Here is a 115343-nt window from a genome sequence, read left to right as displayed (position 1 = left end):
GATATAGAAGGTAAGGTCGTTGTGATAACCGGTTCATCCACTGGGTTGGGAAAAGCGATGGCCATTCGCTTTGCACAGGAAAAGGCAAAGGTCGTGGTTAATTATCGCAATAAATCAGAGGAAGCGGATAGTGTATTGGAAGAAATCAAAACCAATGGTGGGGAAGCTGTTGCAGTGAAAGGCGATGTCACTGTTGAAGAAGATATGATTAACCTTGTTCAATCTGCGATAAAGGAATTCGGCAAACTTGATATATTCATTAATAATGCAGGAATAGAAAATCCTGTTCCATCGCACGAAATGCCGTTAAGCGACTGGAATAGAGTAATCAATACCAACTTGACAGGCAATTTCTTAGGCTGCCGTGAAGCAATCAAGTATTTTGTAGAGAACAATGTTAAAGGGAATGTAATAAACATGTCCAGTGTACATGAGATGATTCCCTGGCCCTTATTCGTTCACTACGCAGCAAGCAAGGGCGGTGTGAAGTTGCTTACGGAAACCCTGGCGCTTGAGTATGCGCCGAAAGGGATTCGTGTGAACAGCATTGGGCCTGGAGCCATAGCCACGCCAATAAATGCTGACAAGCTTGAAGATCCCGAAAAGAAAAAGGATCTGGAAAGCATGATTCCAATGGGGTATATCGGAAAGCCTGAGGAAATTGCCGCGGTTGCTGCATGGCTGGCTTCTTCAGAATCCAGTTATGTAACGGGCATCACTCTATTCGCTGATGGCGGGATGACCAAATATCCTTCGTTCCAAGCTGGAAGAGGATAAGTCATCCGCTTGGAAAAGGCGCAAATCAGCCATTGAGGTAAAGGGTCGCTTCTCACGATTCTTGATTAAAATAATCCCGGCAGGATCAATTCCTGCCGGGATTTTTGTTTAAAAGATTATCGAGTGTGATGATTATACCAGTTTATGAAATTATCAACGACCGTATCGATGAACTGGACAGTCGATTCATGTGTAAGACTTCCGTCACTATCGATTTTATCATGCACGGCTCCAACGTATACTTCATTCCCAGGGAGAAGTGGGGAGGAGATACCTAGAGCAAATAAGATTTCACGCAAATGCAATTGAGCTTTAACTGTTCCTAATTGCCCCATGGACGCACCCATGATCCATGAAGGTTTACCGATCAATACCTTATCGACACGCGATAACCAATCGATGGCATTGCCCAATACCCCTGGAATCGTCCCGTTGTATTCAGGTGTTACCCATAGGACTGCATCTGCATCAGCCACTTTACTTTTAAATTCATTTACGACTGCAGGAGGATCATTTTCAATATCTTGGTCATAGAAAGGAAGATCCCGAATGTTTAAGATTTCGAGATCAAACCGATCTTGATATCTAGTTTGAATATATTTAGCAAGCTTTAGGTTATAAGACTCTTTACGAATACTTCCCACTATTGCAACAACTTTCATCATCATTACCTCCGACAGTTTATTTTTCATGGATAATCATGTTAATAAGTTCCACTTACCTATTATAATTGGAAATTAAATAAAATGGAAAAAGGATGCTTAGGAAATAATCTTTCAGCGATCCTAAGAAGCGAGCATTCGTTGATACCAAGTAAGTGCATGAGCCGTTTTTAAGGCCACCTATTTTCCTGTTTCAGACATGTACATGTAAAATCGACTCTTTAGCTATGAAAAAATGATTCATTCTCGCAAGCTGTACATGAATATGTTACAATTTTTCCAGTTGAAACTGGACGATATTCTGAAAGATCATCGGTTTTCAAAGTGTTAGCCGTTCACTATGGAGGGGAGGAGGTCTAGCATGCAGGATGATAGGAAAAGTGAAGTATTCTCGTGGTTGAAATCTATCTTATTTGCGATAATGGTCGTATTTATTTGCCAACAGTTTTTATTTACGCCAGTGACCGTCAAAGGTGAATCCATGGAGCCGACTTATGAAAACGATGATCGGATCGTAGTAACTAAAGTCGGAAAGCCCGAACGTTTTGATATGGTTGTATTTAATGCTCCAGACAGGGATGAGTTGTATATAAAAAGGGTGATTGGTTTACCAGGTGACAGTGTAGTTATGCAAGATGATGTGCTATATATCAATGGGAAAAAGTATACAGAACCGTATTTGGAAACAAAAAAAGCGGAAATTCCAAGGGGAGAAAATCTGACGGAGAATTTCAACCTGAAAGATTCGTTTGGGAAAACCAAGGTACCAGTTGGTTCTTTATTTGTCATGGGGGATAATCGCAGGAATAGTTGGGATGGAAGAGGATTTGGTTTTATTTCTGAGCAGTCACTTGTAGGCAAAGCGGAAATTCGTATCTATCCTTTAAATAAAATGGGAGCGCCGAAGTAATAATCGTAGATAATTATGTGGACGATGTTATATTTATAACAGATGATGGATAAGAACCTTTTCCGATGGGGAAGGTTTTTCATTTTGAATTTTGGAGGGGTTAATATGACGAATGGGTTAGCACCCATCTCCATCCCGATGCTGGATGAAGAAATGGGACGGCAAGTGAAAGGCCATGTTGATTCGCTGACTGTTCCTCAGGGAAGCTTAGGACGTCTTGAAGAATGGATCATCGAATTGGCCAAGATGACAGGAGCGGCATTTCCTGACATTTCGAAACCGGGAGTGATCGTTTTTGCAGCAGATCATGGAATAACGGAAGAGGGAGTTTCTGCTTATCCAAAAGAAGTGACAGAGCAAATGGCACTCAATTTCTTGAATGACGGAGCAGCCATCAATGTATTCAGCCGTGCGATAGGCGCTTACTTGGACATTGTAGATATAGGGATCGATGCAGATATCGAAGAACCGGAATTAACCTCAAGAAAGGTCCGCCGTGGAACCAGGAACTTTTATAAAGAAGATGCGATGACACGGGAAGAAGTCATTCAAGCGCTTGAAATTGGATTTGACCGTGCACAGGAAATGATTGCTCGTGGAGCGAATTGCCTGATCCTTGGTGAAATGGGAATCGGAAATACGACAGCCAGTTCCGCCATCATCTCGGTCGTAAGCGGGAAAAGCGTAGAATCACTAGTGGGACAGGGAACAGGATTGAAATCGGAAGGTATTTTACATAAGCAAAGAATTATTGAAAAAGCGATTTCACTAAGAAATCCTAGTCCCGATGATCCTATCAATATATTAATGAAAATCGGGGGATTCGAGATTGCAGGTATGGCAGGTGCCATGCTCGCTGCAGCGAACAGCCGTATACCTATTCTTGTTGACGGATTCATTACGACCACCGCTGCTGTCTTGGCCAACCTTATTTCAGACCGTGCAGCCGATTATATGTTTGTTGGACATCAATCGGCAGAACCAGGTCATAGAACGGCCATAGAATTACTGGGTAAGAATCCGATCCTCGATTTAGGAATGAGAATTGGAGAAGGAACAGGAGCCGCCGTGGCATACCCTATTCTAAAGGCAGCGACATTGGTCATTAAAGAGATGGCAACATTTGAATCGGCAGGTGTATCAAATAAGTAAGAAAAAAGAGACCTTCAATGTGAAGGTCTCTTTTTTTATAAGACTTCAATCCGCTTTTCCAGCTCCACGACAGGAATGAATGAGCCTTTTAGTTCCCTTGCTGAATGGTTAGTTGATCTTTATATTTTTTCATCTTCCTAACGACGGAAGGCTGGCTAATCCCTAAAAATTCAGCCATTTCATAGGTGGATTTACATTGTTTACTGGCTTTCAACATCATCCATTTTTCCACTTGTTCAAGAGCGGTCTTTAGATCATGGTCCTCAACCATCATTTGATCGATCATTAGGATATCATCTTTTTTTTCCAGGGATTCTTGTCCATGGAAATGGGAGGGGAGGAAGCCTGGGAAAATGATGGAGTCTTCCGAGGTCAAAATGAGCCGTTCAATTAGATTTTCCAATTCCCGCACGTTCCCTGACCATTTATGCTTAATCAGGATTTCGTAAGTGGAAGGGTGCAATTTCTTATCGGTTTTGTACTTCTTGTTGATGATTTCGAGATTATGATTGATTAAGATGGCAATATCTTCTTTTCTTTCCCGTAAAGGCGGTATTTGGACGGGAATCACATTTAAGCGGTAATACAAATCGAGCCTGAATGCTCCCTTTTCAACCATTTCCTCAAGGTTTTGATTGGTTGCTGTTACAAGCCGGAAATCTATCTTATGCTCTTTCTTTCCGCCCACTCTTTTAAAAGTCTTCTCCTGCAGGACATTTAATAGTTTTACTTGCATATCCAGGGGAAGTTCCCCGATTTCATCCAGAAATAAAGTTCCGTTATCTGCCTGTTCAATCAGACCTTGCTTCCCATGCTTTTGCGCCCCGGTGAAGGATCCTGCTTCATAACCAAACATTTCAGATTCAAAGAGACTTTCTGGAATGGTACTGCAATTGACTTCGATGAATGGCTCTTTGCTGCGGTAACTTTGATTATGGAGTCGGCGGGCAAAGACGCTCTTTCCAACCCCCGATTCCCCAAGAAGCATGACGGTGGCATCCGTTTTGGAAACACGGAGTATCGTATTGGCGATTTGCTGCATTTCCTTGCTGCGATAGATCAGCTCTTCCTGTTCCCTAAGTTCCTCGACCTCCGATTGGTATTCTTGGATTTTTTTCTCCAATTGCCCATATTGATCCTGGAGGTTCCTGATTTCAGTTTGATCTTGAGCATAACTGACGACACGGACCAAATCACCATCATCATCAAAGATGGGAAAGGCAGTCGACATGACGATTTTCCCCGTCTTTGTCTGCTGCATAATCTGGACAGGTGTTTTTTCTTTCAATACCATGGCGGAAATCGAAGGTGAAAGTATTCCTTCCGTTTCGAGCTGGTAAACGGATTTTCCTAGATAATGGTCGGGTTCAATTCCATAAATCCACCAATGGTTAGGATTCGTAAATAAAATGAATCCCTTTTCATCGGTCACGGTAATATTGTTATTGGAAGTGCTAATGATGCATTCCAAAACTCTTTTTACATTCTTATCACTCATCATTTTCCCCCTATCCCATTGTTCCGGTGATTCAAATATAAATCAAAAACAAGGAATAAATCAAGAATTTTCAGATACCTTAATTTGAAATTGAATCATTTTTCATACATATGGCATATGAGCACCTTGAAAGGATATCGAGTGGAGGGAGTGTCAAACTGTTATATATATGAACTTAACAAAAATGGACGTTTCGTGAGCTGAAGTGGTTCTTTCGATGCCGCCATCAGAATAGCTTAGAATCGTATTTTCGAAATATAGAAAAATAAAAAGTGAAGTGAAAATTGATATTGGTTTTACTTTGCTTTGCAATAGGTTTTTCATTTTTGTCACTTTGGATGACTTCCGAGGAGATAGGGATATATCTCTTATATTGTTTCGGAACCTCCCTGATGCCGAGGTCGATTATGGTGAAGTTTAGGAACTATTGCAGTTCCTACTGGTGTGAAAGGTGGGCTGCAAAGGCAGCCCTTTTTTATATGGATAACTAAACGGTTAACCTATATCTGTTTGGGTATAAATAAAGGAGAGATGAATCGAATGAAGGAGTGATTAATTTGGCAGGGAACAGAACCTTGGGACAGTATTTGTACGACTGCTTGAAGGCAGAAGGCATTTCAGAGATTTTTGGTGTGCCTGGAGACTATAATTTCTCATTGCTGGATACTTTGGAAGAATACGATGGAATCGAATTCATTAATGGACGAAATGAACTCAATGCTGGTTACGCGGCGGATGCATATGCCCGTGTGAAGGGCATATCTGCACTGATCACCACATTTGGTGTCGGTGAAATGAGCGCATGTAATGCAGTCGCTGGTGCTAACAGTGAAAATGTGCCCCTCATTCATATTGTCGGCTCGCCAAAGTCCACGATGCAAAAGGAAAAGGCGCTTGCCCATCATACGTTAATGGACGGAGATTTTGACGTTTTTCGTAAGATTTATGAGCACATCACGAGCTATACGGCGATTCTTACACCAGAAAACGCTGCTAGGGAGATACCGGCAGCAATCAGAATCGCGAAGGAAAAGAAAAAGCCCGTTTATCTTGTAGTGGCTATTGATCTCGTGACAAAACCGGTGATTTCTCAAAGCAAGCTTTCGGAAAATGAATCAAAAACGAATGATGATGCACTGCAGTCAGCGATCGAGCACATAAAAAGAATGTTAGAGCCTGCAAAAAAAGCAGTTCTGCTTGTCGACGTGAAAACACTTCGTTATCACCTGCAGAATTCCGTGCAGCATTTGGCTGAGCGGTTGAATGTTCCAGTCGCTTCGTTGATGCAGGGGAAAAGTGGATTTGATGAGAGCCATCCTCAGTATATTGGTGTATACGGCGGAGCTTTCGGATGTATGGATGTAACCGAGATCGTTGAGGGGGCGGATTGTGTTATTGCCGTTGGTCCAGTTTGGTCTGACACAAATACCTCAAAAAGTACGGCAAAGCTTAATCCTCTTAAAATGGTAGAGATTCAACCCGACTCTTTAAAAGTGGGAGCAGCCAGCTATATGAACGTCAAGGCGGAGGATATTTTACATGCCTTGCAGGAAATTGGCTACAGGCAGGATGAATCTGTTGGAAAAATATCATTTCCGTATGACACGATGGTTGAGGACCCAGCAGCACTACTAAAAGCGGCTTCCTATTATCCACGTATACAGCAGATGTTGAAGGAAAATGACATTGTGGTCACGGAAACGGGAACATTCTCTTATGGGATGTCACAGGTTAGATTGCCAAAAGGGGCGACATATATAGCACAGGGAGGATGGCAGAGCATCGGGTATGCGACGCCCGCTGCCTTTGGTGCTTGTATAGCGGATAAAAACCGCCGTGTTCTTTTGTTTACCGGTGATGGCTCAATACAGCTGACGGCACAGGAAATCAGCTCGATGCTTGCGAACGGCTGCAAACCGATAGTTTTTATCCTCAACAATAACGGCTATACGATAGAAAAATATCTAAACGTAAAGGTCGATATCGAAAAGCAGAAATATAACGATATACCAGAGTGGGATTATACAAAACTAGCCGAAGCTTTTGGCCAGGAGGCGTTCACTGCGAAAGTCGAGACGAATAGGGAACTGGATGATGCCATCGTAAAAGCTCAGACCATGAATGCCGAAAAACTTTGCCTTATAGAAATGATCGTGAAAGATCCAATGGATGGACCGGAGTATCTTCAAAAAATGAGGCAATACCTTGAGAAGCAAGAGAAACAACAGTAATACCAAAAGGCCTTCTGTCAGGGAAGGCCTTTTTTGAGTGGGTGAAACGGAGTGCACACTTATATACCAAGAACCTTGAGTAAAGAATGCTTCAAGGATGTGAAAAAAGTAAACAGAATATTTCCAGCTTTGTATGACACAAATAGAACAGACTTAGCTGTCATCGGTATAAGAAGACGAGCGCCTTTGATTGTTTTTTTTATGTACGTAACGCCGGAGAAGGATAGACCAAAAGCCTAGGAAACATATCGCGTTTCACTTGGCTTCTTTGGCATGCCTGCTTTTGGCTTTTTCACCACTCACTAGTTTGATGGGCATGAAACGCAGCCTCATTGTAGAAAGCATCATCTAAGCTTTTATGATTAAAAGAAACAAAGGATTGGGCAATCCAAATCACCTGAGTCCTACATACCTGAAGATAAAGGGGTAGTCTTCCAAGAGTGGTCTCTGTCATTTCAAAATTGAAACCGAGAAGCTTTAAATTGAGAGTAAGATGAAGAAGATCATAAAGTCACATATTTAGAAAAAATCCATTTCCAGTAGGGTTAGCTATTTCTTAGTAGATAAGGGGGAAAAAGAATGCGTAAATCTGTATCATTATCGCGGCTAATAGAGTCGAATAAAGAAAAACTAATCAATAATCAGATGTTTATAGATCGGGTAGAAGAAAAAATGGATAAAAAGCAAGTGGAAATGCAGGAAAAACCATAAAAAAAGGCAGGTGATGATGATGTTATTAAGAAAAGCCTGGTATTTACAACAAACGATTACCTATCATAGAAAAAAGAAGGATGAAATAGGTGAACGAAAGGATTTATCAAGCCTTGAAGGAGTCCGTGTCAGTAATCAACTCAATTATGCAATTTTGGAAATGCAAAGGTTAATGCGCAAGTGAGGATGGATTCAAAAAAATAATCATGGTCGGAACATTTGTAGGTATAGGTGTAACCGATTATTAATTTCGTGAATATTAAATCTATTCACGCTGAGAGAGTCTTAAAGCCATTAACCCTCCCTCTATTTTTGCATGTAGAAAGGCACTAGCTCCTTATGTTAAATATTAACATGTAAGAAAAAATTAAAAAAACGGAAGTGTATTAGGTTGACGAAAAATGAAAAGTTAAACTTGGAATCTGGTTTTTTCAAAATGTATTGGATTAAAATTAATAAAATGCTATTAAGAAAGATAGGCGGTTTATTGCCTCAATCGAATCACCCATTTGGGAAAATATTAGGCAGGAACTTCAGGAATTGGACTGCGAAACAGATTGCTAAAGAATTTGGTCAGGGAATTAGCGTTGAAAAAGGAGCTGAAATTCAACCCTCAGTTATATTGAAAGACGGTTGCACAGTTGGGGTTAATTGTAAGGTAGGTGCAGAAACGATTATAGGAAAAAACTCAAAGTTGGCTCCAGATTGCATGATCTTTACAAGAAACAAGAAGTTCCACAAAAAAGAAGGGAAATTTTATGGGTATCGGGAAGTCAAGCCAGTTATTATAAATGATAATTGTTGGATAGGAGCAAGGGTTATTATTTTGCCAGGAGTGGAAATTGGGGAAAGTTGTGTAGTTGGCGCAGGATCCGTCGTCACTAAAAGTATGCCGCCTTTTTCAGTCATTGCAGGTAATCCAGCCGAAGTAATGAAAGGCTTACTAACTGAAGAGGCACAAAAGGAAAAAATATAACCGGTATATATCCAATGGAAGAAAGAAGGGTTATTTAATCGGGTTTCAAATGACCTTCCTAGGAGATGATCGGAAACGGAAGCAAGGTTTCCTCGTTACAAGGAACAGTGTATATTGTACGTGTTCAGGTAATAAATGATCTTTCAAACATTTTATTAAACAGCGGTGGTAGCGCAATTTCAATTCTCGTCTTTTAATGAGACGGGATTTTTTAGAGGTGAAGGATACCACCCTTCGGGGAATAGTTGAAAAAGTTATGAATGCAAGTATTAAAATAACCGTCATAGCGATTTTGAAAAAGGAATCGCTTTTCTTATGAGACGAACAAGTACAAATGTGCCATAACAGCATTTTGCGGCTTTTAGGAGCTGCTGGTTTGATTCCTAGAAGGAATGTAACGTCATTATTAGCTGCATCAGAATTTGGTATAAATGAATATTCAAAGAAGTTCAATATCTAATAAAAAGGACAGCTTAAATTTGTATATTATAAAGAGAAGAATTTTAAGGGGTCAACTAAAACTACCTATTCAGATTTTTAAAATTAAAAAGAGGTGTTGTTAATGAGTAAGTATTGGTCTTATAAAATATTTTTAACTAGTGTGTTTATTATTGCCTCGATTATCTTTTATAAATTTGGATTTACTAGTGAAGGTTTAGTTTATTTTGTATGTTTTGCAATTCTTTTAAGTGTTTGGAGTATTATTAATCGTAAAATCAATTATAAAAAAAGACTTATTACTTTACGAAAAATATAAACACATTTTAGTTAACAAGTAACCGCTAAGAATCTAATAAAATGCTTGATGACCAAATTCATTTGCGTCAATAGCCGTTTTATTGGCACCACTACAGGGGAAGTCCAACGTCTTCACAGCCTTTTTGATTAATCAACACGCCACAAGGTAAAGAATGCATTGTTTCTTCCTCATCTTTTTCGAAGGAGTAGTTATGGGTAATGTATACAGAAATATCAGTATCCTCATTTTATCGCTAGTAGCGGCCTTCTCTCTCCAATCCGTCGCATACGGGAAAAATCCTGCCTGTGAGCCTTCAACGGGGAAAACCATTCATTTAAAAGACAAAGAAGGCAATCTAAAACAAATATTGACACTCGCACCAAATTCTACTTCGTCAACGGTACGGACGACCCTGAATAATGCCATTACGTCGGTTGCAGGCTATCCAAAAGATGAGTCGAGTGGGAGTCGGGGCACCTTACATTTATCAAAAGGAACATTCACCTCAAGTGCCTTTCTTCTTTTGAAAGAAGGCGTCACACTACAAGGAACAGTGGAAAATGGGAATCCAGCCACTACAATATGTACGGAATCAAAAAGTGATCCGGTCACCATTAAAATGGCGAGTGATACAGGCGTCAAGAACATTATCCTCGATGGGAAACGCAGGACGGAAGATTCGGAAGGGAATCCAAAAAAGTATTACTCCTCACGGCACAGAGGCATCGAAGCAACAGCTATTGAACAAACTAAATCCACAGATGATTTGGTTTCTACATACCCCACCTCGACACTGCTACGCAATATCACCATTGAAGATACCCACATCATTGGATATGAGGGATATGGCATTTATTTAGAGCGTGTAGAAGGGGTAACCATCAAAGGTTCAGATCCAGAATATAAGAGAAGCATGAAAATTTCAGATATCGGGTACGGGGGAATCGGGGGATATTCAGTCAATGATGTAACCGTCCAATATGCCATGGTCACCGATATCATGCCAGGTGCAACTGTAGGAAGCGCCCAACAAAGCTATGGGATGGCATTTAGTCATCGGAAGGATCCTATGGCGAGCCCGGAAAACCAAGCTAAGTTCCCGCGAAGCCAACAAATCCGCGTCGATCAGAATGTGGTCGCCAATAATCCGACATGGGAAGGGATTGACACGCATTCAGGGCACAACGTGCAATTCACGAAAAACGTCATTTTAAACACGCGCTTTCCAATCGTTGTCGGGGGGATGGATTATGATGAAGGGAAAATTTCAGCCTATCCACCTCGCAACATCACGATTTCCGGAAATCGAATTAATAGTGATGGAGAAGAAACCACCGATGATTATACGAAATATGGGATAAAAAAGGATAATACCATAAAAACCGAAAGAGGAATCTCGTTGAACGGCACCCGATACACCGATCTTTACAAAACAAAGATGGGATTTTTAGAAGGAGTCGTGGTCTTAGGTAATTATGTGAACAATGTGCAAGCTCAAGTAGAAACAAGGGGAGGCATCAGCATTCTCGCGACGGAAAAAGCGGAAATTAGGGGAAATACGGTAGAAAACAGCCTATATTTAGGCATTGTGCTGCTTGGCTCCAATAAAGCTCCAAACATACAAGGGAATATCATTCGTCAAAATGACAGGTACAAGAAACCATTCATCCAAAGTGGAATTGGAATCCGCAGTTCTCTTAAAAATGGAAACCCTACGAATGACAATACGACAAATCCATGGGCCAACGAGATAGATAATGACTTCACTGAAGTTGGTAATCGAACAGATTCCCAAACTACGTTGGAATATAATCTTTTGCATGGCTGGATAAGGTTCACTCCTGCACGCACGAATTTCGTGACTTTTGACTGGACTCAGTATGAAGCGATCAAATTGATGCAGGATAAGCGAGATTTCAAGTGGGAAAAGGAGAAGCAGCGGGAATAATAGTACAAGTTTTATAGTAATTAAAATCTGTGTATTTATGTATGTAAAGTCTAAGAGTTAGGCAGATAAACAAGTTTAATTTACAATATGTGTGGACTCGTTTCAAAAATGGGACGGACCAAATTATTTTTGGTATCGTTAATAAATTTTAATCTTTCGTCAACTCTATCTTTTCTTCGTAAAAATAACAAAAGAAAGTTTGATCAAAATCCTGTATTCATTTTAACAGGATTTTTTTGTATTTGTTGAAACTCCTGAAGTTTCCTCCATTAAAAGGGAAAAGGAGCTTGAGAAGGGAATAATCACATATCAGTTGAAATATATAAGGTATGTACAATAAATCGGTTTCATAATAACGAAGTCCACTAAGGAGATGATCGCAGATGAAAACACGGGTGAATCAAATTAAATTGAATGGACTCACTTTTCAATATCGTGAGAGTGGGGAACCTTCTGCCCCGCCTATTGTTGCACTTCACGCGCTAGGGAAAGATTCAGAATCATGGGATCAAGTAGCTGCTGTATTAGGAGAAAAATACCGCGTTTTAGCATTAGATCAACGTGGTCATGGTGGGAGTGCAAGAGCGGGTACATACACTTTTGAACTGATGTGCGATGACTTGCTTCAATTTGCGGATGCTATGAATTTGGAACGGTTTACGCTAATTGGTCATTCCATGGGGGGAACAGTAGCCTATCTTTTTTCGGAAACATTTCCGTCAAGGGTTGAACGGCTGATTGTTGAAGACACACCTCCTCCTTTTCTGGATAAGCCGATCGAAATTCCTGCCAAGCCTTCTGATCCCCTACCGTTTGATTGGCTGGTCGTACCTTCGATTCTACGGCAACTTAATGAACCAAGTCCCGAATGGTGGGCGCGTCTTACAGACATTATCATGCCGACCCTTATTATAGGCGGTGGATCCAGTCATATTCCTCAAAATAAATTGCAGGAAGTTTCTGAGCTAATTCCGAATTGCCAGTTGGTGACGATAGAGGATGCTGGGCACTTTGTGCATGATGCTAATTTACCAGCCTTCTTAGCTGCCGTAAAAAGTTTTCTTAAATCATGAGTTACCGTATGCTTTCGCCGATGGATACGTCGAGTTAGTTAGCCACCGTATAAGTCTACGACAAGGATAGCAAGGATTATCCCCATTACTGAAGATTCCTTACCCGTGCTTATTGTTTAATTTTAATTAGCACACCAAGTGAACGATATAATCATGTAACGAAAAATAGAGAGGGATGGGACAATGGAAGGTAAATGGCCCACAGAAATGAAAGTAGCGCAAATCCGAGTTGCACGCCCTACTGATCAACTGAAAAAAATTGAAAACTTCTATTGTGAAGGATTAGGTTTGAAAAAAATCGGTTCCTTTGAAGGACATGAAGGATATGACGGTATAATGATAGGGCTTCCTAATTCAAACTATCATTTAGAGTTTACGCAACATAAAGATGGAACTCCATGTCCAGCCCCAACAAAGGATAATCTGCTTGTCTTTTATATTCCTGAGAGTAAAACCATTGAAGAAATCACAAAAAGATTGAAAGATATGGGGTATGATCCGGTATCCCCTGAAAATCCATATTGGGAACAATCAGGTGTTACAATTGAAGATCCAGATGGGTGGAGAATTGTATTAATGAATTCGCCAGGCATAGGAAATTAAAATGATAAATGCACATAAAAATTAAGATTTTACTTCAACAAGGGAGTTGCTTCGGTGGCTCTTTCTTATGGAACTAAAGGGCCCTAGGTTCACGCAACTAACGGGGTATTAGGAGCTGATTACTCTCCTTTTCTAACTATAGGGAAGGATGGGAAAAGGGAAATCAATAACTTCCTTTGATTTACCATTGATTTTTTTTCTGATTCATATAAAATAATGTCTAAATAATCAGATTTTATTTAAATTCTATGAAGAGAAAGAGTACGTTATTGTTTCTGATCCAAAGAGAGCTGGTGCTTGCTGAAAGCCAGTGTTCAGATAATGCCGAAAATCATCTCTGAGAAGTAAAGTCGAAGTTTAGTAGGCTTTATCGGTTTCCTCCGTTACAAGGGACAACGTATGATCGTACGTATGTAAAGGGTAGTAAGGTGTTTTTTAAACACTTTATTAAACAAGAGTGGTACCGCGAGTTTCAATCTCGTCTCTTACTGAGACGGGATTTTTTGTTTTTTAGCTGGTTTATTAATAACACAAATTTAAGAGAAGCGGGTGAACGCGATATGAAGACGTTACTATTTATAACAGATTTATACTATGAAGCAAAAGGGAGAAATTATTACGAGGAGGATTTATATCTTACTTCAAAACTTCGCGAAGAGTTTCATTTGTTGATCTGTCATCCTGAAGACATTGAAGCATTTGAAGATCATGCTGATTTAATTGTCTTCCGAAATGCAGGTCCCGTAGCGAATTATAAAGACAAATATGAAGCGTTCCGAACCCGGATTGTTTCGAAACATTTAAAAACCTATAATTCGTTTAATGGAAAGGCTGATATGAATGGAAAGGAATACTTAATTGAACTAACCAATGCACAATTTCCTGTTATTCCAACTATTGATACGCTTGATTCCCTAGAAAAACTATCTAATGTAGATACGTATATCGTAAAGCCGAAGGATGGAGCAGATTCTATCGGGATGGAATTTATTACGAAAGGTGAATTGAGTGAAAAAGTTGATTCGGCATCGAAAAATACATTGGTACAGCCATTTATCAATTTTGAATATGAAGTCTCATTTTATTTTATCAACAAGGAATTTCAGTACGCCCTTTATGCACCAGATAAAAAGAAAAGATGGAAATTAAAAGAGTATGTATCTACCGAAGAAGATTTAGCCTTTGCTAAACGATTTATCGATTGGAATAATCTTGATTGGGGGATTCAAAGAGTTGATGCTTGTCGTAATGAGGAAGGGGAACTTTTATTAGTCGAACTAGAAGATTTAAATCCCTATCTTTCCTTGTCAGAAGTATCTGATGAAACACGAAACAACTTTGTAGAAGCAATGAAAAAATCATTACGGAAAGCTCTTCAATCATAAATTTCCATTCTTGTATGGGTGCATTACTTCTATTGAAGTGCTGTGGCACCCTTTTTCTAGAGCTTAAGGGCAGGATTGGAAATAAGTAAAACCATTCTAGATAGAATGGCTTCAGACTGTAAACAAACTCGCTAATAATGGGGGGGGTGCCTACAGTTTTTTTTGAGGGTTGTAAAATTCAAACGTTTCTTTCCACTGCAGGCACTCGCCTTCCGCGGGCGGCCCGCCCTCGGCGCTTTTGCGCCTGCGGGGTCTCCCATGGAGGCGTATTGCCGCAGGAGTCTCATACCTTCCGTTTCAAACCTGCATTAAAACTAAGATAGAATTACCAATCGACCACAGTTTTGGAGGGTTTGACATTGACCGTTGATTTCCACTGCAGGCACACGCTATCCGCGGCCCTCGGAGGAGTTTCGCACACCCGTTCCAATCCACTTTGTTTTAAACGTAGATAGAACTCCTTTTGCCTACAGTCTTTTTTGTTTTAAAATAGAAGTAGTAAAACTTGCGGTGAAAAGGATGCTTTCTGAACATGATTCTATTCATCGAGATCAATTCGAAATGATGGTTTAGAGTTTTTTATTGTGAAGTTGCTTAATACCCTTTCAATAATTGGCATGAAGTAATGAAGAATCGGGCCTCCTAAACAAACGGTTAATAGAGTCCCAATGCCGATTGGACCATTGAATATGATTGCCATTGTCAAGAAGAGGAGATAAATTAATGTTTTCGAAAACAGGATATTCATTTTAGTTAAATCTCTAATTATCAACATTAAACGGTCAACAGGGATAGGCGCAAAATTTGTTTGTAAGTAAATTGCAGTTCCTAGTCCTATAACGATTAAACCTATTCCTAAACAAACAAGTTTACTGAACCAATGCTCTGGATTCATCAAAAGATGCAAGATGAAAAGCCATATATCAATTGCAAGACCGGTAATAAAGGCTGTTAGCAAACCCAAAAACTCTGGTCTTTGCCTTTTTAAAAACGCATTACAGAATATCATCATAAATGCCAGTATGACTTCCCAACTTCCTACAGTTAGACCCACTTTTATAGAGAGGCCGACCAAAAGTGCATCAAATGGTGAGGTTCCAAGGTCTGATAGGATAGTTAAAGAAATACCAAGGGTTAATATCAAGATTCCTAATCCATAAAAAATATATTTCGCTTTTCTCAACTTTTTCATAATTAATTAGTAGATAATTCTTTTATCATTAAAATATGAGGAATACCGTCTTCCATAAATATACTTGATGAAGTCTGATAGCCAAGTTTTTTATAAAAGCCCTCTGCCTGTGATTGCCCATGTAATCTAACCCGGGATATACCTTGATCTTCTGCTATTTCTTCCAACGCTTTAATAATTACTTTACCAAGACCAAATTTACGGTAAGGCTCTAGGATACAGATTCTCTCCAATTTACCAATGTCATCAACCCATCTTACTCGTCCAGTTCCGACAGGTTGTTCATTATAATAAACTAAAATGTGTTCAGAGAGCTCGTTTAGTGTGTCGAATTCATCAAACTCATCTTCTAATGGCACACCCTGTTCTTCAACGAAGACTTCTTTCCTGATATGAAAGGCTTTTTTTAAATCGTTAATCTGTGTTATTCTTTTTGACTCCAATTTTTTTCAGTCCTTTCTAGATTTAATGAATCAGACCAGTCATAATTAATGATAGCCATTTAATAGTATAAGTTAAAAAAACTTTGTTGTAAATGCAACAAAAACAAATGTATTAAGGAGTTTTGTAAATGACGGAAATTCTCCGTGAAATAGGAATGATAGCCAGGTCTTTAGATTCCATAAGCAACATAGAATTTAAAGAATTTGACCTTACAAAAGGGCAGTATTTATACCTTATTCGAATATGTGAGAATCAAGGAATCATTCAAGAAAAATTAGCAGAAATGATAAAGGTTGACCGTACAACGGCAGCTCGTGCAATAAAAAAACTCGAAACTCAAGGTTTTATTGAAAAGAAAAGTGATGAAAATAACAAAAAAAATAAAAAACTATTTCCGACTGAGAAAGGTGAAAAAATTTATCCCTTATTAATGAGAGAAGGAGAATATTCCAATTTGGTTGCATTATCTGGATTTTCCACTGAAGAAACAGAAACAATCTTTAATCTTCTTCAGAGGGTTAGGAAAAATATTGAAGTCGATTGGGAATTCGTAAAAAAGGGAAACAAGAGAGAGTATTGATGAAGCTAATTGATTGCCTTCAACAAACAAGCAGTGCTTTACTTCAATAAGGAGTTGCTTCGGCAGCTCTTTTTGGAGAGGGTTGGTTGAAGCAGTAATGCTATCGAAGGCAGGCACTAATGCTCAGCTTGTATTTTTAACGATAACAATTGTAGCGGTTATTTCGGACATCGCTAAATCCCCTCCACATATGGTTACAAACCGACAGGTAGCGTGTATCCTTTTACACTGTGTAAGCTAAGAGGGGATAACATCTCACGGGCATTTTGGGGGTCATTCTTTTTTTGTTAAATTCTTGCGAGATATAAACGGGTTGTCGGTAACCCAAAACCGCCACGGATAATCTTTTGCTTCCCCAGAGTTGTCAATTCCGACGCGGGGACCGCTGGATATGTGTCCAGGTTTTTTCCCTTCAGCAAGATAAAGCGGAGGACTCGTAAATGGACGACCATAATCATCCATAGTGATGCCTAGTGCTTTAGTTAACTTCCCAGGTCCATCCGTCCATTTATGAATATCGGCAATTCCGCGTCTTTCCTGCATTAACTCAAGCCCTGAATAAGGTTCCACAGCTCGGATTAAAATGGCCTCCGGATTCTCGGGCCCGCCGCTTACGACATTGACCAATGTGTGTGTATGCATGACGTATGTATATATCAATCCGGACTTACCGAACATCACTTCCGTCCGTTTTGTCCGTCTATTTCCAAAACTATGTGCAGCCCTGTCAATAGGGCCCATATAGGCTTCGGATTCAACAATGAAACCAGAAGCGGTCCCATCCGGTGTTTCTTTTACAATCAGGCAGCCGAGGAGGGATTTGGCTAGTTCAAGCGTGGGCTGCTCATAAAAATCCGCAGGTAAAATTGAATGATTATTTATCTTGTTCATAGTATCCCTCCATTTAGTCTCTTATAGGTAAAATTCCCTTAATGTTGGAAAAGAAACATAGGAATGCATGGATTAAAAAGACCGGCTGATATATTCAGCCGGTCCCGAGCTTGTTTTTAACCTAATTCTTTTTCCGTTTCTTGCTCTCTTTTGATTCTGCCGGAGCCCACGGATAGTGCCACTAATATTCCTGCGGCAACAAAAAAGATACCTGTGACAAACACACTGGAAAATGCATGGATCCAAGCATTTTCAATTGATTTTAAAAGGACATTGCTGACCTCTGCCGGCATTTTAAGGTTTTCAGGAAAAAGCATGATGTTGAATAACGCATCCGTTTTATCGGCTAACGCTTTCAGTGCCTCATGCAATATAGGGTTCTTTTGGCTTACGACCGCATCATCCATATTTTGTTGTAGATTATGATTCATGACAGCATTCAATATCGTGATGCCCATCGTTCCTCCTATCGACCGGAAGAAGGTCGAAGCCGCTGTAACAGACCCGAGCTGTGATTTTGGAAATTCATTTTGAACGGCAATCATCAATGTTGGCATGACAAGACCCATTCCGATCCCAAGGATGGCCATGAATGAGTAAGCTGTGAAAATAGTCGTACTATCGTCCATCGTACTCATTAGGAAGAAGCCGAGCGTCGCAAAGGCCATTCCAAAGGTAAGCACGGTACGAAACCGGAATTTCAACAGTAACCGCCCGCCAATGACGCTGGAAAGAATCATACCGATCATCATCGGAGTCATGGTCGATCCCGCTTTTGTCGGTGAAACTCCCAGTACGCCTTGCATGAACAGTGGGACGAACATGATTGCCCCGAACATGCCAAGGCCCAGCAAGAATCCCAAAATATTCGTGGTGGCAAAAACTCTATTTTTAAAGAGGGATAAATCAAGGATCGGTTCAACTGCTTTTCTTTCAAAAATAATAAATAGGGCAATGAAGACGAGGGTGCTGCCGAAAATCAAGAGAGATTCAAGTGATTTCCATTCGAACTTATCACCACCGAATGTTAAGCCCAATAATAACAGGACAATACCAGGAATCAAGGTGAAAATACCAAGATAATCGATATTCACTTTCTCTGATTTTCGAATGCCTTCATGTTTCAGCCCGACATAAATCAAAATGGCAGATAATAAGCCTGTCGGTACATTGATCAGAAAGATCCAATGCCAGCTGATATGGTCAACGATCAGGCCACCCAGAAAAGGACCAATGACAGAACTTAAACCAAAAAGGGCTCCGAATACACCTTGCCATTTGGCTCTTTGTTCCGCAGAGAATATATCTCCTATAATCGTTTGGGATAGTGGCATGATCATCCCGCCGCCGATTCCTTGCAGACCCCTATAGATGATTAACTGCTCCATAGAAGTGGCAGTGGCACATAAAAACGAACCAATCGTAAAAATGATCGTGCCAATCAGATAAAGGGAACGTCTGCCATATAAATCAGATAGCTTTCCAACGATCGGTACAACAGTCGTAGAGGCTATTAAATAGGCAGTCGTTACCCATGCGAAGATGGTAAATCCATTCAATTCCCCGATAATAGTCGGCATGGCCGTTCCGACGATCGTCTGTTCCAATGAACTGAAAAACATTCCAATGATCAATCCAGTTATGACAAGCTTAGTATTAACTGCTCTTTTCTCCATTTGCATACCATTTCTCCATTCCTTGAACTTTATTCCTTATTTGGTTGTGACCAATAGGTCAAAATTATAATGCTGAAGTGACCATTAAGTCAATGCTTTTTTTTGTTTGAAAAATCCATTGCATGAAGGAGTGATTTCTATGGAAAGTTGCAGATTTGCCCCCATATCATCTTTATTAATTCGATTAGAATTCACTAAATCCTTCCTGAAGAATCTCTCAGCGTGTGTCGACTTACCAAATTCGATATAATAAGAAGGAGTATAGATGAACTTATGATTGGAAGTGTTAGATATGAATAAAAAAATCGGGTTTATAGGTTGCGGTAAAATGGGCGAGGCGATGCTTGAGGGCATGTTGCTTGCAGAAGTCATTTCACCTGATGGAATCATGGTCAGTACAGCAAGTATGGAAACTAAAACTAAGATCACCACGAAATATAAGGTTAAAGGTTCTTTGGATAATAAAGAGGTTGCCGGTTTTGCCGATTTTCTCTTTCTAGGAATTCAACCTGGCATGCATAAACAAGTGCTTGAAGAAGTGAAGGAATATGTGAAAGAAGACACAGTAATCATTACAATGGCGGCTGGGATCACTTTATCTCAAGTGGAGAACAATATCGGAAAAAAAGTGAAGGTTGTCAGGACGATGCCAAACACGCCTTCCCTTGTCGGAGAAGGCATGACGGCTATAAGCCTGAACGATGAAATTACAGATGCTGATCTAGCAGGTGTGAAGGCACTGCTGAATAGTTTCGGGAAAACGGAAATCTTGCAAGAAGATTTGATGGACGCTGTACCGGCTATAAGCGGTTCGTCACCTGCTTATGTATACATGTTCATCGAAGCGCTTGCTGATGGAGGGGTCCGTGATGGCATTCCACGAAAGCAAGCTTACAGAATGGCAGCGCAGGCTGTTATGGGAGCGGCTAAAATGGTGCTTGAAACCGAAAGACATCCAGCAGCCTTAAAGGATGATGTTTGTACGCCGGGTGGTTCAACGATATCTGCGGTAGCTTCGTTGGAAGAGAGTCAGCTTAGGTCCAGCATTTTACAAGCAATGAAGGCCTGCACGGATAAAACGAAAGGGTTCGGTAAGTAAAGAAGAATGGATTGCCTACATGTGGGCAGTCTCCTTTTTTACTAACTATTATCAGAATGTTTTGTGAAAAAAAGAGGGGGATGCAGAATGAATAGTTATATAGAGGAATTAAGGAAGATACTGACGGAAGATCAAGTAACGGTGAATGAAACATTATTGGAGCAGCACAGCCATGATGAATCGTATCATACACCGCACCTACCAGATATGGTCATATACCCAAGAAATACTACAGAAGTGAGTGCAGTCATGCGTTATGCGAATGAATATGAAATACCGGTCATTCCTTTTGGGTTGGGATCAAGTTTAGAAGGGCATGTCGTTCCTGTCAAAGGCGGGATTTCCCTGGATTTGTCCTTGATGAATCAAGTTTTGGAAATCAGGGAACATGATTTTTTAGTGAAGGTACAGCCAGGTGTGACAAGGACACACCTTAATAAAGAATTGAAAAAATACGGTCTGTTCTTTTCCGTGGATCCTGGGGCCGATGCGACTTTGGGCGGGATGGCAGCTACAAATGCAAGTGGGACGACCTCGGTCAAATATGGGATAATGCGCGATCAAGTCAGGGATTTGGAAGTGGTTCTAGCGAACGGTGAAGTGATCCATACCGGAAGTTTAGCGACAAAATCATCTTCGGGCATTCATTTGAATGGTTTGTTTGTCGGCTCGGAAGGTACGCTTGGTGTATTTACTGAACTGACTTTAAAGGTATATGGAATCCCTGAAGTCACAATGGCAGGGAGAGCCTCTTTCCCAACAGTCGAGCAGGCAGTATCTGCGGTCAATGGTATAATGCTTGCTGGCATCCCAATTGCACGAATTGAATTGGTTGATGCCGAGTCCATAAAAAAAGTTAATCAATTCATGGAAAAATCCTATGATGTCAAACCTACTTTATTCCTTGAGTTTCATGGGAATTTCGCCGGACTAGAGCAGGACGTCAAATTCGCTAAGGAAATCGTGAGTGATTTTGGCTGCGAGGATATCCAGTTTGAAACGGATTCAAAAGCACGCAATGCTCTGTGGGAGGCCCGCCATAATCTCGCATATGCTTTCATTCACAGTGCCCCGGGTAAAAAGCTGATGGTGACCGACGTAAGTGTACCACTTCATGAATTGTCGGATGCCATATTGGAAACAAGGAAGAAAGTCGAGCACTCCAAAGTGGAGGGAGCGATTGTAGGGCATGTAGGTGATGGGAATTATCATGTATTGTTCATGATCGATCTGAAAAACCCTGAAGAAGTTAAAGAAGCGAAGAGGATAAATGAAGAAATCGTTGAATATGCATTAACGAAAGGTGGTACATGTACAGGGGAACACGGGGTCGGCCTTGGAAAATCGAAGTATCAGCGAAGGGAGCATGGAGCAGCGTACGATGTGATGAAAACGATCAAACACGCACTGGACCCGAAAGGAATAATGAATCCCGGGAAAATTTTCATAGATTAAAAGAATTGATGTTTGCGTAATAACTTCAAACAATGAATGACGATCAATTGGTGAAAGGGCAGACTTGCCCCCTATAACATTGTGTTATAGGGGGTAAGTCAAAAACGCCAATTGCATCATGTAATTTAAACATATAATCGTCTTAAAATGATTTTCGTCTTTAATTCGTGTTATATCCGGACAAATCGACTGATGTGCGAGATAATTCGACCTCCAAGCCGATATTCCGACCTTCAACCAAAAAATTCATGAGATTTCCAATCAAAAAAAGACTTCAGACACGATGTGTGTCTGAAGTCTTTTTGTTATTAAGCGTTAATGTTGTTTGGATTTAAGGCATTTTCAACACTTACGTAGTTGTAGCCTAGGTCTGTTGCAACTGCTTCGAATGTGATTTCTCCGTTCGCCACATTGACGCCTTTTGCAAGGGCATCGTTTTCAAGGATTGCTTTAATGGCACCTTTGTTTGCGATTTGCAGTGCGAAAGGTACTGTTACGTTCGTTAAGGCTACTGTAGAAGTTTGAGGCACTGCTCCTGGCATATTGGCCACTGCGTAATGCACTACTCCGTGTTTTACATAAGTAGGATTATCATGTGTTGTTATGTGGTCAACTGTTTCAAAGATACCGCCTTGGTCGATTGCAACATCGACAATGACTGAACCTGGAGACATTGATTTAACCATTTCTTCAGTAACGAGCTTAGGAGCTTTAGCACCTGGAATCAATACAGCACCGATTACTAAATCAGCATCTTTGACTGCTTCAGCGATATTATAAGGATTTGAAATGAGTGTAGTCAGCTCATTTCCGAAAATATCATCAAGTTGACGAAGGCGGTCAGGGCTTAAGTCAAGTATCGTAACATCTGCGCCTAATCCAATTGCGATTTTAGCTGCATTCGTTCCGACCATACCTCCGCCGACGACAGCGACTTTACCACGTTTTACTCCAGGAACTCCGCTTAATAGAATTCCTTTACCACCGTTATTTTTTTCAAGGAACTGAGCACCGATTTGTGCAGCCATGCGTCCTGCCACTTCACTCATTGGTGTCAATAAAGGAAGTGTACGGTTTACTGCAACCGTTTCATAAGCAATGGCCAAGACACCGCTTTCTTTTAGTGCCTGTGCAAGAGCCGGTTCAGCTGCAAGATGCAAATATGTGAAAAGAATCAAATCTTTACGGAAATATTTATATTCAGATGAGATAGGTTCTTTTACTTTCATGATCATTTCTGTGCTTGACCAAACGCTAGCAGCGTCCTCGACTATAACAGCACCAGCCTCTTGATATGATTCATTTGTAAAACTGCTTCCTAGACCTGCATTCATTTCGATTAACACTTCATGTCCCGCATTGACTAATGCTACAACCCCAGCTGGAGTGATCGCTACACGGTTTTCATTGTTTTTAATCTCTTTTGGAATTCCTATTCTCATCTTAATCCCTCCAATAATATGTTTTACTATTTGTATCACAAGTATAGTTGGAAAAAGAAATAGTTAGTATGTGGAAATCAGAAAAATGAAAAAGGTGTATTTGTGGAATTCCACAAACGCAGTTTCAATAAACATAGACTTGCAGGGATAATGACCTGGATTCATATCAATAATGTTAGAAATCATAACACTGGATTTTTAATTATTTGGACTCGGTTCATGAATGCGTTCTAAAATCCGCCTTTTTTTATAAAGCATGATTCCCGTTTCGGCCATATCGGCAATCATGGAACGATTGGTAATAGCGCCAAAAATCATTCCCGCAACGGGCACCATTTGCAAAAGTTTTTTCCAGCCAAACTGATCACGGTATGTATAAACGACCTCTCGCCATCCTTGCAGTTCGGATGCAATTTCCCTTTTTGATTCAGACTCAGGCAGGTTCATTTTCGACAATTCATTTAATAGGGCTTTTTTTCCGACAATATCCGATGTGGTGAATTGCAGACATTTGACGATGAAAATACGCTCTTCGCGGTCACGGGGATCGAATCCATACGTGATGGCGATATCCTGAAGGGTTTTGATCGACATTCCGAGAAGAAGGGGGATGTCGATGGCTAAGGTGAAAATTCCGCCTATACCGGTAGTGGCACCTTGAACCGTAGCCAACTTACTGCCTGAATTTTTAATATCCTGACTTACGCTATCCATAATTTGGAGCGGTAGACTTGAAACATCTTCTAAGCTTGTAATATTGAACTCGGGATTCTTGGCCTCCAGCAGACTTAGAATATGGGCTTCTTTCGTTAAATATTTTCCGCCCGTCTGAATATAGCTGCCTAATTCATCTAGCATGACACCCAATTTTTTCTGAACGAAGTCCGGTGTCAACTTGTCCAATAGCTTAAAGGGGAGTCGCCCAATTCGTTCCCAAAACCATAGCCCTTTCTGATCCTTCTCCCATTTTTCGATGATTTTTAATTCCTTCTCAAGTTCTTCTTTAGTTTCAAGTATCATTTGATCAACCTTTCCACACACCTAGTATTCCATCCCAGGAAATAAATCATTAATTTTTCTTGGAAAATTCATCATATTGATTCAGTTTAATATTAAGAAAGAGGGATATTTTTTGAATCGGGTCCTTTAACCGGATATTTCCCACTTCTGAGATCCTTTTTAAACGGTAATTCAATGTATTCACATGGATATGAAGATTTCTTGAAGCTTCATTTGGGTTGCAATCTTTTTCTAGATAAACAGTGAGTGTTTGCAGCAATTCTGTTTGGTTTTTCATGTCGTATGCTTTTAGCTTAAGGATGGAAGGATGAACTCGGCGTTGTTTGTTGCTTGCGAGTGCTTCAATCATTTGAAACATGCCAAGTTCTTCATAATGTAAAATGAGTTTCATGTCATCAGGGAAAATATTTTTCATTTTTAGGGTGTATTGGGCTTCTTCGTAGCTTGATTTAACATCTAGTAAGTTTTTATACATATTGCCAGCCGTTCCAAGGATATGCTCAACACCGAAACGCCGTTTCATCTCCAGGATGAAGAAGGGGATGAAATCATAAATCGATGAAGTGAAAGAAGGGCTGTTTTCCTGATTGGCTCCTGCGAAAAGAATGAGCTTATTATGGTCAATGGCAAATAAAGAACTGTTTATCTTTTGAGTAGTCGTTAACATATATGAAATATAGCGCTCCACTTCGCGATTGATTTCTTTAGGAAATTCGAATACCAATATAGAAAAAACCACGGGAACATGGATGGAGAATTTCGTGAAATTTTCAATTATTTCAGATTCCTCTTGGTAGTGACCGGTCAACATACGCCAAAGGAACTCTTGATGACCTGCTTCTTTCCTTTGCTTTTTCAATTGCAATTGCTGCAACTGATTTTTGGCCTCCTTGGCAGCGAATTGCAGAAATTTCATATCTTCTTCGGAGAAAGGTTCATTTACTTCCAAAGCCCAAATGAATCCAAGGACTTCATTATTTTTTCGAATGGAAACCGCAGCCCTGTTACCGAGACCGACATCATTGATGGCCCCGATTTTAATGGGGGCATCTTCTTTCAATAAAGCGGGGATGAAGCCATCTTTCCATAAACTGTTGATGACCTTTTCAGGGACACGTCTTCCGATAATGGTCATGATACGAGCCTGATCCGTAGTATCATCGTGTGTGCTATAAGCAAGTAAGCGATGGTTACCGTCCTCGATTGTAATGGGGCAACCTAAAACAGAACTGATTCTATCGGCAAACTCCATCATATCTCCATAAAGGTCTTTAAAAATATCTCTATTTTTTTCGAATTCCTTCATATTCATTTTACCCCTCGCTAAAAAAATTCCTTCTCCTTGAATTTTAAACGATTTTCTTTGAATAAGCATAGATAAATCCATTGTTAAAACAGAAAATCCCGTCCGATTGAAATAGGAAGGGATTTTTTATTTTAGAATATTAAATTAATCAAAAGATAAATCAAACCTGCTAATGTTGCCGAAATCGGAATGGTAATGAACCAAGTGATGATCATTCTTTTTGCCGTTCCCCATTTTACGCCCTTGACACGATGGGCCGATCCAACTCCTAGGATTGAAGAAGAAATGACATGGGTTGTACTGACTGGCATGTGTATTACGGTCGCGCCGAAGATGATGAAGGCGCCAGTTAAATCCGCTGCAACACCATTGACCGGACGGATCTTCATGATTTTGCCGCCAACGGTTTTAATGATTTTCCATCCACCTACGGAAGTTCCAAGTCCCATTGCTACTGCACAGGAAAATTGAACCCAGAAGGGGATATCGGAATTTGATGCATAACCATTTGCAATAAGTGCCATCGTGATGATACCCATCGCTTTTTGAGCGTCATTCGTTCCGTGGGTATACGATTGAAGTGCTGCTGTAGCAATCTGTATCGTACGGAATTTCTGGTTTGTTTTAGTCAAGTTATTGTTTTTAAAGACTACTTTAAAGATGCTGTAAACGATAAACCCGATTGCAAACGCAATTAGCGGGGAGAAAATCAAAGCTTGAAGAATTTTCATGAAACCTTCCCATTTAATGCCGGCGAAGCCTGCTGCAGCGATAGCGGCACCTGCAATCGAACCGATCAATGCGTGGGAGGAACTGCTTGGGATTCCGTAATACCAGGTAAGAAGGTTCCATATGATCGCTGCAAGAAGAGCAGCCAAGATTACATATGAACCATTCGGAAGCGTGAACGGATCCACTATATCCTTCGTGATGGTCTTCGCTACGCCTGTAAATGTCATAGCTCCGACGAAATTCATGATGGCAGCCATGATGATGGCATGACGAGGCTTCATGGCCTTTGTTGAAACAGCAGTCGCTATTGCATTGGCTGTATCATGGAAACCATTGATAAAGTCAAATGCTAAAGCAAAGAAAACGATTAATATTGTTAAAATTAATAAAGTATCCATTTATTGGGGTACTCCTTAGGCGTTTTTCATTATGATTGTTTCAAGTGTATTGGCCACTGCTTGACAGTGATCGGCTATCTCTTCAAGGCTTTCATATATTTCTTTATATTGAATGATCCTGATTGGATCTTTTTCAACAGTAAATAAGTTTTTGATCGATTGACGTTGAATTCCGTCGCAAACTGATTCAAGATCTTTAATTTTGATTGCATTTTCACGAATCATTGGTAATTTTTTTGTGGATAGTGTATCGACAGCTATTTCAATTTCATACGTACACTCTTTGATGGCATCCACAAACTTAAGCATATACTCATCTGCATTGACAATGGAGTACATTTCGAATAATGCGGCACAGTGTTCTAAACCGTCAATGACATCATCCATTCTCATGGTTAATTCAAGGATATCCTCGCGTTCGATAGGAGTGATGAAGGCATTGTTCAGCTCTTTAATCACGTTATGAACCATTGAATCGCCTTTATGCTCATAATCTTTCATGGTATCTGAAAATACCTTAAGATCGGAGATGTTTTTCAATTTATAATCCGCGAAATAGTCAGCACCCTCTTTAAGATTTTGAGCGATGTTGAAAAGCATTACTGCGAATTTGTCTTTTTTTGATTTAAAAGCCATGTTAAAGCCTCCCAATTAGTCATGCAAATTTACGCACTTTAGTCGTACGCTTAGTATTAACAAATTGATTGTAACGAATTCATGTAGGAACAGGGAAGGTTTTTCGACGAAAATTTACAAAATCTTAATAAAACTTTACAAACCAAAACAAGGATAAGTAAAAAATGGGAAACAGTTACACTTTCAAAGCAGAATTTGCAAAAAAAAAAGCCTTTCCGATACGAAAAGGCTGAAGGTGCTATAAAAATAAAGCAATTAAATAATAAATTATTCCTGCCAATGATGCGGAAATCGGCAAGGTTATGAACCAAGTAATCAACATGCTTTTAGCAGTTCCCCATTTTACCCCTTTAATCCGGTGTGCAGAACCCACACCAAGTATGGATGAAGAAATGACATGTGTCGTACTGACAGGCATATGCAGGAAGGTAGCACCGAAAATGATGGCTGCACCAGTCACATCCGCAGCAACCCCGTTAACGGGACGTATTTTCATGATTTTACCACCGACGGTTTTAATGATCTTCCAACCACCGATGGATGTACCAAGCGCCATGGCAATTGCACAGGATAATTGTACCCAGAAAGGTACCTCGGAGTTAGAGGCATATCCGTTAGCGATTAAAGCCATAGTGATGATACCCATGGATTTTTGCGCATCATTCGTACCATGTGTATAGGACTGGATGGCAGCCGTGAGAATTTGTATTCTCCTGAATCGTTTGTTGGTCTTTCCTAAATTATTATTTTTGAAAATCACCTTGAAGATACTATATACAATGAATCCAAGCGAAAAGGCAAGGATAGGAGATAGAATCAATGCTTGGATAATTTTAGTGAAACCACTCCATTTAATTGCATCAAATCCACTAGCGACAATGGCCGCTCCTGCTATCGAACCAATGATTGCATGGGATGAACTGCTTGGAATTCCAAAATACCAGGTGACTAAATTCCACGTTATTGCTGAAAGCAGAGCAGCCATAATTACATAAGTTCCATTGGTTAATGTGAAAGGATCAACGATATCCTTTGTAATGGTGTGCGCTACACCGGTAAATGTCAGCGCTCCTAATAAATTCATGACCGCAGCCAAGATGATTGCATGACGTGGTTTAAGCGCCTTGGTTGATACGGCTGTTGCTATGGCATTGGCCGTATCATGGAACCCATTGATAAAGTCAAAGACCAAAGCAAAAATAATAATTAGCGCGGTTAAGATGAATATGCTGTTCATACATAGAAGACTCCCTTAATTTCAAGTATGTAAAAAGTAAAGTTGGATTGTGACCATTGAATGGGCGTTGGGCAGTTTTGCAACTCCTCACCATTTAGAATGGGAGTTTTATGTTTGATTATTCTTTAAAGATGGCACCTTCTTTTTTCCTTGTTTTAAAACGGACTATATAATTGTAACGAATTTCATATCAATAAGGATAGATGTTTCGTCATTTTTTTACAAATTAATTAATTTGGTGAAGAATTTAAGGGAGGGAAATCTGATAAAACGGGATTATTTTCAGTTTAGTGCCCCTCAATATTCCGAGGCTTATGGTTAGAAATAGAAGGAGGGGAGATGTATAATTGGTAAATAAAAGTAAGGGGGAATGACAATGATTTCAAATATTGGGGAAACGATCACTTTACATAACGGAGTTCAAATGCCACAGCTGGGTTTCGGTGTTTTCAAAGTGAAGAACGGCAATGAAACGGTTGAATCTGTCAAGAAAGCAATCGAAGTAGGATACCGCGCTATTGATACAGCTGCCATTTATGAAAATGAAGAGGGAGTAGGACAGGCGATTTCTGAGTGCGGAGTCCCTCGTGATGAATTGTTCATTACTTCTAAAGTGTGGAATACAGAGCAAGGATACGAATCGACGCTACAGGCATTTGATGCTAGTTTAAAACGTCTTGGCTTGGAGTATTTGGATTTATACTTAATCCACTGGCCAGGAAAAGACAAATACCTGGAAACCTGGAAAGCGTTAGAAAAGCTTTATAAGGATGGAAAAGTGAAATCAATCGGTGTAAGTAATTTCCATGTTCATCATTTGGAAAATTTACTTGCGAAATGTGAAGTCAAACCAGTCGTCAATCAAATCGAATTGCATCCACTTTTGACTCAAGTGGAAATTCGTGAATACTGTGCAAAACATGAAATCAAGGTAGAAGCATGGAGTCCACTAGGCAGGGGGAACCTACTGGAGGAACCAACGATTAATCATATAGCGAAGAAGCATGGGAAGAGTTCCGCACAAGTATTAATTAGATGGCATCTGCAACATGATATCGTGGTTATACCTAAATCGATTACGCCGTCACGTATCGAGGAGAATGCAGAGGTCTTTGACTTTTCTTTGAGCCTAAATGAAATGAATCAAATAGATGCCTTGAACAAAAATGAACGTTTCGGAAGCAATCCCGATGAACTTTTGTTCTAAAAGTGCGTCCTGTACGAATATAAAAATAAGTTAGGAAGGGTGTCCCAAGGGGCATCCTTTTTCTTTTACCTATAAGAACATATTTGCGACAGTTAATGCTTATACTAACTATGTGACAAAGTTAAGCATATGGTATACCCGTTTCATATGTCTAATAATCCTTTTTTTGCTGTCAAATATTTATAAAAAAAAATAGGTTTTAGATTATTAAAACGGGGAAAATAATGAGTACAGCGGCAAACAAAAAGAAAAACACACTAACACATTGAGGAGTGTCCAATTAGTTCCTCAGGGGCTATAGCTAGCTAACTCTACCCATTGAATTGGATAACGGCATCATACCATTTGAATTAACGTTAAAGAACTGAAAAGGCATGACTGGATGGAAGTGATGAAATTTCTTGTTGTCTGCTGTTGCAGGTGAAAAAATTATAACTAAATTTGAAGGAGGAAATATATTATGGGATTTTTATGGTCATTAATTATCGGAGGTATCATTGGTTGGTTAGCAGGTATGATCGTTGGGCGTGATGTACCATTTGGAATTATCGGTAACATTATCGCAGGTTTTGTTGGTGCATGGTTAGGTTCATTAATTCTTGGGAACTGGGGACCTTCAGTAGCGGATTTCGCTATTATTCCAGCATTGATTGGGGCAATCGTATTTGTCTTCATCTTAAGCCTTATCTTAAAAGGCATGAGAAAAGCATCATAACTACAAAAATAAAGCTGGCCGAAGAGGCCAGCTATTTTTTTTGTTCATATCCTTATGCTATTTGGAGTGAAATCCGACCTTCGTGGAGATAAAACGTCCGATAGGAAATCCAAAGGAAATCGAGATATGGGGACAATTGTATTTCATATATAAGGAAGAAATTAAAAGAACACCGCTCCGTAAGGGAACGGTGTTCTTTTTTTTATGACTTTATAATAGGTGAACATTGAATATTTCAGGGCTATCGATAAATGGAGCTTCTATAGTCATTTTTTGTTCGGAAATGGGGTGGGTGAATTCGATTTTCCGTGCATGCAGGGCTTGACGTGGAAATGTCCGCCTTCCGCCATATAGGGTATCTCCTGCCAAAGGGTGTTGCAAGTGACTGAAATGCACCCGGATCTGGTGGGTTCGGCCACTTTCCAAGGTGCAGCTGACGAATGTCAAGTTTTTCTTGGAATCACGATTGAGAACCCGATAATGGGTGACTGCTGTCTGGCCTGTAGGAGAAACTCTCCGCCTTGTAGCATGGTGGCGGTCACGGCCTATTTTTTCTTTGATTTCGCCTTGATCGTTTTTAATGATTCCTTCTACTAAAGCAAGATATGTCCGTTTGATTTCCCTTTCCTCTAACATTCTATCCAGAATGGACCCAATGAGGCGGTTTTTAGCAAAAAGGACTGCACCTGTGGTATCTTTATCCAGCCTATGAATATGCTTTATCATACAAGTCTGGCCGGTGTGTTGAAGATGGTATGCCACTCCATTGATGAGGGAATTTGCGTCACCGGGTTGTGAAGGGTGCGTATCCATTCCTGCCGGTTTATTGGCTACCAACAACACATCATCTTCATATAAGATGGAAATTCCTAAGTCTGCAGCTTTAACGTTTTCTTTTTCAGCATCATCAAGTAAGGGGATGCTGATCGTATCTCCTTCAGTAAGGACAGTTGACCATGGGACGGAATTGCCGTTCAACATCAATTCTTTACTCATTCTCCACTCATGCACCAACTTCTTAGGGGCTTTCCACCGCTCCCTAAAAAGTTTTTCCAAGGATAACCCATTCCAGCTTTGCAGAACTTCTATTAATAAATGTTGGTTTGTTATATTGAAATATTCCATTTTAATTCCTACTTTCGGCCTGTTTGATTGTGTGTAAAGGAAAAAAATATATAATAATTAAGGATAAAATCTAAAAAAGAAACCTTGGTCCTATTGTCAATAATTTCGTGGTGGAAATTACCACATGTTTTTTACAATTTTTATGTTATTCTATAGGGAAAGAAATCGCTTGTCCTAGTATATACATATAACAAGATAGGTCTAATGGATCTGAAAAAGGTGGTTTTTTTAGTGAAGACGGTCTTTTCTTCAACGGAAGAACAAGAGCAAGAAATAGCGAGTCTCGTTGCTCGTTTCTATGAATCTGTATTTCCAAAGTACTTTACGGAAAGTGAAATCCTTCATTTTCGCGAAATCGGCGTTTTGGAGCCCAATCAAAGTTCCTTTACCTATTTAGCAACATTACGAGACGCATTTCAAGTAATGACGTGCCTTCAAGTCCTCATGTCTATATTAGACAAACAGAAGAGAGAAGATTCTTTAATGATGGAATCTGATTCTGAAGAATTGTTCCAGCATAACATTGCACTATTGAATGAATACGGAATCTTTTTCCCTTTTTATTATGACCATTTTTCATGTATAAGCCATGAAGCGAGTAAAGATGTGCAGATGATGGATATCCAGGTAGCGAATCAATATTTAGTATAAGGCAAAAAAAATGAGCCGGCTATAACGGGAGAAGCATTTCCGTTAGGGCCGGCTCATTTTTATCCATCCTTAATTAATATCGTTGTCCTCGAACCATTTCTCGAAGGTTTCCTCATCATTATAGCCATCGATCCGTTCTTGTTCTTGTCCATTCTTATAGTGTACGATGGTCGGGGTTTTTTTGATGCCATAATCGCTCCATCCTTGTTCAAACTCCAAAAGGTTGAATTGCACAAGATCAATACCCAATTTCTCTGCCAAAGGTGCCACGACTGGAGTGGTTTTTTGACTGATTGAATTCGTAGGACTATAGAAATAAACGGTCACGTCTTTACTATCTTGGAGGTCCTGCTCCAACTCTACAGGAAGGATCAAGTTTTGATAATTAGGGTCATCCAGCTGATCGACAGTAGCGGGTTTAAGTTTATCCTTGCCGTATGGATTTCCTTTTGATTTTTCTTCTTTTTTCATGTTTGTAAAAACGCCCAGCAGGACAAAAAGGGCGACGATTATCACTAAAAAAATAGCCATTTTCTTCATTAAGCTGCAACCTCCTTGGGTCTTGTCCATACGATGTAACTGCATATGAAAATAATGACGAATGCAGTCAAGGCTAGAACGGGATGGTAATGAAACCAAACACGTCAATATATTGTCCTATACATGGAACCCTTCCGCATGCAAGGGTGTGGTCGGGAAAGAATGAAACCTTTTGCACAAAATAACGATACGTGGGAATAAATGCACCGATGGCTGTTACTATCATGGTATACAAGCAAATCCAATGATCTTTTCGAATGATTGCAATTCCTAAAATGATTGTAAAAGGATATATGATGATACGCTGATACCAACAGAGCGCAAACGGTTCATTTTGCTTAATTTCAGAGAAATATAAGCTTCCAAACATAGCAATGATGGAGCAGCCAAGGCCACAAATAATAAGTTTTCCCCATTGCGTATAGTCTTGTTCATGGTTCCTCTTCCCCATCTCTTTTTGCTCTCATGAAAAGTATAGTATGTATGGATGGGGTCTGTAAAATATATATTCTTTTTCGAGGACATTCAGTATGGATTTTAGCTACGCAATTTTGAAATCCTTGGGTAGGTTGAGTTGTTTTAATTTTTAAATAAGGGGTATAATTCTTATGGAAGAGATTAAAGGAGTCTGAGGAAAATGCCTAATTTGGACCTGCATAAATATGAAAAAATTATGGAAATACGCAATATGAAGCTGGGAGACATAGATGAAATAATTGCTTTGCAATCGAGTTGCTTTCCTGGAATGGTGCCTTGGAAACGAAATCAGCTTGAGAGCCACCTGGCAATTTTTCCGGAAGGTCAATTCGTAGCTGAATATGATGGAAAAGTGATTGGCTCATGTTCCAGCCTCATTATTAATTTTGACGAATATGATGATCGCCATACATGGGACGATGTAACGGATAATGGATACATTACGAATCATAATCCGGACGGTTATAATTTATATGGCATCGAGGTCATGGTCCATCCTAAATTCCGCAGGATGAAAATCGGTCAAAGACTATATGATTCAAGGAAAGAACTTGTTGCCCAATTGAATTTGAAAAGTATCATTATCGGCGGCAGGATTCCCAATTACCATAAACATGCGGAGGAACTATTACCTAGGGAATATGTGAAAGAAGTGCAATTGCATAAAATATATGACCCGGTACTTTCGTTCCAGCTTTTAAATGGCTTCACGCTCATGAGAATCAATCCGAATTACTTGCCGGATGATTTGCAATCCAATAAGTATGCTACGCTCATGGAGTGGAATAACGTCGATTATCAGGCGAAAACAAAACGTTATTATAAAACATCTGAACCTGTAAGAATCTGCGTCGTGCAATACATGCTGCGTAAAATCGATTCATTCGAAGACTTCGCGAACCAAGTCGAGTATTTCACCGACGTGGCTTCGGATGCCAATGCCGATTTCGCCGTATTCCCGGAATTGTTCACGACCCAGCTGATGTCTTTCTTAAATGAAAGATCACCAAGCTTGGCTGTTAGGAAACTGTCCGATTTCACGGAGCAATACATTGAATTGTTCACCACTTTAGCAGTAAGGTATAACATCAATATCATCGGTGGTTCCCATTTCGTTAAAGAAGACGATGACAATATCTATAACATCGCTTATTTATTCCGTCGCGACGGGACGATTGAAAAACAATATAAGATTCATATCACACCGAATGAAAGAAAATGGTGGGGAATCAACGCAGGTGATCGCGTTCGCGTTTTTGATACGGACTGTGGGAAGATCGCCATACAAATTTGTTATGATATTGAGTTTCCGGAACTCGCCCGGATTGCAACCGACATGGGGGCCAAAATCATATTCACTCCATTTTGTACAGAAGATCGGCAAGGCTACTTGCGCGTTCGTTATTGTGCCCAGGCCCGTGCAGTGGAAAATCAAATTTATACGGTCATTTCCGGAACTGTCGGGAATCTGCCGCAAACGGAAAATATGGATATCCAATATGCTCAATCAGGGATTTTTGCCCCATCCGATTTCGAATTTGCGCGTGACGGCATAGTAGGGGAAACGAGCCCGAATCTTGAGATGGTTCTGATTGGCGATGTTGATTTGGAAATCTTACGACGAGAAAGACAGTCCGGTACAGTAAGGCAATTGAAAGATCGACGCCACGATATTTATAAGCTGCATTATCAAAAAGGCGGAAAATAAAGAGATAGAGAGCTCGTGATGAGAAGCAATGCTTAATGCTGTCCTTTTCATTATGAGCTCTTACTTCATTTATTGGAAAAAATGTGATAATTTTGTATAGGTAGATACATAACGACTAAAATAAGGCATTTGGGAGGAGATAATGGAGATGGAATGGAAATCTTTATACACCACATGGGCAGGATACCAGAATTTAAATGAGGAATTACGTGTCCTCCTCGAGGAGATGCAGCAGGATGAAGCAAAACTCGAAGATGCCTTTTATAAGAATTTAGAATTTGGTACAGGCGGTATGCGTGGGGAAATCGGAGCGGGAACGAACCGGATGAATCTTTATACAGTAAGGAAAGCCACGGTTGGTTTGGCCCAATATATCTCATCGTTTGGGGAAGAGGCAAAGGGAAGAGGGGCTGTGATTGCTTATGATTCGAGATATAAGTCACCGGAATTTGCACTCGAAGCAGCTAAAACCTTAGCAACATTTGGGGTGAAGGCTTATTTATTCGATGAATTGCGGCCTACTCCCGAATTATCATTTGCCGTTCGCGAACTGAATGCATTTGCTGGAATCGTCATCACGGCAAGCCACAATCCGCCTGAATATAATGGTTACAAGGTTTATGGACCTGATGGGGCACAATTGCCACCTGAGGCTGCGGATCAAGTGATCGGCTACGTGAATGCCATTGAAAGTGAGCTTGAAATTCAGGTTGAAGAAGCAGAAAGTCTTATAGGGAAGGGCCTCATTGAAATGATTGGCGAGGAATTAGATGCAGCGTATAATCAAGAGTTGCTTACAGTTCCCGAGAATCCACAGCTTGCAGAGGAAATAGATGTGTCAATCGTTTTTACGCCACTTCATGGCACGGCAAATAAATCAGTAAGACGGGCACTGCAAAGTTTAGGTTACCAAAACCTGCATATCGTTAAGGAGCAGGAGATGCCAGATCCAGATTTTTCAACAGTCAAGTCTCCGAATCCTGAGGAACCAGCTGCATTTGAAATGGCGATCGAGCTTGGAAACAAAGTGGAAGCGGACTTATTGATTGCAACGGACCCAGATGCCGATCGGCTGGGGATAGCCGTGAAAAACGAGATGGGCCAATATGTTATCCTGACAGGAAATCAAACAGGTGCCCTATTCCTCGATTATTTACTGGCACAGAAAAGAGAAAAGGGGACAATTCCCCAAAATGGAGTCGTCTTAAAAACAATTGTCACCTCAGAAATCGGGCGGACGATTGCGGAATCCTATGGCTTGCAAACGGTGGATGTTCTGACCGGGTTTAAATTCATAGCCGAGAAAATAAATCAGTATAATGAAAGCGGAGAACACAGCTTTTTGTTCGGGTATGAAGAAAGCTACGGTTATCTAATTAAGGACTTTGCCCGTGATAAAGATGCCATTCAAGCGGCAGTGCTAGCTGTAGAGGTCTGTGCTTATTATAAAAAGCAGGGATTGACACTTTATGAAGGGTTATTGAATGTGTTTGAAAAATACGGATTTTACCTGGAAGGTTTGCGTTCATTGACGTTAAAGGGCAAAGAGGGAGCAAAACAGATTTCTGGTATATTGAATCAATTCCGTCAAAATCCGCCTGCTCAAATTGCCGGCACCCAGGTGGTTATTGAGGAAGATTATCTGAGCAGTATAAAGCGTTCATTACCTTCAAATGATGAAGAATCGATCGAGCTTCCGAAATCAAACGTATTGAAGTATTTCCTTGAAGACGGTACATGGGTATGCCTTCGTCCCTCAGGCACTGAACCGAAAATTAAATTCTATTTCGGTGTCCAAGGTAAATCAATGCCAGAAGCTGAGTCAAAGTTAGCTGAAGTCATGGCTGATTTCATGGGTAAGATCGAAGCATTAGTTTAAATGTTTGAAAAGCTAAACGAAGGACTTTGGTCCTTCGTTTTTTTATTGTAAAGTCAATAAAAGTTGACGCCGACAAATTTTTAGTAGCAAGAATAATCAAAATTCAAGGAATTTCTGTTTCGGTTTTGGTATACTGTATTGGCGAGTGACCTCGGAAAACATCGGTTCATTATGTAGATAGAGTGAGCAGCAATATAGGAACAATGGGAGGGTTATTTTTATATGAAAAAATTAGTAATCATTAATGGTTCACCACGTAAACAGGGGCGTACAGGGATTGCATCACGCTACATTTCCAAGAAATACGGAGTGGAACTTATTGATTTAAGCAATAGTGAGATTCCTTTATATTCAGGTGAAGGTGAGCAATATCAATTGGAAGTGATTCAAGGTCTTCGTAAAAGCATCGAGGAAGCGGATGGCGTGATTCTTGCCACTCCGGAGTATCATGGTTCGATGAGCGGAGTTTTGAAAAATGCATTGGATTTTCTAAGCAGTGAACAATTCACGCATAAACCAGTCGCTTTATTGGCTGTTTCCGGAGGAGGAAAGGGCGGAATCAACGCCTTGAATTCCATGAGGACTGTAGGGCGTAGCCTTTATGCTAATGTGATTCCGAAACAATTGGTCCTTGATCCGCATTGCTTCGATTATGAAAATGATGGTTTATTTGAAGAGTCTGCTGAACTTGTAGAAGGTTTAATTGAAGAACTTAAAATATATGCAACTGCATATGCGACAATAAAAAAATAATGAAATGGGGGTCAGGTATTAAAATACCTGACCCTTCCTTAATTTCTAGGGTTCCACCAGCCACAGTTAAATCCCCGTAAATCAATCTTCTTGTATAAATTCCCCCATTTTGCAAAAACTATAGTTAGTTTTAGCTTGGGAGTTCATTTAAATAATCGCTTGTTTTTTCTGCTGCATGATCCAGATAACGTAGAAGTGCATACAGCTGGGATTGAACGATTTGGTAATCATGCTCAAACCGGTATGCGTGCAAAAAATGTTCAATTTTTTTCGAAAGAATGTGATCTTTCGTTCGAACCATTAATACTAACAAGCTGTCCCAATCAGAACGGTGTGTGTGAAACAATGCTTGATCATAATCCGCAATCCTCATGTAGTTCTCCCCCTTAATAAGGAGCTATTTGTATTTTGTTCAGATCGGACTGAATATTTCCTTACAATATGTGGTGATGTATTTGGACCGCGGTTGTTGCTTTTTACCTGAATAAAAATAAAAGGTGAGTACATGAGAAAATTAATGCTAATTGGAATATTCATCTTCCTTTTGTTTCCCGAAACCACATTTGCAGAAGAAGTGTATTCCCCTGAACGAATGGAAGCGGATCTGCAGGGAATCCAGAACCAATATGAATTGGACGTACAAATAATCGGGCACACTGAAGAAGGAAAAAATATAAAGGCAGTGAAGTTAGGAGAAGGGAAAAGGTCGATATTGCTTGTAGGCTCGCATCATGGTAGGGAATGGCTCAGCTCCAAACTGTTAATGAGCATGCTCGAGGAATATGCAGGCGCTTATCGGGCGGGTAAGTCGGTAGGAGGGTATTCTTCGGCATTAATGGATGAAGTCAGCATCTGGTTTATCCCGATGCTGAATCCAGATGGCGTCAGCATCCAGCAAGGAGATTTATCAAACTTGAGCTTTATTGAAAAGGCAGCCGTCTGGAAAATGAACCGATATAGTAAGAATTGGTCGCGTTGGAAGGCCAACGCCAAAGGCATTGATTTAAATAGGCAGTATCCGGCTGGATGGAAAGAAGTCATGAGTGATGAAACAAAACCAACTTATCAATTTTATAAGGGTGAACACCCCCTTGAGGCTGCGGAGGTTAAAGCGCTTGCTGATTTTACGAGGAAAATCGATCCCCTTATTGCGGTTTCCTACCATACGTCCGGGAGGGAAATCTTTTGGCATTATCAAAATAAACGTGAAAATATGGCAAGGGATTATGGCATTGCCAAAAAAACAGCGGAAATGACTGGGTATGAATTGACCTTTCCGGAAAAAGAAGCAGTGGGCAGTGGATTTACGGATTGGTTCATTACTGAATTCGGGCGCCCAGGAATGACAATCGAACTCAGTTATTTAGTGGATGAAACCAATCCTCCAATGACTGTATTTCCTGAAGAATGGAAAAGGAATCATTTTGTTGGGATCATGCTTGTAAATGAAGCGAACCTGCTGCATAACAATTGAACAATTTTACATAATAATAAATAAGAGGACAGTATAAGGAGGGAAAGATATTGAAAAAAGTCATCATGATGCTAATGGGTATTTTTTTGATAATACAAGCAGGGTCCATTTCTGCACAGGCCCAAAAACCTGATTATGAAAAATACGGAAAAATTGCGATTGCCGTCGTCCAAGCAGATTATCCCGAAGTTGAGATTAGCGATTATGAATATAATGGTAGAAAAACTATAGCGAAGAATTTTGTCCAAGACGATTTCAGATTTTTGGTCAAGGAAAAAGGAAAGGAGTTCAATGTCATCGTGACCGTTCAACATGATTTGACAAATGAAAAATTACTTAATTTAAAGGTCACGGAGCAAAAAGGAAAGTGAGTTCACAAACGGAAATTATAGGTATGTATCTAACCGAACATCTTCAGCTCAAGAAGATGTTTTTTTCATTCTTAATGTGAATGGCAAATGAATAATGGCTGCCACTGGAAAAAATGTTATGAGATCAACACACTTATGCCCCTGCCATGAAGTTTTCATTGCATTTATGAGCTGCTAACAAGTATAGTTAGTATCAGATTGAAACAATATAGCTAGATTTTAGGGGTAGTATATAATGAGAAAGTTTAAGAAAGTTTATGTGGAAATTACAAATATATGTAACTTGAAGTGCAATTTTTGTCCGAGCTCCAGCTTGCAAAGGACCCTGAAATTCATGGATCCTGAAGGGTTTACGCATGTTATCGAGAAAATCAAACCACACACCGATCATATTTACTTTCATCTGATGGGTGAACCATTTTTAAATAAAAATTTGGGTACATTCCTGGATATCAGTGCTGAAAATGATCTGAAAGTGAATATTACAACGAACGGTACTTTGATTCAAAAGGTCAAAGACAAGCTGCTTTCCAAAAAAGCCCTTCGGCAGGTGAATATTTCCCTTCATAGCTTTGAGGCAAATGATACGGGCAATAGTCTTGACTCTTATGTCAGTAATATTGCCGATTTCATTAATGAGGCTAATGAAAAAAGTGAAGTGATTTGCGCCATTCGTTTATGGAATATGGATACAGATGAACTGAAAGCGAGTAATGGCCTGAACGACGATATTCTCAGTATGTTGGAGGAGAAGCTTTCTTTGGATATCCGCTTAAGTGAAGCTCTTCAACAAAAGAATAATATCAAGTTGAAGGACAGGGTTTATATAAACATGGCTGAAAAATTCGAGTGGCCGGAATTGGACCGTGACATTATCGATGAAAATATATTCTGTTATGCTCTGAGAGATCAGTTGGGCATCTTGGTGGATGGAACGGTTGTACCTTGCTGTTTGGATAGTGAAGGGAAAATTCCACTTGGGAATATATTTGAATCGTCACTTGAAGAAATTTTAAATGGTGAACGGGCTAAAAACATGTATGATGGCTTCTCAAGAAGATGTGCAGTTGAAGAGCTATGTAAACGGTGTGGCTATGCAAAGCGTCATAAAAAATAAAGAGTAAGGAAAACCACGGAGTTCATCTTCGTGGTTTTTTTTGTTAGGAGAAATCGACCCCTTTTTTTATTAAAAATTCTGAATATTGTTGTTTTATTAAAGAACCCGTGATAAAATACGTTCTATTATTAAAGAAGTTAATACTTCATATTGGTATATAAAAAGTTTAGGATTCATACTTTGTTTTGAGGGGATGTTTTATGGATTTACAGCTAAAAGTTAAAGAGGTATTCCCTGATTTATCGACTGGTCAAAAAAAGGTAGCGAAATATTTGTTAGTACATTCACATACATTCGCAGTCACTTCAGCTGAAAAGCTAGGGAAGGATATTGGCGTCAGTGAAACGACTATCATACGTTTTTGTTATTCGTTGGGGTTAAGTGGATTTGCGGAAATTCAAAAACTTATTCGTAATCAGTTGATATTCGAGAGCAGCAGTTTGAATGAGTATCATTCATCTAAACTGGAAGCTGCCCATCAGCCAAACTTCATGGCCCAAGTGATGGGGCAGGATATTCTTAGCATCGAAAAGACAATGAAAAATTTATCAAATGATGATTTCTCCAAAACAGTTGATAAATTGGCGGCAGCCGACTATATCTTGATTTCCGGACACCGTTTATCATTTTCGGCAGCGCATTGGTTAACGTATACACTTAGGCTTGTTAGGGAAGATGTCCATTTATATAGACCGGACACAGATGATATTTTTTCACAACTGAACAAAATGACTGAAAATTCCGTTTTTGTCGCCATTTCATTTCATCGGTATGTGAAAGAGACGGTAAAAATCACGGAAATGGCCAAACAAGCGGGTTCATTTGTAATCGGCATTACTGATTCTGAACTTGCACCGATTGCTGACTTCAGTGACATGTTATTGCCCATATCCACGCCGAGGACCTCCACTATCGATACGGCACCTGTTTTATTCTCATTGTTAAATAGTTTGGTAGCAGGTGTTTCGATTAAAGATGAACAGCGTTTCAAAGAAAGAAAAGCTAGATATGATGCGTTCAATCAAGATGATTATTTCTTTTAATTAACACGTACATGAATTCAGTAATCAAGCCGATAAAACTGGGATATTAGGGGGAACAGAAATGGATATAAAACAATCAATCGATAAATTAAGGCCGCGGATCATCGATATATTCGACCATTTACACGCTCATCCTGAAACGAGTTGGAATGAGGTGAATACGACAGCTTTCATTTCTAATATTTTAAGAGAAAATCATTGCACGGTAGAAACATTCCAAGATTGTACCGGAGTGATTGGAGAAATGGGAAATGGGATTTTCACAGTCGGATTACGATCCGATATCGATGCACTTTGGCAGGAGGTGCATGGAACGTTTCAGGCTAATCATTCCTGTGGGCACGACGGGCATATGACCTTGGCACTTGGAGTATTCCTAGTTTTGAAGGAAATGGACTTTCGGCCGGGAGGTAAGCTGAAATTCATTTTTCAGCCAGCTGAAGAAAAAGGTACGGGCGCCTTGAAGATGATTGAAGAAAAAGTTTTGGATGATGTCGACTTCCTTTATGGAGTGCATTTAAGGCCAGTGGAGGAAGTGAAGGATGGGCAGGCGTCACCTGCCATTGTCCACGGAGCCGCACAGTTCATTAAAGGAGAAATAGTCGGGACGGATGCACATGGGGCAAGGCCGCATCAAGGGCAAAATGCAATCGAAGTAGGAGCGGCCTTCGTCACTATGTTAAATAGTATCCATCTCAATCCATCCATCCCTTATTCAGCAAAAATGACCCAGTTTTTCGCTGGAGGCGAAAGTTCCAATATCATTCCTGGAAAAGCAACATTCTCACTGGATTTAAGGGCTCAAGATAATGAAGTGATGAAAGAGCTCACCAAAAAGGTGGAAAAAGTTGCAGAATCTTTGGCGTTTGTCCATGGAGTTGAAATAAAACTCGAGCCGGCAGCAAATGTTGCCGCAGCTATCGTAAATGAACAAGCCCAGGAAATAATGGCTGAAGCGATTGCCGATACACTCGGGAAAGAAAATTTGGTAGCGCCTGTCATAACAACCGGAGGAGAAGATTTTCATTTTTATACGTTGAAAAGGCCTGAAGTCAAAGCGACGATGCTTGGGTTAGGCTGTGATCTCACACCAGGTCTCCATCATCCGGACATGACGTTCAACAAAGATGCTTTGTTTTCCGGAATAGAAATCCTGACGAAAGCCATCATTCTTACTTTTGATAAGTATGGAGAGGAGGGACACCTACATGACTGATGAATTAATCATAAAATCGCTATCAACACTAGAGGATTTACAAGAAGTGCAGCGACTTGAAATCCTTGTATGGGGCATGGATTGCGTACCTACCCATCAGACGATTACAGCAGTCAAAAACGGCGGCCTTGTTTTAGGTGGTTATATCAATGACCAGTTAGTTGGATTTCAATACAGTTTCCCGGGATTTAAGGATGGAAGGGTGTTTCTTTGTTCACATATGCTAGCCATCCATCCTGCCCATCAAAAGAAGGGCTACGGTAGATTACTTAAATTGGCACAAAGAGAAGAAGCACTCAAAAAAGGCTACGATTTAATTAAATGGACATATGATCCATTGGAAAGTGTGAACGCAAACTTGAATATCGGCAAGCTAAAAGCGGTTTGCTCTACATATATGGAAGATTGTTATGGGAATATGAAAGATACCCTCAATGAAGGATTATCCACTGATCGGTTCGTAGTGGAATGGAATATAAGGCAGGTAGGAAAGGAAGAGACATCACTTCCCGAAAATTCCACACACATCGTAACCACAGAAATGAATGACCAAGGCTTTCCTTATATCAAGGATTATCATTTGGAAACCAATGCAGATGTGGTCGCTATCCCCATCCCGACAGATATTCAGAAAATCAAAAAAGGTGATCTCCGCCTTGCGATTGATTGGCGGTCAAAAACGGGTGAATTATTCAAAACGCTTTTTGCTAACGGATATGTTGTAGTTGGAATAGAACGGGAACAAGGTGAGCACATTCAAAACTACTTATTAAAAAAACAAGATTGAGAGGGAAGTAGAAATGAAAATAAAAGAAGTGCGTTTACGTCATTTGAACATGGATCTGATTGCTCCATTTACAACAAGCTTTGGAACGTTTATAGATAAGGAATTCATTCTGGTGGAAGTGAAAAATGAGGAGGGGCTTTCTGGTTGGGCTGAATCAGTGGCTTTTTCAGCGCCTTGGTATAACGAAGAAACAATAAAAACAAATTGGACCATGCTTGAAGATTTCTTGATTCCGCTTGTATTGGATAAAGATATAGATCATCCTCGTGAAGTATCGGATATGTTTTCGCATATTCGCAAAAATAATATGGCTAAATCGGCAATCGAGGGAGCTATTTGGGATTTATACGCAAAAGAAAAGAATATCCCATTAAGTATGGCACTAGGTGGAGAACTCGAAAAAATCGATGTTGGAATCAGTATCGGCATTCAAAAAACAGTACCTGAATTACTGAAGAAAATAGAAGATGGATTGAATGATGGTTATAAAAGAATCAAAATAAAAATTCAACCAGGTTGGGATGTTGATGTAATCAAGGAAGTACGCAATCGTTATCCGGATATCCCGATCATGGCAGATGCAAACTCCGCCTACCGCCTGAAAGACATCGAATTACTGAAGCAGCTTGATCAATTTGATTTAATGATGATCGAGCAGCCCTTGTCGTCGGATGACATAGTCGATCATGCGGCATTACAGGCGGAAATCAAAACCCCGATTTGCTTGGATGAAAGTATTCATTCGGTGGAGGATGCAAGAAAAGCCCTTGAATTGGGAAGCTGTAAAATCATTAATATCAAGATTGGCAGGGTAGGCGGTTTAACGGAAGCGAAGAAAATACATGATTTATGTAAAGAACGAAAAGTTCCGGTTTGGTGTGGGGGCATGTTGGAATCAGGTGTCGGGCGTGCTCATAATATCGCCTTGACAACTCTGGATAATTTCACGATGCCTGGAGATACCGCAGCATCTGCGAATTATTGGCATAAAGACATCATTCAGCCGGAGGTTACCGTTATAGATGGGGTCATAACCGTTCCAAAGTCTGCAGGCATTGGCTTTGAAGTCGATCCCGCTGCTGTCGATCAATTCACTTCCTTTAGTAAAAGGTATACCAAATAATAAAAAGCAAGAATCTGAAGAATAGCACTCCCCAGCTTCAAGAGCGATTTGCTCGCTAAAATTACTGAAGCTGGGAAGCTTTAAAGAAAAGAGTAATGAACGGGCAGGTACTTCGTTTAATATGAATTATCAGAATAATCATTCAATTAAGAGGGGATCCATATGAAAAACAGTGTAAATCTTGCAGGTGCATATATTGGAATCATCATTGGGGCAGGTTTCGCCTCAGGACAGGAAGTATTACAATTCTTTACGAGCTTCGGAATCTATAGTGTATTGGGAATTGTGGTGGCGACTGCTTTATTCTCGTTTTTAGGGATGCAAGTTACACAACTGGGAAGCTCTCTCCAAACCCGCTCCCATAAAAGCATCATCGATCATATTTGTGGCCGTTACATAGGCAGGGTAGTCGATATTTTCATTACTTTTTTCTTGTTTGGCGTTACAGTCATCATGATTGCTGGTTCTGGAACGATTTTTGAAGAACAATTCGGCATTCCAAGTATAGTCGGTGCAATCGTCATGACTGTCCTTACGATTGGCACGCTCTTACTAAATGTTAATAAAATCATGTCCATCATTAGTGCAGTCACACCGTTTTTATTTGTTATCATGATTATTATTTCAGGCTATTCATTCTTCACATCCGATCTCAGTTTTAAAGAAATCATTTCTTCTTCAAGTAAAGGAACGGCAGCAACTGGAAATTGGTTGATGGGTTCATTATTGTATGTTTCATATAATATGACTGCCGGAATCGCGATGCTGGCCGTAATGGGAGGGATCTTTAAGAATAAGAAAGAGGCTGGAATGGGAGGCATCCTTGGAGGTATCGGATTGGGGATATTGTTACTCTTGATCAATATGGGAATGATGTCGGACTTGAAGGGCATAGAAGGGTCGGGTATGCCTACCCTTTATTTAGCAAATCAGATTTCACCATGGTTGGGATATATCCTGTCAATCGTCCTTTTAGGAATGATCTATAACACCTCAGTTGGAATGCTGTATGCATTCACAGCAAGGTTGGTGCCTGCCGATACGAAACGATTTAAAATTTCTGTGGTTTTGGTAGGAATCCTCGCTTTCCTTGCAAGTTTCGTTGGTTTCATTAAATTGGTCGGAACGGTATACCCAGTTACAGGTTATTTAGGTTTTGTAATCATTGCAGCGCTTATCATTTCCTGGATCCGTTCGAAAGCGAACAAAGGGGCAGTGAATGTGGAATTAGTAAAAAATTAAAGAGTGAAGGGAAAATAAAGGGTGAACGGCATCGATCAATTATAACTGACATCTTCTTCATGGGTATGTTTTTTTCTGTTATCGAGGAACCTTTACACATGATCACGGCATTTTTCCGCCTTTTTTTCATACATTAGTTTAAAGGCGGAAGACAAGGGGGATATCGGATGAATGGAGCGGAGCAAAAGGCTCTGGAATATGCCATTAGTGAAATAACAGAAATAGCAACGGGGTTCGGGTTGGATTTTTACCCGATGCGCTATGAAATTTGCCCTTCAGAAATCATTTATACATTTGGTGCCTATGGGATGCCGACCCGTTTTTCACATTGGAGCTTTGGGAAGCAGTTTCATAAAATGAAGCTACAGTATGACTTTGGATTAAGTAAAATCTATGAACTGGTCATTAACTCTAATCCTTGTTACGCTTTTCTGCTGGACTCCAATTCACTTGTACAAAATAAATTGATCGTTGCCCATGTTTTGGCACATTGTGATTTCTTTAAGAATAATGTACGTTTCAATAATACGAAGAGGGATATGGTTGAAAGTATGTCGGCCACGGCAGAAAGAATCCGTGAATATGAAATCCTGCATGGCAAAAAGGAAGTAGAAACTTTCCTCGATGCACTTTTAGCCATTGAAGAACATATCGATCCGTCGTTGATGAGACCTAAGCTTGCCTGGACGATGGAAGATGAGGAAGAGGAAGAGGAAATAAAGCCGATAGCCACACAATACGATGATTTATGGAATCTGGATAATAAGGATAAACCGAAGAATTCCACGATTAAGAAAAGAAAAAAATTCCCGCCGAGGCCAGAAAAGGATATTATGCTTTTCATTGAACAGTACAGCAGGGATTTAGCCGATTGGCAGCGGGATATCATGACGATGATCAGGGAAGAGATGCTGTATTTCTGGCCACAGCTCGAAACGAAAATCATGAACGAAGGCTGGGCATCATACTGGCATCAGCGCATAATCCGTGAATTGGATTTGTCCTCAGGGGAAGCCATTGAATTCGCAAAACTTAACGCGGGTGTCGTTCAGCCATCACGGACCAGCATCAACCCTTATTATCTTGGATTGAAAGTGCTTGAAGATATTGAAGAACGCTATGATAATCCTACCGAAGAAATGATCAGGCTGGGCGTTAAGCCTGGAACTGGCAGGGAAAAGATGTTCGAAGTAAGAGAAATCGAATCCGATATTTCCTTTCTCCGCAATTATTTGACGAAGGACCTGGTCATGCGGGAGGATATGTATTTATTCCAAAAGCAGGGCAAGGATTATAAAATCGTCGATAAGGCATGGGAACATGTGCGTGATCAACTCGTCAGTATGAGGGTTAATGGCGGGTTCCCTTACATCACAGTAAATGATGGCGACTACATGCGCAATGGGGAACTTTATTTGAAACATTGGTATGAAGATATTGAGCTGGACCTGAAATATCTCGAAAAAGTCATGCCATATATCCATCAGCTTTGGGGACGCTCCGTGCATATGGAATCAGTCATGGAAGGAAAAGAAGTCCTGTTTTCCTATGATGGAAAAGGTATTCACCGTAAGTATTTATAAGAAAAAAACTGCTGAGAAATCGGCAGTTTTTTTGTTTCGTATGTTCCCAGAATATGAACGATACTTGTAATTTGCTAGTACTATAAGGCACCCCGAAAAGAATTTCTGCGTTGTTGGCATGAAAAGTTATGGAGGAGCACCTACTTTCTTATTGGCGACTGGCCCCTGAAACAGGAGAGTGCAGTGTGAGTCTCGCTTCTAGTTCCTACGGTTCTGATATTCCTGGAACTGAAACAAAGGATGATTCTTGCTGCGAATAGTAGAATGACAACAATGTCAATTTTTTTTAGACCTTAAACATGTATAACCCTGTCCTAAAATTAGGACAGGGTTAACATAAAGTTGTTTAATTGTTGATAAAAACACTTCACCGAACTTAAAACTTACCAATAAAGTGGTTTAGAACTAGGTTACTTCGTCATAAAGTTAATTCTGCAATATCTGAATAAGGTTGCCGCATGTATCGTCGAAGACAGCTATTGTGACTTCGCCCATTTTTGTCGGCTCCATAGTAAACTTCACGCCGCGATCCAATAATCGTTTGTACTCTTTATGAATATCTGCAACGCCAAACATTGTTGCTGGGATGCCTTCGGCAAATATCTTCTTTTGATACTCCTTTGCGGCAGGATGCTCATTCGGTTCGAGTAAAAGCTCGGTACCGTCATGATCATCGGAAGAAACAAGCGTAATCCACCTGAATTTTCCCATGGGAACGTCATGCTTTTTTACAAATCCCAGCTTTTCTGAATAAAATTCCAGTGCCTTGTCTTGGTCTTGTACGAATATGCTGGTAACAATGATTTTCATACTGTTTTTGCCTCCTTTGATATTTGTGACGCATGGTGCGGTTCTAACAATCTGGCTGTAAGCAAAACAGCCCACACATTCGTCAGAAGTCCTGTTCCGGTTTTATAATTTACTCTATCCATCCTTTTAGCAAATTTTTAAGTGGTTCGTTGTTGAAAATAACTACTCGATATTTTCCCTTTTTTTTTGATTTTACGAGCCCTGCATCTTCCAGTACAGAAAGATGTTTAGCTATCGCTTGTCGCGAAATGGAAACGTCGTGCTTCATAATGAGACGTACCGTAAGTTCATACAACGTCAGCTCATTGCGTTCGGATAGTTCGTCTAATATAAGCCGCCGAGTCGAGTCGCTAAGTGCTTTGAATATAGTATCTTTGTCCCAATTCATATATCGAGTATAAGCAACTATAAGGTTGCTTGTCAAGGATAAGCAACTGTATGGTTGCGTGATGGAGGAACCGTATCATGCAATCTTAACAAGTTAAAGTCACATAATTATAGTGTGAACCATTATAGAAATATAAATTGTATTTCAACAAAAAAGTGCATGGTTCGCTGGCACGAGTTGATCTACAGTAATCATTGCAAGTTGATCTCGCTGAATAGAATTATGTTTAGGAAGCATACTTATCACCTCAAGTTTAATACTTCTTTTTTATAAAAAAGACTGTAGACAACCTCGTTATTCATCGAGTTTATCTACAGACTGTTCTTTTGATTATATTTCAAGATGTAGGATGAAATCGCTTTTGGAAAGGATTTGTTAATACACTTCAGACCTTCATGAGGGAAGGTTTAGTTGCCATGATATTCCAAACTTATCATTTATCCAACCAAACCTCTGACTAAAACCATACTCACCAATTGGCATAAGTGCTTGTCCACCCTCGATAAGTTTCTGATAAAGGTCGTTAATTTCTTCTTCAGTATCACAAGTAACAAAAATTGAAAATGAAGGGGTAAAGGAAAACTGATGCTTCACATTACTGTCAGTGCACATAAATTCTTGCCCTTTTAAGGAAAAAGTAGCCTGCATTACAGTTCCCTCGTCTCCATTTTCATTAGCTCCATAGCGAACAATACTTGTAATTTCTGAATCGTCAATGATGGATATGTAATGATTCATCGCTTCTTCTGCATGACCATCTTGAAACATTAAGAAGGGTGTAACTTTTTCCATTAAAAATCATCTCCTTTAGTCATTTAATTAAAGCCTTCAGAAATCAATATAATGAATATACGTAAGGTGACTTTAACTTAATAATGACATTACCTAAAAAAAAAATTCAATACAAGTCAAACTTTTTCTTCAAGCTAAGCTGCCACAATCGTTCATCGAGAAATTAATAATACCCTTTAATGGATAATTTGCAAAAAATCCACATGCTAGTTTTTTAGCAGACTAAAATGTAAAATTGTTTGTTGAATAGTTAATGGTTGATTAAATAAGAATATGCTTATACAATGATAATAAATAAGTACATAAGCATATGGTTATGTATTAGATTAGGTGAGGAGGGGATAAAGTGCAAACGAATGAAGCGTTGGATATAGAAGCTACCGCAAATGTTCTTAAACTTTTAGGTGATAAAACACGTTTGACGATGGTGAAAATTATGTCTGAACATGAATGTTGTGTCTGTGAATTTGTAGATCTTTTTGATATGAGCCAACCTGCAATTAGCCAACATTTACGAAAGTTGAAAGATAGCGGAATTGTGAATGAAGCGAGAAGGGGACAATGGATATTTTACTCGCTAAACCAAACATCCTCGTATTACTCATTTATTCAAACGGTTATCAAGGATTTGCCAAGTCAAGCATTTAAAGTAGAAGAATTAACTGCACAAGGAAAACGAATTTGTTGTGACTAACGAGGAGGAGAACATCAGTGGGTTTAGTTATATTAGCTAGTATCATCTTTTTGCTGACGTTGACACTCGTCATCTGGCAACCTAAGGGATTGTCAATCGGCTGGTCAGCATGCGGGGGTGCGGTACTAGCCTTACTCGTTGGAGTTGTTGACTTCAACGATGTAATTACCGTTACGGGTATCGTATGGAACGCGACGTTGGCGTTCATTGCTATTATCATTATTTCTTTAATTTTAGATGAAATTGGTTTCTTTGAATGGGCAGCTCTACATATGGCGAGAGCCGCCAAAGGAAATGGAGTAAGAATGTTTGTGTATGTGAGCATTCTCGGAGCCCTAGTCGCGGCGTTCTTCGCAAATGACGGAGCCGCTCTCATCTTAACTCCGATTGTATTGGCGATGGTTCGAAACTTGAAGTTGGAAGAGAGAATGATCTTCCCATTTATCATCGCGAGTGGGTTTATTGCGGATACTACATCCTTACCGCTTGTCGTAAGTAATCTGGTCAACATTGTTTCTGCTGACTTTTTTGATATCGGGTTTATTGAGTTCGCAACTAGAATGATCGTTCCCAACCTGTTTTCATTAGCATCTAGCATCTTGGTTTTATATTTGTACTTCAGAAAGAGCATTCCGAAGAATTATGATATGGCTCAATTGAAGAAGCCAGTCGATGCCATTCGGGATATAAAAATGTTTCGCCTGTCTGGGATTGTTTTAGGCGTTCTGTTGGTAGGCTATTTTATCAGTGAATTTTTCAACATTCCTGTATCCATCATTGCAGGTGTTATCGCCATTTTCTTCTTGTTTATGGCAAGACGAAGTCCAGCTGTTAATACCAAGACCGTTGTAAAAGGCGCACCATGGGCTATTGTGTTCTTCTCAATTGGAATGTATGTCGTGGTGTATGGATTGAGAAACGTTGGATTGACGAACATTTTAGCTGACCTTATCCAAGTGACGGCTGATCAAGGATTATTCGCTGCTACTGTCGGGATGGGATTCATCGCAGCTATTCTCTCATCGCTTATGAATAACATGCCGACTGTCATGATTGACGCTCTTGCCATTGCCGATACGAATACAACGGGCGCGATTAGGGAAGCACTTATTTATGCCAATGTCATCGGTTCGGACTTGGGACCGAAAATTACACCGATTGGTTCTTTGGCTACCTTATTGTGGTTGCATGTCCTTTCATTAAAAGGCGTGAAAATCTCATGGGGAACCTACTTTAAAACGGGAATCATCTTAACCATCCCAACATTGTTCATCACATTAGTTGGCTTATATATATGGTTGCTCATTATTCACTAAACACATCATTTTACTCATAAAGGAGAGAAACAACATGGCTAAAAAAACACTTTACTTCTTATGTACAGGTAACTCTTGCAGAAGCCAAATGGCTGAGGCATGGGGCAAGAAATATCTAGGTGATGAATGGCAAGTACTTAGTGCAGGAATTGAAGCACATGGGTTAAATCCGAATGCTGTTAAAGCGATGAACGAGGTTGGACTGGATATTTCCAATCAAACTTCCGATATCATCGACCCTGACATTTTAAATAATGCTGATTTTGTTGTGACATTATGTGGCGATGCGGCCGACAAATGTCCAATGACGCCACCGCATGTGAGACGTGAACATTGGGGCTTTGATGACCCAGTAAAGGGGACGGAACAGATGAAGAAAAATGGGCTACCTTCCAACGTGTTCGTAATCAAATCGGAGAAAGAATTGAACGTTTCTCTAAAACGGGTGTATAAATAAACTGGAAAAGCCGCAAGTGATCTCTCGGCGGGTTATTAATGCTGGCGACTACATAAGCAATTTGAGAGCAATATTTGAAACATAGGTATGAACATATTGAATTGGACCTGAAATATTTCGAATAAGACAAGGGGAAAAGAAGGACTGTTTCCTATGATGGAAAAGGGATTTACCGGAAGTATTTATAAGGAAAAAAACTGCTGAGAAATCGGCAGTTTTTTTTGTCCAGTCGAATCTCAATACTCAATTCTTCAACACTGATAAGGTAACTGGATTTCTCAGTGTCCAAGTAACTTATGTATCCTGTTCATTTTTTCTCTAAGGTGTAACAATTTTGTTTAGTTATGAGATCTAAAGAATTATTAGACAAGATGAGCCTATTAAAAGCTGGTAATCATGGAACACTTCCGCATATAAAAATGAAATTTTGGGTATCAAAAGAGAGAGGATTGGGTTGGACTGGTCCGTGGACTGGAGGAGTTGCTCATGGAAAAGATGAATCGAGGATTATGGACGGCGCTGTCGGCAATCGGCATTGCGCAGGGGCTGAAAATTTTAACGCACAAGAAAGTGACGGGAGAGTGGGATTTGAAGCAGGCCTTCACAACAGGAGGTATGCCTAGTTCGCATTCTGCTGGTGTCGCTGCACTGGCATCCTATGTGGCAGCGAACAAAGGCTGGAGGCATACGGAGACTTCGCTTGCGACTGTGTTTGGTGTGATTGTGATGTATGATGCACAGGGGATTCGGCGCCATACAGGCGAAATTGCTAAGCTTGTGAACGATCTTGAAGATAATATGGCGAAATTTTCTGGTGAGTTTCCAAGTTTTAAGTATGTGGAGCGTGAGAAAGAGCTGAAGGAATTGCTCGGACATCAGCCAGTGGAAGTGGGGGCTGGTGCGCTGCTTGGCGTTGTACTCGGGCTTGTTTCGGCAAAAATGGAGGATGGTAGAGCTTAGTGGCCATAATGAAAAAGCTGCCAAAATTGGCAGCTCTTTTTTACATTAAATCTTAATATCGACCTTAGCGTTTTTCTGAAGTTCTTCCACATGTTTCACAAGCTTTTCTTGTTTCTTTTGCTGCTCTATTTGTTCCTTGATTTGTGGCTTCATTTCTTCAAGTTTCTGTACTTTTTGCCCGCTTGTCTTGGCTTGCTCCGCAACCTGCTTATAATACTTTTCAATTTCTTCATCTGTTGCTGCATCCACTTTAATCTCATTTTCAACGTACTTTGTATATGGGATATTCTCGGCGATCTGAGTATTCAACATTTCGGCATTCAGACCTGCTTGTTTCATCGCTTCCTTGAATTTTTCCTCATTTTCATATTGGTCTTTGATTTTGGCAAGTTGCTTTTGAATTTCTGCCTTGGAGGCTGTGTATCCCTTTTTATCTGCAGCTTGAAGCAGTAATGTTTGCCCCACTAAAGAGTTGATCGTTTGATCTTTAATTTGTTTGGCACCTTCCTTGGTTGTTGGGTCTTGTCCAAATTGCTGCATCTGCATTTGTGTCGTGGACAACACGCTATTATAGTCCGCACCTGAAATTTTCTCGTCATTGACGATGGCTACCGTTTCCTTTTCATCTACCTTTTGCTTATCTAGTTTTTTCTGCATTTCTTCCATCTTTTTTTGCTGTTCTTCAGTTGCTTTAGCCGTTTCTTTGCTTTGCTGATCCTCAGTTGTTTTTGCATCCTTCTCGTCATTTTTTTTATCAGCTTCATCGTTTGAACCACAAGCTGTTAGAACAACTGCCAATAATCCAATAATGATTGGGTAAAATAGTTTCTTCATTTTCAGTCTCCTTTCAATTCGTTACTAAAAAAATCATCTAATGCGCATTATAAAGGAAATTCCCGTAAAAACACAATATATTCATTCTTTTTTTCCAGAAAACAGGAAGATAGTATAGGAATTGTCACATTAAATAGGTGTAACCTTCCAGGAATTGAACCAATTTACCCTTTGTCATGCAATAAGCTGAAAAGAGATAGTCAGGACGACATACACGAACAAAAGGGAAAGCACTTCGCACCATCCAGAGCGGAGACTACCTTAGACTATTTATAGAGCAAAGATCAGAGAAATTTTTTAAAAATTAGTTGTAGTGCCTAATTAAGGAGTAGCATTGTATACTTGCTAAGCTTGAAACCAAAGTAACCATTTCCTGATGAAGAAATGAATCGATAAAAGCTACTGGGCTTGGTCCAAATTCCCCAAAGAATCAGGAGAAATCTAAAAAGGATTTTTGACTTTCATACATTCCTTCTTCTATTGTTTTCTTTACTTACCTTTCATATAACATTCATACTCCACTAATAATTCTATCTTAAGATGGAGAGAGAACTGAACTTTATAGGGTGATATTCAATACCATGTAAGTTTGTAATCATATATATCCAAATCCAATTTTTTTGTTTACTATAATGGTTTTTTAAATTGGAACTACATAGTTAATTTGCTCACCATCGTATCGATAGCTTGATCCCTATAAAACAGTTACTAGAAGAGAATGGGAGATTTTTAAATGAAGAATCAAGAACCACAAGAAGGGTTGGATAGACGGAATTTTATCAAGATAGGAGGCATGAGTACACTTGCCTTAACACTTGGATTCTCTGGACTTTCAGATGATTTATTTAGCACTGCAGCACTGGCAGAAGAAAAAGATGACATGGCTCTTCAATTTAATCGTAATGGAAAATTAAAAATCGTTCAATTTAATGATACACAAGATGATGAACGTATTGATCGTAGAACTTTACAGCTTATGGAGAAAGTGCTTGATACAGAAAAACCTGATTTTGTTGTGCTTAATGGAGACATTATTACGGGTGGATGCGATTCAACTATGGAGATGAAGCAAGCCATTAACAATGTTGCCTATCCTATGGAACAAAGAGGAATCAAGTGGGCCATTACTTTTGGAAATCATGATGAGGATTCTACCCCAAAGGGCGGACTTGATGAGGAAGACATGCTCAAAATCTATCTTTCTTATAAATACAATATGAACAAACCTACAGTCGAAGGTATTACCGGGACAGGTAACATGAATTTACTTATAAAGGATTCAAAAGGAAAAAAGGCAGCTTTCAACCTCTGGCTGCTTGATAGTGGAAGATATGCGCCAAAAACCATTGCGGGTCAAGACTTCCAAGGATATCCTACATGGGACTGGCTTCGTTTTAATCAGGTAAATTGGTATTATGAGACGTCTAAGAAGTTAGAGAAAAAATGGCGAAAAAAAATTCCTTCACTCGCTTTCATCCATATTCCTCTTTGGGAACACAGGTTTATGTGGTATGCGAGCGTAGACCAAAGAGCAGACTCCAATCATGAGGTAGCCCTTAAAAAGCATAATATAGTAGGAGAACGAAATGAAGAAGAGTGTATGGGACCAATCAACGGGGGGCTGTTTTCAGCGATGCTGGATAGAGGCGATGTCAAGGGCGTTTTTTGTGGTCATGATCATATAAACACGTATGTAGGTAATTATTACGGAATCCTGCTTGGTTATGCGGGCAGTACCGGGTTCGGTGCTTATGGTCTGCCGGGAGCTGAAAGGAACAGACTGCGCGGTGCCAGAGTATTTAATTTAGATGAAAATACAGCTGAGGTTCTAGTAGAAACGCACATGGTATTCGCAAAGGACTATGGGATCGACTTGACAGCTAATGATCAGAGTATGGATCCTGTGCCTCTAGAAAACAATAAGAAAGTAAAAATGTAAAGCAACATTATACTATTGTATACAATAAAGGATAGATAAAGCTGATTCTGCTTTTATCTATCCTTCTATATGTTTGACATGATTTATTCCTTCTTTGTTATCAAACTATTTCCTCATAACCTTATTACTGAACATATCAGGTAAACTTCATTTAATAGGGTCTCCTACTATTTCATTTCTTTATTTTTACCTCTTTTAAAGTAATAAAAGACTGCGATGATTAAAATCAATATGACTAGAATAGTCCTTATATCGTCTGAAGCCTGCAACACCTGTGTCACCGAGTACGCCTCGACAAGGAGGGCAGGCAGTTTACCGATGGATGTGGCGATGAAGAAAATCATCACGCCCGTCTTACTTAATGCTGCAGTAAGGTTAATCACGCCGGACGGTATGAAAGGTAGGAGCCTGAGCAATAGAATCATCCAAAAGGCCGGATATCCTTGTGACTTTTGGAGGCTCATGATCCAACGGTTCTTTGTGAACTTGGGTTTGAATGTTTGAAAGCCTTTGCGATATAACCAAAAGCTCACTACGGCTCCTGTAATTTCTCCTATGTAAGAAACGATCAATCCCTGTTCAAATCCAAACGCGGTGATATTGGCTGCCGTGATGAATACGCTTGGAATAAAACCAAGCACGCTAATCAATATATTCAATGCTATACTAACTGCAATGGAAAAGGGGCCACTGGATGCCAATGCCTCAGAAATGAAGTTCATATCAATCGACAGACCTCCATTTATATCCGATGCCCCAAACCGTTTTCAAATGTTGATCAACAGGAAAACCGGCATGACGTAATTTCTCTCTAATATTTCGAATATGGGAATCGATTGTCCGATCTTCCGTGTCTGTTTTAAATCCCCATATGGTCGAAAGCAAGTGATCTCTGGAGTACACTTGATCAGGGGATTTGATAAACAAGCACAACATGGAAAATTCTTTTGGTGTCAATGGGATGGCTCTAGATTGATAATGTGCTTCATAAGCAGATTCATTTAATTTTATCCCGTTAAAGATCATATGGTTCTCATGATGATTATGTACTCGTCGAGTCACAGCTTCGATTCGGGCAAGTAAAACCTCTTCATTAAATGGCTTTGTTACATAATCATCGGCGCCCTTTTTCAGCCCTTTTACCATTTCTTCCGCTGCATCCCGGGCGGTGAGCATGATTATGGGAATATTGGAAAACGCCCGGATCTCTTCGCACGTTTCCCACCCATCCATTTCAGGCATCATTACATCAAGAATGACTATGTCCGCATGATTCTGTTTTAAGAAATGTAAGGCTTCATGTCCGGACTTCTTCTTTATGCATGTATATCCGTGAGGGGTCAGGTATAGCTCTATAAGATCAATCATTCTCTGTTCATCATCAACCAGAACTGCTGTCTTCATTTTTTATCTCCTTAAATATGATAGTGAAGCACGTTCCTTGCTCCAACCTGCTTTTAACGGAAATGGCCCCTCCTTGAACCTCAACTAATTGCTTGACGATGGAAAGCCCCAATCCAAATCCACCGGTATCTCTAGCACGTGATTTCTCGACACGATAAAAACGATCAAAGATATGCGGGATGTCTTCACTTGGAATACCAACCCCTTGATCGATGATGGAGATGGAAATACGGCCAAGTGATCGAGTGACTTTGATGGTGGTGATTGTATATTCGTTCGAGTATTTTAGTGCATTATCCAGCAGGTTAAGGATGACTTGCTCAAATCGTGAAGGGTCTATCTCAATATATAAATGATCCTTACATTCCAGATTCAATTGTATTTTTTTATTTGAAAAGGCTGGTAACACTTTTTCATGAATGGATTCTAGGAATGAAGAGAGCTGGACGGTTTTTTTTGAAATGGTGAATGTATGTATATCCATTCTAGCCATATGGAATAGTTCGTCCAATAGTTTGTTTAATCGTTGTGATTCATCATGGATGATTTCTAAGTATCGTGATCTTTCAGCTGCATCCAAGTCTTTCCGACGAGCAATGTCCGAGTAGCCCTTGATATAGGTTAGTGGCGTGCGCAGTTCATGAGAGATACTTGCCAAAAATTCATTGCGTTCCTTCTTTAAATAATTCAATTCATTAGCCAAGCTTTGAATGGATTGAGCCAGTTCACCTAGTTCATCATGTGAATGTACAGGTACAGCTACAGAAAAGCTCCCTTGGCTTAGTTTGGTGGTCGCTTCCTTCATCGCAATAAGCGGTCTAGTCAAGGCTTTTGATAGAAAATAAATGGTGATAAGCATAAAGAAAAGGAGCAATACAGTTGCAAAGATAAAATGTTTATTCAATTGGGCAATTAGTTCTTCTACATCTCTAGTATTCTTGAACATATAGACATAGCCTTCATTTTCTTTATCACTTTTAAATGGTGTAACAGTAGCTATATACCGTTCATCCTTCCATCTTGATTGGATGATCAGTCCTTTTCGCGGTACTTGTGGGTGTTTCTTTGCTAAGATTTTTTTCATTGCCCCATTTACCTCTTCGGACGACATCAGAGTATTGCCTGTAGTATTCGTGATGACGACATCTGTATCCGTATGTGATTCCATCAGGCCGATATGCTGAAGAGTTGAGTCGGAATAAGTGATTTCTAACACATCACGATGACTATTGCCACGGGCCTTCAATGATTCCAATTCTTGGTTGATACGGGAATGGATCACTTTATTATGTAAATAAAACATGGAGACGGTTTCCATCAATAAAATGCACACAAATATACAAAGTCCCAGCTTAAAGGAGATTTTCAATATATCACCTTCTTATTTATTGAAGTCAGTTTAGCGAAAAAATATGAAGAAAGTATGCAGTTTTTTATAATTCCTTCGTTTCTTCTTAAATAACGATAATCCGAATGAGGACTGGTTGCAAGGAGGACAACATTTTTTAATGATCCCGAACTGTCGTTTTTCAGCATTTGAATAGAATGAGAATAGGAAATCAGGTTGTAATTTGACTTTTTTCAATAAAGCATGGACTTAGCATTGCTAAGAAAAGCCTGTTTAATTAAGGTTGACAGTAAATCCGTTTACGAAGGGACGAGTCTGAAAAAGAACAAGCGAAGCGGTTGCACGTTCATGCGCCTCCATTCCCTTAATTGATAGTTATATAGAATGGTCTGGTTTAATCACCTAAATCACAGATCGATGGAGCCATATTCCATATGTGAAATTGAGACTGCCGAAAGAAACGGTAGTTTTTATTTTTTGTCTAAACAAAATGTTTTGCATACAGGAAACATTTTGTCGCTAGTGAATAGTATGTAAAAAAGGAGCTGATCCATATGAGTTGTACAAACCGTACGCAAAAAAAAATAATGGCTTATTCCGCATTATTCAAAAAAATGGGCATTCTTAATGAAGAAGAATACAAAAATATCGCGAAGACCTTTCAGGCAAAGGATTGAGGAACGTTCCATTGGATGCCCATAAACTTTTATCCCATAACAAACAGGCTGTAAAACCCCCACCTTCAATTTCCGAATAAAGTGGGGGACGGCAGTCTGCGAATAGATTCCCTAAATTACGAAAAAAGGATTTATATGGTATTGTATGAGAGTTGTATATATCAAGGGGGAGTGATAGGTAGAATGAATGGAATATTTGATGTGGGAGAATATTTGCATACACCCACTTTAATCCTTATGGTGTCCAGTTACATAATGATTTTGATCATTTTTTCCGTTATTTATAAAAAAATAGAAAGTCCTCCTAAGGTATGGAAGGCTCTCGTTGTGTTTGTACTAGGAATGATTACTTTTCGTTTTACTTTTAATCTATCAGATGAGGTGGTAAGTGTACCCATTATCCCTATAGGGGTGGCTCTCTTATCATGGTTATTGAGAAGGAAAGGTGATGTAGGCAGATGGCATCGTTTTCGTCGATTTGCCTGGCTCGGATTCTTATCGAATTTCATCTTTTTGGCGGCTTCCCTATTAGCCATACCGCTGGATGAAATGATGTATCCCAAGAAGGAACCATCTACATATATGATGGACGTTAAAAATTCCTCGCTAATAGCGACCCATCCGAACTCTAAAGAAGTCACATTGAATCAAGAAGAGCTGCAAAGACAAATGAATAAGATGAAACAAAAGAAAATCGAGAGCGAATCTTGGTATTCCGGAATCAATGAAGAGAGCGGGTATAAAGAAACGTTCCCTTATATTCTGTCAGGGACCGTTCCTGAAAAGGGAAGTGGACTTAATGTACTCATTTACATTGAAGAAGATGGAAAGGGTCTACTGATTACACCAAATAAAGGGCAGCAGGTCTATTACAGGTTAGAAGAATCCATTTTGACTGAAGGTGGGGAGAGGAGTGACTAATAAAACAAAAATGATTGTTATCATTACAGCTGTTATATCGATTGGTGGTATCCTTTTATTTGGTCGATTTTCAAAAGCGCCGGAACCCTTCCTATCGGACAGACAAGTCATCGAACGAATAAACTCAAACTTCTCTGAGTCTCAGCCGAAGGTCATACAAGATCATATCTTTTTGGATGATACACATGTGTTTGTCCCCTTTATTAGTGAAGATAATCGATATGGGATGAGTTTTTGGGTCTGGAAGGGCAATAAATGGAGAGTGGCTTCTGTGGAAAATAGAGGTCAGCCACAGGTTTGGAATGGAGAAGAAAAATCTTTGATCATGTGGAATATGGATCCGAAAGATGACATTTCCGAAATCAGGGTTTTTATGAAAAAAGATAGAGATTTTATGGTATCGGATGGCAAAGCCACCTATCAACCTGGAATAGAAATGATGCACAACATTGTGATGCAGGGGAAAATGTACGGAGTCGAAACTTATCCCGACAATTGGCAGGAACTTATGGATCATTATGTAAAACCAAAGGGGGAAGTTGGTCAGAAAAACTTTCTTGAATTGAACGAACCGATACAATTGGCGATTAATTTTTATGATAAGGATGGGAAAGAGACTTATCCTGAACACGCCATTAACGGAATTAGCTATACGACAGGAAATAATTTTGTGGATGTTCCTTTTCTTGTTCATGTGGAAGTGGATGAGTTGGAGGGGACTTATTGAAAGTGAGCTGCCAAAATTGTCAGACCTTTATTCATTATACTAATCTGTTTGGATAGTTTGATATTGACCAATATGATCAATAGGCTGTTGTTTTAATGGAGGTTATGTAGAAGGAAGATTTGTTGTGATCCGATGGTTGTCTCTGCGATAATGGAATAAAGAAATCGAAAAGGAGTTACAAAGGATGGCAGAGGACTTTAAGATTCCCAGCTTGAAAGTGGATGAGATCGATAAGAAAATCATATCGGTTCTACACGAAGATGCGCGAATTTCATATACCGACTTAGCGAAGAAAGTGGAGCTCTCCAGAGTTGCGGTTCAGATGAGAATTAATCATCTTGTTGAAAACGGCGTGATTGAGAGGTTCACTGCGGTCATTAATCCAGGTAAGGTAGGCATCCATGTTTCGGCATTTTTCAACGTTGAAGTTGAGCCTAAATATTTGGAATCGGTGGCCCAGCAATTAGAAAGCGAGCCGGCTGTAACGAGTTTATATCATATGACCGGTCCGAGTAAACTCCATATGCACGGAATCTTTACTGATAATCAGGAGATGGAACGTTTTCTCAATGAAAAGTTGTATGCGGTCGACGGCGTTGTCAGCGTGGATTGCCAAATTCTCATTAAACGTTATAAGAGCCGGATGGGAATGAAACTTTAAATGAAAAAATCCGCCTATATAGGTGGATTTTTTTTATTTATGTGAGCGGGATGATAAAGCCGCCGTACGCAAAGGCAAGAATGATTACAAATGCGGGGTGAATCTTGAATTTACCCAGTGCTAAGTAAGCCAATCCAGCGATGATGATCGAATGGATGTAGCCGATGGAACCGACGGCATCTGCGGCCATGTTCCAGGTAAGCAGTAACATCATGATCGCAATCACGGGCTGAACAAGTAAGGACATGCCTTTTACGATGGGAGATTGCTTGTATTTTCGCAAGATTTTCAATAAGTAGATCAAAGCCACTGCTGAAGGGATGATGGTGCCAGCCAATGCAGCTATAAACCCTGGCCAGCCGTACACATCATATCCGACATATGCGGCAATTTTGGTGGCGATTGGCCCTGGAAGGGAATTTCCTAATGCAAGCATTTGCGAGAACTCGGTATTATCAAGCCAGCCGTAACGGGTGACGATTTGATCATACATAAGCGGAATCGAGGCTGGACCTCCGCCATAACCAAGCATATTGGCTATGAAAAACGCTAGAAAAACTGCGACACCAATCGGGATGAAGATAACACCCATTACGCGGATTCCTCCTTCGTATCACCCTTTTTATTTTTCAATCTATCTTTTAATTTAAAGTGGAACGCCCCATACAAAAGGAATATCATGATGACGATACCCGGATGCAGGGAAATGATCTGGAGAAGCAAAAAGGAAATCGCAAAAAAGGTGATTCCGAGTACCTTTCCCAAACCTTTTACCGCCTTTTCGCCAAACTCATAAGCCATTTGACCAAGCATGACCGCAACAACTGGCATTACAGCCGCGATCATATTGTTGATCATCGCTGAATTACTTAGAACATTAATGAATGCAATCAAGAAAACCATCGCAAAGCATGAAGGTAAAACATGGGCTGCCACACTCACGAGGGCTCCCGGCCAGCCTTTTAATTTATAACCAAGATATGCTGCCATCTTGGTGGCGATCGGTCCTGGGAGTGTATTGGCAATCGCCAAGGTTTCCCCGAATTCATCATCGTCGAGCCAGTGATAGCGGGAAACTGCTTCGTGGCGGATGAGAGGGATGACGGATGGCCCGCCGCCAAAACCTAAAATCCCCGTCCGCATCATCCCGACCGTTAATTCGGTATATGGATTTTTCAATACGATTCCTCCTGTTTTTGTTTAAATTTAGAAATACATTTCCAAGATTATGAATTAATGATATCAAAAATGCTTTCGAAATGTATATAAAATTATAATAATAATTACGGAATGAATGTATTCTTGTTATTTTATAATAAAATAGGCTGATGAAAACGAAAAAAATCATCTTTTTGTCTTAAATAAATTTATTTGAAAAAAGGTATAATTACAATTATCATTAATAATCTGAAAAATCTAATAATTTAAAAGGGAGCGAATTTATGACCCAATCGATAATTGGAACGAAAAGCATGGTTGTGAGCCCTCATTATCTAGCATCGATGGCAGGAAATAAAATTCTCGAAAAAGAAGGGAATGCACCTAAGTTTCTAAGGAAAGTTAATTCACGGGGAATACCGATCAATGCTCTTTACGCTACGACAGTTATAGGAATGCTTGCCTTTCTTACTTCAGTTTTTGGGGACGGAACCGTTTATTTCTGGTTATTGAACATCTGCAGTTTATCCGGGTTTCTAGCTTGGTTGGGTATTGCCATCAGCCATTACCGCTTCCGAAAAGCTTATATAGCTCAGGGAAGGGAACTAAGCGCGTTGCCTTATAAAGCAAAGTGGTTTCCTTTTGGGCCTATTCTTGCCTTCTCATTATGTATGGTTGCAATTGTAGGACAAGACTATAAAGCGTTCATTGGGGATAAGATTGATTGGAATAGTTTGCTTGTTTCCTATATTGGGATTCCTATATTTTTGCTTTTATGGTTTGGTTACAAAATTATCAAGAAAACAAAAGTAGTTCCATTGCGGGATTGTTCGTTTTATCAAGAGGATAAGTAATCTTGTTTTTTGCATTGATGGAACATCAGGGACTATTATGGAGAGCCTACTCCACCTGATTGTTACATTCCACATACGCTAACGGTTAGAGATGGATGTCTTTATCCAAAAAGAAAAAAGTTTTAAGGAGAGGTATGTTTAATGAGCAAAATGCATCAAATGAAAAGCATAGCCATTCGCGCCCTTGAATCAAACGAAGAGCTTGAAAATGTAAGGCGGCTAGAGTCCATCATATGGAGCGAATATGAATCAACTCCTACTCATCAAACGCTTACAGCGATTAAGAATGGTGGCATAGTGCTTGGCGCTTTTTTAGACGGTGAACTAATTGGCTTTCAATATAGCTTCCCAGGATTTGATGGGAATAAGAGCTACTTATGTTCGCATATTTTAGGCATCCACCCAAATTTTAGAAAATTAGGTATCGGGGAGAAGCTCAAACTCCAACAAATAGAAGAATCGATTAAAAAGGGATACGATCTAATCACGTGGACGTTTGATCCGCTGGAAACGGTTAATGGATATTTAAATTTTCACAAACTTGGTGCAAGGTCCTCAACCTATGTTGAGAACTGCTATGGTGAAATGCTTGACGTTTTAAATCACGGAATGCCATCGGATAGATTTATAGTGCAGTGGTGGATAAAGGATAAGAAGATTGAAAGTGAAAACCTTGAAATAGAGGATAGGTTAAGAGAAGACTCTTTGTTAATTAAAGCTTTGGTTAATCCAGACGGCTATCTTGCCCCTATGGAGATCGACTTGACAAGACATTTGGAAACGGGTTTGCTTTTTGTACCCATGCCAAGTGATTTTCAAAAACTTAAGCAAGATAGTTCAGATCTAGCTTTGTCATGGAGAATGAATACCCGACATGTATTTATGCACTACTTTAAGAAAGGTTGGATAGTCATTGATCTTATTAGAAGACAGTCTGATTCTGATATATGTTTCTATGTCTTAAAAAAATCAACGAAATCGTTAAGCTAAAGATAAAACAAATAGATAACTAAGTAACCATAGAAAGCCAATTTCCGTTAATCCTGGAAGCTGGCTTTTTTAGGTTTGACTTCATCTCTCCAGAATGTGTTCAATAAGCAAAAGCAGGAGAAGGATGTATCTTTTCCGGCTTTTTTCTTTAACTTCCCAGGTACACTTGATAGCCCCATGGGGAAACGAGCAGTGGTACATGATAGTTAGAGGATGGGGAAGATAGTCCAAAACGAACGGGAACCTGGTCCAAAAAGGGTGGATCAGGAAGCTCTACGGATTTATTCCGGAAGTAATCCCCGATATGAAATACGATTTCGTAGTTTCCCATTTTAGTGCTTTCGGCGTTCAGCAGCGGGGAATCGAGCCTCCCGTCTGCATTTGTTACCGCTGACTGGAGCAGTTGCCAGCTAGCGGCGTATGATTCGGAAAAGTATAATTCTATCTTCACGTTTTCAGCAGGCTGACCATGCATTAAATCCAATATATGTGTCGTTATACCAGGCATAATCACTCCTTACCCGATGCTTTCTTTTGCCGCAGCCAGGATTTTGTTGTTTTCGAGATGTTCTTTTTTAACGGTGAAGACCTGAAAGCCATATGGCGGGCGTGGCTCAGTATATACTTTGCCTTTTGAATCCGAGATTTCGGAAACGACTGTATCCCATGTGTGGTTTTGGGATTCGAATGTCACTTCAATAAGCTGGGGAAATCTGGTTAAAATACGGCAGCCGATTTCATAAATCAAATTTTGGATGGAAGGAGTCTCCATCTCATGAAAAACGGATGTGGAAATATCGATAACCTGTTCAGCAGCTACGTATTTAGAGGGATCCATGCCGAGTGCATCCTTTTGATCCTCATAGACCCAATGAAGATTCAAATAGATGAAAAGCGGCCGGTTTCCGTCGTCGGGAAGTGTCGTATACTCATCGCGGACAAAACCTATAAATGAGTTTCCACTTACTTTGATTAATTGGAGGTCAAGGATGGAGCTGCATTGGTGAACGATTTCATTGCCATTTTCCGCGCGGATGATTTCGACTGAAGCCCTTGCCCGTTCGTTGCGTGACTTTTTGAATACAAGGTCACTCGGTTTCAATTGAGGGTCCGTTGCTTCCGTCACCGCTTCAAAAGGGATATCTTCGGCAATCAATTTAACCGTATCGATTTGGGGATATTTGTTAAGGAAGGCTTCTGAAACATATGAAGCAAATCCTTCTAATGTTGCCCCCTTGAATGTTGCGAGCTGCCTTTGGATAAAGTTTTTCATCGAATCAGTTGCGACGACCATGGAATTGTCCCCGTCAGTGAAGGAGGGAAGAAAAGAAGAGCCGCCAACGGAAACTTTTACGTTAGTGCCAAAAATGATATGATCTCTACCTGAAAAAGTAGATTCTGGTATTTGTTTGATTCCGGTTAAGGGATTTGAATAGGTCCTATAGGCGAAAACATTTCCTTTCCCGTAACTAAGTGTTTGGGCGGCAGATTTATTTTTCATGAAATTCTCTCCTTCAGTTTTGATTTTATCCTTTAAACGAAATAAGGCTATTTGATAAATTTCAGACAAGGCATTTTCGAACTCGGCGGTTTCAGTGTGGTGAATCCTTGTTTTCATTGATTGATAAATGTCATTTTTATCCTTTTTGCGCACAGCCAAGATAAATGGAAAGCCGAACTTATTCATATATTGCCTATTCAAAGAGACGAAATTTTCATATTCATCAGCAGTTAGGTCCTTTAAACCGGCACCTTGCTGTTCCTTAATCGAATCTTCACTCATTTCAACTTTGTCACCAAGGCTCGGATGCATTCTGATTAACGTTAACTTTTCTTCCATTGACGAATGGCTTACAATGTCCACCATGCATTTATGCAGGATAATAATTGAAGAAAAGGGCCTGTAGGCTGCAGCTTTTTCTGCAATCCAAGGTGAATGTTCAAAAATATCCCCAAGGAACTTCGTGAATTTTTTTTCGCTTTGTGCATTTAGTGATGTAAGAGTAATCATCTTCCAGGCTCCTTTCTATATACTTTTTGCCATAATCTGATCTGCATCAGGTATGGTACTATCGACATCCTTTTTCCTGCGTGGAGTCAAGATCAAATTCAGGATGATGGCTGTCAGACTACCTGTTATGATCCCATCACCGACGACGATACGGATTGCTTCCGGCAGGCTTGAGAATAACTCGGGGACGACAGTGGCACCCAGGCCAAGTGAGATTGAACAAGCGATGACCAATAAATTAGCGTTATCCGAGAAATCGACGTCGTTCAACATTTTAATTCCAGATGAAACGACCATTCCGAACATGACTACGGTTGCGCCCCCGAGGACCGCCGTAGGAATAAGTGTAGCGAGTGCAGCGATTTTCGGTACCAGTCCGAGCCCGATTAGTATGAAGCCGGCTACAATGGTGATCGTTCTTTTTTTTACACCGGATAATTGAACGAGACCTACATTCTGAGCGAATGTACTATAAGGAAAAGCATTGAAAATTCCTCCTAAAGTGAAGGCCAGGCCTTCTGCCCGGTAGCCTTTGATAATATCTTTTTCACTCAATTCCCGACCGGTTATTTTTCCGAGAGCAAGAAATGCGCCCGTGGATTCGATTAGAATGACTGTGCCAACCAACATCATCGTAATAATGGGGGCAATTTCAAAGGTAGGTGTACCAAAGTAGAAAGGAGCAGGGATATGGAACCAAGACGCATCGGCAACGGTGGAAAAGTCCATTCTCCCAAAAAACGTTGAAGCGATCGTCCCTAAGATGATGCCGATCAGAACAGAAATGGCGCGTATGAATCCAGTGAAGTAGCGATTGAGTAACAGGATGACAGCGAGGACACCGAAGGATAGCATTAAGTTTTCGGCTGAACCAAAGTCTTTGCTGCCAGAACCTCCAGCCATGTTCTTTATGCCTGTGGGTACTAAGGATAATCCAATAATGATGACGACGGTACCGGTTACGACTGGTGGGAATAATTTAAGCAGTTTACCAAATATGTTGGAGAAAAAAATGATGAAGAACCCGGCTGCGATGATTGCCCCATATATAGCGGAAATACCATAATTGCTGCCGATGGATATCATTGGGGTGACTGCGACGAAAGAAGTTCCTAAAACGATTGGGAGTCCTATTCCGAAGTATTTGTTTTTCCAAGCTTGCAATAATGTAGCGATTCCGCAGGTTAAAAGGTCAATGGCAATAAGGTAAGCGAGCTGTTGCGAAGTAAACCCCAATGCTCCACCGACGATGATTGGTACCAAGATGGCACCAGCATACATGGCAAGGACATGTTGAAGACCTAATGAGAAGGCCTTGGACGTGTTAATTCTTTCGTTCATAAAAAAACTCCCTTCTCTAATTGGTTGTCATGTTATGTTACGTCATTTTGTTATGATAGTTATCATCATAATAAAAAAACTGAAAATTGTCATTAGTTAAATTAGACAATTTTTGGATGGTGATATAGACAACTTGCATAAAGTGAGGGAGGTAAGGATGGTGTTTTATATTTTGAGCAAAGATTTAATGCGAAGGGCAATTCGTATCTGGAGTGTGGTCTCTGAATCTTTTAAGCTCTTGCCGAGTAGCTCTTCACATTTCTCGAGTCTGTACACAACGGTGTTCCGGTGAACGAATAATCTTTTGGCTGTTTCGGATATTTGGCAATGTGTTTCGAGATAGACGGATAATGTTTGTAATAAGGATTGTTCCTCCTCTGTGAAAATCTTTGTAAAGCCTTGTAGGGCGAAAAGGTAAAAATTCTTTAAGTCTTCTTCTGGGATGACTCTCAACAATTCCATAATATCCTTTGTTCGGAATGTTTGGATGTATCCTGTCCTTTTCGAAAGACCTCCTTCGAGAAGGGAGTCGTTCGCTTCTTTGTAGGAGTTCTTGGTTTGTAAAAAACTCTGGCACATATGGCTTACTCCGAAAGAAATCGTGCAGTCGAACTGGTTGGATGTTATCTTTTGCAATGATTTTAGTGAGGTTTCGACATATTGGAGAACATGGGTTTCGACTTCGTTCACTTCGTATAAAAGGATGCATTTCTTTCCTTTTGTAAAGAGATGAATGGGATTGGGCGATGTACAAAGTTTATCTTCCAAAAATTCGTAAATGGAATCTGCCCTTCGGTGCAGCTGTGTATAACTTTTGGTCGATTCGGATTCATCGATCTTTCCGACTGCGCAAATATACGCTTGGTCATTATGTAAGGAAAACTCTTTTGCGCGGTTTATGATTTCCTCTTGTGAGGAGAAACTGCCATCCAGAAAATGAAGGAAGAAATCATTTCGGATATTTCGATCATGCTGTTTAAGGGCATGTTCCTTCATCAAGGCAAAAGAGATGACATTTGTGGCTTGCTCAATCGTTAGTGTAATGAGGCTATCGTTAGTCTTGATTTCTCCTGAGATCGTCAAATAGCCAAACTTTTCTTCATTCATATAGATGGGGAAAACGGTATAGGTTTGTTGATTGGAAAGAGATGAAAAGGAAAAGAATGAGGCCTTGGTTTTATGAAATCGGAATCCTTCATCGTTCATTTTTTTGATTATTGCAATAACTTCAGGTGTTGAGAACGGATGGAATATCGGTTTAAGGTACTGGTCAACTAATAGGATGGGGTATCCAATCATTTCTGATAAATGATCAAGAAGTTTTTGAATCCCTTTACCCCGCATGATTAAGTTCGTGAATTGTTTATGGGTTTCCATGGCAAAAGTCAATTCTGCTGCCCGTTGATCCAAAATCCCCCGTAATGTATGGTTGATGATTTCCCCGAGTGATAATTCTGACGGGAGGTCGATGATCGGAAAGGATAGTTCATCGGCAAGTGCCAGTACATCTTCTGGTATTTCTTTTAAGAATCTGCTTGTCTTTATCCCGAGTGCTGCACAGCCGTGGGTTGCCATCGCTTCTACAAGTGATGATAAGAGGTGTGGATTGTCCTTTAGGTGATAAGCCGTGGTTACAAGGAATTCATCTGCTTTTAAAAAGTGAATGATATCTGGAGCATCCATCATGTTAACAGTGAGGACTTCGCGGTCGATCCCTGTTTCTCCGGCAATCAATTTCATGCCGGTTAATGTGGGTAATGTTAAAAGTTCTGTTACCTTCATCTGAAACACCTCGTTCTGGAAAAATTGGATTATTGATTGTGATTTAAGTAAAGCTTTATAGGAATCCAGGAAATTGAATCGGGTTTAAATAAGTGCTTGTAACTATATATCTGAATCCTTGCGTTTGCTCACATAGTATTGCGGATTTTTACTATCATATCATACTAATCCTTTGGTATATCTTACGAATTTCGTTGTTTGGATTGTTAAGATATACAAAGATGAATTTTGATGTAAGATTTTATAACATTTAAAGTGACATATTATCCTAACTTTGTTAATATTTATAAAAATTAATGTGAGAATAAGGGGAGGCCGCTAATATGAGTGAAAGCACAGTTGCTTCAAATAAGAAAAAAAGAGTAACGCCGTTTCCGAAAGAATGCACATTCAGCAAAGGGGACTGGGACGTATTAACACAATATTGGTTTCCGGTGGCAGCAACCGAGGAAGTATCGGAAAAGCCGATGGGCATTAAACTTCTCGATGTGCATCTAGTCCTTTATCGAGCCAATGGAAAGATTATCGTTGCAAGGGACCTTTGTCTGCATCGTGGTGTTCCATTAAGTATGGGGTGGGTGGAAGGGGATAATATCGTCTGTCCTTACCACGGTTTTAGGTATGGCCCGGAAGGGAACTGCACCGGGATACCCGCGCACCCCAATGCTAAAATATCCCCGCGTCTTTGTATTAATATTTATCCTGCGGTAGAGCGCTACGGTTTGGTTTGGACATCGATTGCGAGTGATAAAGAGAATATTCCGAGGTTACCGGCCTGGGAGGATGATGAATATTTGAACATCCTGCCGCCTTCGATTGACATTGCTGGTTCAGCCGGTCGGCAAATGGAAGGTTTTTTGGATGTGTCCCACTTTGCTTGGGTGCATTCGGAAAGCTTTGCCGATCGTAACAATCCTATCGTTCCGAGTTATAAGGTGGAAAAAACGGAGTATGGCCTACATGTGGAATACTTAAGTTCTGTCAGTAATTACGGGAAAAGCATGCAGCATTTAGAGCCTGCTAACTTTGAATGGCTGCGTGTGTTTGATATCTATCCACCGCTGGCTGCCAGGCTGACTGTACATTTCCCTGAGGACGGTAAACTTCATATACTGAATTGTGCAAGCCCGGTTTCGGCACGTAAGACAAGAATGTTTTCGCCGATGGCCCGTAACTTTGATTTAGATGCCCCGATTGAAGATACGTACGAATTCAATTTACAGATTTTCAATGAAGATAAGGAGATGGTGGAAAACCAAAAGCCGGAGGAGCTGCCTCTCGATCTACAAGCGGAAGCGCATATCGCGGCAGATAAAACATCGATCGCTTATCGTCAGCTTTTAAGGGAATTGGGCTTAGGTTCGAATTATACAAGTTGAAAAGAAGAGGGTGCCCATTTAACATGGACACCCTCTTCTTACAAGCGTATTTCCATTGGTTATTTTGCACAAAAAAATACCGAAATACTAACGAAAATGTCAATGAAGTTAAATGCGAAAGCAAGTAAAATAATAGATAACATATATTTGTGAATATTCATAACATGAATGGATAGTGAGAAGGGAAGCGATGTGATGGGCATTCAAATCGAAAAATTCAATGAAAAAGATGATGTAGCTTTGATGATCGAATGGTTAGCATCTTTCGGGGCTACGGAGAGCAATGGGGTAACCCGTTTATTATATTCCAAGGAATGGTTGAGGGCTCAACAGGCAATGAAAGCCGAGATGGAAAAGGAAAATCTGGATACATATTTTGATAGTGTAGGTAACTTGTTTGGCAGGCTCGAGGGAACGGGCTCCTCCGGCGGAACCATCCTAACCGGCTCTCATATCGATACGGTCAGGAATGGGGGGAAATATGATGGAGCATATGGGGTCATTGCTAGTTTCCTTGCGGTCAAGAGGTTGTATAAAGCCTATGGCCCGCCAAGGAAGACAATTGAAGTCGTTTCCTTTTGTGAAGAAGAAGGGAGTAGATTTCCATTAACGTTCTGGGGGTCGAGGAATATCCAAGGTATCTATGATCTTGATCATGTAAGGGATCTAAAAGATACAGAGGGAATTTCTTTTTTGGAAGCCATGAAAAAATCGGGATTTGAACCTGAAGCATATATAAGGCCTGTCCGTGATGATATCGACCGGTTCGTCGAAATTCATATAGAACAGGGGGCAGTTCTTGAAAAGAACCAGAATACAATTGGTGTCGTCAGCCATATTGTCGGGCAGCGACGTTTTACGGTAAAAATCGTTGGTGAAAGCGATCATGCGGGCACCACTCCCATGTCATACCGGAAGGATGCAGTGAGTGCAGCTTCGGAATTCATTTCCTTCTTAACGAAAAAAGCGAAGAGGATGGATCCGGATTTAGTTGCGACGGTAGGCAGGATGGATGTTAAACCTAATGTTCCGAATGTCATTGCTGGTGAAGTGGAGTTCAGTCTGGATATCAGGCATCACGAAGAAGTGATTCTTGATAAGTTTTGTCAGGAAATCTTTTCGACTTTTGATTCCTTGGCGAAAGAAGCGGAAATGCAGATGGAGATTTTACAATGGATGGATGTCAAACCTGTTGCACTGGATATGGAAATGAATCGCCTGGTCCAAAAGATTGCGGAAGATAAAAATACACCATATCAGGACATGGTCAGCGGAGCGGGGCATGATGCACAGGTGTTTGGGTCGTTTTGCCCGACGTGTCTGCTGTTCGTTCCAAGTCAGGGCGGAATAAGCCACTCGCCCAAGGAGTTTACGAGTGTTCCGGATTTGGAAAGGGGAATCGATGTTTTAAGCGAAGTACTATATAAATTAGCCTATTAAAAGGAGTTGGGTAAAATGGCATATTCAGAATTGAATACACCAGTGAGAACGATTATGACGCCAGGTCCAGTCGAAGTGGACCCGCGTGTTTTAAGGGCCATGAGCACACCGATATTAGGACAATTCGATCCTGCATTCACGACCATCATGAATGAAGTGATGGAAATGCTGCGTTTGGTTTTTCAAACGAAAAATAAGTGGGCATTCCCGATAGATGGCACATCAAGGTCCGGGAATGAGGCGATTCTTTGCAGCATCATTGAACCTGGAGATAAAGTCCTGGTCCCTATCTTTGGAAGATTCGGTCATTTATTGGTGGAGATTTGTGAGCGATACGGAGCGGAAGTCCATACGATCGAATGTCCTTGGGGAGAAGTGTTCGATCCGCAAGCTGTCATTGCGGAAATAAAGAAAGTCTCACCTAAAATAACAGCAATCGTACATGGGGAAACTTCCACTGGTTGTATGCAGCCATTGAAGGAAATCGGGTTGGCTTGCCGTGAATTGGGTGTCCTGCTTGTGGTGGATGCGGTAGCGTCAATCGGGGGAACGGATGTAAAGGTGGACGAATGGTGTATTGATGGATTGATAGGCGGGACGCAAAAATGCTTGTCCATTCCTTCGGGCATGGCACCGATCACATATAATGATCGGATAGAGGAAATCATCCAGTCCCGCAAAAAGGTAGAGCGTGGTATTGCTACCGATGAGGACAACCAAAAATTTTCAGGCCGCCTTCCCATCACAAGCAATTATTTCGATTTAGGGATGTTGCAGGATTATTGGGGACCGCGCCGTTTGAATCACCATACCGAAGCGACTTCAATGATATATGCGTTGCGTGAAGGATTGCGCCTTGTGCTTGAAGAAGGTCTGGAAACGCGCTTTGTCCGTCACGAACTCCACGAAGCAGCACTCGTGGAAGGGGTCAAGGCGATGGGACTGACGTTATTCGGGGATGTGCAAAATAAACTACCATGTGTAACTTGCATCGAAATTCCAGAAGGAATCGATGGGGAAGCTGTAAGAGCGATGCTGTTGAATGAATTCAGTATCGAAATCGCATCCTCGTTCGGTCCGCTTCATGGGAAAATATGGAGAATAGGAACCATGGGTTTCAGTTGTAGGAAAGAAAACATCCTCTTTGTGTTGGGCTCCTTGGAAGCCGTCCTTTTGCGGCAGGGCTTCAATGTGAATCGGGGAGAAGCTTTGCAGGCTGCGCTTGATGTTTATGTGGGTAAGACGGGGAACGTGGTTGCATCCAGGGGTTCTCTTTGATTTTATAAAACTATTTTGGAGGAGTGGTCTGTATGGAGATATATGATCTGATTATCCGCGACGGGTATGTAGTTTTTCCAGATGAAGTGAAGAAGGCTGATCTGGCAATCCGAGATGGAGTGATTGTTAAGATCGGGGATCGTCTGGATGGTAAAGCGAAAGAGGAGTATGAAGCGAGTGGACTGCATATCTTTCCGGGTATGATTGATGTCCATGTACATTTTAGTGAACCTGGCCGCGCTCATTGGGAAGGCTTTGAAACGGGATCCCAAATGATGGCAGCGGGCGGTTGCACCACATATTTCGATATGCCGTTGAATGGCATCCCTTCAACGATCGATCGAAAGGCACTCCTTGAAAAAGGTGAGATAGGTGAAAGGAAATCAGTAATAGATTTTGGATTATGGGGAGGGTTGGTCCCGGGAAATATCGATGATTTAGAGGCGCTGGCCAAATCTGGAGTCATCGGATTTAAAGCCTTTCTCTCAGCTACGGGAAATGATGAGTTTGAACGGGCGGATGACTTCACCCTTTTACATGGAATGAAGCGAATCGCAGATTTGGGGAAGGTATTGGCCCTTCATGCGGAAAGTGATCCGATCACTCAATGGTTGAAGCAGGAAAAAGAGAAGGATGGTCTATTCAGTGCAGATGATTATGCAGCTACAAGACCTGTACAAGCAGAAGCGGAGGCTGTTGAACGTGCCATTACATATGCAGAGTTAACAGGCTGTCCACTGCACTTTGTCCATATTAGCAGTGGCTTGGCCATTGAAAAAATAGAATCAGCCAAACGACGGGGTCTGGATGTGACCGTTGAAACGTGTCCACACTATTTATTATTCAATCATGGAGATCTATTCGATAAAGGCGCAGTTGCAAAATGTGCTCCCCCACTAAGGGAACGTGAAGAACAGGAGAGATTGATTGCCTGTTTAATGGAAGGGAAATTCGATATGATTTCTTCTGACCACTCACCATGTCCTTATGAACTTAAAGACCCTGCTGCAAATAATCTTTTTGAAGCGTGGGGCGGAATAAGCGGGGGGCAATTTTCGTTGATGTCGATGATAGAATTGGCAGTACTGCACGGAATCCCGCTTCACAAAGTCGCAGAGTGGACTGCATCGGCCCCTGCTGAACGATTTGGCCTCTCTTCTAGAAAAGGGCAAATTAAGAATGGAATGGATGCAGACCTTGCGATTGTTTCCCTGAATGGGGTGCATGAAGTTTTGGATTCGAATTTTTTCGCGAAACATAAGCAAAGCATATATATGGGCCATACCTTTCCTTGTCAAATCAACGCTACTTTTAATAGAGGAAAAATGGTGTATCAGGCTGATGCAATAAGTGAAGGGGTGCAGGGGGAGTGGTTGAAAGTGATTGACTCCTGTATAGCGGTCAATAACTAGGAAGAACGTTTTCACTTTAGGATTCGGTAGTGATGAAGTATCAGGAAAGGGGGGATTCCAAATCGGGAATCCCCCCTTTATCTGCTTGACGGTTCCTAACTATGGCCTTTTCGATCAAGTGAAAAAGAACCGGACAAGTCATTGGCCTTGTCCGGTTCGAAGATTACTTATTCGACGTGGTCAACAAAATAGTGATTTTTCCTGAAAACCATCGCTTCCATCGTTGCAATCAGTTCCCTATCATTTACAACTTCTATTTTATACCAAGCAAGTTTATGGTTTTTCTTTATCTCATTTGCCCTTGCAGTTAAAGTCTCACCAGGCTTGCCAGCTGATATGAAGTTAATGTTGTTGGAAACACCGACTGCTATTTTACCATATGAATTGCTGGCAGCTGCAAACACATAATCAGCAAGTGAGAAGATAATCGCACCATGAACCGTTCCGTGAGCATTGAGCATGTGGTCACTAGGAATCAATTCAGCTTCCGCGGTGCCGGGACCGAGTTTCGTCAACTTCATTCCGAGAAATGACGCATATGGTTCGTCCACCAGCACTTGCTTGATTTTATCGTAATGCAATTCATGAATATCCTGATCTAATTGAGTGGTCATTTGAAACCTTCCTTCCTTTAATGGTCTTTTGCAGAACTTATTCCATATCCTGTGTTAGATTTGAAGAGTACTTCCGAAAACTTGTTCTCCTCATCTTTTGGCTTTGTCAAGACTGTGCCTAAATAGGCTCCGATAAAGCCAAGAGGCACGGTGAAAATAGTCGGGTTGCTCATCGTGAAGAGGGGATCTCCTGTGAAAATACCCATTCCAGGCTCAGGATTCCATACATTAGGACTGAGCATGACCAGTATAAGGGAGCTGATTAACCCGAATAGCATTCCGGTGATCGCTCCGGTTGAGTTGAATCGTTTCCAATATATTGTACATAGGATGATCGGCAAATTGGCACTGGCAGCTATTCCTAGTGCAAGAACAGAAAGGAAGGCGACATTCAACGATTGTGCAAATAAAGCGAGTAAAATCGAAATGACCGCTACGCTTATTGAGGCCAAACGGGCAACAAGAATTTGCTGTTTTTCCGTAATGTTTCCGTCTTTGATGATTTCGCCATATATGTCATGTGCAAAAGCGGATGCAGACGTTAAAACAAGACCGGATACAACCGCTAAAATCGTCGCAAATGCCACAGCAGAAACGAAGGCGAATAAGAACTCACCGCCCACTGTTAATGCAAGAAGTGGAGCGGCCATGTTCCCGGCCGAGTTTGCTTCAACAATTCTATCAAAACCAACAAAAGCAGCAGCCCCGAAACCTAGGAAAATCGTCATGATGAAAAATATTCCAATAAACCAAGTGGAATATACGACGGATTTCCTGGCAGTAGCTGCGTCCTTCACTGTAAAGAAGCGAACGAGCAAATGTGGAAGGCCTGCTGCTCCAAGGACAAGCGACATATTAAATGAAATCATGTCAAGTCCATCGGTGTATTTATTGCCAGGATTCAAAAAATCATTACCAAGAGGTGTTGCGGTTTGAACATGATGGAACATTTCTGAAATGTTAAAATTAAAACGGGAAAATACAATGAACGTCAAAACAGCGGAACCGCATAGTAAAAGAACAGCTTTGGTGATCTGCACCCAGCTTGTCGCTCTCATTCCACCGAAAATTACATAAATCGTCATCAATACACCAACTAGAAGGACGGATAGCCAGTAATCGATGCCGAGTAATAGTTTAATTAATCCTCCTGCACCAACAAGCTGTGCAATCATGTAGAAAATTGAAATGACCAATGTGTTTGCGGCAGCTATCCCGCGCACTTTTTTCGATTTGAAACGCGCTGAAATCATGTCTGCCAACGTATATTTCCCTAAGTTACGAAGTGGTTCCGAAACAAGATACAATAAGACAAGGAATGCTACAAGGTTCCCGATGCTCATATAAAAGCCATCAAAACCAATCAGGGCAATCGCACCAGTAATCCCTAGGAAAGAAGCGGCTGACATAAAGTCACCGGCCACGGCCAATCCATTTTGCCATGCAGTCAATCCGCCGCCGGCAGTATAAAAATCACTGGCATTTTTCGTTTTCTTCGAAGAATAATAGGTTATTGTAAGCGTCAACAAAATGATTCCTAAAAAAAGCGTAAGGGATAACATGCTCATTTGCCAAGCTCCTCCTGATATTTATTCAAAATGTTTTTAGCCATTGTGTCATATTTAGCCGATTTTTTTATATAAACAATTCCCCCGATCCATACGACAGCAAATTGGAGTAGTGCGTATACCCATGCCCAAGTCATATTGAAAAAAGCTTCACCTTTCAAAACATCCGTATAAGCAGCTAATATTGGCAGAACAAAATAAAAAGCAAGAAAGAATAGAGTAACAGGTACGATGAAAGCTTTTTTCTTTTGAAGTAAATCCTTGAACTCATCTGTCTCAATTAATTGACGATACTTAGTTTCGTTGTCATGATTTTCAGCTGAATGACCCATTTTAACCGGTGATTCCATAATAAGCCCCCTTTTTAATTGTAGTACGGTTTTAAAACGAGTACTAAGAAATATGATATATCATTGTTAAAGTAACATAGTCAGAAAATTATGTAAATTAAAAAAGTTTTGTAAAATTATATAAAACATGATTGACATCGTTAAAATGACGTATTAATCTTAAAAATGAAGCATAACAATATATTTAAATTCCGTTTTAATATCGTTATGAAAGAGAAGTCGGATGGAACACTAGCTAAATTGAGGGGGCTGAAACAATGTACAATCCTGAAGTTGAAACGGCAAGCCGCGCTGAAATGGAAAGTCTTCAAACGGCACGACTAAAAAAAACGATTAGCCATGTATACGAAAATGTACCTTATTACAGAGAAAAGTTTGAAGAATTGGGCATTGATCCAGAGGATATTCAAACTTTAAGCGATGTATCAAAGCTTCCATTTACAAAAAAACAGACTCTTCGTGACCAGTATCCGTTCGGTTTATTTGCCGTCCCAATGGAAGATGTAACACGCATTCATGGTTCATCCGGAACAAGCGGGAAGCCTACCATTGTCGGGTATACGAAAAACGATTTGGAAAACTGGGCAACGATCGTCGCACGTGGAATCGTGGCTGCTGGAGGACGCAAGTCAGATATATTCCATAACGCATACGGATATGGTCTGTTTACAGGTGGACTGGGCCTCCATTGCGGTGCAGAAAAGTTAGGGGTTGCCACTGTTCCTATTTCAGGGGGGAATACCGATCGCCAGATTACGATCATCAATGATTTTAAACCGCGTGGGATTTGTGGAACCCCTTCTTATATATTGAATATTGCAGAAAAGATGGAAGAGATGGGGCTTGATCCAGCCAATAATGGGCTTGAGTATGGGATTTTCGGAGCTGAGCCGTGGTCAGAGGAAATGAGGGCTACGTTAGAGAAGAAACTGAATTTGAAAGCAGTCGATATTTATGGATTAAGTGAAATCATGGGGCCAGGAGTTGCAATAGAATGTCATGAAGCACAGAATGGACTGCATATCGCAGAAGACCATTTCCTTGTTGAAGTCATTAATCCGGATACGCTTGAACCAGTTGAGGACGGCGAGGATGGGGAACTTGTCTTTACAAGCCTTACGAAGGAAGCGCTTCCAATCATTCGTTATCGTACAGGCGATATTGCCTCGATTACCCATGAACCATGTACATGCGGACGTACCACAACAAGAATGTCCCGTGTTAAAGGCAGAACGGATGATATGATCATAGTCAGGGGAGTGAATGTATTTCCATCTGAAATTGAGCGTGTGTTATTCCAAATGGAGGGAATTGTTCCTCATTACCAGATTCACCTCATCAAGAAGGGGAATATGGATAGTGTTGAACTGCATATAGAATTTGAAAGCGGTTTCTACAAAGAGATTGAAGATGACTTAGCACATATAAAAGTAGAGAAATTAAAGAAAACGATTCAACATCATATGAAATCCACATGTCTTGTAACGATGGATATTGTTGTTAACATTCCAAAAAGCATTCCGCGTTCAGAAGGAAAAGCCATTCGTGTCGTGGATAAACGGAATGATGAAATCATTAGCGTATGAATGGGGCAGTGGGTAAACGGGTGTATGAACAAGAAAATGCAGTGACGTTACCATAATTGGACGGTAGGAAAACAAAGAAAGAATTAATGAAATAGAGATAAGGAGTAAGGCATCATGGCTAAATATGCAATTGTGGATCAAGAAACTTGCATTGCTTGCGGTGCCGCTGCGCCGGAAATCTTTGATTACAATGATGAGGGAGTCGCATTCGTCATACTGGATGAAAATGAAGGAACCGCAGAAGTCGAGGAAGATTTATTTGATGACTTGGATGATGCACTGGAGGGCTGCCCAACAGAGTCCATCAAGGTGGAATCGTCGCCGTTTAACGTATTAGTTGAATAAAAGACTGGTCCAATTCCGATATTTTCCTTTTGTTTAGTAAAAAGACAGAATAGTGTTGCATTTAATATAACAATAAAATATAATAACGTTATATAAACGTTATATATAATCGAATAAGAGGTGTTTTGGATGAACGTTCTTTTAAATGATATGGCAGAACAAGAAAAGCTAAATCAATTTATTGCCAGAATCGAGGCTGGAGAAAAGATAGAAGCGGATGATTGGATGCCTGAAGATTACCGAGGAACCCTCATCAAATTAATTTCAATGCATGGCATAAGCGAAATCATGGGGGCGCTTCCAGAAAAGGAATGGGTACCTAAAGCTCCGACCTTAAATAGAAAACTTGGAATCATGGCAAAGGTGCAGGATGAAATGGGGCATGGACAATTATTGCTTCGAGTCGCGGAGGATTTGCTAAAGCCTTATAACAAAAAACGGGATGACCTTATGCAAGATTTATTTAAAGGAGATTTAAAGTTTCATAATGTTTTCCATATGGAAGCAAAAACTTGGGGAGATGCAGGATTGATTGGCTGGTTGGTTGATGGGGCAGCGATCATTTCCCAAACGAACATGCTTGGCGCTTCATACGGACCTTATGCCCGTGCGCTACTTAGGATTTGCGCGGAAGAAGTTTTTCACGCTCAGCATGGTGAAGCGATCATCATGGCTTTGGCTGAAGGTACGGAAGAACAAAGGAAATTGGTTCAAGACTCCATCAATTATTGGTGGGAATCCTTGTTACTCTTTTTTGGACCTCCGAGTAAGAAAGAAGTGGGCTCTTCCAAACAGGATGTAACGATCAAATACAGGATCAGAACAAGTACCAATGAAGAGCTTCGCCAAGCTTTCTTTTCTAAATATGTGAAGCGGATTCTTTCACTCGGCTATACCATTCCCGATGAAACACTTCGGTTTGATAAAGAATCGGAAACCTGGATTTACCAACAGCCCGACTGGGGGAAATTGAAGGTGTACGCAAGAAATGAAGGGCCCCTTTCACAGGAGCGCTTAAGCCTTCGAAGAATTTCATATGAAAATAATAAATGGGTGCGCGAAGCGTTAGCGCCGAAAGTCATCTAAGGGAGGGGGAAGGACTATATGGAAACTAGACAAAAAACTTACTTTGAAGAATTTGAAGTATTTAGCCGTAAAACACAAACCTCACCCGTTCAATATCATTTTAGCCTGCTGGCCCCTAATGAGGATATCGCCATCATGATGGCACAAGAAAATTTCATGAGACGTGAAGCTGTAGATGATATCTGGGTGGTCAAAAGACAGAATATACGGAAAATGACGGCCGAGGAAAAGAAAACGCTTCAACGTTTGGATAATAAAGATTACAGGACTACAAAAGGATATGGATACCTAAAGAAAAAATGGCGGAAGTATGAGCAGGAAATGCTCGATGAAAAAGAGATAATGTCTTGGGCAGGAGGCGTGAAAAATGGGGAATGATTCATTGAAGGACATCGCAATCAAGGAATTGCTGCTTCACTTGGCGGACGATGATTTTATCCATTCGTATCGTGGCGCGGAATGGCTGGGACTCGCTCCGCATATTGAAGAAGATGTTGCATCCTCCTCGATCGCCCAAGATACGATGGGGCATGCAGCGATATATTATAAATTATTGGAAGAGATCGGCGTAGGGAATGCAGATCAGCTGGCCCACGATCGACCAGCGAAGGAGCGGCGTAATGCAATTATCCTGGAAGTGGTCAATGGTCCTGGATACTATATGAAAGATCCTGAATATGATTGGGCTTTTGCAGTGGTGCGGAATTATTTTTATACCCAAGCAAAAGCGATTAAGCTTCAATCCCTTCATACAAGTTCATATGAACCGCTTGCAGAAGTGGCACAAAAGGTACAGATGGAACTTTACTATCATTTGATGCACTGGAAAATGTGGTTCGTCCAATTGCTGGGTTCCGGTCACGAAGAAGCGGTTTCGAGAATGAAAGCAGCGATCGAGAAAACATTGCAGGATTTCGCTGGCGTTTTTTCACTTGGGCAATACGGAGAAGAAATGGTGGAGCTTGGACTGATTGAAGGCGAAGCTGACTTACAAAAGAAATGGATTGAGGCTGTTTCCCCCATTTTTGAAAGTGTAGGTTTAGCAACAACCTTTGAAATAAGAATGGCTAAAGGTGATGGACGAAATGGCAAGCATACGGAAGATTTGGAAAAGGCACTGGAAACGTTAAGCGAAGTGTATGCAAGCGATAAAGCAGCTTCATGGTGAAACACTAGAAAAAGGGGAGGGGTATCATGTCGACCGTACTGTTGAACACAAAAGAAATATATAAGCTCCTGGAAGACGTAAAAGATCCCGAAATCGATACAGTCAGTATTCTGGATTTAGGGATGGTTGAAAACGTGACGGTTTCGGGCCAAGACGTTTTGGTGAAGATGCTGCCGACTTTTCTTGGGTGCCCGGCATTGTCGATCATTCAGAAAAATGTGGAAACTGCCATTAAACAGCATCCTGCCGTAAAAAATGTCAGCGTTGAATTTTTACGCTCCCCTTCCTGGACATCCGATCGAATTACGGAAAAGGGGAAAGCTGGACTGAAGCTTTTCGGAATCTCCCCTCCTCCTCGTCAAATGAAAAAAGATGGATCCTGGCATGTGGATTGCCCGTATTGTGAATCAACTTATGTCACGATGGAAAATATATTCGGTCCAACGGCTTGCCGCAGCATTTTATATTGCAAATCGTGTAAAAATCCGTTCGAAGCGATGAAACCGATGATAAAAATGATCTAATAAAATGGAGGTTTTCTAAAATGGTAAAACTAATCGCCCTTTATAAACAACCTGAAAACAAGGAAGAATTCGATGAGCACTACTTCAATGTACATGGTCCGATAACGGAAAAAATTCCTGGTCTTCAAAAAATGGAGGTCACTAAAATAGTCGGGACACCGATGGGCAAAGACTCTGAGTATCACATTCTATGTGAAATGTATTATGAAGACCATGATGCACTGCAAAAAGGAATGCGTTCTCCAGAAGGCAAAGCATCAGGGAAAGACTTAATGGGCTTTGCGGGAAAACTTGTAACGATGATGATCGGCGAAGAAATAAAATGAATGCGCTTCAATTCATTGAAACGTCTATCGAGGACGGCATTGGTTATATCTTTTTAAATCGGCCGAAGCAATTGAATGCGCTTAACAGGAAAATGGTCAGGGAAATCGTTACATCCATGGAGGCATTCGACCTCGACCCACAAGTGAAGGTGATTTTGCTGACGGGCAATGGAAAAGCATTTTCTGCTGGAGCTGATATTGACGAAATGGCTAACGACAATCCAATCAATCTGGAGTTAACGAACCAATTTGCCGATTGGGATCGAATAAGCTTAGTTAAGAAGCCTGTGATTGGTGCGGTGAAAAGTTTTGTATTCGGTGGTGGTTTTGAACTTGCTTTATCCTGCGATTTCTTGATTGCCGCCAGCGACACCCAGTTTTCCTTTCCGGAAGTGACTCTAGGAGTCATGCCTGGTGCAGGCGGAACGCAGAGGCTGACGAAATTGGTAGGCAAAATGAAGGCGCTTGAATGGATATTGTCAGCTGAAAGGATCAATGCTAAGACAGCTTTGCAATACGGTTTCATCAATAAGATCGTTGCTCCTGAATTGTTAATGGAGGAATCGGTTGATTTTGCTAGAAAGATAGCAAAGCAACCTCCGTTAGCTGTAAGGCTGATTAAAGAATCCGTCAATAAAGCCGTTGATCTTTCCTTATATGAGGGTATGCAATTTGAACGGAAGAACTTCTATATTCTTTTTGCATCAGAAGACCAAAAAGAAGGAATGAAAGCATTTATTGAAAAAAGAAAGCCTAAATTCACAGGCGGATAAGGAGTGCTCTATGTACGAAACGATCACTTATAGGGTTGAAAACGGAGTGGCTTGGCTTACTTTGAACCGTCCTGATAAACTTAATGCCTTTACTTCCCAAATGAATAAAGAAATACAAAAAGCGATCAAAACATCTGCGGGGTCCGATGAAGTGCGGGCCATTATCATCACAGGGGAAGGAAGGGCCTTTTGCTCGGGACAAGATTTATCGGATTTGGATGATAGCATGAATTTAGGTCAATTGCTGCGTGAAAATTACGGTCCCATGATGCAGCAAATAGCAAGCTGTGAAAAACCGATCATCGCAGCGGTCAATGGGGTGGCTGCAGGGGCCGGTTTCAGCCTTGCACTGGCATGCGATTTCCGGCTTGTTTCTGAAAAAGCCAGTTTTATAAATGCCTTTGTCAATATCGGATTGATTCCTGATTCAGGAAATCTGTATTACCTTTCGCGGATTGTCGGTCATGCGAAAGCCTTGGAATTATCTTTATTAGGGGAAAAGGTTACGGCTAGCGAGGCGAAACATATCGGGATCGCTACAAAAGTGATCAGTGTGGAAGCATGGGACGAGGAATTGAAAGCCTTTGCAGAGAATCTCGCAAACAAACCAACGAAAGCAATCGGCTTAATCAAAAGATACTTAGAGGCATCCTATCACCTTTCATTGGAAGAATACTTAAAAGAAGAAGCGGAGGGTCAGCGAATTGCTGGGTTAACGATGGATTATGCTGAAGGTGTGGCAGCATTCACGGAAAAAAGAAAAGCTCAATTCATAGGCAAGTAATATAAAAGGGGAGTGGGATTACATGGTTAAAGTTCAAGAGTCAGCATTTGAAAAAGCGGAAACGAAACGTGATTATTATCACCTGATCATTAATGGAGAAAGAGTGGAAAGCTCTAATGGATCCACTATTGATGCATACAATCCTGCGACTGGTGAAATCATTGCCAAGGTTGCAAAGGCCACTAAGGAAGATGCAGAAAGAGCCGTTCAAGCTGCTCGTGAAGCATTTGATAATGGAAAATGGAAGAAAACTCCGATCAATAAACGGTCCCGTGTATTGAACAAGATTGCAGCGATCATGCGTTCACGCTTCAATGAATTGGTTGAATTGGAAGTACTGAATAGCGGCAAATCCATTTCTGCAGCGCAAGGCCAAGTCATGCAGGCAATAGAGGATTTCGAATTTTATGCAGGTGCTTTAGTTGGACACCGTGGATCTGTCAATAATGTACCTGGTCAATTCCATAACTATACGGAGAAAGAGCCTGTGGGTGTTTGTGCGCAAATCATTCCTTGGAATTATCCAATGATGATGGCGGCCTGGAAAATTGCACCTGCCATTGCAGTTGGCTGTTCGGTCATTGTTAAGCCAGCCTCTTTAACGCCGCTGACTGCCATCGTATTAGGGGAAATCTGTTTAGAAGCAGGTGTGCCTTCCGGAGTGGTCAATATCATTCCAGGTCCTGGATCTGACGTAGGGAATTACCTTGTCGAACATCCTAAAGTGAATAAGGTAGCCTTCACAGGTTCTACGCCAATCGGCAGGGATCTCATGGGCAAAGCTTCTCAAACATTAAAAAGGGTAACATTGGAGCTTGGCGGAAAGTCTCCTAATATTGTCTTTGAAGATGCTGACCTTGAAGCAGCAATAGATGGATCCTTATATGGAATATTCTACAATACTGGACAATCTTGCGAAGCAAGATCCCGTTTATACGTACACGAGGACATTTACGAGGAATTCGTTACTAGATTCGTAGAAAAAACGAAGAAATTGAAATTGGGCAATCCGCTCGATAAAGAAACACATGTCGGTGCAGTCATAGATCAAGGGCAATTGGATGTCATCGACAATTATGTCCGATCTGCCATTGCTGATGGAGCGGATATCCTGACTGGAGGAAAGCCGGCGACTATAGAAGGCTTTGAAAACGGTTATTGGTATGAGCCGACAGTCATTGCCAATGTGAATCATGAAATGAATGTCGTTAAAGAGGAAATATTCGGACCGGTTGTTGTCATCATGAAATTCAAAGATGAAAAAGAAGCCATTAGACTTGCGAATGATACAGAATTTGGCTTGGGCTCAGCACTTTGGACAAAGGATGGCGGGCGTGCGACTCGGGTTGCCAACCAAATCGAAGCGGGAATCGTCATGGTGAACTGTCCATTCTCCGCATTTCCTGGTACACCTTTCGGAGGGTATAAACAGTCAGGATTCGGCAGGGAACTTTGTATTGAGACACTTGATCTTTATACAGAAACGAAAAGCATCATTTCCTATTATGGAAGCCGTCCCTTAAATCCTTTTGGTATCTAAAAAAACATAAAATAGGGTGCTGGCAAAACGATCTGTCGGAAAAGTAATTCAGGTTTGGGATGAATGCTGATCTGATTCATTGTAGCCAGCCCTATTTATTTTGAAGGAGGAATGATTTGAATGATTAGAAATCTAGTAATTGTAGGATCTGGTGTCATGGGCAGGGGAATTGCCTATGTAGGGGCAACAGGAGGCTTTGACGTAATATTGGTGGACGTGAATCAAGAAGCATTGGAAAGTGCAAAAAAAGAGATCGATACCATTTTTGAAAAGGGTATGCGCTACCAAAAAATCACCCAGGAGGAAGCGGCTACTGCAAAAAGCAGACTTTCGTATTCCTCCAATTTGAAAGAATCAGCAGCATATGCCGATTTAATCATAGAGGCTGTTCCGGAAAAGGCAGAAATTAAGAAAGCCGTTTTCGAAACAATTGAAGAGCATGCAAAAGAAGGCTGTTACTTTGCAACTAATACTTCCACTATGAGTCCGACAGAAATTGGTTCATATGGAAAACGTCCTGAAAAAACGATTGCCATGCATTTTTTCAACCCTGTCCAAAAGATGCCACTCGTGGAAATAGTACGCGGTCTTGAAACAAGTGATGAAACGGCAGCCATAATAAAAGAGGTGGCTGAAAAAATGGGGAAAGAGACAGTGGTCATCAACGAATTTCCTGGTTTTGTTACCAGTAGAATCAGCTGTCTGGTAGGTAATGAAGCGTTCTTTATGCTTCAAGAAGGGTTAGGGACACCAGAAGAAATTGATAAAGCAATAAAGTTAGGGTTGAATTACCCGATGGGACCATTTGAGCTAGGTGATTTGGTAGGATTGGATGCCCGTTTAAATAATTTAAGATATTTACATAGTAAGCTAGGTGAGAAATACCGTCCTGCACCCCTGCTGGAGCAGTATGTTAAAGCTGGCAGGCTAGGCCGAAAGTCAGGTAAAGGTGTGTACGATTATACAAAAGATGGGGAGCTGGTGAGAAAATGAAGGATGTTGTGATTGTTGATGCCGTGAGAACACCAATAGGAAGATATAAAGGCGCATTGAAAAGTGTTCGCCCGGATGACCTGGGTGCAATTGTCATCAAGGCGCTGACAGATCGCAATCCTAAGCTTTCCCCAGAGCAAATTGAAGATGTCATCTTCGGAAATGCAAATCAAGCTGGTGAGGATAATCGGGATGTTGCCAGAATGTCCGCACTTTTAGCTGGTCTTCCTGTAAACGTGTCTGGAACGACAATAAATCGTTTGTGCGGATCAGGGCTTGATGCCGTTATGTATGCGGCTCGTTCCATAGCTGCAGGGGAAGGCGATATTTATATCGCAGGCGGGACCGAAAGCATGACAAGGGCGCCATATGTCATGGCCAAACCTGAAATTGAATTCCCAAGGGGTTCGATGGAGCTTCAGGATACAACGATCGGCTGGCGTTTCACGAATGAGAAACTTGAAGAAATGTATGGTGCGGATTCCATGCCCCAAACAGCTGAAAATGTCGCTCAGCGCTTTTCGGTTTCAAGGGAAGATCAAGATCAATTCGCGTTTCAAAGCCAGCAAAGGGCGAAAATAGCAGTGGAAAATGAGCGATTCATTAATGAAATCGTACCTGTTCGATATACGGACCGTAAAGGGAATGAGGTCATTTTCGATAAAGATGAACACCCTCGTCCTGACACGACCATCGAAAAGCTGGGAAAACTCAAACCGATTTTTAAAGGTGGTACGGTAACGGCCGGTAATGCCTCCGGTGTTAATGATGGCGCCTCTGCGTTGCTATTAATGAGTGCAGAAAAGGCACGGGAGCTAGGGGTTAAACCTCTGGCCAAATATGTAGTAGGGGCGGTGGCAGGCTTAGAACCGTCAATTATGGGCCTTGGTCCCATTCATGCTACGAAAAAAGCGTTGGAGCGGGCGGATTTATCCATTGAAGACATTGGGCTAGTCGAATTGAATGAAGCATTCGCTTCCCAATCCGTGGAGTGTATCCGCCAATTGAACCTGGATCAGGAAAAGGTGAATGTCAATGGCGGGGCGATAGCGTTTGGCCATCCACTCGGTGCGAGCGGTGCGCGTATTTTAACCACACTTGTTCACGAAATGAAAAAGAGAAATGTACGCTATGGTCTTGCAACGATGTGTGTCGGTGTTGGGCAGGGGATATCAGCCATTATAGAAAATATTGAAAATGATTGAGGGTAGTTGACCATTTTTTTTATAAAAGGGGAGAGGAATCATGTCTAACGTCATTTATAATGTGAATAATCAAATTGGCTATATAACAGTGAATCGACCGGACGTATTGAATTGCTTCGACTATGAGACACTTTCTGAACTGCAGGAAGTCGTTGATGCTGTTTATATGGACGGAGATATCCGTGCCGTCATTTTCACGGGTGCAGGAGAAAAAGCATTCAGCGCAGGAGCGGATTTGAAGGAAAGAAAGACTTTGAATGATGCGGAAGTAAGAAGGAACGTTAAATTGATTCGCGATGTTTTTAATAGTATCGCAGGGCTTCCACAGCCAACCATAGCTGCCGTTAATGGATACGCATTGGGGGGAGGATTTGAGTGGCTGCTGTCATGTGATTTTGCAATTGCAGCTGATGGTGTTTCATTGGGGCTCACTGAAACTAGCTGGGCCATCATTCCTGGAGCAGGCGGTACACAGCGGTTGCCGAGATTGATAGGTGAAATGAAAGCGAAGGAATTAATCTTTACGGCTAAAAAATTGACAGCAGAAGAGGCGTGTCAATTAGGGATCCTATTGAAGGTCGTTCCGAGGGATGAATTGCTATCAGTTTGTGAGGAATTGGCAGGAAAGATCATGAAAAATGGGCCGATTGCAGTCAAGCAAGCCAAATATGCCATTGTCCAGGGAATGAATACAGACTTGCAAACCGGAATGGCCATAGAGGGGAAAGCCTATGAACTGACCATTCCGACTCAAGATAGATTGGAAGCGCTCGAAGCATTTAGTGAACGGAGAAAAACGCAATTTACGGGTAAATGATATTGCGGTTTCTTTTTAAAAAGATATAATAGTATTTATGCAGTCCGTGTGAAAATGGTAACAACGAATGAGGTGAGAAATATAGGAACTAATACGCAATCCATGATATTTACGATTTATGGTGATTATATCCGTAACTATGGAAATAAAATCTGGATAGGAAGTTTAATTCGTTTATTAAAGGAATTCGGCCACAATGAACAGGGCGTACGTGTAGCCGTTTCCCGTATGGTCAAACAAGGCTGGATTCAATCAGAGAAGCAGGGAAATAAAAGCTATTACTTTTTGACTGATCGCGGTGTACAGCGAATGGATGAAGCGGCCAATCGCATATATAAAATGAAACCAAATGATTGGGACGGTAAATGGCGCATTTTAATGTACACGATCCCTGAAGATAAACGGCAATTACGGGATGATCTTCGGAAGGAATTATTATGGAGTGGATTTGGCAGCTTTTCCAATGGTTGCTGGATTTCCCCTAATGACTTGGAGAAACAAATCAAACTCTTGATCGAGAAATACGATATCAATGAATATGTTGATTTTTTCATTTCGGAATACAAGGGTCCCAAACAAAATCAATCGCTAGTTGAGAAGAGTTGGCATTTAGAAGAAATCGAAAATAAATATGAAGAATTCATCGAGAAATACAGCAAACAATTCATCGTGCACCAAAGCATCATTAGCAGAGGGGAAATGTCTGATGCTGATTGCTTTGTGGAACGAACGAATTTGGTGCATGAATACCGTAAGTTTTTATTTATCGATCCAGGCTTGCCCAAGGAACTATTGCCTTCCAAGTGGAACGGGAATCATGCCGCGCTTTTATTCAGCCAGTATTATCAAGTCTTGGCTGAACCAGCAAGCCGATTCTTTGAAAGCGTATTTCAGGAAAATAATGATTTATGCCGGAAAGATGAAACCTATGATGCTAAGGATCATCCACTTATCATTAAGTAAAAAAGGTTCGGCCAGTCACTAGTGACTGGCCGAAGCTCTTTTTTACATGATTATAGTCACGTAGGGTCAACGGGATATGCTCCGTGTGAAAATTAATCAAGCAGCCCCTTGAAGTCCTTTCCTTTTTGAACATATGTATCAATCGAAAGTTGGATCAATTCAAGATCTTTATCATTCAATTTGCGAACCACTCGCCCTGGGGAACCAATAACTAGCGAACGGGGAGGTATACTTTTGCCAGCGGCAATCAATGTATTTGCTCCGACGATGCATTCTTCGCCAATTTCTACATTATCCAATATCGTTGAACCCATACCGATTATGGACCGTTTGCCTATTTTACAACCATGTAGGATAACGTTGTGACCAACCGTCACTTCGTCTTCGATGACAACAGGGCAACCTTCAAATAAATGGATGGTGGAGTTATCTTGAATACTGCACTTCTCTCCTATTGTGATTGAATCTTCATCACCGCGTAGAACGGAGTTAAACCAAATGGACGATTCTTTTCCAATTGAAATATCACCGATTAAATGAGCACCAGGTGCAACGAAAACAGTTTCGTCAATAGAAGGTTTTTTATTATTGTACGGAATAATCATAGTCTCGCTCCTTTTTGAAAAGTCAGAATTGTTTTTCTAATGAATATAGTATAACATTAAATGGACAGGGAGGGGTAAAAGTGAAATATATTTGTGAACTTTTTTCGATAAAATATCCTATTATTCAGGGCGGCATGGGGAACATAAGCAATGCAAGTCTAGCAGCTGCAGTATCCAATGCAGGTGGCTTAGGGACAATAGGGTGCGGTACCATGAATCCTGAACAGGTAGAAGCCATCATTCTTGAAACCAAAGATAAAACCGATAAAAATTTCGCGTTGAACATACCGATAAACGTTAATCCATATACAGATGAGTTAATCAATCTTGTCCTGAAGCATGATATACCAGTCGTTTCCTTATCAGCTGGAAATTCTGCCCCTTACATTCCGCAATTGCAACAAAAGAATATAAAAGTGATCGCTATCGTTGCTTCGGTCAAGCACGCGCAAAAAGCGCAGGCCGCAGGAGCCGATGTGTTGGTTGCTGAAGGGTTTGAAGCTGCCGGCATCAATTCGAACCTGGAATTGACCACCTTTACACTCATCCCGCAAATCAGCAAGCATGTGAGGCTGCCTGTTTTGGCTGCTGGCGGAATCGGCAATGGACAGGGTCTGGCAGCTGCATTGATGCTCGGAGCTTCGGGCGTCCAGTTAGGAACCAGGCTGATTGCAACACAAGAAGCACCGTTCCATCCATCATATAAACAGAAACTAATCGAAGCGATGGGCAATGATACGGTAATTTTGGGCAGATCCGTTGGTCAGGTCAGAAGAGTATTGAAGGAACCATATACCGAAAAAGTCCTGGATTTGGAAAAACAGGGGCTGTCTCCTATGAATTATCGTGAAATGACCTCTGAAGCTCATCATATTAATGGTGCAATGAACGGGGATGTTAACAATGGTTTTATGAACAGCGGCCAGGTTGCCGGATTGATTGACGATATACCCACGGTCAAGGAATTACTTGATGGCATGATGAAAGATGCGAAAAAACAAATGGAGGATGGATTGAGCAGGCTCTCTGCCCCTTTTATGATTTGAGAGCAGAGGGTAGCAAGATTTTAATTAGTTCATGTCTAGCAGAGGTTGTTCCCTTGGGTAACTATCGAAAGCTTAAGGTCAATTCGTCCTTAAGCTTTTTTCGGGACATTTAATTATCATACTTCTTACAATCTGAATTCTGCAGTAAATAGCTGGATATCCAATATGGGATTAATTATGGAAAAATGTGAGTGAAGTTATGATGCGATGGGACATATCGTTTATGAAATCATGGGGTGCCGGGATCCAATATGGAAGACCCCTATTTTATATGTAATAAAAGTTTGATAATGGAAAATGACTATGGAAAAACAAAGAAGGCGCCATGATCAGGCGCCTTTTTCATTTTTGACATTATCAGAATCCACCGAATCCGCAACTGCATCCAATGATGATTAATAGGATAAATAATACGATCAGTAATGCAAATCCGTTATCGAAACCGCCGCAGCCGCCACCGCCGCCACAACAATCGTTACCATTTCCACCCATTTAATTTCCTCCTCATACATATTATGAATTACATACCTAGCAAAACATCTTTACCGGGAATACTTCATACTATGTATTCTAGGCCGAAGTGTTAGCTTATTCATAAAAAATGGGCGTTAAACAAATCAGGGGAATAAGCCCGAATATTTTTTTGATTTCGTTTGAAATGTTATAATATACCTTGTGGATTATGGGGGAAGGGAGCTGAGCTTAATCATGAAAGTTGCCATTATAACGGATGTGCATGGTAATGCTTCAGCGTTAAATGCTGTTCTTAGGGATATTGATCAAAGGGAGGATATCGATCATATCTATTGTTTGGGAGATATGGTTGGAATAGGCCCGGATACAAATGAAGTCCTTGAACTTTTATTTTCGAGAAATGATTTATCGATGTTAACTGGAAATCATGATGAAGCTGTACTCGCCATCATTAACGGGGAGCCGCATCCGGAAGGTCACATTCATGTCAAGGAGCATCATGAATGGATAGCGCAAAGAATGCATTGGAATTTCATTGCCAAACTGGAGAATTTACCTCGCACCATACAGAATACCATCAATGATCACTCCGTTTACTTCACTCATTATCACATGGAACCGAAGAAATTGGATGAACACATAAGCCATAACCCTTTTAGTAAAATCGTCGAACCGAATTTATATAACTTAGAAAGACTTTTTAAAGATCAGCATCACGATTTAATTGGATTTGGACATCATCACCCTATCCATCATTTTAAAAATGACCGAACGATATTCCTTAATCCAGGTTCTCTTGGCTGTAATGGTGAACCAGTTGCACCTTATGCCATCGTTACGATTGAAAATACCGGTATACAGGTGAATCTCGAACAAGTCATCTATGATAATTCATCGTTTCTATTATCCTATAAAAGCTTACAAGTTCCTGAGCATGAATTCATTATACGTGCGTTCCATGGTGGGCAGCAGGTCTGAACCGTTTATAAATGATAAAAATGGGGAAATGTTCAGCATAAAGGTACATGCCTGGGGATACGATAATAGGCAAAACATGATGATGCTGGAGGTAGGCCATGAAGGAACATGAAAAGCAAAGAAATCTTCAAGAGCAACAAGAGAAGGAACGTCACAGTTTTGTCTGTAATAATGAATTGTTTAATAAAGATCTGCACGCCATTGTCGATGATACGATGCAAGAAGAAAGATAAACAAAAAATAAACGCTGCAGGAAAAGTCTGCGGTGTTTATTTTTTGTTTTTAGGAAGGTTTTCCTATAAAGGGATCTTTTATTTGCTTTTTTTAACATTTGCTTTGCAGCAGTGAAATCAGGAAGTGAATCATTTGAAACCATTCTGGATATATCCCATACTATATATAAGTTTTAAATCCGAGAGGAGGGATGGCATGGGACATCATCATGGTCACTCCCATGATCATGGGCACGGACACCACCATCATTCTAATAATAAAAAAGCGTTGTTGGCTTCTTTCTTGTTAATCACTACATTTATGGTAGTTGAGGTTATTGGAGGATTCATGACAAATAGTCTGGCTTTACTGTCGGATGCAGGTCACATGCTTAGCGATGCGGCAGCTTTAGGACTTAGTTATACAGCGATAAGGTTGGGTGAAAGAAAAGCGACATCGTCCAAATCGTATGGATATAAACGGTTTGAAATCATTGCTGCTTGTTTGAATGGATTGACCTTGATCGTGATATCCGTTTTCATTTTCATAGAGGCAATTAAAAGGTTCATCAATCCCCCTGAGGTACAAAGCCTGGGAATGCTATTGATTTCAATCATTGGTTTACTGGTTAATATCATTGCCGCATGGATTTTAATGAGCGGAGATAAGGAAGACAATTTGAATGTAAGGAGTGCCTTTTTACATGTCATTGGTGATATGCTTGGATCGGTGGGTGCCATTGCTGCCGCACTCTTGATTTATTTTTTCGATTGGGGAATGGCAGATCCAATTGCGAGTGTCATCGTTGCGATTTTAATAATTATCAGCGGATTTAGGGTAGTGAGGGATTCTTTCCATATCTTGATGGAGGGCACACCCGAGCAAGTCGATATGGATGACGTGAAAACATCCTTGATGGAATTGGGCAGTGTATCAGATGTCCATGATCTCCATATCTGGACGATCACCTCTGGTTTTTTGTCCATGAGCTGTCATGTTGTCATAGATGAAAGCGGCAACCACGATTCTGTTTTAGCAGAAGCGCAAAAACTTCTTCACGATCAGTTTGGAATTGAACATAGCACGATTCAAGTGGAAAGACAGGAAGTGGGCTGTCCGAATCCACACGAAACATGTAATTGAAAAGAGGCTGGCTCCATCTTGAGCCAGCCTCTTAAGGGTGTATACAAGAAAATCATAAGTTTTGTACAAGCTTTACCCGTTTCCATACGACTTTTTCCTAGAAGGTTTAAATGAATCGAGATTCTTCGTTCAAAATAAGTTTAATGGAAAATACTAAGGGTAATCATGGCCAAATTTTGCTGCGAACATAATCCTGACACATTAAAAGGGTAAAATTGAGGGAAAAAGCTCTTATACTTTAATAGTTAGCATATACAAAATGATTCCACTATAATTCAGGAAGGAGGAATCCTTAAATGAAGAAAATTTTAGTAGTAGAAGATGAATTGGCCATTTCAATGGTATTGAAAGCATATTTAGAGCGTGAAGGTTTTAATGTAGTCCAAGTATACGATGGGCTAAAGGCCATTCCTGTATTTGAAGAAACGACGCCGGACCTTGTCCTGCTTGATGTCATGCTGCCGGGAAAAGAAGGCTGGGATATATTGAAGGAAATCAGGGAGGACAATACATGCCCGGTTATCATGTTGACGGCACTGAATGATGTCGATTACCGATTATCCGGATTTAAGTCAGGTGCGGATGATTACATCTCTAAACCATTTGTTGCCGAGGAAGTCGTGGCACGGGTCCATGCCGTTTTAAGGAGATCCTCGACTGTTGTTGCGGTAGATGATCATGTACATGAGTTTGGGAGTTTAACCATCGATGATCAGTCTTATATGGTGCATTTGAATGGGAAAGAAATAAGTTTGACGCCACGTGATTTATCTCTTCTCATTTTTTTCGCTAAGCACCCTAATCAAATTTTTACGAGGGAGCAGCTGATCGATCAAGTGTGGGGCATGGATTATGATGGCAGTGACCGTGCCGTGGACCTGGCGATCAAACGAATCAGGAAGGCAATCGATGCATGGCCTGCAGCTGAAGGGGAAATAAAAACGTTGCGCGGATTGGGGTATCAATTGAGTGTCTATGAAAACTAAAAAAAGAACCACTTTACAACGTTATTGGACGAAGAGGTACGTATTGACCTTGATTTCAGGTTTAATATTATTGTCTGTTTTTTCCCTATGGTGGATGGAAAAAACAGCTTTGGAATATAGGCTTAGCCTCCTTAAGTACTTGGCTGATGAAACATCAGATCGGGCGATAAAGGAAAATGGACAGATAGTTGTTGGTCCGGTCCTTTCGGAGATTGTTGAGGAAAGGGAAAAAATCCTTCATCTGAACCAACAGCCGATCATCTATATCGTCGACACGGATGGCAGCATCATTTATACGATGCCTCAGTTGTATATCGATCCGGATGAAAACAAACTTCCAGACGTCATTATGAAAAATAGGGAATTAATTCAAAAGGTCAAGATTTCCGACAACAAAGTATATGTCGTCAAATCCCCCATTACGTTTAATGATGAGACGAGAGGGTGGGTGGTCATCGCACAGGAAGAAGCGGCATTAAAGGAAATCAACCAAGATCATGGCTTGCTGGCAATCATGATAGGAGGCCTTTTAATTCTTGGAACGGGAGTCATTTATTTTCTTTCGAGGCAGATTTCGCGACCAATCCAAGACGTAGCTAATGCCGCGGTCCAGGTACGTGAAGGCAACTATGATATCCATTTCAAAGAGGAAGAAGAAATAAAGGAAGAAGAAATTTATGAACTGATCGAATCATTTAAAGAAATGACCAATCGATTGAAGGCGATGGAGAAGCTACGGGCGGAATTACTCGCTGGTGTAACCCATGATTTGAAAACGCCTGTCACTTCCATTAGCGGACTCATACAAGCGGTTAAGGATGATGTCGTTACGGGAGAGCAGAGTAAGGAATTCTTGGATATTTCCTTAAAGGAAACCCAGCGGCTACAAGATATGATAGAAGATTTACTTAATTATAATGCCATATCTGCAGGCGCTTTTAAAATTCGAGTGCAACGGGAGAATATCAATAAATTCATCCAGGAAATCGCCTATCGCTGGCAAGTAACCCAGGATGATGATCAAGCGTTCGAGCTTGTTATAAAAGTTCCTGATGAACCAGTCTTTGGTCAAATAGATCCATTGCGGATGCAGCAAATTGTCATTAACCTTTTGAATAATGCCAGGCATGCTCTTGATGGCAACGGGAAAATAGCAATTCACCTTTATGAAAAGGAGGATGATCGAATCTGCATTGACGTCCAGGACAGTGGCCGAGGAATCCCGAAACATGAACAACAGTACGTGTTTGAACCATTTTATCGAGGTGAAAGCAAAAAGTTGAAGGTACGTGGTTTAGGTTTAGGGCTGCCATTCAGCAAGATGCTAGCAAAAGCACAAAATGGGGATCTTGTACTGAAGGATAGCGATGAACAAGGCACCGCCTTTACGATCATTGTAGAGAAGGCGAATCAAATATAAAAAAAGGGTTGTCCAATTTAATGGACAACCCTTTTAGTTAAGCACCTGAGTGTTTAATGGTTTAAGCCAATTGGGAGATTGCTCGCCATAATTGGACATGACGGACCTTTCTTGGAAGGAAGCGTCCCATTTCTTCTTCATTATATCCGGCATGCAAGTTCTTATGGTCGAAAATGATCGGCCGGCGAAGTAAATCCGGATTATCTTGAATAAGCTTGCAAAGATCGTTAAGTGGTGTATTATTTATATCGATATTCAGGCTTTTGAATTTTTTAGAACGGGTTGAGATGATTTCATCTGTTCCGCCTTCTGTTTTACGTAAAATCTCTTTTATTTCTTCTATAGAAAGAGGTTGAGAATATAGGTTGCGTTCATTGTATGAAATTTCGTTTTTCTTAAGCCAAGCTTTTGCTTTACGACAGGCTAAACTGCTTGGAGTAGTATAAATTGTTACCATTTAAAATCGACTCCTTCAAAGTTTCAAGTTTATTGGAATGAAATTATTTTTACATTTGTGATACTCTTACTTTAACGTTTCTTTGTGTCAGCAAGATGTCAAGAAAAATAAACTTAAATGTTATTTTAAAAAGAAAGGGAGAAAACGAAATGAAATCTGCCTTTAATGAAACAAACTCGGTGATAATACAGAACAAGGATATACATACGTTGATATTTAACATGGATGCGAGGATAGTATCATGACAGAGGATTTTTGGTCACCTGTCAGGTTATCGATACAGGTAGCAGGACTAGCGGGCATCCTTGTGTTCTTTTTGGGGATTATCCTTGCACGATTGATGGCTAAAAAGAAATTCAAGGGAAGAGTCCTGCTTGAAACCGCATTTTTATTGCCGCTTGTTCTGCCACCCTCTGTCGTAGGTTTTTTATTGATTGTGATTTGGGGTAAAAACGGGGTGCCAGGCCAATTCATTGAAATGGTTTTTAACCAGCCGATCATGTTCACGTGGTGGGCGGCAGTCATTGCATCTATCGTTGTAGCTTTTCCCCTTATGTACCAATCCGCTAAAACAGGCTTTGAGGGAATAGATGAGGAAATAGAAAATGCAGCAAGGGTTGACGGGGCCGGCGAGTGGAGATTGTTCCTGAGTGTATCCCTTCCATTGGCGGTCAAATCCATCGTCACAGGTGCCATATTGAGTTCTGCACGTGCATTGGGGGAATTCGGGGCGACACTCATGTTTGCCGGAAACATTCCAGGCAAGACACAAACCATACCAACCGCGATTTATATTGCCATGGACTCCGGGAATATGACATTAGCTTGGCTGTGGGTTGCCGTGATCATTGTCATTTCTTTCATTATGCTTTTTGTGGTGACGTACATTAAATGAATGGTTTCTCTCCTATATGCTTATGAAAAAATAAGGTGCGGCTTCTATGTCTTCTTTATGGGTGAAGCCGTTTTAATATTGCGGAAGAGGGAGATTATTGTTTCTTATCAGTCTGTGTTATAATCGACAAACAATATGATCTAATGAAATGAGGAAGAAATTTGTTAACATTTGAAGAAAAATTAAGCATCATTGAGACTTTCCCGGAATTACAGCGAAAGGACGTTTCATTGGGACGTGTGAACTTTCATTATCCAGGGAGTGTCCAGGAGAAAAAAATCGTTGTTCAGCACTTGCATCCTAATGGAAATGGATTCGTTTACGCAGGGCATATGAGAAAAAAAGACACTGACCGTAAAGGGTTTATTAATATACGTGATTATAATGAAGCGGAATTAAAGGAATTGATCCAAAAAAGCATGGATTACCTATCTGAACCTCCGATTGAAATCGAAGAAGAGGAAAACGAGTTCGCTAGGTTAGAAGGAACATGGATTGGTCAAGAAAAACAAGAGCTTTCGCTTATTAGAGAAGATCAGCTCTGGAACGTGTACTCTGGTTCGAATTTGGAGGAGTGTTTCGAGAGCCCGATCGAGGCGGAGCGCTACTTACTAGACGAGGGATTCCGTCAAAGCAAGAAGCGAAAAATGTAGAATTTTAGGTTAATTTGTCGGTTGATTTACTGTGATATTCGTGTTTTTTTTTGATTTACCATGATATAATATGGGTAATTATTTTTGTTCGGTATAAGTTTGATAGAAGGATTTACTGTTATAGGATTCCTCTTGAAACATTATCCAGAACCAAAAATAGTAATAAAATGGATTTTTCCAAACACAGGAGGAACTATCATGGTACAAGGTAAAGTAAAATGGTTTAACGCAGAAAAAGGTTTCGGTTTCATCGAAGTTGAAGGCCAAGACGATGTATTCGTACATTTCTCAGCTATCCAAGGCGAAGGCTTCAAAACTCTTGAAGAAGGCCAAGAAGTTTCTTTCGAAATCGAGCAAGGCGCTCGCGGACCACAAGCAGCTAACGTTCAAAAATAATTGAACGCTTATAAAAAAGACTCCATTCTGGAGTCTTTTTATTTTTCATTAAAAGGGAAACATTGATTAATCCTCTTTTTTACTGGCCATTTTCTTTAGTACTTCATCCAATTTTTCTTCAATCCGTTTAGAACGATTAAAATGACGTGACAGGTATAACACGATGAATATAACGAATACGAAAAGTGCTAGCATAAAAAGTATAGGTAGTAACTGAGTGATATTAGCCATGAATATCTCCTTTTTCCTTCATTATACTTCATGTTTAATCGTACTATGATATAGGCAGCTAAAGTTTTTATAAAGTGACTGAAAGGGATATGCGAAAACGCATATCCCTTTCAGTCAGTTCTGGAATAGTGAGGCGAACTTCTTAAGTCTGGACAAGTCTGATTCTTGATACATCTGTTCTATTTTCAATGTCACCAATAACTGGCTCTTGGCAAATAGCATGTCCCGGAAATGATCGACCGCCCCGCAAAAATGATTATAGTTGGTTTCACCAGTTCCGAAGACTCCCGTTTTCAGATGAGCAATAGGCAGCTGTTCAAGTTCTTTATAAAGGGCTGCTGATTTAGCAGGGAGCTCTCCATTACCCCATGTATAGGTGCCGACGATCAAGGCATCGTAATCAGGCAATGTACGTAAATCGAATTCATTTATTCGATATAGTCCAGCTTCAGGTAAAAGGGAGGCGATGGCTTCAGCAAGCGCTTTTGTATTGCCGCCGGCTGAATGATAGACAATGGCAACTTTAGAGCTCATCGAACCCATTGCTGGCATTTACTTGACTGTATGTCCTGGACTTCTGCTCGAAGAAATCGGTTTTGGTAAGGCCGATGGATTCATCATCGAACGTTTTGATCCATGGCATCGGGTTCTCGCTATACTCTTTATACAAGTTCTCAAGCCCTAGCATGCGCAGTCGTTTGTTGGCAATGTATTCGATGTACTCGTTGAATTCTTCCAAGTCGAGATCTGCTTTGGTTTGGATATCCTCAAGCATATACTCAGACCATTCTTTTTCAAGTTCGACGGCTTTTTCAATCGTTGTATAGATGAATTTCGTGTTTTCTTCATTATTTAACTCCGGGTATTCATACATCAAGATTTGTACGAGCATTCCGATGAAATCGAAGTGAACCATTTCATCGCGATGTATATAGGAAATCATCGTAGCCGAACCAGTCATTAGGTTTTGACGCCCTAAGTTGTAATAGAAGGCGAATGCCAGGTAGAAATAAATACCTTCGAGGTTCGTGGAATGGATGAGTGCTTCAAATAAGTGTTGAGGACTAGGATCGTCCACAAACGTTTGATAGGCATCCACAATCGGTTGATTCCGCTTTATCACTTCAGGGTGTTCTTTAATGCGATCGAAAAGCTGTTTTTGCTTGCCTACCGGAATCAAGGAAGCAAGGATATAGGAATAAGATTCATTATGAATAGATTCCTGCTGGGCCATGTTGGCCAGGATCGCTTTTGCTGCCGGGTCTTTGATGTAACGAAGGATTTCCACTAAAGTCGGCGTTTGAAGGCTGTCCATTCCTGCAATCATCGTAAGGATATCAAGGAAAGCATCCTGGATATCTTCATCTAATTCGCCCCACTGCTTTTTATCCTGAATCATGTTCACGCTCGAAGGCTTCCAAAAGTTATTGATGAGTTGTGTATACGTATCATAGAATTTTTCATACTGAATATCGTTCCAAAGGAGAAAGCCTGAAGCTTCCCCTTTGAATACGCCCGTTGCTTTAGTTGGATGCGTAGGTTCGAGCATCCGGATTTTTTTGATATGATTGGCCATTCGTAAAACTCCTTTAAAAATAGATTACTGATTTGATCGTTAACTTGAGCAACTTTCGCAGGCATTATCATATTCAGATGAAGTGGAACGAACATAATATGTTGATTTCAATCCGCTTTCCCATGCTGTTAAATGGATATCCAATAGAACTTTAGCCTTGATTGTGTTGTGGACATACAGGTTAAAGCTGATAGCTTGGTCAATATGACGCTGACGGGCTGCATTTTGTCTGATGCTTTCCAGTTGGTCCAAGTTAAATCGTGTTTTTTTATAATATTCATACGTATTAGGCGTCAATCCGGGTGCTGTCACTTTGAATTTGAAGTTTTTCTTTTCTTCATAAAATTCAATTTCATACAAGGGATCGATGCCATCCGTGGAATTACCGATTTTAGCGGTCGATGAATTGGGGGCGATGGCCATTAAATATCCATTACGGGTCCCATGTTCCTGTACGTTTGCTTTTAAATCGATCCATTTTTGATCCGTATAGTCACGCAGTTCGAAATATTCGCCTGTATGCCAATCCGATCCTTCGAAATATGGGTATGACCCTTTTTCCTTGGCCAACTCATTGGATGCCTTGATTGTTAAGTAAGCGATCTTTTCGTATAAAGCATCGGCATATTGAACTGCCTCATCAGATTCCCAATAAATATTCTGGGTAGCAAGTAAATGATGCCATCCAAATGTTCCTAAGCCAATTGCCCGGTAACGTTTGTTCGAGATGGATGCCTGCTTGACCGGAAGATTATTCACATCAATGACGTTATCCAGCATCCGGATCTGAATGGGAATCAACCTTTCCAAAACATCACTGCTCACCGCACGGGGCAAGTTGATGGATGAAAGGTTGCAGACAACGAAATCACCGCTTTTACGAACTACAACGACATCGCCATCTTCCGTTTCGTATTCATCCGTGATCGTCGAAGGACTTAAGTTTTGAGCTATCTCTGTGCAAAGGTTAGAACAATAAATCATACCCTTATGTTTATTCGGGTTCTTCCGGTTCACTTCATCGCGGTAGAACATATATGGAACGCCTTCTTCTAATTGGGAAATCATGATGCTTTTCATGATTTCCATCGCATTGATTTTTTCAAAGCTATAATTTGGAAGAATGCCATTTTCTGCTGCCTCGACGGCAAGTGCGTAATGTGTCCTGAAGCTTCCTTCACCTTTCTTCTCGTCATAAAGATCTTCAAGTGAGAATCCAAGTGTTTGCTTGACGGTGTGCGGGTCGAACAGATACCATTCTTTTCTGTCGCGTACAGCCTCCATGAATAAATCAGGTATGCATACACCTGTAAAAATATCATGGGCTTTTAATCTGTCATCCCCGTTTTGCGTCTTCAAATCAAGGAAGCTCATGATATCTTTATGCCAGGCATCCAAGTATATCGCGATGGCACCTTTACGTTGACCCAATTGATCGACACTGACAGCTGTCTGGTTGAATAGTCGAATCCAGGGTGTTGTGCCGGAACTATTTCCAGAGAAGCCACGGATATCAGAACCAAGCGACCGAATCTTTCCTACATAAAGTCCGACACCACCGCCGAATTTAGATACTTTTGCAGCATCGTAGTTAGATAGATAGATGCCGTCAATGGAATCTTCGATGGCATCGATAAAGCAAGAGCTTAACTGTCCGTGTGTTTTACCGGCATTCGATAGTGTAGGGGTCGCAACAGTCATATAAAGATTGGACATGGCCCAGTAAGCTTCTTTTATAAGTTGCAGGCGGTGCTCCGTTTTTTCCAATCGCATGATTTCCATCGCGATGATCATGAAGCGCTCTTGAGGCAGTTCATAGACCTTGTCTCTTTTTGGGCGGGCTAGGTAGCGATCGTTTAATAAGTAGATGCCTATGTAAGAAAAAAGTTTATCTCTTTCCGGGTCAATCATCGAACCCAATTCCTCGATTTCAGCTTTCGTATAAGAAGCTAGCAGTTCTGATTTATAAATGGGATACCGCTGGCCATCTTGTAGTTGGGAGAGTTCCGAAATCAGTTCATAAAATGGGCCATAACTCATGCCTTCATAACCTCGATTGGCTTGTGCATCCCTATACATCGTATTCAACAGTTCTGCAGCAGCAACGAATGTCCAATCTGGAGCATCGATATCCACACTTTCAAGAGCAAGCTGAATCAGTTTTTTTGAAGCCTGTTCTTCGGTTGAGTCACTTTTGCGATCAAGCCATTTTGTAAAACGCTTTTTGAACTTTTCCATATCGAGACGGCCTTCGAATTCCTTCGATAACATTTCAAGCTGAATGGAGTTCGTTTCGGTGTCATTTTCGCTTATAATAGAGTTATATGTTTGAGTCATTAATAATCCTCCTTGTAAAAATCCACTAAATAAAAAAACCGCCCAATGAATTGAGCGGATCAAACGATAGAATAAAGAGCCATGAAAAAATAGCCGTTAAACTATCGTTTCATCATCTCAATCCCCGAAGAATAAGAAACGTGAAAAAATCAAGGCAGGTCTCCTGACTCATGATCATCCTACTTTGAGTCCTTCCCGTATAGAGAGCTATACAGTGGTTTTCTCATTTCGTCACATTTACAGTTGCGGGGACAGTTCCGGGTTTGCACCGGATTCCCTTTTCAGCCATCACTGGCACCTTGGATTATAAAAAATTCTATATATAGTTAGTAGTGTTGTTTGTGTAATCAATATCTAGTATTTCTGCTTATATTATCGTAAGCCATATACGATGATAATTCAACTAATATATTTGAGAAAAACCAACCCTTATCTATTGACAAAGTGAAGGTGGAGGGAAAAGGAATGAAAGATTTTATTGGATAATGGACAATTCAAGCACTGAATTTACGGGCATTTGTGTTAAAATAAAGTGTATTGTAAAGGTGGCTCTCCTTTATTGCGCTGAGGGGATTCGCGGAAAAATATTTATGAAAAAGGAGATAAAATCTTGGAAAAAGTATTAGTTTTTGGACATAAAAACCCGGATACAGACACAATCTGTTCAGCAATCGCATATGCAGATCTGAAAAAGCAACTAGGTATCAACGCTGAACCAGTTCGTCTGGGTGAAGTGAATGGTGAAACTCAATTTGCGTTGGATCAATTTAATTTCGAAGCTCCTCGTCTTGTGGAAAAAGTGGCAGGGGAAGCGGATGGCGTGATCCTTGTCGATCACAACGAACGCCAGCAAAGTGCTGAAGATATTGACCAAGTCCGTGTGCTGGAAGTTATCGACCATCACCGTATCGCTAACTTTGAAACAAGCGATCCTTTATATTACCGTGCGGAACCAGTTGGCTGTACGGCAACTATTTTAAATAAAATCTATAAAGAAAACGGAATTGAAGTCCCTAAAGCAATTGCAGGACTTATGCTGTCTGCCATCATTTCCGATTCTTTATTGTTCAAATCCCCGACCTGCACAGAGCAAGACGTTGCAGCAGCTATGGAACTGGCTGATATTGCAGGAGTCAATGCCGAAGCATATGGCTTGGAAATGTTGAAGGCGGGAGCTGATTTAAGCGACAAAACGATTGCCCAGCTAATCACTCTTGATGCAAAAGAATTCTCCATGGGAATGGCTAAAGTGGAAATAGCCCAGGTGAATGCCGTAGATCCGAACGAAGTGCTTGCCAAGCAAGCCGAATTGGAAGCAGCAATTGAAGAGGTCATCTCTGTGAAGGAATTGGATTTATTCCTATTCGTTGTAACGGATATCTTGACCAATGATTCTGTTGCCCTTGCTCTTGGAAAAGCTGCGAATGCAGTGGAAAAAGCATATAACGTCACATTAAACAATAACATAGCCGTCTTAGAAGGCGTTGTATCGCGTAAAAAACAAATCGTGCCGATTTTAACGGACACATTAAGTAAATAATAGAGAAAAAGGGGTGCTTTTCGGGCACCCTTTTTCATGCGCAAAAAAAGACCCAAACACTCCCATATAATGGTGTTTGAGTCTTTTTAACTTAATTCAAAGCATCCTTCTCTTTTTCATAGGCGATGACAATCAGTTCTTTATTGGCTTCCTCGCCAAGTTTGCTTTCAAAGTTTTTCAGTTCATTCAATAAATCAGGTGACAGATTTGCTGCCGAATAATCCTGTTGGGATGTCATGAATTTTTCGCTCCTTCCAAATAGTTTTCATGTATCTATTTTGTCGGTTTGAAACGTTTCTATTCAGCAGAATTTTACTTCTTCAAGATATTTTACTTTCTGTAGTGGCGAGTTTTTCAAGCAATAAGGAACTTTCATGATCAAGACCTTGCACTTTGACGGGTGTACCGTGAAGCTGATATTTAAGAACAATCTTATCAACGGCACCGACAGCAGAAGCATCCCATATTTTAGATTGGGAAAAATCGATGATGATCACATCTGCTTTCTCCTTAGAATCGAACTTCGAAATAAAGTCCTCCACTGAAGCGAAAAATATTTGCCCGCTGATACGATAAATGATTTTCTTACCCTGGATGTCTGCCGTTTTCTCCACGGTCACTTTAGAAATTTTTGCTGAAAAGAAAATCATGCTCAAAAGCACTCCAGCAAAAACCCCTTTTGATAAATCATGCGTATAAAGAACAATGAGAACCGTCACGATCATCACGGCTGAATCCGTCTTTGGAGCCACCTTGAGCCTTTTTAGGGAGGACCAGTCAAATGTTCCGATGGAAACCATGATCATGACCGCGACAAGTGCAGCCATCGGTATTTTTATAAGGACGTCATTGAATACCACGATTAATACCATAAGGAAAGCGCCAGCTACAAATGTCGAGAGACGGCCCCTTCCTCCTGACTTAATGTTGATACCGGATTGACCGATCATTGCACATCCTGCCATGCCCCCAAAACATCCGGCGATGATATTAGCAATGCCCTGGCCTTTAGCTTCCCTGTTTTTATTGCTGTCCGTGTCAGTCATCTCATCGACTATTTGGGCCGTCAACAAGGATTCAAGCAACCCGACAAACGCAAGGGCTATGGAATAAGGGAAAATGATCGCCAAAGTTTCTAAGGTCAAAGGGATATCTGGAAGCATGAACATCGGAAGTGCTTCTGTCAATTGTCCGATATCCCCAACCGTCCGCACCCCAGCACCCGTAGTAACTGCGACAATTGTCATGAATATGATGGCGACCAATGGCGAAGGGATGACTTTCGTGATCAGTGGAAAAAGATAAATGATAGCTAATGAAACAGCCGTCATGACATACATGATCCATGTCTCACCTACGAAATGGGTGAGCTGTGCCGTGAAAATCAAGATGGCTAAAGAATTCACAAAACCATTCATGACTGGCTTTGGGATGAACTTCATTAATTTCCCGATTTTTAAGACCCCTAGTAAAATTTGCAGCAAACCAGTCAGTATTGTTGCAGCAAGTAAATAGTTCAGACCGTGATCTTTAACAAGATCGACCATGACGAGTGCCATTGCTCCAGTGGCAGCCGATATCATTCCTGGCCTACCGCCGACAAAAGAGATGACAATGGCAATACAAAATGAGGCATATAAACCAACCATTGGGTCAACACCTGCAATGATCGAAAAGGCGATCGCCTCTGGAATCAATGCCAAGGCTACGACAATACCAGAAAGAACATCTGCCCTAATGTTGCCTGACCATTCTTGTTTGTATGCAGATGTATTCAAAGAAACACTCCTTTTATGTGTGTGAATTTCATTTTTTAACGCACTAAATTATAGCATGAGTCCTTCTTTCTATCTATATGGATTATTGAAACGGCAAATCAGGGGCTATTCATGTCTTATCATTTACAGGCGGTCGGCATAAGGGGGCAGGGTGTGTAAGATAGCTTTTGTTTATCGGAACGATGTACTTGTACCTATTAACCTTACATGGGAGTGATGAGGGTAGAACTGGCGAGTTCTATCAATTTCTAGGAGAAAGGAACCCATCAAGTGAAAAGGGACTAATTGTCCTTATGAATAATACTTGATTTACATTTTGTACATGTCACTTCTTTATAATGCTTGAATCTGATCTTTCGAAGGTCGCTTCTGGTCAACATGGCGAAAACATTATATCTTGTACCGCATGCACACGTATTTTTATCTTTAACAATGTGCCTCTCATCCGTATTAGCTGAATAAATGGTTGGAAAAAACATATATAACCCTCTTTTTTCTAATTTTAGGCAAATTAAAAATGGGGCAAGAAATAATTAATTAAACGATCTAATCAAGATAAATCTTGGCAACCCGGCTGCCATGACAACTAAGTTGTTGGTTTAGGCCCGTGGCTTTGCGTCTTTTACTTTCATAAAATTTGCCTATAATAATCTTAACATAAAATGTGATGCGTTTTTGAGGAGGAATAAAAATACTTATCAGTTTATGGTTCAAGTCTAAGGGGTGAGGAGGTCAAAGAAAAGTGATATCACTGCCTGTATCGGAATCCAGTTAGAGGTATCTATCTATCACTACATAAAAAAGCCTGCTTCCATCTGGAAGCAGGCTTTTTTGCGAAAAATGATCAATGTGATCTGGCTAGCTCTGGATTGCGGTGCATCGCGAAATAAAGGACAAGTCCAGCGATGAGAAGCAAGGTGCTGGTCGTGATGAAAACAGCGGAGAATCCATAGAAACCAGCGACCATTCCGCCCATTGCAGGTCCGATGATATTGCCTAAAAAGCGTAGACTCGTATTGTAACCAAGGACTTCCCCCTGCATTGCTACGGGTGCTTCTTGGCGAATGTAGGCAATCCTTACAGGAATGATGCCCCCTATTGCCATGCCTAGTATGAAACGTACAATGACAAGCTGCCAAAAATGATTGATGAAGGCACCAGGAAAGTAGACAAGTGCGGTCAGAAAAAGTAGCAGCACAAGGATCTTCACATGTCCATGCCGATCCCCAATTTTGCCCCAATGACGCGCCATCAATAAATTTCCAAGTCCCGCTGCAGAAAAGGCGATTCCAGAATAAAATCCAAGATTGGAAGTTCCATGCAACTCACCAACATATAAAGAAAGAATGGGCTGGATGCTGAAATGGGCAACTTGAACAAGTGTCGAAATGAGCATGACATTCACCAGGATGGGATTCCGTAAGATATGCGAGAGTACCTCTCTGCTTGTATAGCTCGACTTTGTTCCCTTTTGACGTTCCATTTGGTATTCCTTTGTTGCAAAAACGAGCAGTCCAGAAACGAAAATGGTGATCGAGGTGAATTTAAATGCGGTTGAATAGCCGAGTGTGTCGGCAAGTATGCCGCCAAGCAATGGTCCGAAAAGTGAACCGGTTATATTTCCCGTTTGCAGCGTTCCCAGTACGCGTCCGGCAATTTCTTTCGGAGTCTGGGTTGATATGAAGGCCTGTGACATGGAAATGAATCCAGTGAATATTCCTGTGAACATCCTTAAGACGAATAGCTGCCAAACATTTTCGACGAATCCCATCAAGAAAATGGACAGCCCCATCCCAAAGGCACAGACAATCAAGATTTTCTTTCTCCCATACCGGTCACCGATCCGTCCCCAAACAGGAGAAAATAAAAAGGCAGTCACAAAAGTGATTCCGAATGTCCATCCGGACCAATGCTGGATATATTCAGTAGAATAATCGCCGAATGTACCAATGTATAAAGATATGAATGGAAGAACCATTGTCATGCTTCCGCCTATGAAAAAATTTGCGAACCACATGATGAATAAATTCCGTTTAGCAATTTTATGAGCATTCATTTTACATGCAACACTTCTTTCTTAAAAATACTTCGGGTTCCTAAATAATAGTATACAGAAATTAACTAATTTATTAAATGTATTTGACTTTGGTTATAGAATTTGACTTTGGATATAGAATTTGACTTCGGATAAAATAGTAGGTTTTTTAATGAATGTGCAAATGTTATAATGTGAAAATATTGATTTTTCAGAAAAATTTATTTATTTACAAATTAAAGGAGTTTATAACATGTTAACTATTCTAGGATTTTGCATGATTTTAACGTTTCTGGTCTTAGTCATCACAAAGCGTCTCTCCGTAGTCGTCGCTTTTATTTTTACGGCGATAGCTTTTGGTTTGATTGGCGGGTTTGCGTCCGAAATGGGAGAAATGATGGTCACAGGTATTTTAAAGGTGACACCAACGGCTGTCATGATTGTTTTTGCTATTTTATATTTTGGTTTAATGATTGACGTTGGTTTATTCGAGCCTATGATCGCTAAAATTTTGAGTTTTGTAAAAGGTGATCCGCTTAAGGTTGTCATGGCGACAGCCATCATAACCATATTGGTAGGTTTGGATGGAGACGGTTCATCCACATTCATGATCACCGTTTCGGCCATGCTGCCGCTTTATATGAAATTAGGGATGAACCGACTCGTATTGGCCTGTGTCGTTGGTTTAGGTGCAGGAGTCATGAATATGATTCCTTGGGGAGGTCCGTTGGTAAGAGCGGCCGCGAGCCTGCAAGTTGAAGTATCGGATTTATTCATACCGCTTATTCCGGTCATGATTTGCGGTCTTTTATGGACCCTGTTTTCGGCATATGTACTTGGCAAAAAGGAAAGAGAGAGAGTAGGAGTCAGTTCGATGGAGACGACCATGCCACCCGGTATGAGCGAACAGGCTGCAACTGCAGAAACCACATCTAAACGACCATCTAAGCTTTTTTGGTTTAATTGGCTCTTGACGATTTTACTGATGGTATTGTTGGTGATGGAAGTGCTGCCAATCCAAATCTTGTTTGCCTCCGCTTTTGCGATAGCATTATTTGTTAACTTTCCGAATCCACAAGAACAGCAAGAAAGGATTTTAAGTCATGCCAACAGTTTCGTGATGATCTGTACACTCATTTTCGCTGCAGGGATTTTTACGGGTGTATTTACAGAAACAAAGATGATGGACTCGATGGCCGCGTCCATCGTAACCGTCATTCCGGATTGGCTCGGGGCACATTTGCCACTGGTGGTGGCGCTGACGAGCATTCCGATGGGGTTCATTTTTTCACCTGATGCCTATTACTTCGGCATTCTGCCTATCATCAGTGAAACCGCCTCCAACTTTGGTATTGCCCCTGTAGAAATCGGAAGGGCGGCTTTATTAGGTCATTCGACCACAGGGTTCCCATTATCGCCATTGGTACCTGCAACATTCATATTGATAGGCCTTGTAGGCGTGGATTTTGGGGATCACCAAAAATTCTTGTTTAAATGGGCGTTTGGGACAACCATCATCATGACGATTGCAGCCATTACTTTCGGTGTCATCACTTTGTGAAAATGGAGCCCATATGCCTTAGGGGAATATCGTTGACTGTGAATTTAGTAATAGGTTTACTCTCACTAGTGAAATCTATTTTCCTATTTAGCCCGCTTTTTGTTTATTCTTCCATAATAGTGGAAAGTAATAAGTAGAATATACATATAAGAGAGCGAGGGTATTTATCATGAACTATAAACAAAAACTTATGCTTCCCATGTGTGCTGCCTTTATACTGTATGGATGTAATTCCGCGGATGATACAGATCAGGCCGGCAAAAATGCCGAGGACATGAATACAGTGGGACAAGGAACACAAACAGATGTAGATCCCCAGGTGAAAGCGGAAGTAAAAGATGTTGAAGGTAAAAAATTAGGTACTGTCAATTTTACCGCGGAAGAGAATGCTGTAGTGATCCAGACAGCTTTGGAAGGTCTAGAGCCAGGCTATCATGGCTTCCATATTCATGAAAACGCAATATGTGAGGTGGATGCCAAGGATGGCCCTTTCACTACAGCGGGAGGACACTTCAATCCAACTTCTGAAACGCACTCACATCATGCAGGGGATATGCCCCCTCTATTTGTAAAAGAGGATGGGACGGCAAAATATACGGCAACATTGGATAATATGACGATAGATCAACTGAAGAAAGAAGAGTTAGCTGTCATTGTTCATGCAAATCCAGACAACTTTGCCAATATTCCTGACCGATATGAAGCCAATGGAGAAAAGGGACCTGATGAAGATACCTTGAAAACTGGTGATGCGGGAGATAGACAAGCTTGTGGAATAGTTGTAAGTGCAGAAGAAAAATAAATTTAATGGAAACAAGAGAGAGAAATTCTTCGAAAGAGGAATCGCTCAGGTTGTAGACAAAAAGGTTTCGGAATGGTCTCATTCCGAAACCTTTTTGATTTTTTATTGGATTTGAAGCAGCTATAGAGAATAGTGACCTCTCCAAGTCTAGTTGGCGACCTTCTTCTCATTCATGGCAGCGAAAGTAAGTATCGCCTGCATCGACAATTTTTTAATTCCCTTAAAGTAGTCCAACCTATACCATGCTTTTCTTTTGCATCTGTGAGTACACGCTCTATCGTTTCTTTGCGTTTCACATATATAGGTCTTACCTCTTCATGATGACGATCTGCTTCTTTCCAATATTCTTGCCAAATATAGCGTGTCACCACTTTCTGAAGGTCTTTACTTTCTGTACACTGTGATAAAAATGAACAAGCCGCACAAATGGATTTCAATGGTTTTTTACTCAGGATAGCCCTCTTTATTTGTTGTTGGGTACTTTAAAAATCTCGCCCGAAGCAAAAGGGATTCTATCTCAATGTTAAAACAAGTTGATTGGAACGTAAGGTACGAGACTCCTGCGGGAATATGCGTCCAAGGGAGACCCCGCAGGCGCAAAGCGAGTGCCTGGAGGAGAATTTGTCTACAGTCTGGGCGAGTCTTAGAAAGAGGAATCTCTTTTTCTTGGAATATCAAGAAAATCATAATTAGTAGGATTAGATGATTTAATTTTAAAAAATCTGAATGAAGAAAGATGCAGCCAAATAAATTCTAAACTTCCGATTAGTGTTGCAAGAAGCTTTAAAATGATTGGGTTTGAGATGGGGTATGAAGCTCCCTTTAGGAGTTAGTGGGTTATTTCTTTCTTTTTATGATTAAAGAAGGTTTTTTCTATTTTGATATAGAAGTAAGAGAGTAAGGAATATTGCGGTTAGAAAAAGTTTATCGTGAATCTAAGCAGTGAGATGAAGAAAAAGGCTCAGGTTTAGTATAGGGAAATAAGATTTAGTTTCTTTATGAGGGGATTGAATGAAGGATATTGAAAAAACCCGAATAGGGAACATGTCCACTGATTCGGGTTGCTTAATCATTTTGCCGTAATGGCTTCTTCGATTTTTTGTAATCTCTCAGCAACTTCTTCTTCAGAAAGGTTATGCTCGACTACATAGCGGTTACGCGGATGCACTCGGCATTCGTGGGTACAGCTGCGCATATGTTTGTGTTCGTTCTCTTCACTGCAAAGGATTTTCTTGTTGCATTCAGGGTTAGCGCAATTGACATAGCGTTCACAAGGTTCACCGGAATAAATATCGCGTCCGACAATGACATGTTCCTTTTGATTGATAGGTACGGCAATTCTTTCATCGAATACATACATTTGGCCATCCCAAAGCTCACCTTGGACTTCGGGGTCCTTCCCGTATGTTGCGATGCCGCCATGCAGCTGGCTAACGTCCTCGAAGCCTTCTTCGACAAGCCAGCCGGAGAATTTCTCACAGCGGATACCGCCTGTGCAATACGTAAGGATTTTTTTTCCTTCGAACATTTGTTTATTTTCCCGGACCCAATCCGGAAGTTCACGGAAATTCGTGATTTCTGGCTTGATTGCACCCCTGAAATGTCCTAAATCAAATTCATAGTCATTTCTGGCATCAAGGACGATCGTGTTTTCATCTTGCATTTGCTCGAAGAATTCCTTCGGGCTCAAGTATTGGCCTGTCATCTGGTTCGGGTTGATGTCATCTTCCAATCGAAGCGTGACAAGTTCATTGCGTGGACGAACATGCATTTTTTTGAAAGCATGGCCATCAGCCTCATCTATTTTAAACACGATATCGGCAAAGCGGGAATCGCTTTTCATCATGTCCATATATTGGTTGGTTTGTTCGATCGTACCTGAAACAGTTCCGTTGATACCTTCTGATGCCACCAAGATACGGCCTTTCAATTCAAGGGCTTTACATGCCTCAAGATGCTCGGCTGTAAATTCTTCGTGATTCTCGATAGGTACATACAAATAATAAAGTAATACTCTATATGGTTTTGTTTCCATTTTTTATTTACCACCTATGTTTTATATTTGCAAGATATAAAGGGTGATCATCTAGACACTTTTCTCTTACAGACAATCATTATACCAAGAAAACGTAAAAATGATAAGGGCATGTAGAAAAATCAAAAGGAGTTGTGTAGAATGTTCAAAGATTTACTGAGATATCCAATCATTCAAGCACCGATGGCAGGAGGGGCTTCCACTCCAAAGCTTGCGGCTTCAGTATCCAATGCAGGAGGATTGGGCTTTCTTGCCGCTGGCTATAAGACTGCCGAAGATATGAAAGCAGAGATAGCGCAGACGCGTCAAATGACCGAGCGACCATTTGGCGTGAATGTTTTTGTGCCTGGTCATGAGGTGGTGGATGAAAGGTTATTATCTGCCTATCATGAAAAAATTGAAAAAGAGGCAAAGAGTGTGGGGGCTGCGATTGGAAAGGCCGACAGCGATGATGATGATTGGCAAAATAAATTAACTGCATTAAAAGAGGCCCGGATGGCGATCGTCAGTTTTACGTTTGGGTGTCCTTCATCTGATGTAATAAGCGAGCTCCAAAGCGTCGGTACCCTTATTGTCGTGACAGTAACCAACCTTCAGGAAGCAAAAAAGGCAGCGGATGCAGGTGCGGATGTGCTATGTGTTCAGGGCATTGAGGCAGGGGGACATCGTGCCAGTTTTGAAAACCGCACAGAAGATGATTACGGTCTTTTAGTATTGATACGGATGATTGAAAATGAACTGAAGTTACCTATCATTGCGGCGGGTGGACTGATGCATGGAAAGGATATCGCTGCCGTGCTCGCAGCAGGAGCAACAGCAGCGCAATTGGGAACAGCTTTTCTTCGCTGTCCCGAAAGCGGGGCAAGTCCCGTTCATAAAGAAGCTCTCGGAAATCCGCGATTTACTCGGACCTCAGTTACCCGGGCCTTCAGCGGCCGAAGGGCACGCGGTTTGGTGAACCATTTTTTAACGGAATATGATAGCGTTGCACCAACCGCCTATCCTTATGTCCATCACATGACCAAGCAAATGCGAAAAGCGGCAGGACAAAAAAACAATCCTGAACTGATGGCTTTGTGGGCAGGGCAGGGGTTTAGGTTGAGCAGGGAGCTTCCGGCATCCGAATTGATGGAACTCCTTTTAGAAGAACTAAAATGAGGGAAGGGTTTGTGTGGAGATAAGAAAACTAGATATGGAAGAGTCACCGCCGATGCACTTGTTGCTTTTGGCAGATCCTTCAAGGGAATTGGTAGAGGCATACTTGGGAAGTGGAACATGCTTTGTTGCCGAGATGGATAAGCAGATGATTGGGGTGTATGTTTTGCTGCAAAAAGGTCCTGAACTGATAGAGATAATGAACATTGCGGTGGATGAAAGGCTCCATGGAAGGGGAATCGGAAAACGATTGATAGAACATGCCATTCACTATGCAAGGAAACAAGGTTATAAAACGATTGAAATAGGAACTGGAAATTCGGGGATAGGGCAGCTTGCCCTTTACCAAAAATGCGGTTTTAGAATAACTGGGGTCGATCGCGATTTTTTTAATAGAAACTATTCCGGGGCCATATATGAAAATGGGATTCAGTGCCAGGATATGATTCGCTTGTCACAAAGTATTTAGACTAGCACTGATCATCCAAGTTTGACTTAAAAGCTTTACAGTCAAAAGTGCACGTCGAATTGCTTAGGGGGAATGAGCTTGTTCTTTGGAGATATGATTTATCTTCTTTTTGCTTTGCTAATGCCGCTTTTATTTGCGATTGGCGTTTTCATATTCATTCGATCAACGAAAAGTCAAAAGGATTCTTTTTTGAAAATTGAATCGAATCATAAAGACCCACATGAAAAATAGCAAGCGAAAAGAGTGCCAAAATAATGAACTGCACCCCAATTGTTAGACAACATCTAACAATTGGAGGTGCAGTTTTTTTGACTAAATATACGATAGACGAAAAATTACATGCAGTTTTAGAGTACTTAGAAGGGAAAAAATCCTATAAATCCATTGCACAAGAAAGAAATGTAGGTTTATCCGCTCTGAAAAGATGGGTCGCTCGCTATCTAAAACATGGGATGGAAGGACTTGCTTCATCCTATACAAATTACACTCTGCCCTTTAAACTAGAGGTACTTAAATATATGAACGAATATGGGGCATCAATCAACGAGACCGCTGTACA

General features: G+C 40.7%; 114 protein-coding genes, 4 pseudogenes, 2 riboswitches and 1 other annotated feature (1 of these 121 running past the window's edge). Of the genes and pseudogenes, 74 read left to right on the top strand and 44 right to left on the bottom strand.

Features of this window, described 5'->3' with window-relative positions; translation table 11 throughout:
* Positions 1-777 carry the 3' portion of an SDR family oxidoreductase gene (locus tag LQ203_RS08715; protein WP_230157244.1) on the top strand. The gene continues 9 nt to the left of window position 1, outside the view, so only the last 777 of its 786 coding nucleotides appear in the window; its start codon lies off the left edge, out of view; its stop codon occupies positions 775-777.
* A gap of 116 nt (positions 778-893) precedes the next feature.
* On the opposite strand, the gene LQ203_RS08710 is transcribed toward LQ203_RS08715, so the two are convergent.
* Positions 894-1439 (bottom strand): NAD(P)H-dependent oxidoreductase, encoded by a 546-nt coding sequence (locus LQ203_RS08710; RefSeq protein ID WP_230157242.1) that lies wholly within the window; start codon positions 1437-1439, stop codon positions 894-896.
* 361 nt (positions 1440-1800) lie between these two features.
* Between LQ203_RS08710 and lepB the strand changes: the two genes are divergently transcribed.
* Positions 1801-2349 carry a signal peptidase I gene (gene lepB, locus LQ203_RS08705; protein WP_230157240.1) on the top strand — a complete coding sequence of 183 codons (549 nt, stop codon included), beginning with the start codon at positions 1801-1803 and terminating at the stop codon, positions 2347-2349.
* A 105-nt stretch (positions 2350-2454) separates the two neighbouring features.
* The gene (gene cobT / locus LQ203_RS08700) at positions 2455-3501 is read left to right on the top strand and encodes a nicotinate-nucleotide--dimethylbenzimidazole phosphoribosyltransferase (RefSeq protein WP_230157238.1); all 1047 of its coding nucleotides are present in this window, start codon (positions 2455-2457) and stop codon (positions 3499-3501) included.
* An 88-nt stretch (positions 3502-3589) separates the two neighbouring features.
* Here cobT and LQ203_RS08695 read toward each other — a convergent pair whose 3' ends face one another.
* On the bottom strand, positions 3590-5002 hold the full coding sequence (locus LQ203_RS08695; protein WP_230157236.1) for a sigma 54-interacting transcriptional regulator: 1413 nt from the start codon (positions 5000-5002) through the stop codon (positions 3590-3592).
* Between the two features lie 554 nt (positions 5003-5556).
* On the opposite strand from LQ203_RS08695, the gene LQ203_RS08690 reads away from it, so the two are divergent.
* The 8 genes from LQ203_RS08690 to LQ203_RS08655 all read left to right on the top strand — a co-directional run bounded on the left by LQ203_RS08690 (position 5557) and on the right by LQ203_RS08655 (position 14665).
* Positions 5557-7230, top strand: a complete 1674-nt coding sequence (locus LQ203_RS08690; protein ID WP_230157234.1) for a thiamine pyrophosphate-binding protein — start codon at positions 5557-5559, stop codon at positions 7228-7230.
* A 579-nt stretch (positions 7231-7809) separates the two neighbouring features.
* Positions 7810-7941, top strand: coding sequence for an FbpB family small basic protein (locus tag LQ203_RS08685; protein WP_230157231.1), 132 nt, complete (start codon positions 7810-7812; stop codon positions 7939-7941).
* Between the two features lie 19 nt (positions 7942-7960).
* Positions 7961-8125 carry a hypothetical protein gene (locus LQ203_RS08680; RefSeq protein WP_230157230.1) on the top strand — a complete coding sequence of 55 codons (165 nt, stop codon included), beginning with the start codon at positions 7961-7963 and terminating at the stop codon, positions 8123-8125.
* 207 nt (positions 8126-8332) lie between these two features.
* Positions 8333-8917, top strand: coding sequence for an acyltransferase (locus LQ203_RS27485; protein ID WP_290370548.1), 585 nt, complete (start codon positions 8333-8335; stop codon positions 8915-8917).
* A gap of 950 nt (positions 8918-9867) precedes the next feature.
* Complete coding sequence (locus tag LQ203_RS08670) at positions 9868-11604, top strand: right-handed parallel beta-helix repeat-containing protein (protein WP_230157229.1); 1737 nt, start codon at positions 9868-9870, stop codon at positions 11602-11604.
* 383 nt (positions 11605-11987) lie between these two features.
* On the top strand, positions 11988-12677 hold the full coding sequence (locus LQ203_RS08665; protein WP_230157228.1) for an alpha/beta hydrolase: 690 nt from the start codon (positions 11988-11990) through the stop codon (positions 12675-12677).
* Positions 12678-12860: 183 nt separating this feature from the next.
* Complete coding sequence (locus tag LQ203_RS08660) at positions 12861-13280, top strand: VOC family protein (RefSeq protein ID WP_230157227.1); 420 nt, start codon at positions 12861-12863, stop codon at positions 13278-13280.
* Positions 13281-13519: 239 nt separating this feature from the next.
* Positions 13520-13769, top strand: a binding site (T-box leader).
* A 71-nt stretch (positions 13770-13840) separates the two neighbouring features.
* Positions 13841-14665 (top strand): hypothetical protein, encoded by an 825-nt coding sequence (locus LQ203_RS08655; protein ID WP_230157226.1) that lies wholly within the window; start codon positions 13841-13843, stop codon positions 14663-14665.
* 538 nt (positions 14666-15203) lie between these two features.
* Here LQ203_RS08655 and LQ203_RS08650 read toward each other — a convergent pair.
* Positions 15204-15857: a YitT family protein gene (locus LQ203_RS08650; RefSeq protein ID WP_230157225.1), complete on the bottom strand. Its 654-nt coding sequence runs from the start codon at positions 15855-15857 to the stop codon at positions 15204-15206.
* A gap of 2 nt (positions 15858-15859) precedes the next feature.
* The gene (locus LQ203_RS08645; RefSeq protein WP_230157223.1) at positions 15860-16300 is read right to left on the bottom strand and encodes a GNAT family N-acetyltransferase; all 441 of its coding nucleotides are present in this window, start codon (positions 16298-16300) and stop codon (positions 15860-15862) included.
* Between the two features lie 128 nt (positions 16301-16428).
* On the opposite strand from LQ203_RS08645, the gene LQ203_RS08640 reads away from it, so the two are divergent.
* On the top strand, positions 16429-16881 hold the full coding sequence (locus LQ203_RS08640) for a MarR family transcriptional regulator (RefSeq protein ID WP_230157221.1): 453 nt from the start codon (positions 16429-16431) through the stop codon (positions 16879-16881).
* A 273-nt stretch (positions 16882-17154) separates the two neighbouring features.
* On the opposite strand, the gene LQ203_RS08635 is transcribed toward LQ203_RS08640, so the two are convergent.
* The gene (locus tag LQ203_RS08635) at positions 17155-17772 is read right to left on the bottom strand and encodes a DNA-3-methyladenine glycosylase (RefSeq protein ID WP_230157220.1); all 618 of its coding nucleotides are present in this window, start codon (positions 17770-17772) and stop codon (positions 17155-17157) included.
* Between the two features lie 116 nt (positions 17773-17888).
* On the bottom strand, positions 17889-19454 hold the full coding sequence (locus LQ203_RS08630; RefSeq protein WP_230157219.1) for an MDR family MFS transporter: 1566 nt from the start codon (positions 19452-19454) through the stop codon (positions 17889-17891).
* 286 nt (positions 19455-19740) lie between these two features.
* On the opposite strand from LQ203_RS08630, the gene proC reads away from it, so the two are divergent.
* Both proC and LQ203_RS08620 read left to right on the top strand, forming a co-directional pair.
* Positions 19741-20547 (top strand): pyrroline-5-carboxylate reductase, encoded by an 807-nt coding sequence (gene proC, locus LQ203_RS08625; RefSeq protein ID WP_230157218.1) that lies wholly within the window; start codon positions 19741-19743, stop codon positions 20545-20547.
* Between the two features lie 87 nt (positions 20548-20634).
* Entirely contained in the window at positions 20635-22002 is a 1368-nt protein-coding gene (locus LQ203_RS08620) for an FAD-linked oxidase C-terminal domain-containing protein (protein WP_230157217.1), read from the top strand.
* Positions 22003-22310: 308 nt separating this feature from the next.
* On the opposite strand, the gene ald is transcribed toward LQ203_RS08620, so the two are convergent.
* From ald to LQ203_RS08590, 6 genes are all read right to left on the bottom strand, one after another.
* Complete coding sequence (gene ald / locus LQ203_RS08615; RefSeq protein ID WP_061461855.1) at positions 22311-23444, bottom strand: alanine dehydrogenase; 1134 nt, start codon at positions 23442-23444, stop codon at positions 22311-22313.
* A gap of 198 nt (positions 23445-23642) precedes the next feature.
* The gene (locus LQ203_RS08610) at positions 23643-24464 is read right to left on the bottom strand and encodes an EcsC family protein (RefSeq protein ID WP_230157420.1); all 822 of its coding nucleotides are present in this window, start codon (positions 24462-24464) and stop codon (positions 23643-23645) included.
* 49 nt (positions 24465-24513) lie between these two features.
* Positions 24514-25770, bottom strand: a complete 1257-nt coding sequence (locus tag LQ203_RS08605; RefSeq protein ID WP_230157216.1) for a helix-turn-helix domain-containing protein — start codon at positions 25768-25770, stop codon at positions 24514-24516.
* 131 nt (positions 25771-25901) lie between these two features.
* Positions 25902-26900 (bottom strand): inorganic phosphate transporter, encoded by a 999-nt coding sequence (locus LQ203_RS08600; RefSeq protein WP_230157214.1) that lies wholly within the window; start codon positions 26898-26900, stop codon positions 25902-25904.
* A 15-nt stretch (positions 26901-26915) separates the two neighbouring features.
* The gene (locus LQ203_RS08595; protein WP_053344716.1) at positions 26916-27536 is read right to left on the bottom strand and encodes a DUF47 domain-containing protein; all 621 of its coding nucleotides are present in this window, start codon (positions 27534-27536) and stop codon (positions 26916-26918) included.
* 238 nt (positions 27537-27774) lie between these two features.
* Complete coding sequence (locus LQ203_RS08590; protein WP_230157212.1) at positions 27775-28773, bottom strand: inorganic phosphate transporter; 999 nt, start codon at positions 28771-28773, stop codon at positions 27775-27777.
* Positions 28774-29149: 376 nt separating this feature from the next.
* Here LQ203_RS08590 and LQ203_RS08585 point away from each other — a divergent pair, with 376 nt between their 5' ends.
* On the top strand, positions 29150-29980 hold the full coding sequence (locus tag LQ203_RS08585) for an aldo/keto reductase (RefSeq protein ID WP_230157210.1): 831 nt from the start codon (positions 29150-29152) through the stop codon (positions 29978-29980).
* A 460-nt stretch (positions 29981-30440) separates the two neighbouring features.
* Entirely contained in the window at positions 30441-30695 is a 255-nt protein-coding gene (locus tag LQ203_RS08580) for a GlsB/YeaQ/YmgE family stress response membrane protein (protein ID WP_170946860.1), read from the top strand.
* Between the two features lie 210 nt (positions 30696-30905).
* Here LQ203_RS08580 and LQ203_RS08575 read toward each other — a convergent pair whose 3' ends face one another.
* Entirely contained in the window at positions 30906-31820 is a 915-nt protein-coding gene (locus LQ203_RS08575; protein WP_230157208.1) for an RluA family pseudouridine synthase, read from the bottom strand.
* A gap of 231 nt (positions 31821-32051) precedes the next feature.
* On the opposite strand from LQ203_RS08575, the gene LQ203_RS08570 reads away from it, so the two are divergent.
* On the top strand, positions 32052-32471 hold the full coding sequence (locus tag LQ203_RS08570; RefSeq protein ID WP_230157206.1) for a DUF5365 family protein: 420 nt from the start codon (positions 32052-32054) through the stop codon (positions 32469-32471).
* A gap of 69 nt (positions 32472-32540) precedes the next feature.
* On the opposite strand, the gene LQ203_RS08565 is transcribed toward LQ203_RS08570, so the two are convergent.
* Both LQ203_RS08565 and LQ203_RS08560 read right to left on the bottom strand, forming a co-directional pair.
* Positions 32541-33011, bottom strand: a complete 471-nt coding sequence (locus LQ203_RS08565; protein ID WP_230157205.1) for a thioredoxin family protein — start codon at positions 33009-33011, stop codon at positions 32541-32543.
* Positions 33011-33446 (bottom strand): annotated as a pseudogene (locus LQ203_RS08560) (disulfide oxidoreductase). The gene LQ203_RS08565 and the pseudogene LQ203_RS08560 overlap by 1 nt, the downstream one beginning before the upstream one ends.
* Positions 33447-33648: 202 nt before the next feature.
* Between LQ203_RS08560 and LQ203_RS08555 the strand changes: the two are divergent.
* From LQ203_RS08555 to LQ203_RS08545, 3 genes are all read left to right on the top strand, one after another.
* Entirely contained in the window at positions 33649-35196 is a 1548-nt protein-coding gene (locus LQ203_RS08555; RefSeq protein WP_230157204.1) for a bifunctional GNAT family N-acetyltransferase/carbon-nitrogen hydrolase family protein, read from the top strand.
* Between the two features lie 148 nt (positions 35197-35344).
* On the top strand, positions 35345-37075 hold the full coding sequence (locus LQ203_RS08550; RefSeq protein WP_230157418.1) for a phospho-sugar mutase: 1731 nt from the start codon (positions 35345-35347) through the stop codon (positions 37073-37075).
* Between the two features lie 222 nt (positions 37076-37297).
* Positions 37298-37828 carry an NADPH-dependent FMN reductase gene (locus LQ203_RS08545; protein ID WP_230157203.1) on the top strand — a complete coding sequence of 177 codons (531 nt, stop codon included), beginning with the start codon at positions 37298-37300 and terminating at the stop codon, positions 37826-37828.
* Between the two features lie 130 nt (positions 37829-37958).
* Here the strand turns inward: LQ203_RS08545 and LQ203_RS08540 are convergent, their stop codons facing one another.
* Complete coding sequence (locus LQ203_RS08540; RefSeq protein WP_230157202.1) at positions 37959-38201, bottom strand: YhdB family protein; 243 nt, start codon at positions 38199-38201, stop codon at positions 37959-37961.
* Between the two features lie 132 nt (positions 38202-38333).
* Between LQ203_RS08540 and LQ203_RS08535 the strand changes: the two genes are divergently transcribed.
* The 9 genes from LQ203_RS08535 (at position 38334) to LQ203_RS08495 (ending at position 47784) form a co-directional block, all read left to right on the top strand.
* Entirely contained in the window at positions 38334-39302 is a 969-nt protein-coding gene (locus LQ203_RS08535) for a M14 family zinc carboxypeptidase (protein ID WP_230157201.1), read from the top strand.
* 50 nt (positions 39303-39352) lie between these two features.
* A complete protein-coding gene (locus LQ203_RS08530) occupies positions 39353-39673 on the top strand; it encodes a DUF3889 domain-containing protein (protein ID WP_230157198.1) in 321 nt (106 codons plus the stop codon).
* A gap of 235 nt (positions 39674-39908) precedes the next feature.
* A complete protein-coding gene (locus tag LQ203_RS08525) occupies positions 39909-40790 on the top strand; it encodes a radical SAM/SPASM domain-containing protein (protein ID WP_230157197.1) in 882 nt (293 codons plus the stop codon).
* A 200-nt stretch (positions 40791-40990) separates the two neighbouring features.
* Complete coding sequence (locus LQ203_RS08520) at positions 40991-41833, top strand: MurR/RpiR family transcriptional regulator (RefSeq protein ID WP_230157196.1); 843 nt, start codon at positions 40991-40993, stop codon at positions 41831-41833.
* Between the two features lie 61 nt (positions 41834-41894).
* Positions 41895-43049: a M20 peptidase aminoacylase family protein gene (locus tag LQ203_RS08515; RefSeq protein ID WP_230157195.1), complete on the top strand. Its 1155-nt coding sequence runs from the start codon at positions 41895-41897 to the stop codon at positions 43047-43049.
* Entirely contained in the window at positions 43042-43836 is a 795-nt protein-coding gene (locus LQ203_RS08510; RefSeq protein ID WP_230157194.1) for a GNAT family N-acetyltransferase, read from the top strand. The genes LQ203_RS08515 and LQ203_RS08510 overlap by 8 nt, the downstream gene beginning before the upstream one ends.
* Before the next feature lie 13 nt (positions 43837-43849).
* Positions 43850-44959 (top strand): o-succinylbenzoate synthase, encoded by a 1110-nt coding sequence (gene menC / locus LQ203_RS08505; protein ID WP_230157193.1) that lies wholly within the window; start codon positions 43850-43852, stop codon positions 44957-44959.
* A 162-nt stretch (positions 44960-45121) separates the two neighbouring features.
* Positions 45122-46201, top strand: coding sequence for a hypothetical protein (locus LQ203_RS08500; protein ID WP_230157191.1), 1080 nt, complete (start codon positions 45122-45124; stop codon positions 46199-46201).
* A 167-nt stretch (positions 46202-46368) separates the two neighbouring features.
* Positions 46369-47784, top strand: coding sequence for a SpoVR family protein (locus LQ203_RS08495; RefSeq protein ID WP_230157189.1), 1416 nt, complete (start codon positions 46369-46371; stop codon positions 47782-47784).
* Positions 47785-48210: 426 nt separating this feature from the next.
* Here the strand turns inward: LQ203_RS08495 and LQ203_RS08490 are convergent, their stop codons facing one another.
* From LQ203_RS08490 to LQ203_RS08480, 3 genes are all read right to left on the bottom strand, one after another.
* Entirely contained in the window at positions 48211-48594 is a 384-nt protein-coding gene (locus tag LQ203_RS08490) for a VOC family protein (protein ID WP_230157187.1), read from the bottom strand.
* Positions 48595-48703: 109 nt separating this feature from the next.
* Entirely contained in the window at positions 48704-48982 is a 279-nt protein-coding gene (locus LQ203_RS08485; RefSeq protein WP_230157185.1) for a metalloregulator ArsR/SmtB family transcription factor, read from the bottom strand.
* A gap of 393 nt (positions 48983-49375) precedes the next feature.
* Entirely contained in the window at positions 49376-49774 is a 399-nt protein-coding gene (locus tag LQ203_RS08480) for a VOC family protein (protein ID WP_230157183.1), read from the bottom strand.
* 346 nt (positions 49775-50120) lie between these two features.
* Between LQ203_RS08480 and LQ203_RS08475 the strand changes: the two genes are divergently transcribed.
* From LQ203_RS08475 to LQ203_RS08460, 4 genes and pseudogenes are all read left to right on the top strand, one after another.
* Positions 50121-50468, top strand: a complete 348-nt coding sequence (locus LQ203_RS08475; RefSeq protein WP_258833037.1) for a metalloregulator ArsR/SmtB family transcription factor — start codon at positions 50121-50123, stop codon at positions 50466-50468.
* Between the two features lie 17 nt (positions 50469-50485).
* Entirely contained in the window at positions 50486-51784 is a 1299-nt protein-coding gene (locus LQ203_RS08470; protein ID WP_230157182.1) for an arsenic transporter, read from the top strand.
* Positions 51785-51818: 34 nt separating this feature from the next.
* A pseudogene (gene arsC, locus LQ203_RS08465) lies at positions 51819-52237 on the top strand (arsenate reductase (thioredoxin)).
* A gap of 490 nt (positions 52238-52727) precedes the next feature.
* Positions 52728-53201, top strand: coding sequence for a divergent PAP2 family protein (locus LQ203_RS08460; protein ID WP_230157181.1), 474 nt, complete (start codon positions 52728-52730; stop codon positions 53199-53201).
* A 45-nt stretch (positions 53202-53246) separates the two neighbouring features.
* Here LQ203_RS08460 and LQ203_RS08455 read toward each other — a convergent pair whose 3' ends face one another.
* Positions 53247-54035, bottom strand: a complete 789-nt coding sequence (locus tag LQ203_RS08455; RefSeq protein ID WP_230157180.1) for a SurA N-terminal domain-containing protein — start codon at positions 54033-54035, stop codon at positions 53247-53249.
* A gap of 733 nt (positions 54036-54768) precedes the next feature.
* Between LQ203_RS08455 and LQ203_RS08450 the strand changes: the two genes are divergently transcribed.
* Positions 54769-55974, top strand: a complete 1206-nt coding sequence (locus LQ203_RS08450) for a metallophosphoesterase family protein (RefSeq protein WP_230157179.1) — start codon at positions 54769-54771, stop codon at positions 55972-55974.
* A gap of 167 nt (positions 55975-56141) precedes the next feature.
* Here LQ203_RS08450 and LQ203_RS08445 read toward each other — a convergent pair whose 3' ends face one another.
* From LQ203_RS08445 to LQ203_RS08435, 3 genes are read right to left on the bottom strand one after another with little or no spacing between them, the layout of a single operon-like run.
* On the bottom strand, positions 56142-56696 hold the full coding sequence (locus LQ203_RS08445) for a VTT domain-containing protein (protein WP_230157178.1): 555 nt from the start codon (positions 56694-56696) through the stop codon (positions 56142-56144).
* A 1-nt stretch (position 56697) separates the two neighbouring features.
* The gene (locus LQ203_RS08440) at positions 56698-57378 is read right to left on the bottom strand and encodes a response regulator transcription factor (RefSeq protein WP_230157177.1); all 681 of its coding nucleotides are present in this window, start codon (positions 57376-57378) and stop codon (positions 56698-56700) included.
* Positions 57356-58747: a HAMP domain-containing sensor histidine kinase gene (locus LQ203_RS08435; protein WP_230157175.1), complete on the bottom strand. Its 1392-nt coding sequence runs from the start codon at positions 58745-58747 to the stop codon at positions 57356-57358. The genes LQ203_RS08440 and LQ203_RS08435 overlap by 23 nt, the downstream gene beginning before the upstream one ends.
* 533 nt (positions 58748-59280) lie before the next feature.
* On the opposite strand from LQ203_RS08435, the gene LQ203_RS27480 reads away from it, so the two are divergent.
* From LQ203_RS27480 to LQ203_RS08420, 4 genes are all read left to right on the top strand, one after another.
* Positions 59281-59403 (top strand): hypothetical protein, encoded by a 123-nt coding sequence (locus tag LQ203_RS27480; RefSeq protein ID WP_290370546.1) that lies wholly within the window; start codon positions 59281-59283, stop codon positions 59401-59403.
* 183 nt (positions 59404-59586) lie between these two features.
* The gene (locus tag LQ203_RS08430; protein ID WP_230157173.1) at positions 59587-60324 is read left to right on the top strand and encodes a hypothetical protein; all 738 of its coding nucleotides are present in this window, start codon (positions 59587-59589) and stop codon (positions 60322-60324) included.
* Positions 60317-61051, top strand: a complete 735-nt coding sequence (locus LQ203_RS08425; protein ID WP_230157171.1) for a hypothetical protein — start codon at positions 60317-60319, stop codon at positions 61049-61051. Before LQ203_RS08430 ends, LQ203_RS08425 begins: the two co-directional genes overlap by 8 nt.
* A gap of 184 nt (positions 61052-61235) precedes the next feature.
* Positions 61236-61712: an Lrp/AsnC family transcriptional regulator gene (locus LQ203_RS08420; protein WP_230157170.1), complete on the top strand. Its 477-nt coding sequence runs from the start codon at positions 61236-61238 to the stop codon at positions 61710-61712.
* A gap of 37 nt (positions 61713-61749) precedes the next feature.
* Here LQ203_RS08420 and LQ203_RS08415 read toward each other — a convergent pair whose 3' ends face one another.
* Positions 61750-62304, bottom strand: coding sequence for a chromate transporter (locus LQ203_RS08415; RefSeq protein ID WP_230157168.1), 555 nt, complete (start codon positions 62302-62304; stop codon positions 61750-61752).
* Complete coding sequence (locus LQ203_RS08410) at positions 62304-62891, bottom strand: chromate transporter (RefSeq protein WP_230157166.1); 588 nt, start codon at positions 62889-62891, stop codon at positions 62304-62306. Before LQ203_RS08410 ends, LQ203_RS08415 begins: the two co-directional genes overlap by 1 nt.
* Positions 62892-63229: 338 nt before the next feature.
* Here LQ203_RS08410 and LQ203_RS08405 point away from each other — a divergent pair.
* Positions 63230-63724 (top strand): annotated as a pseudogene (locus LQ203_RS08405) (amino acid permease); the annotation flags it as partial.
* 141 nt (positions 63725-63865) lie between these two features.
* Positions 63866-64714 (top strand): GNAT family N-acetyltransferase, encoded by an 849-nt coding sequence (locus LQ203_RS08400; protein ID WP_230157164.1) that lies wholly within the window; start codon positions 63866-63868, stop codon positions 64712-64714.
* A 148-nt stretch (positions 64715-64862) separates the two neighbouring features.
* Here LQ203_RS08400 and uraH read toward each other — a convergent pair whose 3' ends face one another.
* From uraH to LQ203_RS08380, 4 genes are all read right to left on the bottom strand, one after another.
* Positions 64863-65222: a hydroxyisourate hydrolase gene (gene uraH, locus LQ203_RS08395; protein ID WP_230157162.1), complete on the bottom strand. Its 360-nt coding sequence runs from the start codon at positions 65220-65222 to the stop codon at positions 64863-64865.
* Positions 65223-65231: 9 nt separating this feature from the next.
* Positions 65232-66725 (bottom strand): factor-independent urate hydroxylase, encoded by a 1494-nt coding sequence (gene pucL, locus LQ203_RS08390; RefSeq protein ID WP_230157161.1) that lies wholly within the window; start codon positions 66723-66725, stop codon positions 65232-65234.
* Between the two features lie 15 nt (positions 66726-66740).
* Positions 66741-68066, bottom strand: coding sequence for a nucleobase:cation symporter-2 family protein (locus tag LQ203_RS08385; RefSeq protein WP_230157160.1), 1326 nt, complete (start codon positions 68064-68066; stop codon positions 66741-66743).
* A gap of 165 nt (positions 68067-68231) precedes the next feature.
* A complete protein-coding gene (locus tag LQ203_RS08380) occupies positions 68232-69848 on the bottom strand; it encodes a PucR family transcriptional regulator (protein ID WP_230157159.1) in 1617 nt (538 codons plus the stop codon).
* 323 nt (positions 69849-70171) lie between these two features.
* Here LQ203_RS08380 and LQ203_RS08375 point away from each other — a divergent pair, with 323 nt between their 5' ends.
* The 4 genes from LQ203_RS08375 (at position 70172) to LQ203_RS08360 (ending at position 75357) form a co-directional block, all read left to right on the top strand.
* On the top strand, positions 70172-71227 hold the full coding sequence (locus LQ203_RS08375) for a Rieske 2Fe-2S domain-containing protein (RefSeq protein ID WP_230157158.1): 1056 nt from the start codon (positions 70172-70174) through the stop codon (positions 71225-71227).
* 195 nt (positions 71228-71422) lie between these two features.
* Positions 71423-72667: an allantoate deiminase gene (gene allC / locus LQ203_RS08370; protein ID WP_230157157.1), complete on the top strand. Its 1245-nt coding sequence runs from the start codon at positions 71423-71425 to the stop codon at positions 72665-72667.
* Between the two features lie 15 nt (positions 72668-72682).
* Positions 72683-73945, top strand: a complete 1263-nt coding sequence (locus LQ203_RS08365; RefSeq protein WP_230157155.1) for an alanine--glyoxylate aminotransferase family protein — start codon at positions 72683-72685, stop codon at positions 73943-73945.
* A gap of 32 nt (positions 73946-73977) precedes the next feature.
* Positions 73978-75357, top strand: a complete 1380-nt coding sequence (locus tag LQ203_RS08360; RefSeq protein WP_230157153.1) for an allantoinase — start codon at positions 73978-73980, stop codon at positions 75355-75357.
* Between the two features lie 167 nt (positions 75358-75524).
* Here LQ203_RS08360 and LQ203_RS08355 read toward each other — a convergent pair whose 3' ends face one another.
* The 3 genes from LQ203_RS08355 to LQ203_RS08345 are packed head-to-tail and all read right to left on the bottom strand — an operon-like array spanning position 75525 to position 77889.
* The gene (locus tag LQ203_RS08355; protein WP_230157151.1) at positions 75525-75971 is read right to left on the bottom strand and encodes a hotdog fold thioesterase; all 447 of its coding nucleotides are present in this window, start codon (positions 75969-75971) and stop codon (positions 75525-75527) included.
* A 17-nt stretch (positions 75972-75988) separates the two neighbouring features.
* Positions 75989-77539 (bottom strand): cation acetate symporter, encoded by a 1551-nt coding sequence (locus LQ203_RS08350; RefSeq protein ID WP_230157150.1) that lies wholly within the window; start codon positions 77537-77539, stop codon positions 75989-75991.
* Positions 77536-77889, bottom strand: a complete 354-nt coding sequence (locus LQ203_RS08345) for a DUF485 domain-containing protein (protein ID WP_230157149.1) — start codon at positions 77887-77889, stop codon at positions 77536-77538. Before LQ203_RS08345 ends, LQ203_RS08350 begins: the two co-directional genes overlap by 4 nt.
* A 257-nt stretch (positions 77890-78146) precedes the next feature.
* On the opposite strand from LQ203_RS08345, the gene paaK reads away from it, so the two are divergent.
* The 14 genes from paaK to paaX all read left to right on the top strand — a co-directional run bounded on the left by paaK (position 78147) and on the right by paaX (position 89999).
* Positions 78147-79475, top strand: a complete 1329-nt coding sequence (gene paaK / locus LQ203_RS08340; RefSeq protein ID WP_230157148.1) for a phenylacetate--CoA ligase PaaK — start codon at positions 78147-78149, stop codon at positions 79473-79475.
* Positions 79476-79589: 114 nt separating this feature from the next.
* Complete coding sequence (locus LQ203_RS08335; RefSeq protein ID WP_230157147.1) at positions 79590-79820, top strand: ferredoxin; 231 nt, start codon at positions 79590-79592, stop codon at positions 79818-79820.
* A gap of 129 nt (positions 79821-79949) precedes the next feature.
* Positions 79950-80906, top strand: a complete 957-nt coding sequence (gene paaA / locus LQ203_RS08330; protein ID WP_230157146.1) for a 1,2-phenylacetyl-CoA epoxidase subunit PaaA — start codon at positions 79950-79952, stop codon at positions 80904-80906.
* Positions 80907-80924: 18 nt separating this feature from the next.
* Entirely contained in the window at positions 80925-81284 is a 360-nt protein-coding gene (paaB, locus tag LQ203_RS08325; protein WP_230157143.1) for a 1,2-phenylacetyl-CoA epoxidase subunit PaaB, read from the top strand.
* Positions 81274-82074 (top strand): 1,2-phenylacetyl-CoA epoxidase subunit PaaC, encoded by an 801-nt coding sequence (gene paaC / locus LQ203_RS08320; protein WP_230157141.1) that lies wholly within the window; start codon positions 81274-81276, stop codon positions 82072-82074. Before paaB ends, paaC begins: the two co-directional genes overlap by 11 nt.
* Before the next feature lie 26 nt (positions 82075-82100).
* Positions 82101-82598 carry a 1,2-phenylacetyl-CoA epoxidase subunit PaaD gene (gene paaD, locus LQ203_RS08315; RefSeq protein WP_230157139.1) on the top strand — a complete coding sequence of 166 codons (498 nt, stop codon included), beginning with the start codon at positions 82101-82103 and terminating at the stop codon, positions 82596-82598.
* Positions 82599-82618: 20 nt separating this feature from the next.
* Positions 82619-82924, top strand: coding sequence for an EthD family reductase (locus tag LQ203_RS08310; RefSeq protein WP_098372584.1), 306 nt, complete (start codon positions 82619-82621; stop codon positions 82922-82924).
* Entirely contained in the window at positions 82921-83697 is a 777-nt protein-coding gene (locus LQ203_RS08305) for an enoyl-CoA hydratase-related protein (protein ID WP_230157137.1), read from the top strand. Before LQ203_RS08310 ends, LQ203_RS08305 begins: the two co-directional genes overlap by 4 nt.
* A gap of 10 nt (positions 83698-83707) precedes the next feature.
* The gene (locus LQ203_RS08300; protein WP_230157135.1) at positions 83708-84481 is read left to right on the top strand and encodes an enoyl-CoA hydratase-related protein; all 774 of its coding nucleotides are present in this window, start codon (positions 83708-83710) and stop codon (positions 84479-84481) included.
* Positions 84482-84503: 22 nt separating this feature from the next.
* Positions 84504-86021, top strand: coding sequence for an aldehyde dehydrogenase family protein (locus LQ203_RS08295; RefSeq protein ID WP_230157134.1), 1518 nt, complete (start codon positions 84504-84506; stop codon positions 86019-86021).
* Between the two features lie 120 nt (positions 86022-86141).
* A complete protein-coding gene (locus LQ203_RS08290; protein ID WP_230157133.1) occupies positions 86142-87014 on the top strand; it encodes a 3-hydroxyacyl-CoA dehydrogenase in 873 nt (290 codons plus the stop codon).
* The gene (locus tag LQ203_RS08285) at positions 87011-88219 is read left to right on the top strand and encodes an acetyl-CoA C-acyltransferase (protein ID WP_230157132.1); all 1209 of its coding nucleotides are present in this window, start codon (positions 87011-87013) and stop codon (positions 88217-88219) included. Before LQ203_RS08290 ends, LQ203_RS08285 begins: the two co-directional genes overlap by 4 nt.
* 40 nt (positions 88220-88259) lie before the next feature.
* Positions 88260-89036, top strand: coding sequence for an enoyl-CoA hydratase-related protein (locus tag LQ203_RS08280; RefSeq protein ID WP_230157131.1), 777 nt, complete (start codon positions 88260-88262; stop codon positions 89034-89036).
* An 81-nt stretch (positions 89037-89117) separates the two neighbouring features.
* On the top strand, positions 89118-89999 hold the full coding sequence (paaX, locus tag LQ203_RS08275) for a phenylacetic acid degradation operon negative regulatory protein PaaX (protein ID WP_230157415.1): 882 nt from the start codon (positions 89118-89120) through the stop codon (positions 89997-89999).
* A 92-nt stretch (positions 90000-90091) separates the two neighbouring features.
* On the opposite strand, the gene LQ203_RS08270 is transcribed toward paaX, so the two are convergent.
* The gene (locus tag LQ203_RS08270) at positions 90092-90604 is read right to left on the bottom strand and encodes a gamma carbonic anhydrase family protein (RefSeq protein WP_230157130.1); all 513 of its coding nucleotides are present in this window, start codon (positions 90602-90604) and stop codon (positions 90092-90094) included.
* An 80-nt stretch (positions 90605-90684) separates the two neighbouring features.
* Here LQ203_RS08270 and LQ203_RS08265 point away from each other — a divergent pair, with 80 nt between their 5' ends.
* Positions 90685-91650, top strand: a complete 966-nt coding sequence (locus LQ203_RS08265) for a DUF561 domain-containing protein (protein ID WP_230157129.1) — start codon at positions 90685-90687, stop codon at positions 91648-91650.
* A 357-nt stretch (positions 91651-92007) separates the two neighbouring features.
* On the opposite strand, the gene LQ203_RS08260 is transcribed toward LQ203_RS08265, so the two are convergent.
* Positions 92008-92142 carry a YjcZ family sporulation protein gene (locus LQ203_RS08260; RefSeq protein WP_230157127.1) on the bottom strand — a complete coding sequence of 45 codons (135 nt, stop codon included), beginning with the start codon at positions 92140-92142 and terminating at the stop codon, positions 92008-92010.
* A gap of 216 nt (positions 92143-92358) precedes the next feature.
* On the opposite strand from LQ203_RS08260, the gene LQ203_RS08255 reads away from it, so the two are divergent.
* The 5 genes from LQ203_RS08255 (at position 92359) to LQ203_RS08240 (ending at position 96864) form a co-directional block, all read left to right on the top strand.
* Complete coding sequence (locus LQ203_RS08255; RefSeq protein ID WP_230157125.1) at positions 92359-93102, top strand: metallophosphoesterase family protein; 744 nt, start codon at positions 92359-92361, stop codon at positions 93100-93102.
* 98 nt (positions 93103-93200) lie between these two features.
* Positions 93201-93335, top strand: coding sequence for a hypothetical protein (locus LQ203_RS27475; RefSeq protein ID WP_290370544.1), 135 nt, complete (start codon positions 93201-93203; stop codon positions 93333-93335).
* A 196-nt stretch (positions 93336-93531) separates the two neighbouring features.
* Positions 93532-94458, top strand: a complete 927-nt coding sequence (locus tag LQ203_RS08250) for a cation diffusion facilitator family transporter (RefSeq protein ID WP_230157123.1) — start codon at positions 93532-93534, stop codon at positions 94456-94458.
* Positions 94459-94754: 296 nt separating this feature from the next.
* A complete protein-coding gene (locus LQ203_RS08245) occupies positions 94755-95444 on the top strand; it encodes a response regulator transcription factor (protein ID WP_230157121.1) in 690 nt (229 codons plus the stop codon).
* On the top strand, positions 95434-96864 hold the full coding sequence (locus tag LQ203_RS08240; protein WP_230157413.1) for a HAMP domain-containing sensor histidine kinase: 1431 nt from the start codon (positions 95434-95436) through the stop codon (positions 96862-96864). Before LQ203_RS08245 ends, LQ203_RS08240 begins: the two co-directional genes overlap by 11 nt.
* Before the next feature lie 61 nt (positions 96865-96925).
* On the opposite strand, the gene spx is transcribed toward LQ203_RS08240, so the two are convergent.
* Positions 96926-97321, bottom strand: a complete 396-nt coding sequence (spx, locus tag LQ203_RS08235; protein WP_057912582.1) for a transcriptional regulator Spx — start codon at positions 97319-97321, stop codon at positions 96926-96928.
* Between the two features lie 241 nt (positions 97322-97562).
* On the opposite strand from spx, the gene modB reads away from it, so the two are divergent.
* The 3 genes from modB (at position 97563) to LQ203_RS08220 (ending at position 99265) form a co-directional block, all read left to right on the top strand.
* Positions 97563-98216 carry a molybdate ABC transporter permease subunit gene (gene modB / locus LQ203_RS08230; RefSeq protein WP_230157119.1) on the top strand — a complete coding sequence of 218 codons (654 nt, stop codon included), beginning with the start codon at positions 97563-97565 and terminating at the stop codon, positions 98214-98216.
* A 161-nt stretch (positions 98217-98377) separates the two neighbouring features.
* A complete protein-coding gene (locus tag LQ203_RS08225) occupies positions 98378-98869 on the top strand; it encodes a hypothetical protein (RefSeq protein ID WP_230157117.1) in 492 nt (163 codons plus the stop codon).
* A gap of 198 nt (positions 98870-99067) precedes the next feature.
* A complete protein-coding gene (locus LQ203_RS08220) occupies positions 99068-99265 on the top strand; it encodes a cold-shock protein (RefSeq protein ID WP_028393295.1) in 198 nt (65 codons plus the stop codon).
* 66 nt (positions 99266-99331) lie between these two features.
* On the opposite strand, the gene LQ203_RS08215 is transcribed toward LQ203_RS08220, so the two are convergent.
* The 4 genes from LQ203_RS08215 to LQ203_RS08200 all read right to left on the bottom strand — a co-directional run bounded on the left by LQ203_RS08215 (position 99332) and on the right by LQ203_RS08200 (position 103409).
* Complete coding sequence (locus tag LQ203_RS08215) at positions 99332-99496, bottom strand: hypothetical protein (RefSeq protein ID WP_230157116.1); 165 nt, start codon at positions 99494-99496, stop codon at positions 99332-99334.
* 114 nt (positions 99497-99610) lie between these two features.
* Positions 99611-100030: a flavodoxin domain-containing protein gene (locus tag LQ203_RS08210; protein WP_230157115.1), complete on the bottom strand. Its 420-nt coding sequence runs from the start codon at positions 100028-100030 to the stop codon at positions 99611-99613.
* Positions 100020-101072 carry a ribonucleotide-diphosphate reductase subunit beta gene (locus LQ203_RS08205; RefSeq protein ID WP_230157114.1) on the bottom strand — a complete coding sequence of 351 codons (1053 nt, stop codon included), beginning with the start codon at positions 101070-101072 and terminating at the stop codon, positions 100020-100022. The genes LQ203_RS08210 and LQ203_RS08205 overlap by 11 nt, the downstream gene beginning before the upstream one ends.
* Positions 101073-101111: 39 nt before the next feature.
* A complete protein-coding gene (locus LQ203_RS08200; protein WP_230157113.1) occupies positions 101112-103409 on the bottom strand; it encodes a ribonucleoside-diphosphate reductase subunit alpha in 2298 nt (765 codons plus the stop codon).
* A 135-nt stretch (positions 103410-103544) separates the two neighbouring features.
* A riboswitch (cobalamin riboswitch) is annotated at positions 103545-103726 on the bottom strand.
* A 293-nt stretch (positions 103727-104019) separates the two neighbouring features.
* On the opposite strand from LQ203_RS08200, the gene LQ203_RS08195 reads away from it, so the two are divergent.
* Positions 104020-104949: a manganese-dependent inorganic pyrophosphatase gene (locus LQ203_RS08195; RefSeq protein WP_230157112.1), complete on the top strand. Its 930-nt coding sequence runs from the start codon at positions 104020-104022 to the stop codon at positions 104947-104949.
* A gap of 91 nt (positions 104950-105040) precedes the next feature.
* On the opposite strand, the gene LQ203_RS08190 is transcribed toward LQ203_RS08195, so the two are convergent.
* The 3 genes from LQ203_RS08190 to LQ203_RS08180 all read right to left on the bottom strand — a co-directional run bounded on the left by LQ203_RS08190 (position 105041) and on the right by LQ203_RS08180 (position 108783).
* Positions 105041-105187 carry a hypothetical protein gene (locus LQ203_RS08190; RefSeq protein WP_230157111.1) on the bottom strand — a complete coding sequence of 49 codons (147 nt, stop codon included), beginning with the start codon at positions 105185-105187 and terminating at the stop codon, positions 105041-105043.
* 82 nt (positions 105188-105269) lie between these two features.
* Entirely contained in the window at positions 105270-106727 is a 1458-nt protein-coding gene (locus LQ203_RS08185) for a SulP family inorganic anion transporter (protein ID WP_230157110.1), read from the bottom strand.
* Between the two features lie 561 nt (positions 106728-107288).
* Positions 107289-107379: riboswitch (cyclic di-GMP riboswitch) on the bottom strand.
* Positions 107380-107571: 192 nt separating this feature from the next.
* Complete coding sequence (locus LQ203_RS08180; RefSeq protein WP_230157109.1) at positions 107572-108783, bottom strand: MFS transporter; 1212 nt, start codon at positions 108781-108783, stop codon at positions 107572-107574.
* 232 nt (positions 108784-109015) lie between these two features.
* Between LQ203_RS08180 and LQ203_RS08175 the strand changes: the two genes are divergently transcribed.
* Together LQ203_RS08175 and LQ203_RS08170 are read left to right on the top strand one after the other, a co-directional pair.
* On the top strand, positions 109016-110323 hold the full coding sequence (locus LQ203_RS08175; protein ID WP_230157108.1) for a citrate:proton symporter: 1308 nt from the start codon (positions 109016-109018) through the stop codon (positions 110321-110323).
* Positions 110324-110492: 169 nt separating this feature from the next.
* Positions 110493-111125, top strand: coding sequence for a superoxide dismutase family protein (locus LQ203_RS08170; protein WP_230157107.1), 633 nt, complete (start codon positions 110493-110495; stop codon positions 111123-111125).
* A gap of 147 nt (positions 111126-111272) precedes the next feature.
* Here the strand turns inward: LQ203_RS08170 and LQ203_RS08165 are convergent.
* A pseudogene (locus tag LQ203_RS08165) lies at positions 111273-111623 on the bottom strand (transposase); the annotation flags it as partial.
* Between the two features lie 571 nt (positions 111624-112194).
* A complete protein-coding gene (locus tag LQ203_RS08160) occupies positions 112195-113160 on the bottom strand; it encodes a rhodanese-related sulfurtransferase (RefSeq protein WP_230157105.1) in 966 nt (321 codons plus the stop codon).
* 141 nt (positions 113161-113301) lie between these two features.
* Between LQ203_RS08160 and LQ203_RS08155 the strand changes: the two genes are divergently transcribed.
* The 4 genes from LQ203_RS08155 to LQ203_RS08140 all read left to right on the top strand — a co-directional run.
* Entirely contained in the window at positions 113302-114318 is a 1017-nt protein-coding gene (locus tag LQ203_RS08155) for a nitronate monooxygenase (RefSeq protein ID WP_230157103.1), read from the top strand.
* A gap of 34 nt (positions 114319-114352) precedes the next feature.
* Positions 114353-114784 carry a GNAT family N-acetyltransferase gene (locus LQ203_RS08150; protein WP_230157411.1) on the top strand — a complete coding sequence of 144 codons (432 nt, stop codon included), beginning with the start codon at positions 114353-114355 and terminating at the stop codon, positions 114782-114784.
* A 78-nt stretch (positions 114785-114862) separates the two neighbouring features.
* On the top strand, positions 114863-115015 hold the full coding sequence (locus LQ203_RS08145; protein ID WP_230157101.1) for a hypothetical protein: 153 nt from the start codon (positions 114863-114865) through the stop codon (positions 115013-115015).
* Positions 115016-115092: 77 nt separating this feature from the next.
* The coding region (locus LQ203_RS08140) for a transposase (protein ID WP_230157100.1) at positions 115093-115343 on the top strand (251 nt) is incomplete at its 3' end.

The organism is Peribacillus sp. Bi96 (assembly GCF_918698115.1).
GTDB lineage: Bacteria > Bacillota > Bacilli > Bacillales > DSM-1321 > Peribacillus.
The sequence above is the reverse complement of the archived record's forward strand: the minus strand, read 5'-3'. Positions and strand labels throughout refer to the sequence as shown.

Coding starts and splice junctions, on each gene's coding strand:
- LQ203_RS08710 (WP_230157242.1), bottom strand. CDS start 1,439: ATGAAAGTTGTTGCAATAGTGGGAAGTATTCGTAAAGAGTCTTATAAC.
- lepB (WP_230157240.1), top strand. CDS start 1,801: ATGCAGGATGATAGGAAAAGTGAAGTATTCTCGTGGTTGAAATCTATC.
- cobT (WP_230157238.1), top strand. CDS start 2,455: ATGACGAATGGGTTAGCACCCATCTCCATCCCGATGCTGGATGAAGAA.
- LQ203_RS08695 (WP_230157236.1), bottom strand. CDS start 5,002: ATGATGAGTGATAAGAATGTAAAAAGAGTTTTGGAATGCATCATTAGC.
- LQ203_RS08685 (WP_230157231.1), top strand. CDS start 7,810: ATGCGTAAATCTGTATCATTATCGCGGCTAATAGAGTCGAATAAAGAA.
- LQ203_RS08680 (WP_230157230.1), top strand. CDS start 7,961: ATGTTATTAAGAAAAGCCTGGTATTTACAACAAACGATTACCTATCAT.
- LQ203_RS08670 (WP_230157229.1), top strand. CDS start 9,868: ATGGGTAATGTATACAGAAATATCAGTATCCTCATTTTATCGCTAGTA.
- LQ203_RS08665 (WP_230157228.1), top strand. CDS start 11,988: ATGAAAACACGGGTGAATCAAATTAAATTGAATGGACTCACTTTTCAA.
- LQ203_RS08660 (WP_230157227.1), top strand. CDS start 12,861: ATGGAAGGTAAATGGCCCACAGAAATGAAAGTAGCGCAAATCCGAGTT.
- LQ203_RS08655 (WP_230157226.1), top strand. CDS start 13,841: ATGAAGACGTTACTATTTATAACAGATTTATACTATGAAGCAAAAGGG.
- LQ203_RS08650 (WP_230157225.1), bottom strand. CDS start 15,857: ATGAAAAAGTTGAGAAAAGCGAAATATATTTTTTATGGATTAGGAATC.
- LQ203_RS08640 (WP_230157221.1), top strand. CDS start 16,429: ATGACGGAAATTCTCCGTGAAATAGGAATGATAGCCAGGTCTTTAGAT.
- LQ203_RS08635 (WP_230157220.1), bottom strand. CDS start 17,772: ATGAACAAGATAAATAATCATTCAATTTTACCTGCGGATTTTTATGAG.
- LQ203_RS08630 (WP_230157219.1), bottom strand. CDS start 19,454: ATGCAAATGGAGAAAAGAGCAGTTAATACTAAGCTTGTCATAACTGGA.
- proC (WP_230157218.1), top strand. CDS start 19,741: ATGAATAAAAAAATCGGGTTTATAGGTTGCGGTAAAATGGGCGAGGCG.
- LQ203_RS08620 (WP_230157217.1), top strand. CDS start 20,635: ATGAATAGTTATATAGAGGAATTAAGGAAGATACTGACGGAAGATCAA.
- ald (WP_061461855.1), bottom strand. CDS start 23,444: ATGAGAATAGGAATTCCAAAAGAGATTAAAAACAATGAAAACCGTGTA.
- LQ203_RS08610 (WP_230157420.1), bottom strand. CDS start 24,464: ATGATACTTGAAACTAAAGAAGAACTTGAGAAGGAATTAAAAATCATC.
- LQ203_RS08605 (WP_230157216.1), bottom strand. CDS start 25,770: ATGAAGGAATTCGAAAAAAATAGAGATATTTTTAAAGACCTTTATGGA.
- LQ203_RS08600 (WP_230157214.1), bottom strand. CDS start 26,900: ATGGATACTTTATTAATTTTAACAATATTAATCGTTTTCTTTGCTTTA.
- LQ203_RS08595 (WP_053344716.1), bottom strand. CDS start 27,536: ATGGCTTTTAAATCAAAAAAAGACAAATTCGCAGTAATGCTTTTCAAC.
- LQ203_RS08590 (WP_230157212.1), bottom strand. CDS start 28,773: ATGAACAGCATATTCATCTTAACCGCGCTAATTATTATTTTTGCTTTG.
- LQ203_RS08585 (WP_230157210.1), top strand. CDS start 29,150: ATGATTTCAAATATTGGGGAAACGATCACTTTACATAACGGAGTTCAA.
- LQ203_RS08580 (WP_170946860.1), top strand. CDS start 30,441: ATGGGATTTTTATGGTCATTAATTATCGGAGGTATCATTGGTTGGTTA.
- LQ203_RS08575 (WP_230157208.1), bottom strand. CDS start 31,820: ATGGAATATTTCAATATAACAAACCAACATTTATTAATAGAAGTTCTG.
- LQ203_RS08565 (WP_230157205.1), bottom strand. CDS start 33,011: ATGAAGAAAATGGCTATTTTTTTAGTGATAATCGTCGCCCTTTTTGTC.
- LQ203_RS08555 (WP_230157204.1), top strand. CDS start 33,649: ATGCCTAATTTGGACCTGCATAAATATGAAAAAATTATGGAAATACGC.
- LQ203_RS08550 (WP_230157418.1), top strand. CDS start 35,345: ATGGAATGGAAATCTTTATACACCACATGGGCAGGATACCAGAATTTA.
- LQ203_RS08545 (WP_230157203.1), top strand. CDS start 37,298: ATGAAAAAATTAGTAATCATTAATGGTTCACCACGTAAACAGGGGCGT.
- LQ203_RS08540 (WP_230157202.1), bottom strand. CDS start 38,201: ATGAGGATTGCGGATTATGATCAAGCATTGTTTCACACACACCGTTCT.
- LQ203_RS08535 (WP_230157201.1), top strand. CDS start 38,334: ATGAGAAAATTAATGCTAATTGGAATATTCATCTTCCTTTTGTTTCCC.
- LQ203_RS08525 (WP_230157197.1), top strand. CDS start 39,909: ATGAGAAAGTTTAAGAAAGTTTATGTGGAAATTACAAATATATGTAAC.
- LQ203_RS08520 (WP_230157196.1), top strand. CDS start 40,991: ATGGATTTACAGCTAAAAGTTAAAGAGGTATTCCCTGATTTATCGACT.
- LQ203_RS08515 (WP_230157195.1), top strand. CDS start 41,895: ATGGATATAAAACAATCAATCGATAAATTAAGGCCGCGGATCATCGAT.
- LQ203_RS08510 (WP_230157194.1), top strand. CDS start 43,042: ATGACTGATGAATTAATCATAAAATCGCTATCAACACTAGAGGATTTA.
- menC (WP_230157193.1), top strand. CDS start 43,850: ATGAAAATAAAAGAAGTGCGTTTACGTCATTTGAACATGGATCTGATT.
- LQ203_RS08500 (WP_230157191.1), top strand. CDS start 45,122: ATGAAAAACAGTGTAAATCTTGCAGGTGCATATATTGGAATCATCATT.
- LQ203_RS08495 (WP_230157189.1), top strand. CDS start 46,369: ATGAATGGAGCGGAGCAAAAGGCTCTGGAATATGCCATTAGTGAAATA.
- LQ203_RS08490 (WP_230157187.1), bottom strand. CDS start 48,594: ATGAAAATCATTGTTACCAGCATATTCGTACAAGACCAAGACAAGGCA.
- LQ203_RS08485 (WP_230157185.1), bottom strand. CDS start 48,982: ATGAATTGGGACAAAGATACTATATTCAAAGCACTTAGCGACTCGACT.
- LQ203_RS08480 (WP_230157183.1), bottom strand. CDS start 49,774: ATGGAAAAAGTTACACCCTTCTTAATGTTTCAAGATGGTCATGCAGAA.
- LQ203_RS08460 (WP_230157181.1), top strand. CDS start 52,728: ATGGAAAAGATGAATCGAGGATTATGGACGGCGCTGTCGGCAATCGGC.
- LQ203_RS08455 (WP_230157180.1), bottom strand. CDS start 54,035: ATGAAGAAACTATTTTACCCAATCATTATTGGATTATTGGCAGTTGTT.
- LQ203_RS08450 (WP_230157179.1), top strand. CDS start 54,769: ATGAAGAATCAAGAACCACAAGAAGGGTTGGATAGACGGAATTTTATC.
- LQ203_RS08445 (WP_230157178.1), bottom strand. CDS start 56,696: ATGAACTTCATTTCTGAGGCATTGGCATCCAGTGGCCCCTTTTCCATT.
- LQ203_RS08440 (WP_230157177.1), bottom strand. CDS start 57,378: ATGAAGACAGCAGTTCTGGTTGATGATGAACAGAGAATGATTGATCTT.
- LQ203_RS27480 (WP_290370546.1), top strand. CDS start 59,281: ATGAGTTGTACAAACCGTACGCAAAAAAAAATAATGGCTTATTCCGCA.
- LQ203_RS08430 (WP_230157173.1), top strand. CDS start 59,587: ATGAATGGAATATTTGATGTGGGAGAATATTTGCATACACCCACTTTA.
- LQ203_RS08420 (WP_230157170.1), top strand. CDS start 61,236: ATGGCAGAGGACTTTAAGATTCCCAGCTTGAAAGTGGATGAGATCGAT.
- LQ203_RS08415 (WP_230157168.1), bottom strand. CDS start 62,304: ATGGGTGTTATCTTCATCCCGATTGGTGTCGCAGTTTTTCTAGCGTTT.
- LQ203_RS08400 (WP_230157164.1), top strand. CDS start 63,866: ATGAGCAAAATGCATCAAATGAAAAGCATAGCCATTCGCGCCCTTGAA.
- uraH (WP_230157162.1), bottom strand. CDS start 65,222: ATGCCTGGTATAACGACACATATATTGGATTTAATGCATGGTCAGCCT.
- pucL (WP_230157161.1), bottom strand. CDS start 66,725: ATGATTACTCTTACATCACTAAATGCACAAAGCGAAAAAAAATTCACG.
- LQ203_RS08385 (WP_230157160.1), bottom strand. CDS start 68,066: ATGAACGAAAGAATTAACACGTCCAAGGCCTTCTCATTAGGTCTTCAA.
- LQ203_RS08380 (WP_230157159.1), bottom strand. CDS start 69,848: ATGAAGGTAACAGAACTTTTAACATTACCCACATTAACCGGCATGAAA.
- LQ203_RS08375 (WP_230157158.1), top strand. CDS start 70,172: ATGAGTGAAAGCACAGTTGCTTCAAATAAGAAAAAAAGAGTAACGCCG.
- allC (WP_230157157.1), top strand. CDS start 71,423: ATGGGCATTCAAATCGAAAAATTCAATGAAAAAGATGATGTAGCTTTG.
- LQ203_RS08365 (WP_230157155.1), top strand. CDS start 72,683: ATGGCATATTCAGAATTGAATACACCAGTGAGAACGATTATGACGCCA.
- LQ203_RS08360 (WP_230157153.1), top strand. CDS start 73,978: ATGGAGATATATGATCTGATTATCCGCGACGGGTATGTAGTTTTTCCA.
- LQ203_RS08355 (WP_230157151.1), bottom strand. CDS start 75,971: ATGACCACTCAATTAGATCAGGATATTCATGAATTGCATTACGATAAA.
- LQ203_RS08350 (WP_230157150.1), bottom strand. CDS start 77,539: ATGAGCATGTTATCCCTTACGCTTTTTTTAGGAATCATTTTGTTGACG.
- LQ203_RS08345 (WP_230157149.1), bottom strand. CDS start 77,889: ATGGAATCACCGGTTAAAATGGGTCATTCAGCTGAAAATCATGACAAC.
- paaK (WP_230157148.1), top strand. CDS start 78,147: ATGTACAATCCTGAAGTTGAAACGGCAAGCCGCGCTGAAATGGAAAGT.
- LQ203_RS08335 (WP_230157147.1), top strand. CDS start 79,590: ATGGCTAAATATGCAATTGTGGATCAAGAAACTTGCATTGCTTGCGGT.
- paaA (WP_230157146.1), top strand. CDS start 79,950: ATGAACGTTCTTTTAAATGATATGGCAGAACAAGAAAAGCTAAATCAA.
- paaB (WP_230157143.1), top strand. CDS start 80,925: ATGGAAACTAGACAAAAAACTTACTTTGAAGAATTTGAAGTATTTAGC.
- paaC (WP_230157141.1), top strand. CDS start 81,274: ATGGGGAATGATTCATTGAAGGACATCGCAATCAAGGAATTGCTGCTT.
- paaD (WP_230157139.1), top strand. CDS start 82,101: ATGTCGACCGTACTGTTGAACACAAAAGAAATATATAAGCTCCTGGAA.
- LQ203_RS08310 (WP_098372584.1), top strand. CDS start 82,619: ATGGTAAAACTAATCGCCCTTTATAAACAACCTGAAAACAAGGAAGAA.
- LQ203_RS08305 (WP_230157137.1), top strand. CDS start 82,921: ATGAATGCGCTTCAATTCATTGAAACGTCTATCGAGGACGGCATTGGT.
- LQ203_RS08300 (WP_230157135.1), top strand. CDS start 83,708: ATGTACGAAACGATCACTTATAGGGTTGAAAACGGAGTGGCTTGGCTT.
- LQ203_RS08295 (WP_230157134.1), top strand. CDS start 84,504: ATGGTTAAAGTTCAAGAGTCAGCATTTGAAAAAGCGGAAACGAAACGT.
- LQ203_RS08290 (WP_230157133.1), top strand. CDS start 86,142: ATGATTAGAAATCTAGTAATTGTAGGATCTGGTGTCATGGGCAGGGGA.
- LQ203_RS08285 (WP_230157132.1), top strand. CDS start 87,011: ATGAAGGATGTTGTGATTGTTGATGCCGTGAGAACACCAATAGGAAGA.
- LQ203_RS08280 (WP_230157131.1), top strand. CDS start 88,260: ATGTCTAACGTCATTTATAATGTGAATAATCAAATTGGCTATATAACA.
- LQ203_RS08270 (WP_230157130.1), bottom strand. CDS start 90,604: ATGATTATTCCGTACAATAATAAAAAACCTTCTATTGACGAAACTGTT.
- LQ203_RS08260 (WP_230157127.1), bottom strand. CDS start 92,142: ATGGGTGGAAATGGTAACGATTGTTGTGGCGGCGGTGGCGGCTGCGGC.
- LQ203_RS08255 (WP_230157125.1), top strand. CDS start 92,359: ATGAAAGTTGCCATTATAACGGATGTGCATGGTAATGCTTCAGCGTTA.
- LQ203_RS27475 (WP_290370544.1), top strand. CDS start 93,201: ATGAAGGAACATGAAAAGCAAAGAAATCTTCAAGAGCAACAAGAGAAG.
- LQ203_RS08250 (WP_230157123.1), top strand. CDS start 93,532: ATGGGACATCATCATGGTCACTCCCATGATCATGGGCACGGACACCAC.
- LQ203_RS08245 (WP_230157121.1), top strand. CDS start 94,755: ATGAAGAAAATTTTAGTAGTAGAAGATGAATTGGCCATTTCAATGGTA.
- LQ203_RS08240 (WP_230157413.1), top strand. CDS start 95,434: ATGAAAACTAAAAAAAGAACCACTTTACAACGTTATTGGACGAAGAGG.
- spx (WP_057912582.1), bottom strand. CDS start 97,321: ATGGTAACAATTTATACTACTCCAAGCAGTTTAGCCTGTCGTAAAGCA.
- modB (WP_230157119.1), top strand. CDS start 97,563: ATGACAGAGGATTTTTGGTCACCTGTCAGGTTATCGATACAGGTAGCA.
- LQ203_RS08220 (WP_028393295.1), top strand. CDS start 99,068: ATGGTACAAGGTAAAGTAAAATGGTTTAACGCAGAAAAAGGTTTCGGT.
- LQ203_RS08215 (WP_230157116.1), bottom strand. CDS start 99,496: ATGGCTAATATCACTCAGTTACTACCTATACTTTTTATGCTAGCACTT.
- LQ203_RS08210 (WP_230157115.1), bottom strand. CDS start 100,030: ATGAGCTCTAAAGTTGCCATTGTCTATCATTCAGCCGGCGGCAATACA.
- LQ203_RS08205 (WP_230157114.1), bottom strand. CDS start 101,072: ATGGCCAATCATATCAAAAAAATCCGGATGCTCGAACCTACGCATCCA.
- LQ203_RS08200 (WP_230157113.1), bottom strand. CDS start 103,409: ATGACTCAAACATATAACTCTATTATAAGCGAAAATGACACCGAAACG.
- LQ203_RS08190 (WP_230157111.1), bottom strand. CDS start 105,187: ATGACATCCCAACAGGATTATTCGGCAGCAAATCTGTCACCTGATTTA.
- LQ203_RS08180 (WP_230157109.1), bottom strand. CDS start 108,783: ATGAATGCTCATAAAATTGCTAAACGGAATTTATTCATCATGTGGTTC.
- LQ203_RS08175 (WP_230157108.1), top strand. CDS start 109,016: ATGTTAACTATTCTAGGATTTTGCATGATTTTAACGTTTCTGGTCTTA.
- LQ203_RS08170 (WP_230157107.1), top strand. CDS start 110,493: ATGAACTATAAACAAAAACTTATGCTTCCCATGTGTGCTGCCTTTATA.
- LQ203_RS08160 (WP_230157105.1), bottom strand. CDS start 113,160: ATGGAAACAAAACCATATAGAGTATTACTTTATTATTTGTATGTACCT.
- LQ203_RS08155 (WP_230157103.1), top strand. CDS start 113,302: ATGTTCAAAGATTTACTGAGATATCCAATCATTCAAGCACCGATGGCA.
- LQ203_RS08150 (WP_230157411.1), top strand. CDS start 114,353: ATGGAAGAGTCACCGCCGATGCACTTGTTGCTTTTGGCAGATCCTTCA.